Origin of the sequence: Frondihabitans cladoniiphilus, assembly GCF_039544345.1 — a bacterium.
GTDB classification, from domain to species: Bacteria; Actinomycetota; Actinomycetes; order Actinomycetales; family Microbacteriaceae; genus Frondihabitans; species Frondihabitans cladoniiphilus.
Genome location: NZ_BAABLM010000006.1, coordinates 1 through 86,361, shown reverse-complemented (window position 1 = coordinate 86,361; position 86,361 = coordinate 1). Strand labels below are relative to the sequence as shown.

The following is an 86,361-nucleotide window of genomic DNA, read 5'->3' as shown; positions in this document are numbered from 1 at the left end:
GGCAGAAGATCGTCATCTTCCAGCTCTTCGACCAGCAGGGCAACATCCCCTTCGGCATCGTCCCGCTGCTGCTGCTCGACGTCTGGGAGCACGCCTACTACCTCGACTACCTCAACGTCCGCGCCGACTACGTCAAGGCGTTCTGGAACATCGTCAACTGGGACAACGTCGCCGAGCGTTTCACCGCCGCCACCACCAAGACCCAGGGCCTCCTCACCCTCTAGGTCGTCCCGACAGTCCTCGAAGCGCTCGCTCCCTCGCCGGGGGCGGGCGCTTCGTGCGTTCCCGTGGTCTCGCGCTGCTCGTGGTCCGCCTGCTCGTGCTTTGCCTGCTCGTGGTCTGCCTGCTCGCGGGCCATCGTCGCGAGCCTCGTGGCGGCGGCGCTCGGGGCGCGGGTCCGTGCCGTCGCAACGCTCACCCGCATCAGGAACTCGGCGTCGACGAGCCGGATCCGGTGGATCGCCGGGTCGTCCGCCACCAGGTAGTCCGGCAGGAAGCCGACGCCCAGGCCGTTCCGGACGAGCGCCGCGGTGTCATTCGTGTCCGCCGTCTCGATCCGGACGTCGCGGGCCAGGCCGCGCGCGTGGAACTCCTCGTCGACGATCGTCCGGTTGGCGAATCCCCTCGGGAAGTCGACGAACCGCTGGCCGACGGTTTCCGCGAGCGCCACCTCTTCTCGTCCGGCCCATTCGTGGTGCCTCGGCACCGCGAGGATCAGGGGCGACGTCGCGAGGGGAAACACCCGGAGCCCCGGCAGACCCGCCTCCGAGGCGGCCAGGAAGGCCAGATCGAGGGTGCCGGACCGGAGGGCCTCCGCGAGACCGGCGGTGCCGGTGGCGGCCGGGGCGAGGTGCATCGTGACGTCGGGGTACAGGGCCGAGAACCGCCCGAGCAGTCGGGGGATGTCGAACAGCGTCACGTTCGTCATGTACCCGATGGCGAGGGCGCCGCTGAGGCCGCCGGACACCGAGTCGACGGCGTCGCGCGCGGCGCGGAGGGCGAGGGCCACCTCGGTGGCATGAGGGAGGAGAGCCGAGCCGGCGGCCGTGAGCCGCACGGCCCGGGTCGAGCGATCGAACAGCCGGGTTCCGAGCTCGCGCTCGAGGCCCTTCACCGTCGCCGAGACGGCGGACTGCACGAGATGCAGGCTCGAGGCGGCACGGGTGAAGCTCTTCTCGCCCGCCACGGCGGCGAACACCTCCAGCTGACGGGAGTCCATCCGACCATCGTATTGGGTGATCAATCGCATCACCACTGATCGTTGGACATGATCGAGCGCAGCGAGGATGCTCGATCCCATGACCAGCACAACAGCAACACCCGTCGCGCTTCCCGCGCGCCGGACCCTCTCGCACGGAGTCTCCTTCTGGGTCGTGTCGGGAGTCTTCCTCACCGTGATGGCGTACGGCGTCGTCCCGACCCCGCTCTGGACGCTCTATCAGCACCGAGACGGTTTCTCGACGTTCTCGATCACGATCGCCTTCGCCGCCTACGCGGTCGGCGTCGTCATCAGCCTTTTCCTGGCCGGACACCTGAGCGACCGCGTCGGCCGCCGCACCATCCTGCTGCCGGCCATCGGGCTGGAGATCGTCTCGGCCGTCGTCTTCATCGTGTGGCCCGAACTGGGCGGCCTGATCGTCGCGCGCGTGATCTGCGGTCTCGGCATCGGGATGCTCACCGCCACCGTGACGGCGCACATCCTCGACCTCCACTCCGCCTCGCGCCCGGGCTCGTCGCCGGCTCGCGGGCAGGTCGTCTCCGGGGCGGCCAACCTCGGCGGCTTCGCCGTCGGGGCGCTGGTCTCCGGGCTGCTGGCGCGCTACGTCGCCGCCCCGCTCGTCACGCCGTACGTGGTGTTCCTGGTGCTGCTCGTGGCGGCGTTCGTCGCGATCCTGGTGGTGCCGGAGACCGTGGTGCGACCGGCCGTGCGGCAGGCGTACCGACCCCAGCGTGTGAGCGTGCCCCGGGCATCCCGCGCTCGATTCTTCACGGTCGCCGTCGTGGCGTTCGCCGCGTTCTCGGTGCTGGGCCTGTTCACGTCGCTCGCTCCGGTCTTCGTCTCGGGAACCCTGGGTATCACCTCGCGGGCCGTCGCCGGGCTCGTGGTCTTCGCGACCTTCGCGGCTGCTGCCCTCGCCCAGATCGCGTTTCGGCCGTTGAGTGCGCGCGCCCAGATCGTCGTCGGGACCGTGCTGCTCGTGGTCGGGATCGCCGCCCTGGCGGTGGCAGTGGTCGGGGGGACGAGCTTCGCGCTCTTCCTGATCGGCGGGATCGTGGCCGGGGCCGGAGCGGGCGGTCTGTTCAAGGCGGCGCTCGCGATCGCGGGCTCGCTGGCCGAGGCGGCGAATCGGGGCGAGGTGCTGGCTGGCGTGTTCTTGGCCGGGTACGTCGGGCTGGCCGTGCCGGTCGTCGGTATCGGCGTGGCGACGCTGTCGATCAGCCTCGCCGCGGCGCTGGTCGGGTTCGCTGTGATCATCGTCGTGGTGGCGGCGGCTGCGGCGATCCCCCTGGTGGTGGGCTTGCGGGTTCGAGGGTCGGGTTTGTCCTGACTTTCGGCACATAGTGTCTGGCATCTGCCTTCTGTCTTCTGGCGTTTGGCTCCTGGCTTCTGCCGTCCTCCGTATGACTGCCGACTTCTGACGTCGGCGGCGGGACTTTTGATTGACAGTCGCCAGAAGTCGGGCCAAGATCGTCGGGAGGCCGCTCTCGCGAGGGTCGGCCTCGTTCCCGGCGGTCACGAAGGAGTCGCATGTCGGAAGCACTGCTGCGCGTCGCGATCATCGGGACGGGCATGATCGGCGGGGTCCACCGCCGGGCGGCGCGCGATGCCGGGGCGCACGTGGTCGGCGTGCTGGGGTCGACGCCGGCCAAATCGGAAGCCGCCGCTCGCGCCTGGGGCGTCGATCGCGGGTACACCTCGCTCGACGACCTCCTGGCGGATCGGCCCGACGTGGTGCAGATCTGCACCCCCAACGCCACCCACCACCCCTACGCGCTCGCCGTGATCCGCGCCGGGATCCACGTCGTCTGCGAGAAGCCCCTCGCCCTCACCGGCGCGCAGGGTCTCGAGCTCGTTCGGGCGGCGGCCGACGCCGGGGTCGTCGCGACGGTGCCCTTCGCATACCGGTACCACCCGCTCGTCCGCGAACTGCGGGCTCGACGGCTCGCCGGCGAATTCGGGCAGATCAACCTCATCCACGGGTCGTACCTCCAGGATTGGCTGCTCGACCCCGACTCGTCGAGCTGGCGGGTCGACGTGGGGGCGGGCGGCACCTCGCGGGCGTTCGCGGACATCGGATCGCACTGGTGCGACCTGGCGGAGTTCCTGTCGGGGGAGCGCTTCGAGTCGGTGTCGGCGATCACGTCGATCGTCTACGAGACGCGGCCGGTGCCGTCGGGGCCGTCGTTCGGTTCTCGTGGCGCTGGCGCTGGCGCTGGTGCGGGTGCGGGTGCTGGTGCGGGCGCTGCCGCTGGTGCTGGCGCGGGTGCGGGCGCGGGCGCTGCCGCTGGCGTCGGCGAGCGCATTCGCGTCACCACCGAGGACACCGCGGTCGCCACTTTCCGCACGACCTCGGGCATCACTGCCAACACCGTCGTCTCGCAGGTGTCGGCCGGCCGGAAGAACCGCCTCTGGGTCGAGGTCGACGGGTCTCGGGGTTCGGCGGTCTTCGATCAGGAGAATCCCGAGACGGTGTGGCTGGGCACGGAGGCCGGGGCGAGCATCCTGCAACGCGGAGCGGGTTTTCAGGCTCCTGACCAGGAGCGCCTCACCCGGGTTCCCGCCGGCCATCCGCAGGGGTACCCCGATGCGTTCACTGCGTTCCTCGAGGACACGTATGCGGCGGTGCGCGGGGAGTCGCCCGAGGGGCTGCCGACCTTCGCCGACGGGCTGCGCGCGAGCCGGATCATCGACGCCGTGCTGGCGAGTGCCGCCTCGTCGTCGTGGGTGGCGATCGAGGTCGATGCCGGTGCCGAGGTCGACGCCGGTGCCGGTGCCGGTGCCAGCGCCAGTGCCGGTGCCAGTCGCATTGCCGGTGCCGATACGGGTGCCGCTCCGGGCTCCGCTGGTGACCGGGTTGCGAGCTCCGCCCGTCTCGACCCCGCCGGTGAGCCCCGTGATGACCCAGCGCGTATCGCCGCCGACGAGCCAACCCGTGTCGCCGCTCATGATCCAGCCGGTGTCGCCGCTGGTGTCGCCTTCGCCGACTCGACGTCGCAATCGGGTGTCCCTTCAGAGAGAGAAGCTTCGTGAAACTGGGAATGCTGACCGCCTGCCTGCCTCACTGGAGCCTGGAGAGGATCGCGACGTTCGCTGCATCCACCGGCTTCGAACGACTCGAGGTGGCGGCGTGGCCACGCGTCGGCGGGCGTGAGTTCGAGGCATCCCACCTGCCGGTGGCGACGTTCACCGACGAGGATGCCGCGGCCACGGTCTCGGTGCTGGAGCGCACCGGGCTGGGAATCAGCGCGCTCGCGTACTACGAGAACAATCTCCACCACGACCTCGAGCGTCGGGAGGGAATCCACGCGCACCTGCGGCACGTCGTCGACACGGCGGCCGTGCTCGGGGTTCCTTACGTCGGCACGTTCATCGGGCGCGACAACACCCTGTCGGTGAAAGACAACATGGCCCTCGGCGACCGGATGCTGCCGGCACTTGTGGACTACGCCGGCGAGCGCGGGGTGAAGCTGATCATCGAGAACTGCGTGATGGAGGGCTGGCACCCCGACGGGTACCCCGGCAACCTCGCCTACAGCCCCGAACTGTGGGAGTGGGTGACTGGCCTCGGCTTCGGATTGAACTGGGACCCGTCGCACCTGACCTGGATCGGGATCGACCCCCTGGAGACGATCCTGCCGTTCGCGAAGCACATCGTTCACGCACAGGCGAAGGACGTGGAGCTCTTCCCCGCGAAACGGAACCGGTACGGGTTCTTCGGGAAAGTCGACAAGGGCGACGACCCCTGGGACATGGGCTGGTGGAGGTTCCGGGTGCCGGGCCGTGGCCAAATCGACTGGGCTCGGATCGTGGACCGCCTGTACGAGGGTGGGTTCGAGGGCACGCTCTCGGTCGAGCACGAGGACCCCCTCTGGGGCGGCACGGACGACAAGGTCACCGAGGGCCTGCGCATCGCCCATCACACCCTCCGCCCTCTTATCGCCCGGTCCTGATCGGCAGGGTCTGATTGCCGGGGGCGTGATCCCGCTGTGACGATCGCCCGGTCGAGCTCGCTCGCCGGCCGTCTCGGCAGTGACCCGGCCCAGCCGCGGACGCACGCGTCCGCAGGGCCTCACTGTGCTGCAGAGGTCCATCACAGGGTGCAAGCCGGCAGAAGCCAAGGGCGGGAGCCGCGCCGCCGCGGAAGTCGGCGGCGTCGCGGCGGCGGAGATCCACCGTCGTGGTGCATGGCGAGCGCACGGTCGACTGCTTCTGCCACGCGCTGCCACTGGTGGACCACCATGTCGTAGGTCAGGCGGATCGGGAACCTCCCTTCGAGGATGATCGCCAGGTCTTTCCGCCGATCGGCTTCGAAGCTGTCGGCATGGAACTCCCGCCCGTCGACCTCGATCGCGACGACCCCGTCCACCTCGAGGTCGAAGAACTGCCGCCTGCCCACCGGCACCTGCGTGACGACCCTTCGCCCGTCGAGCTCGGACCGCACCCGTGCCAGCGACTCGATGAAGCTCTCCGAGGTCGGGTTCGACCACTCCAGGACGCCGCGGGCGTCGGCCGGCAACTTGCTCATGACCTCGGCGACATCGCTCTCGTCGAACCAATCGGAACGCCGCGCCCAGTCGAGGAGCGTGACGGCCTCGTCGAACTCCAACTCGAGGAGCGCTCTCGGAAGGGCGTCTTTCGGAGCGACCACGGTGAGGTCGCCCCGAGCGAGGACATCGATGCCGTCGTACACGACCCGGACTCCGTCAGGACCCCGGAGTCGTGCGGCGTTGCGTGGCACGGAGACCGTCATCTGCATTCGGCGGCGCGGCAGCCAGGCCGCGAGCTGTTCCAATGCGGCCACGCCGGTCAGTCGACCACCCACCCGCAGAGCGACGAACCGCGGATCGGCTTGGGAAAGCGTTGTGTACCAGCCGCGGCGCGCCCGACGGACCTCGCCGCTGCGGACCGCGCGGGTGAGGTCGCGATCTCGGGCGCCGAGCGCGACGAGTCGCCGCTTGTGGAGGACGCCGCCCGCTGCGTCGACCCATGAACCGATGGTTGCCATGCATCGATCGTGGAGGAGGCCGCGCATCGATGGCGGCGGTTTCGACGATCTGTGGATGGAGGGCTTTTCGCCTGCGGCTGTGGAGAAGACGTCGCCGGTGCTGCGCTTGGCTGACGTCGGGCGTACGGTCGGCAATTCAGGCAGCGGGTGGCTGGGGCGCGCCGCTGCGGGGGACGGGAGGCAGGCCGCGGTCGGCTTCCTGAGTTGCCAGCGGGAGGGGTAGCGGCGGGTTGCGGCGGGATGGGTGTGGAAGCGGCGAGGGGCACGCGGGTGCGCGTCGGGCGAGCGGTCGGCAACTCAGGCAGCGGCTGGCTGGGGAGGGCTGCCGCGGGGGTGGGGAGGCGGCCCGCGGCCGACCGCCTGAGTTGCCAGCGGGAGCGGGGCGGTGGGGCGGCGGGATGGGTGGGGAAGCGGCGAGGGGCAGGGGGGTGCGCGCGTCGAGCGGGGGGTCGGCAACTCAGGCAGCGGGTGGCTGGGGCGGGCTGCTGCGGGGGTGGGGAGGCGGGCCGCGGCTGGCTTCCTGAGTTGCCGACGGCGGCCCCGTGGGAGACGGAGACGGAGGAGGAGACGGAGACGGAGGAGACGGCAGCACCCGCAGCACCCCGAGCACCGCAGCCCACGAGCACCGCAGGTCGCGTACCCCCCAACACACCCGCGGGAGAACCGCCCTTAGGCGTGGTCGACGTGCTCGTGCTCGGCGTGCGCCTCGGGCTCGAGCTGGAACGTCGAGTGCTCGATCGCCACGCTGAAGTGCTCGAGCACGCAGGCCTGCAGGTCGTCGAGGATCCGCGGCGCGTGCCCGTCCTCGAAGCACCCCTGCTCGACCACGACGTGCGCCGACAGCACGGGCAGCCCGGTGGCGATCTGCGACGCGTGCAGGTCGTGGACCCCGCGCACGTGCGGCAACTCGAGCACGTGCCGCCGCACGTCGTCGAGGTCCAGCCCCCGTGGCGTCGACTCCAACAGGACCGCCGTGGTCTCGCGCAGCAGCCCGATGGTCCGCGGCACGATCAGCACGGCGATGAGCATGCCGGCCACCGCGTCGGCCTGCGCCCAGCCGGTCAGGGCGATCACGACGGCCGCGACGATCACGGCGACCGACCCGAGCGCGTCGTTCACGACCTCGAGGAACGCCGCCCGCATGTTGAGGTTGCTCGACCGCCCTGCGCTCAACACCAGGATGGACAGCACGTTGCCGACCAGTCCGATGGCGCCGAACAGCAGCAGCCCGCCCGACGGCACCGACGGCGGCTCGAACAACCGCTGCACGCCCTCGACGAACGCGTAGATGCCGACGGCGAGTAGCACGGCCGACTGCCCGAGTGCGGCGAGGACCTCGGCCCGTCGATAGCCCCAGGTGCGGCTCGACGTGGCCGGCCGCAGCATCAGCGAGGCGGCGATCAGAGCCGCACTGAGCCCGGCGACGTCGGTGAGCATGTGGCCGGCGTCGACGAGCAGCGAGAGGCTGCCGGTGAGGACGGACCCGACGATCTCGGCGACGAGGATGACCGCCGTGATCCCCAGCGCGACCGACAGTCGTCCGCGCGAGGAGTCGGCCGACGCGTGATCGTGCGACATGGGCGGCCCGTCAGCCCTGGTTCTCGACGTACGGGATCGTGTCGTCGACGAGCCGAGAGACGTCGTCGTCCTCCGGCTGCGGGACCGTCGCAGGAGGCCCCGGCACCGGCGCCGGCTGCGCCGCGTGCACGAGCCCCAGCGCGTCCTGCAGCCCTTCGACCGGAACCTGCCCGGGCGCGCTCGCGTCGCCGACCGACCCGAAGGTCAGGCACGAGCCGAAGATCTCGCCGGAGAGACGCGACACGACCCCGAGCGGCCCCATCGCCATCGTGATGGCCGGCCGGACGCCCTTCGTCTGCCGGAACTCGTCCGTCGCCTCGAGCAGGGTGAGCACGTCGCGGGGCGATGTGGGCATGACCGCGATCTTGACGACGTCGGCGCCGAGATCCTGCTGCAGGGTCAGCCGGGCGACGATCTGGTCGAGCGGCGGTGTCTCGTGGAAGTCGTGCGACGACATGACGACGACGACTCCGGCCTCGTGCGCGGCGTTCACGATCCGCTCGAGCACGCCGAGCTCGGTGAACATCTCGACGTCGATGGCGTCGACGGCGCGAGTCGCTATGGCACCGGTGAGCAGGCGCTCGTAGTCGCCGAGATCGAGTTCGCGCTGACCGCCCTCGGCCGCGCTGCGGAACGTGAAGAGCAGGGGCACCGAGTCGGGCAGCGCCGCGCGGACGGCTTCGGCGGCGTCGAGTGCCTGACGCCGCTCGTCGACCCGTTCGAGGTAGTCGATCCGCAGTTCGACGAGGTCGAATCGCCCGGCAGGAAGCCGCTCCACCTGCGCGAGGAGTTCGTCGACGGTCGCGCCGGTCAGCGGCACGCAGATCTTCGGCTGCCCCGCGCCCAGTTCGACACCGCGGAGCGTCACGGTTCTGACTTCGATCGTCACGGAGTCGAGACTAGTCCGACGGCCTGGCGCATCGCCTGACGGATGACGTCCTCGGACGCGAGCGGTGCATCCTGCCCCCCACCGGTGAACAGCCGCACCTGCCCGATCGCCTGCTCCAGCAGCATGTCGAGCCCGCTCACGCTCCGCCCGCCCGCGGCCTCCCACGAGGCGGCGATGGGCGACGGCCAGGGCTCGTACGCCACGTCGAGCAGCACCGAGTCGGGGGATGCGGGGCGCACCGGCGGCAGGCCCACACCGCCGGGCAGCGTGCTGATGACGAACTCCCACGGCTCGGCAGCCGCCAGAGACCCCAGGGGCGTGGGATGCACGGCCACGTCCAGCGCGACACCCAGGTCGACGAGCACCGCGGCCTTCGTCGGGTCGCGGAGGTACAGCGAGAGCTCGGTGACCCCGAGCTGCGCCGCTGCCGCGATCGCCGAGGCGGCGGTGGCGCCCCCGCCGAGGACGGCCGTGCGGGCGGCGGCCGACGGCGAGCGGAAGCCCGGCGTGAGAGTGAGTGCGCGGACGATGCCGTCGACGTCCGTGTTGTGCCCGTCGAGCAGGAGGCGCTCGCCGTCGCGCCGGAGCACGACCGTGTTGGCCACGCCCAGCTCCGCGGCCAGCGGCGAGACGGTGGCGAGCAGGGGGATCACCTCGCGCTTCAGCGGCATGGTGAGGCTGAGGCCGAGCCACGAGTCGTCGAGCCCCTTGAGGAAGGCCGGCAGGGCACCCGCCCCGACCTCCGCGCGACCGTACTCGAACGGCAGGCCGAGCAGGCGGTAGGCGGTCTCGTGCAGGAGCGGCGATTTCGAGTGGGCGATGGGGGAGCCGAGAACCGCGAGACGACGCATCGGACCAGATTAGCCGCGGAGCTCCGCCACGATCCGCCGGATGGCCCGCTTGGCCTCGCGGGTCCAGGGGGCACCGACGAAGACGTGGAACCCGCCCTTCGTGATGCGGAGCTCGATACGGCCCCCGGCCCGGGTCACGGTCCGGGCGAGCTGCTTCGCATCCGGCAGGAGGATGTCGCGGTCGCCCTGGTGCACGAAGATCGGCGGCAGCCCGCGGAGGTCGCCGTAGAGAGGGCTGACGAGGGGATCGTGGCCGTCGAGGTCGCCGCGCCAGAGATCGCCCGCCTCGACGAGTCCCGCGCGTCCGAGCATGGGATCGAGCGGGGCGACGTCGGCGATCTGCGGGGCCGACAGGGTCACGTCGAGCCACGGCGACAGGAGAATGAGGCCGGCGGGGGCGGGGGCATCCCCCGGTGCGATCTCGGTGGAGTGGCGACCGCCGCCGGTGCCGTGCGCCCCGCCCACGACCGAGCCGTCGCGCAGCCTCAGGGCCTGCCCGAGCGCGAGTCCGCCGCCCGCCGAGTCGCCGCCGAGGAACACCGGGCGCCCGGCCGCGGCCTCGACCACGTTCGCGTACACCTCGTCGAGCAGCGCATACGCCTCGGCGGGGTGGTACGTCGGCGCCAGGCCGTAGAGCGGAACGGTGATGGTGACGCCCGAGCGGTCGGCGAGGGTCGCGAGGAGGTTCCAGTGCACGGTCAAGATGCCGAAGGTGTAGCAGCCGCCGTGGAGATAGATCAGGTGGCGTCCGCTGGCGGCGCCGCGGGGCGTGAGCCGCACGACCGGGCGACCCTGCACCGTCGTCTCGGTGACGTCGACCCGGCGCCGGACCGATGCGGGAATCGGCGCCTCGGCCTCGCCGCGCTTGGCGATCGCCGCGTGCAGGCTCTCGGCCGAGTCGGTGCTGCGGGGAGTGAACCGGAGCAGGAAGCGAGTGCCTGCGAGGAGGAGCGACATGGCCCGACCCTATTCGGGGATGCTCGGAACCGTGTTAGGGTCAACTAGACCTTATGGGTTATAGTCATTTACACCTTAACTCCTGGCGGCCTTCCCTCGGCACCGAACCCGCAAACCCGCAGACCCGCCGAACCCGCCGGCCCGACCCGAATCGCAGCCACCGTGACCTCCAGCCAGAGCGCCAGCACCAGCACCAGCGCCAGCACCAGCGCCACGCCTGCCTCTGTGCCCGCCCCGGCCCCGGTGCTCGCGGTCTCCACGGTGATCTTCTCGTTGCGGCCTTCCGACACCACCGGCCGCATGGCCCTGCACATCCCGCTCGTGCGACGGATCCGCGAGCCGTTCCAGGGCTCATGGGCGCTGCCGGGCGGCCCGCTCGAATGCGACGAGGATCTCTCCGACGCGGCCCGCCGGCACCTGCTCGACACGACGGCCCTGTCGCCGACCTACCTCGAGCAGCTCTACGCGTTCGGGGCTCCGAGCCGGTCGTCCGACCCTGCCGCCGTGCGCGTCGTGTCGATCGTCTACTGGGCCCTCGTCGCGCAGGTCTCAGGCCACGCGCCCGCCCTGGTGGACGGCGATCCGAACGTCTGCTGGTTCGACGCCGACGACCTCCCCGACCTGGCCTTCGACCACCGCACGATCGTCGACTACGCCCTGTGGCGCCTCCGAACCAAGATGGAGTACAGCCGCATCGCCCACGCCTTCATCGGCGACGTCTTCACGCTCGCGCAGCTCCGCGAGGTGCACGAGGCCGTGCTCGGCCGCGACCTCGACCCGGCGAACTTCCGCCGAATGATCGAGGCGTCCGACTCCGTGGTCCCGACCGGCGAGGTGCTCACGGGCACCAAGCACCGGCCTCCCAAGCTCTACCGCTACTCCCCGCCCGAACGAAGCCCCCTTTCCGAGAATAACGAGATCCCCGTATGACCAGCGTCGACACCCTCATCCGCGGCATCACCAACGGGGTCGCTCCCGGCGAAGTCTGCTCGACCGACCTGGTCGAGGCTCCGTGGAACTTCGACACGGGCATCCCCGCCTACGGCCCCGGTTCGTCGATGTTCGACGCGATCCCGGCGCACTCCCCGCTGCAGGGCGAGCTGCCCGAGGAGTACCGCACGGCCTCCGCCGACGAGCTGCACGCCCGCATCATGGCCGCGAAGGCCACGCTCGGCGACCGCGTGCTGATGCTCGGCCACTTCTACCAGCGCGACGAGGTCGTGCAGTACGCGGACTACGTGGGCGACTCGTTCCAGCTCGCGGTGAAGGCCAAGGCCTCGCCCGCCGCCGAGGCCATCGTCTTCTGCGGCGTGCACTTCATGGCCGAGACCGCCGACCTCCTCTCCGGTCCGGATCAGGCGGTCATCCTGCCGAACCTCGCCGCCGGCTGCTCGATGGCCGACATGGCCGACATCGACAGCGTCGAAGCCGCCTGGGAGCAGCTCGAAGAGATCTACGGCGACATGACCGCGGTCGACGAGTCGGGCCGAGTCCCCGTCATCCCCGTCACGTACATGAACTCGGCCGCCGACCTCAAGGGCTTCTGCGGTCGCCACGGCGGCATCGTCTGCACCTCCTCCAACGCCGAGACCGTGCTCGAGTGGGCCTTCGCCCGGGGGCGGCGCGTGCTGTTCTTCCCCGACCAGCACCTCGGCCGCAACACCGCCAAGGCCATGGGCGTGCCGCTCTCGCAGATGCCGATGTGGAACCCGCGTCGCCCCCTCGGCGGCTCGACCGTCGCCGAGCTCGAAGACGCCAAGGTCGTGCTCTGGAACGGGTTCTGCTCGGTCCACAAGCGCTTCACGGTGGACCAGATCGCGAAGGCCCGGGCGGAGTTCCCGGGCGTGAAGGTCATCGTGCACCCCGAATGCCCGATGCCCGTCGTCGACGCCGCCGACGCGGCCGGATCCACCGACTTCATCGTCAAGGCCATCGCCGCCGCCCCCGCGGGCTCCACCTTCGCCATCGGCACCGAGATCAACCTCGTCCAGCGCCTGGCCCAGGAGTACCCGCAGCACACCATCTTCTGCCTCGACTCGGTCGTCTGCCCGTGCTCGACGATGTACCGGATCCACCCCGGCTACATCGCCTGGGCGCTCGAGGCGCTGGTCGGATCGGCGTCGCGGCCGTCCGAGGTGCTGAACCGCATCCAGGTCGCCGACGACATCGCCGTGCCGGCACGGATCGCCCTCGACCGGATGCTCGCGGCGAAGCCCGGGCACACGGTGTCGGTGTGACGCAGATCGTCGTCGTCGGCTCGGGCCTCGGCGGCCTGACCGCCGCCCTGCGTGCCACAGCGCTCGGCCACGCTGTCACGCTCGTGACCAAGGGCGCCGTCGACGAGAGCAACTCCCGGTACGCCCAGGGCGGCATCGCGGCCGCCGTCTTCGACGACGACTCGCCCTCGCTGCACGTCGCCGACACCCTCGTCGCCGGCGCCGGGCTGTCCGTCGCCGAGGCCGTCGAGGTGCTCTGCTCCGACGGCGCCGCGCGGATCGACGACCTCGTGGGCTGGGGCGTCCAGTTCGACCTCGACTCGCACGGGCGCTGGTCGCGCGGCCTCGAGGCGGCGCACTCGCGCTCGCGGGTGCTGCACGCCGGGGGCGACGCCACCGGAGCCGCGATCGTCCGCGCCCTGATCGCCCGGCTCGAGACCTCCGACGTGACGGTGGTCGAGCACGCGTTCCTGACCGACCTGCTGCTCGCGCCCGGCGCGACCGAGGCCGAGGCGAACCGCGTCGTCGGCCTGGAGCTGCTCGTCGGCGGAGTCCGCACGCGCATCCCCGCGGACGCCGTCGTCCTCGCCACCGGCGGTGCCGGCCAGCTCTACGAGTACACGACCAACCCGCTCGTCGCGACCGGAGACGGCCTCGCCGCCGCCTGGCGCGCAGGAGCCCGTGTCGACGACCTCGAGTTCTACCAGTTCCACCCGACGGCGCTCGCCGTGCCGGGCAGCTTCCTCGTCTCCGAGGCGGTCCGCGGCGAGGGGGCGGTGCTCGTCGACTCCGCCGGAAAGCGCTTCATGCCGGCCGTCGACCGCCGCGCCGAACTGGCCCCGCGCGACATCGTCGCCCGCGGGATCGCCGACCTCATGTCGCGCCAGGCCGGCCTCCCGGCGTTCCTCGACGCCACGGGCATCGGCGCCGCGACGCTCGTCTCCCGGTTCCCGACGATCACCGCCGCCACCCGCGCGGCCGGTCTCGACTGGACCCGCGAGCCGATCCCCGTCACACCCGCCGCGCACTACTTCATGGGCGGCGTCGCCACCGACCTCGACGGCCGGACGACCCTCCCCGGGCTGTACGCCGTCGGCGAGGTCGCCTCGACCGGCGTCCACGGGGCCAACCGCCTCGCGTCCAACTCGCTGCTGGAGGCGCTCGTGTTCGGCTGGCGCGTGGTCGATGCAGTGGCGTGGGATGCACGGTCCGGCGCCCTCGACGGGGCCGCCGACGTGTCCGATGCCGTCGTCCCCCTCGCATCCACCACCGTTTCTGCGGCAGCCGGTGCTGGTGCCGCCGCTGTCGCTGACGCCACTCCCGCGGTGTCCTCGACCGGGGCTTCGGGGGTGCCGCTCGGCCGCCCGGAGCTGCAGCGCCTGATGTGGGCCGCCGCCGGTGTCGAGCGTTCAGGAGATCGGCTCGCCGAGGCCGCCGCCCGGCTGGCCGACGCCACCGTCGCCGGCACGGGTTCCTGCGGAGCCGACAGTACCGGCGACAGCACCGGCGACACGGCGGCCGCTGTTGCCTCCTCCGCCGCCGACACCGCCGCCGCCGACACAGCCGCCGCCGCCGAGGTGCAGGACCTCGAGACCGCCAACCTGATCGACGTCGCCCGGCTGGTCGTCGCCGGGGCGCTGGCCCGCGAGGAGTCACGCGGCGCGCACTACCGAACCGACTTCCCGACCCCGCACGACGAACCCGCCCGCACGATCTCGTGGGCCAGAGAGGTGCCTCAGAATGCTCACCGATGATGCGATCGACGACGTCGTCCGCCGTGCCCTCGCCGAGGACGCCCCCTGGGGGGACGTCACCAGCGAGTCGCTGATCCCCGAGTCCGCGACGGCCGTGGCCGCGGTGGTGGCACGCGAGCCCGGTGTCCTGGCCGGGACGCGCATCCTCGTGGCCGTCGTCCGGGCCGTCGACCCCCTGGTCGAGGTGGACGTGCGGCGCCACGACGGCGCCCCGTTCGGCATCGGCGACACCCTGTTCGTGCTGCGGGGGTCCGCGCGCTCGATCCTCCGGGCCGAGCGGGTCGGGCTCAACCTGCTGCAGCGGCTGTCGGGCATCGCCACGCTCACCGCCCGCTACGTCGGTCTGACCGACGGCACGAAGGCGCAGATCGTCGACACCCGCAAGACCACACCCGGCCTCCGCGCCCTCGAGCGCGACGCCGTGCTCGCCGGCGGCGGCCGCAACCACCGCTTCTCCCTCTCCGACGCCGTGCTGGTCAAGGACAACCACCTGGCCGTCCTCCTCGCGCAGGGGCTGAGCGTGACCGAGGCGCTCCTCTCCATGAAGGCGAAGCTGTCGCACACGACGCACGTCGAGGTGGAGGTCGACCGGATCGACCAGATCGAGGCCGTGCTCGCCGCCGGCGTCGACACGATCATGCTGGACAACTTCTCGGCGGAGGACCTCGTGGTCGGCGTCGAGCTGGTGGCGGGCCGCGCCCTCGTCGAGGCTTCCGGCGGGGTCGACCTCGACACGGTGGCCGCCATCGCGCACTCGGGCGTCGACCTGATCTCCGTGGGAGCGCTGACGCACAGCGTCCGGGCCCTCGACCTCGGCCTCGACGTGACGCTCGACACGGCGGCGCCGGTGGGGTTCACCACCGGCTTCGCCGTGCGCTGAGGCGGGGGATGCACGGCGTGCCCGTGAGGCGGGGGATGCACGGCATGCCTGTCGGGCGGGGGAGCCGGACGTCTGCGGGCCGCAGCCTCCCTCGTGGGGCCGAGCCGGGCATCCCCGGCTCGTGAAGTATTTCGACGCGGCGGCGACGACGCCCGTGCGCCGCGAGGTGCTCGAGGCGATGTGGCCGTACCTGACCGGGGATTTCGGCAACCCGTCGAGCCGGCACACGGTCGGTGAGTCCGCGGCGCGCGGGCTGGCACGGGCTCGGGCGCAGGTCGCCGAGTGGCTCGGCTGCCGTCCGGGCGAGGTCGTCTTCACCGGCGGCGGCACCGAGGGCGACAACCTCGCGATCAAGGGGCTGGCCCTCGCGAACCCGCGCGGGAGACACCTGGTCACCACCCGGATCGAGCACGAGGCCGTGCTCGAGTCGGTCGACTACCTGCGGCGGTTCCTGGGGTTCGAGGTGACGTTCGTGGAGCTAGACGGGGAGGGGACCGTGCATCCCGCGGCCCTGGCCTCGGCCCTTCGAGACGACACCACGCTGGTCTCGATCGCGCACGCGAACAATGAGATCGGGACCGTGCAACCGCTGGCCGCGCTGACGGCCGTAGCGGTGGGGCGGGGGGTGCCGTTCCACACGGATGCGGTGCAGTCCGCCGGCTGGCTCGACGTCAGGGTGCCCACGCTCGGGGTGCAGGCGCTGACGATCTCGGGGCACAAGCTCGGGGCGCCGAAGGGGATCGGGGCGCTGTACGTCGCCGGACGGCTGCCGCTCGAACCGGTGCTGCACGGAGGCGGGCAGGAGCGCGGGCGCCGGTCGGGCACCGAGAACGTGGCCGGTGCGGTCGGGCTCGGGGCGGCGGTGGCGCTGCTGGGTGGTGCGGGTGCTGGTGGTGCCGGTGCGGGTGCTTCTGGCGCCGGTGCTTCTGCTATCGCCCCGGTCGGGCTTCGCGACGCCTTCATCGCCGACGTCGAGGCGAGAGTGGGGGATGCACGGCTCACCGGCTCGCGGACCTCGCGGCTGCCCGCCTCGGCCTCGTTCGTGTTCCCGGGCACGAGTGGGGAGTCGGTTCTGCTCGAACTCGAACGGCGGGGGATCGTGTCGTCGTCGGGCTCGGCGTGTGCCGCCGGCAGTGACGAGCCGTCGCACGTGCTGACCGCTCTGGGAATGGCGCCCGATCTCGCGCAGACGTCGGTGCGGTTCAGCTGGGGAGCGGACGTGACGGGGGAGGACCTTGCCGGAGTCGCGTCGGCAATTCAGGCGAGCGTTCACGCCGTGCGCGGGATCGTGGGCGCCTGAGCCGTTGCGCGGGCGGGTTCCTGACTTGCCGACGCGCGCGGCGGTCCTGCCGTGCCCGCCGTGCCGCCTGTGCCGGCCATCCGGCCCGCCGTGCCGGACGGGGCCCGGACGCACAGCTCGAGCTCCGGGTCTCGCGGGCGGTTGGCAACTCAGGCACACTGCGCACGGGCCCGGCCCGAGCCGCCTTGCCGCGTGCCCGACGCGGCGCCTGCCTGAGTTGCCAGCACGCGCCGGCTCGCTGTCCCGCCGTGCCGTTCGGCGGCGGGGAGGGAGGTCCGGGGCGGGCGGTCGGTCGGCAATTCAGGTGGATGCCCTGCCGAGCTCGCTCGTTCCCCCCTGCTGGGCTGCCCGCACGGCGCTGTCCTGAGTTGCCGGCACGTGCATCCCTCGGCCGCCGCAGTAGGCAAGCTCGGCGGCGAGCCCGGTGGCAGCCCCGGCGGTCGCGGGGGCTGGGGCCGGAGCCGGACTCGGGTGGCGGCTTACCGGGGCGGGGCCCTCCGGTCGGCAACTCAGGAGGTCGGCCGGGAGGCGGCCCGGGTACCGCATGTCTTGCCGGCTCGGTGCACGAGGACCTGAATTGTCGACACGAGCCTGACCGGAGCTCGCGCGCCAACACCCCCCCCCGAACGCCAGAACACGCCGCCCACCTCGAAAGATGAGCGGCGCGTCCTGGAGTCCCCCCGACCCCCGAGCCCCCGACCCCCCGGGGGCGAGAGCGGCCCTACACCGCCACGGGCCGCCGCGCCTCCTGGTCGACGAGCGCCCCGGCATCCCCCGCGGCGACGTCCACGGATTCGGCGTCGAGCGGACGACGCCGCACGAACCGCTTGAGCGCCACGAGCACGAACGCGGTCACGACCGTGCCGGACAGGATCGCCACGACCCACATGCCGAGGTTGCCGATCGCGAAGAACACGAAGATGCCGCCGTGGGGCGCCTCCGAGGTGACTCCGGCCGCCATCGAGATCGCGCCGGTGACCGCGCCGCCGATCATGGTGGAGGGGATGACGCGCAGCGGGTCGGCTGCGGCGAAGGGGATGGCTCCCTCGGAGATGAACGAGGCGCCCAGCAGCCAGGCCGCCTTGCCGTTCTCCCGCTCGGCGTCGGAGAAGCCGCGGCGGTAGAGCACGGTCGAGGCGAGCGCCATGGCGAGCGGCGGGACCATGCCCGCACCCATGACCGCGGCCATGATCTCGAGCGGCGCCGGGTGGGCGGCGCTGCCCGCGGAGAGTCCGGCGACGGCGAAGGCGTAGGCCACCTTGTTGACCGGGCCGCCGAGGTCGAAGCACATCATGAGGCCGAGGATGACGCCGAGCAGCACCGCGCCCGAGCCGGTGAGCGAGTTGAGGAAGAGGGACAGCTCGCGCGTGAGCCAGGCGATCGGCCCGCCGAGCACCAGGAGCAGCAGCCCCGAGGCCACGATGGACGCCAGCAACGGGATGATCACGACCGGCATGAGCCCGCGCAGCCAGCGTGGAACGTCGGGCTTCTGCAGCAGCAGCGCCGCCCCACCGGCGAGGAGGCCTCCGGCGAGCCCGCCGATGAAGCCGGCGCCGAGGAAGACCGAGACCGCGCCGGCGACGAAGCCGGGAGCGATGCCGGGGCGTCCGGCCATGGCGTAGGCGATGTAGCCGCTCAGCGCTGCGACGAGGAAGCCGAGCGAGAGCCCGCCGATCTGGAAGGCCGCCGCGCCCAGGTAGAACAGCAGCCCCTGCGGAGGCAGGTGGACCAGCGAGTAGTTCGTCAGCGCGTAGACGGCGTTGTTGACGGTGTGGCCGCTCGCGGTCACGGCGAGGCGGTCGCCGCCGAGCAGGAAGCCCAGCGCGATCAACAGACCGCCGCCGGCGACGAAGGGGATCATGTACGAGACGCCGGTCAGCAGCCAGGTCTTGAGCGACGAGCCGAAGCCGACCCGGGCGGTCCCGCCGGCACCGTAGCCGGCCGCACCAGCACCCGCGGCAGAACCAGCACCGGCCCCACCCCCGGCCACCCGCGCCGCGGCGGGGTTCGACGCCGCGGCGATGGCCTCCTCGACCATCGCGGCCGGCTCGTCGACCCCGCGCTTGACCGGCCCCTGCACGACGGGCTTGCCGGCGAAGCGCTCCTTGTCACGCACTTCGACGTCCACCGCGAAGATCACGGCGTCGGCGGAGGCGATCACGGCCGGATCGAGCGGCGTCACCTTGCCGGACCCCTGCGTCTCGATCTGCAGGTCGGCCCCGAGCCGCTTGGCCGCCGCGACCAGCGCGTCCGCCGCCATGTAGGTGTGCGCGATGCCGGTCGGGCACGCGGTCACGCCGACGAGGCGGACCCGGGCGGCACCGGCAGCGCCCGCGGCACCGGCAGCGCCCGCAGCACCGGCAGCGCCCGCAGCACCGGCAGCGCCGGCAGCCCCAGAAGCATCGGAAACGTGGGATGCACCGCCCGCCCCCTCCTCCGCCGAAGAGGTCCCGGTCACGCCCCGAGCCGCGTCCACCTCGCCGCCGACCTCGTCGTCGACGAGCTTCACGATGTCGGCGGGGGTGGCGGCGGCGCGCAGCGCGGCGGTGAAGTCGTCCCGGATCAGTGCCCGCGCCAGCGTGGACAGCACGGTCATGTGGTCGCCGTCGGCGCCCTCGGGCACGGCGATCATGAAGACGATGTCGGCGTCGCCGTCGGGAGCGCCGAAGTCGACCGTGCGCGCCAGGCGGGAGAACGCGAGCGTCGGCTCGGTCACCGACGCCGAACGGGCGTGGGGGATCGCGATGCCGCCGGGCACGCCGGTGCCGACCGAGGCCTCGCGCTTGATGGCGTCGTCGGCGAGCGAAGCGGCATTGCCGGCTCGGCCGACGCCGGCGACGCGCGCGGCGAGGGCGCGGATGACCTCGGACGACGAGGCGCCCAGGTCTTCGTCGAGACCGACGAGGTCGGTGCTGATGAGTGTGGACATGGCGTGTAGCTCCTTTGCTGCAGGGTTCGGGGGGATCGGCGTCGTGCCGAGGTGCGGCCGGGACGACCGTCGGGGTGCGGCCGGGACGACCGCCGAGGGGCGGTCGGGACGACCGGAGGGGTCAGAGGGACGGGACGGAGGGGGACTCGGCGACCGCGACGACGGTCACGGCGTCGGGATCGGTCTGGTCGAGGGAGGGGACGACGCTGCCCGGCAGCGACGCCGCGGCGGCTCCGGAGGCGACGGCCTGCGCCAGCCGACGGGCGGGGGTGGCCCCGCTCGTCTCGGCGAGCAGGTAGCCCGACAGGGAGGAGTCGCCGGCGCCCACGGTGGAGAGCGCGACGATCTTCGGCGCCCGGGCGAACCAGGCTCCCTCGCGGGTGACGAGGGCGGCCCCGGCGCTGCCGAGGGTGAGCAGGACGGCCGTCACGCCGCGGTCGAGGAGGAGGCGCGCGCCGGCCACCGCAGCGGCCGGGTCGCTCTCGTAGCGAGCGGGGTCGCCGCCGACGACCTCGGCCAGCTCTTCGGCGTTCGGCTTGACGAGGTCGATCGTGAGCCCGGATTCGAGGAGGGCTCGGAACGGGGCTCCCGACGAGTCGACGGCGATCTTGGGCGCCGCGTCGCCGCAGGTCACGCGGACCGCCTGCACGACGCCGGCCAGGAAGTCGTCCGGCAGCCCCGGCGGCAGCGAGCCGGCCAGCACCAGCCACTGCGCCGACGGCGCGTGCTCGACGACGAGGTCGACGAGGCCCTGGGCGTGCCCCGACAGGTCGGGCCCCGGCTCGTTGATCTTGGTCGTGGTGCCGCTCGGTTCGGTGAGCGTGACGTTGGCGCGCAGGCGCCCGGCGATCGGCAGGTTGGCGGTGGCGACGCCGCGGGCCCGCAGGGCCACGAGCACGGGGTCGTCGAGGGCTCCGGGCAGGATGGCGACGGTGTCGGCGCCCGAGGCGACGAGCGCCCGCGAGACGTTGACGCCCTTGCCGCCCGGTTCGTCGCTCGAGCCGAGCGATCGCTGCACTTCGCCGCGGGACAGCGCGCCGGAGAGCTCGATCGTGCGGTCGAGGGACGGGTTGGGGGTCACGGTGATGATCATGCGACGATCACCTCGACATCGGCGGACGCAAGCGCCTCGGCCAGGTCGGCGGCGGGCGGTGCGTCGGTGACGACCGTGTCGATCTCGTCCAGTCGGGCGAATCGCATCAGCGCCTCCTCGCCCTGCTTCGACGAGTCGGCGACGGCGACGACCCGCCGGGCGGCCCGGACGTAGGCCGTCTTGACGGCACCCTCCAGCTCGTCCGGCGTCGAGAGGCCGAAGCCGGCCGAGAGTCCGTTCGTGCCGACGAACGCGATGTCGGGCCGGAGGGCGGCGATCTGCTCGACGGTGGCCGTGCCCACGGCTGCACTGGTCAGCCCGCGGACCCGGCCGCCGAGAAGCCGCAGGTCGATGTGCGGGCTGTGCTGCAGCAGGGCGGCGATCGGCACGGCGTTGGTCACGACGGTGAGCACGGTGCCGACGGTGGCGGGCTGCCAGGATGCGAGCTCGGCGGCGACGGCCGCGGTGGTCGTGCCGGCGTCGAGGGCGATCGAGCCGACGAAGGTCGAGGGCACGAGGCGGGCGGCGGCGCGGGCGATGGCCTGTTTGCCCGGCCCCGACCGGCCCTCGCGCTCGGCGACGCTGAGCTCGGCGACGCTGGTGTGCCCGGACACGACGGCCCCGCCGTGCACCCGCTGCAGCGCGCCGGCCTGCTCGAGCGCGTCGAGGTCGCGGCGGATGGTCTCGGTGGTGACGTCGAGGCGGGCGGCGAGATCGGCGACGGCCACCCGGCCCGTACTGCGCAGCGACGACAGGATCGAGTCGTGTCGCTCGAGTGCGTACATGCGGTGACCTCCTCGTCACGATCGTCGGAATCACCTTCGGATTCCTGTGCTTTCCGAGACCATAGGCCCATTTCGCAGACGAAGCAAGAAGAACGAAGAATAAACAACACGTGGGATGCACGGCGTACCGTCGAGGAATGCCTCCTCGTGTCTCCCGCCGCGCCCGCACCGACCTCCGCTTCACCGGCCGCATCGCCGGGGTCGGCACGAGTCGGGGCCCCCGCTTCGTGGTGGGCATGTGGGAGACGTCGCCGCTCGGCCGTTTCGTCGACGTGATGGTGGAGGACGGGGCCGGCCACCGCATCCTCCTCGCCCCCAGTCCCGACGTCGCCGACTTCGTGAGCGCCACCTACACGTTCGACGAGGTGCGGTTCCTGCCGGTGTCGTGGCGGAAAGTCGACGGCGGGCTGCGGGTCGTCGCGGGTGGTCCGACGGAGCCCGTGCTCGACCTGCGCCTCGGTATCGGCGGCATCTCCGGGCTCGGCATGCTCCTCCGGGCGGTCCCGTCCGCCTTCGCCACGGCGCCCGGCTGGCTCCGGCTGATCGATCCGATCGCGCGCGTCCTGGTGCCCGGCTCGGCCACGGCGGGCACCGCCGGCGGCGACCGTCGCGAGTACTACGGCGTCACGCTCGCCCGGCGGATCGTGAGTCTCGAGGGGACCTGGGAGGGCGCCGACCTGGGCGTCCTCGCCCGACTGGACCCGCCGGTCACGTTCGGCTTCGGCTCGGCGCCCGCGAGCCCCTCCCTCGTCGACGTGACCACCACGATCCGCTAGCCCCGAGTTACGACTGCGGCGCGAATCCGACCACGAACTCGAACGCGCCCACGCCGTCGATCCCGCCGGTCACGACCGCCCCGGGAGCGAGCGGACCCACCCCGGAGGGCGTCCCCGTCATGATGAGGTCGCCCGGTGCGAGCTCCCAGGCGTTCGAGGCGGAGGCGACGATGTCGGCGACCGGCCAGATCATGTCGGCGAGGTCGCCGTCCTGGGCGACGACGCCGTCGACGGCCAGCCAGATGCGGCCCGCGGACGGGTCGACCGAGGCGGCCGGCACCAGCGGCGTGATCGGGGCCGAGGCGTCGAAGCCCTTGGCCACGTCCCACGGACGACGGGTGTCCTTCGCCTCCTGCTGCCGGTCGCGGCGCGTGAGGTCGACGCCGACGCCGTAGCCCCAGACGTGTTCGAGGGCGGAGGTGGCCGGAATCGACGCCCCGCCGACCCCGATCGCCACGACGAGCTCGATCTCGAACTCGAGCTGCGCGGTCAGCGGCGGGTAGGGCACGGTGCCCGAAGCCGGGAGGACTGCGTCTCCCGGCTTCGTGAAGAAGAAGGGCGGCTCGCGGTCGGGGTCGCTGCCCATCTCGCGGGCGTGATCGGCGTAGTTGCGACCGACGCAGAGGATCCGCCGCACCGGGAACCGCGCGCCGGACTCGGACCCGGGCTCGGAGCCCGACCCCGGATCGGCGACAGCCAGTGTGGGCAGAGGGGCGGGGGTGACGACGAACTCGGTCATGGCGGAACCCTTCGGTGAGTGGACGGGGTGGGCGGCTACAGCAGCCGCACGGGCGCGCCCGCGGCGAACGCCAGTACGTCCTCCACGGCCTGCCCGTAGAACTCGGCGTAGACCTCGCGGGTGACGTAGCCGAGGTGGGGGAGGAGGAGGACGTTCGAGAGCGACCGCAGCGGATCCTTCAGCGGCAGCGGCTCGACGTCGAACACGTCGAGGGCGGCGCCGGCGATCGTGTCGACCATCAGCGCCATCATCAGCGCCTCGCCGTCGACGATCGGCCCCCGCGACGTGTTGACGATAAAGGCGGTCTCCTTCATCGTCGCGAGCTCCTCCGCGCCGACGAGGCCGCGGGTGCCGTCGTTCAGCGGCACGTGGACGGAGACGAAGTCCGAGGTCTCGAACAGCTCCGCGAAGCCCACCGCGGTGACGCTCGCGGCCTCGGCCCGGCCGGCGTCGAGGTGTGGGCTCCAGGCCACCACGTGCATGCGGAACGCGTTCGCCAGCTCGGCGACCCAGGTGCCCTGCTTGCCCAAACCGATCAGCCCGAGGGTCTTCCCCTCGAGCCGGGTGCCGATGGTGTGCTGCCAACCGCCGTCGTGCATCCCACGATCTTCGGCCGTGATGTTGCGGGCCAGGGCGATCATCATGCCGATCGTGAGCTCGGCCACCTCACGGCCGCTGCCCGTCGTGCCGCTGACCGTGATGCCGAGCCGGCGGGCGGCGTCGAGGTCGATGGCAGCGTTGTGCAGTCCGGTGGTCACCAGAAGGCGGAGGGCGGGGAGGCGTTCGAGGAGCGACGCCGGGAACGCGGTGCGCTCGCGCATGGCGACGATCACCTCGCTGTCGGCGAGCTGCTCGACGAGCTCGTCCTCGTCCGACACATGGTCGTGCAGCACCGCGATCTCGTAGGCGTCGCGGACGGCGCTCCAGTCGGCCGAGTCGAGGGCGACGCCCTGGTGGTCGTCGAGGATCGTGAGGCGCGCGGGCATGCCGAAAGGCTACCGGTGTCGTCTAAACGGGGGATGCACGGATCGCTCTCCGAGCATGGCTCACGTCTCGGGGTACAGAGTGGACAGATCGGTCTGTCACCACTTCGCGTGATTGTGACCTCCAAGCTCGATCACCTAGCGTGGACATGACCCGAACGCCCACCCCTCACCAGGGTCGCCCACCCTCCGACTCGGACCCGACACCGACAGGAACCCCTCGCCCATGCGGCTCGCCCCCACGCCTTCAGCGCCTTTTGCTCACGGCTCCTTCGATCGCTCGACCGGAAGCACCCGATGACCGCAGTGACCGCAGGAGAAGCCTCCCACGAGGAGGCGACCGACAAGGCGTCCAGCAGGCTCTTCGGCCGCGGCCTCCTGTATGTCGTCGTCCTGTCGCTCCAGCTGCTCGTCTCCACGATCGTGTCGCCGTTCCTCGCGCACCTGGTCGGGCCCGCCGAGTTCGGCGCCATGGCGTCCGCGCAGGCGATCTTCCAGGTGCTGAGCGTGGCCGCCCTCCTGGGCCTCGACGACGCCCTCGTCCTTCAGCGCGCGGAGAGCGCGGAGAAGGACGACCGCTCGGCGAGGGGCCTCGTCACCGTCGCCATCCTGCTGGCCTTCGCGGTCACGGTCGTCGCGCTCGTGACCCTGCCGCTCTGGGTCGGGCCAGTCGGCCTGACCGGCAACGAGACCCTGGTGGCCGTCGTCATCCTCTGGATCGGTCCGTCGGCGTCGGTCCTGGTCATGCTGGCCCTGCTCGTCGCCCAGGACCGCCTGGGCGCCTTCGTCTCGATCAGCCTCGTGTCGGCCGTCGCCGGCTCCATCGTCGGCATCGTCCTCCTCGTCACTACGACGCACAGCATCGTCGCCTACGCCTGGGGCACCGTGATCTGCCAGTTCGTGGCGATGGTCATGGGCATCATCGTCGTCCGCCCCACCCTCGCCGGGTTCCAGCAGCGCGACATAATCGGGCGGGCGCTCCGTCTCGGCATCCCCCTCGTCTTCACCAACCTCTCGTACTTCGTGCTCAACGCGGGCGACCGGATCATCCTCCAGCGCGACCTCGGGTCGGCCCAGGTCGGCCGCTACCAGGTCGCCTACGTGATCGGCTCCGCGGTGGTCCTGCTGCTGAACTACACGACCGGCGCCTGGGCCCCGCAGTTCGCCGCGCTCCGCGACCCGAAGGCGCGTCTCGAGCTCGCCCTCCGCTCGCGCGACGAGCTCTACCGACTGCTGGTGCCGATCATCATCGCGGTGACGCTGGTCGCCCCGCTGGCCCTGCGCATCCTCGCCCCCTCGACGTTCCAGCCTCAGGGCCTCACGTTCATCGTCTACCTCGTGTCGCTGACGGCGTTCGCGGTGGCCGCGGGAGGCTCGATCGGGCGGCTGCTCATGGTCGCCCGTCGCTCGAAGACGATCGGCATCAACGCGGCCGCGGCGGCCGTGCTGAACATCGTGTTGAACATCGTCCTCGTCCCGCCGCTCGGCATCGCCGGCTCCGCGGTGGCCACGCTCATCTCGTTCGCCGTGCTGGCGATCCTCGGCTGGGTCTTCCTGCCGCAGCGCAAGGAGTGGCGCCGCCCGAACACGCGGCTCCTCGCCACGATCGCCGGCTCGATCGCGATCGCGGGCCTCTCGCAGCTGATCCCCGAGACCGAGTTCTGGAACATCGTCAAGGCCGTCCTCGCCTTTGCGTGCCTGCCCTGGTTCTTCGTGCGTCTGCGCGCCGCCCGGACCCCGTCGGTGCCCGAGGCGGGAGACGAAGTCGTCGAGAACGACGAGCTGGACGCCGCCGCGTCGGTGTCCGAGGTGCCGGCCTCCGCTGTGCCGAGCTCCGCTGTGCCGTCCTCGGACGTGTCGACCGCCGACGCCTCGACCGCCCCGACCTCCCCCGTCGCGAAGACAGAGAGCACCGACCTGTGACCGAACCCATCGTGCTCGCCCATCCCGACCCGGAGGGCCCGGCGCCGCGTCTCGTCGTGCACGTCGACCTCGACGGTCCCGATCCGGTCCTCACGGGCGATGGAAGCCACACCTCGGCCATGGCGATCGGCTACCGGCAGGGCATCCCCCTCGGCACCGTCGACTTCGCCCTGACCGACGACCCCGCCGATGCGGTGGCCGCCCTGGCCCCTCTGCACGCGCTCGTGGTCCCCGACCGCGGCCCCGCCGACGTCGACGTCGCGCCGGACCACCTGCCGGGCATCACCGTCGTCGTCTGCAGCATCGTGAACCGCGAGGACGACCTGCGTCTGCTTCTCGAGACGTTCGCCGCCATCGACTACCCGAAGGCCGAGTTCGTGCTGGTCGACAACCGGCCGATCGTGCCGGCCGACGACCCGCTGCCGGGCATCCTCGAGGTCTTTCCCGGCGTGCGACTCGTGCACGAGCCCCGCCCGGGCCTCAGCACCGCGCGCAACGCCGGCGTCCGGGCCGCGCGGAACGAGGTCGTCGTGTTCACCGACGACGACGTGCGCGTGAACCCCGACTGGCTGCACGTCATCGGCCGCCGCTTCGCACAGCCCGACGGCATCGACGCCCTGAGCGGTCTGATCCTGCCCGCCGAGCTCGAGACCCCGGCGCAGATCTGGTTCGAGGGCTACTACGGCGGCTTCGCGGGCGAGCGCACCTTCGCGCCGCTCGCCTTGGAGGCCGTGACCGACCTGCCCGGACCCGTGCGCGGCTCCCTCCTGCGAGTGACGGACGCGCGCGGCGCCGAGGTCAAGCGCCTCCCGATCTACGGCGTGGGCGCCTACGGGGCCGGCGCGAACATGGCCTTCCGTCGCAGCGCCCTGACGCGCATCCGCGGCTTCGACGACGCCCTCGGCACCGGCACCCCCGCCAAGGGCGGCGAAGACCTGGCCGCGAACATCGACGTCCTCTGGACCGGTGGCCGTCTGGCCTTCGAACCCCGTGCCGTCGTCCACCACAAGCACCGCGAGGACTTCCCCGACCTCGAGAAGCAGCTCACCGCCTACGGCCTCGGCTTCACGGCCATGCTGACTTCGCTGATCACGCGGGATCCGAGGCACCTCGTCGCACTCGGCTGGCAGGTGCCGACCGCGGCCGCCCGCCTCGGCAAGCGAGCGGTGGATCGCCTCCGCGGTCGCTCGATCGCCGATACCGAGCCGGAGACCCCGCGTCCCGACCTGGGCGACGCCTTCCCGAAGTCACTCGTCTCCACCGAGCTCCGCGGTTTTCCGCAGGGCCCGGGCGCCTACTTCCGCAGCCGCCGTCGTTGGCTCGACCTGAACCGAAAGCAGCAGCAACGATGACCGCCCAACTGGATCGAACCACGACGACGGCCACCCGCCTGCGCACACCGCTCCGCGCCGCCGAGATCGGCCTGAGCGTCCTCGCCCTCGTCGCGGCCCTGCTGATCCTGCTCGACCCTCCCGGGGTGGTGCGCGCCGTGGTCGTCCTGATCCCGAGCCTCCTGCTGCCGGGCTGGGTCGCCGTGCGGCGGTTCCCGGGGCTCGAGCCGGCCTCCCGACTCCTCTTCACCGCCGTCGGCAGCATCGTCCTGCTCACCGCGGTGTCGCTCCTGATGGTGGTGACGCACCTCTGGCACCCGAGGCTCGTCGTCGCCGTGATCCTGGTGCTCGCGGCGGCTGCGGTGGTGCTGCGCCCGGTCGGCGGCGACCTGCGCCTCGCCGAGACGCCGGCCCGGGCATCCTCGTCGCCCTCGTCTTCGCCCTCGCCCTCGTCCTCGCTTTCGGGCGGTGCCGGTCGACGCGCGCTGCCGTGGCTCGCTCTCGCCGTCGGTGCCGCGCTCTGGGTGGTCGGGCTCGCCCTGACGAACTCGACGTCGCTCGGCTCGTACGGCCTGCTCGCCGCCTTCCCCGTGTTCTGGTACCTCGCGGTCGCCCTCGTCTTCGCCGTCGTGCTCTACGGCCTGTTCACCGCCCAGCGGGCGCGCGGCGTGCTGGCGGCAGGGCTCGGGCTCCTCGTCACGATCCTCTACATGTCCGCCAACCTCGTCGAGAACGCGCCGCGGCTGCCCTGGCTCTACAAGCACATCGCCGTGACCGCGTACATCGAGGCGCACGGCAGCGTGAATCCCTCGATCGACATCTACAACCGCTGGCCCGGATTCTTCTCCTTCTCGGCGTCGCTCGGCACGGCCATCGGCTACACGAACCCCGTCAGCTACGCCGGCTGGGCGGAGCTCGCGTTCGCCCTTGTCGACGCCGTCCTGGTGCTGGCGATCGTCCGCACCCTGACCGCGAACCGTCGTCTCGCCTGGACGGCCGTCCTCGTGTTCTCGATCGTCAACTGGATCGGCCAGAACTACTACTCGCCTCAGGCCTTCGCGTTCGTGCTCTACCTGACGATCGTCCTGCTCGCACTCAAGACCCTGCGCGGCGACCCGCGCCGCGTGATGCGCTGGTTCGAGGCGAAGCTCGGCGCACCCGCACGCCGCCGCGGCCTCGCGCTCAACGCCGAGGTCGTGGCCGTCACCACCGGTCGCCGCGGCCGCATCGTGGCCATCGTCGCGATCCTCCTGCTGCAGGCCGTCATCGTGGTCAGCCACCAGCTCACGCCCTACGTGGCGATCCTGACGCTGCTGCCGCTCTTCGTGCTCGGCTACCTGCGTCCGCTCTGGGTCGCCGTCGCCCTCGTCGTGCTCCCGGTGGCGTACCTCGTACCGAACCTCGGCTACGTTCAGCAGCACTTCGGGCTCTTCTCGAGCTTCGACCCCCTCGCCAATGCCACGACGGCCTCCGTCTCGAGCGTCGGCGTCTCGCAGGCGGCAGCGCTCCAGAGTCACGGGGTGCAGTTGCTGACGGTGCTCACGATCGTGCTGGCGCTCGCCGGCTTCGTCCGCCGAATCCTCCAAGGGCACATCCGCACCACCCTCATCGTGGCCTGGCTCGCGTTCGCCCCGGTGTTCACGTTCTTCGGTCAGAGCTACGGCGGCGAGGGCAAGTTCCGCGTCGTCCTGTTCGGCCTGCCGTTCTACGCCCTCGGGATCGGGTGGCTGTTCTGGTCGAGCCGACCCCGGGGCGCCGCGCAGGCTGCGCCGGGTGGTGCCCCGCTGCTCGCCGGCGCCGGGCAGCCGCTGCTCGCGGGCGCAGCGCAGCCGGCCGAGTCGGCGCACCCGCGGCGTCGCAACCTCCTCCTCGGCGTCACGACGACGGTGCTGCTCGCCCTCTTCGTCGGCACCTACTACCAGGCCGAGGCCGCCGTGAAGGTGGACGACTCCGACGTCAAGAGCGCCGAGTGGCTCGACGCCCGGTTCGGCCCGCAGGACGTCGTCGTCAGCCTCGGCGACGACTTCCCGTACCTGATCGGCGCGAACTACCCGAACTACTCCGGGTACCAGCAGGCGGGCTCCTTCGCCGACATCAAGACCTACACGCAGAACGTCGTCGACGCCTCCACCGCGGTCACCCTCCTGAAGCAGTACGCCCCCCAGGGACACATCTGGATCGCGTTCTCGGACGCCCAGAACCACGCAGCCGAGGTCGCCGGGTTCTTCACTGCCGGGCAGCTGGAGTCCCTGGAGGCCGCCGTCGCGAAGGAGTCCACCCTGCGGTACGACAAGGACGGCGCGCGCGTCTACGACCTGACGAAGTAGCACGCTGCTGCTCTGCGCAGCGACCGGGCCTGCGGTCGGCAATTCAGGCGGTCAGCTCCGCTTCGGTCCCGTGTTCCGTCCTCCGGGCCGCCGGATCACCAGCTGCCTGAGTTACCGACCGCGGCTCGGCTCCGTGGGCGGGCCTCCCATCCGGGTCTCGTATGACGCCCCGGTCGGCAACTCAGGCTGTCGGTTCCGCTTCGGCTTCGTATCCCTCCCGTGGGCCCGCACGATGATCAGCCGCCTGAGTTGCCAACACGGCCCGGACCGGACACGAGCCGGCCCCCGCGGCCCCGCGGCCGCCGACGTCCGAGACAGGATCGGGCCGAGGGGAACCGATCCGCCGCGGCCGGACAATACAGGGTGTGGACGATCACACCCGAGACCAGACCGACTGGGCCCTCGCCGTCGAGGGAGACGGCAAGGCCTTCGGGCGTGTCTTCGACCGGCACGCGGCCCGCCTCCACCGACACGCCGTGCCGCTGGTGCCGACGCCCGTCGATGCGGACGACGTCGTGGCTCTCGTCTTCCTCGAGGCCTGGCGCAAGCGCACCACCGTCCGGTTCGTCGACGGTTCTCTGCTGCCCTGGCTCCTCGTGACCGCCACCAACTCCGCGCACAACCTCTCGCGGGGCCACCGACGGTACCGCTCGTTCCTCAGCCGCTTCCCCGTCGACGAGCCCGTGCCCGACCCGGCCGACGGGCTGGCGAATCGCGAAGGCGAGGCCATCGACGCCTTGAGGATGCTTGCGGTGGCCGACCAGCGCATCCTCACCCTCTGCCTCGTCGAGGGACTCGGCGAACGGGAGGCGGCGACCGTGCTCGGCGTCGCGCCCGGCACCGTCAAGTCCCGACTCCACCGGGCGAAAGCTCGGCTCCAGAAGCAGTACCTCGCCAGCATCCCACCCCTCGGAGGCCTCTCGTGACCCAGTCGAAACCACCCGTCCCGTCCCCGCGGTTGTCGCGGATGCGCGACGCCCTCATTGCCGACGTCGAGGCTCAGCCGTTCCGCCGGAGGTCGCCGAGGCGCCGGACCATCGTCGGCGTCACGTCGGCGTTCGTCGTGGCGGGCGCGCTGAGCGGCGGGCTCACGGCCGCCGCGGCCGTCACCGCGCTGGCCCCGGATCCTGCCGAGGGCCTCATCGCGGCGACCGCGACCTATGCCCTGACCGACGCCACCCACGGCACCCTCGTCGGCACGCCCGTGTATCGGACGGGCAGCGGCCACGGGGTCATCGACCTCGGGGTCCCGCCGGCGGGGGCGGACGCGGTCGCGATCGGCTTCCAGTGCCTCGAACCCGGGACCTTCTCGCAGAAGCTCGGTGACGCCCCCAGCGTCATCCCGGGCGACTGCGGCGACGACGCGTCGACGGCGCCGTCCACGAAGAACCCCGAGGGGCAGGTCATGGGCCTGACGAGCCGCGGCGACCTGACGTACACGATCGACGGCTCCGCTCGGTGGGCGCTCTGGATCTCGTGGGGAAAGCTGCCCACCCAGGCCGGTGCGTCGTCGTCACAGGTGGACGCCGTCGCCGACGGGCAGGTCACCCGCGCGGAGTACGTGATCGCGTTCAACCGCTACGAGGCCTGCATGGCCCAGGCCGGCTTCGAGATCAACGCCCCCGACAACGGTGGAACGTTCGAGTACGGCATCCCGGGCGCCGGCCTCGCCGTCTCCGACACGACCTGCTACCCCCGCGAGTTCGCTCAGGTCGACGCGATCTGGCAGACGGAGCACCCCGGGCCCTGACGGGCCGTCGAACGGGAATGGGGGATGCCCGGCGGCGGTTCGATCGACCATGAAGCGCATCGGATTCCTCTCCTTCGGCCACTGGCAGCCCGTGCCCGGCTCGCAGACGCAGACGGCGGGCGACGTGCTCAAGCAGACCATCGAGTTGGCCGTCGCCGCCGAGGAGATCGGCATCGACGGCGCCTACGTCCGTGTCCACCACTTCGCCCGGCAGCTCGCCTCCCCGTTCCCGCTGCTGGCGGCGATGGCGGCCCGCACCTCCCGCATCGAGCTCGGCACCGGCGTGATCGACATGCGCTACGAGAACCCGCTGTACATGGCGGAGGAGGCCGCGGCCGCCGACCTCATCAGCGACGGGCGTCTGCAGCTCGGCGTGAGCCGGGGATCACCCGAGACCGCGCTCAACGGCTTCGAAACGTTCGGATTCGTGCCCGACGGCACCGACCCGGAGGGGGCGGACCTGGCCCGCGAGCACGTGGGCGTGTTCCTCCAGGCCATCCAGGGAGCAGGGGTGGCCCGCGCCAACCCCGCCATGACGGGCACGACCGGCGCGCTGGCGATCACACCCCAGTCGCCCGGATTGTCCGACCGCGTCTGGTGGGGCTCGGGCACCCGCGCGACCGCCGAGTGGACCGCCGAACAGGGCATGAACCTGCAGAGCTCGACGCTCCTGACCGAAGACACCGGGGTGCCGTTCGACGAACTTCAGGCCGAGCAGATCGAGCGGTACCGAGCGGCCTGGAAGCGTGCGGGCTGGCAACGCGAGCCGCGGGTGTCGGTCAGCCGGAGCATCCTGCCGATCACCACCGACCTCGACCGGCGCTACTTCGGCGGCCGCGCGGAAGACGCGGACGACCAGGTCGGCTACCTCGGCGGAACGCTGGCCCGCTTCGGCAAGAGCTACGTGGGCGAGCCCGACGCGATCGCCGCCTCGCTGGCCCAGGACGCCGCGGTGGCTGCTGCCGACACGGTGCTGCTCACCGTGCCGAACCAGCTGGGCGTCGCCTTCAACGCGCGGATGCTGCAGACGATCGCCGACCACGTCGCCCCGTCGATCGGGTGGACGCCTAACCTGGCCGGGGCCGGAAAGAACGACTAGGGGGTGGCTCGGGGGGTGGCCCGGGCATCCCACCGTGCTTGGATCGCGGGGTAGAGCAGCTCGAGGTCGCGCGGCAACGACTGCTTGACCTCGCGGCTCTGCGCATCGGCGAGGACCTCCTCGGCCCCGGCCTCGACGCCGTCGAAGGTCTGCTCGGCCACCGTCTCGGGGCTGATCTTGACCTTGATCTTGCGCGCCATGTCGGTGTCGATGAATCCGGCGTGGACTCCGACGACCTGGGTGCCCTGGCCGCGCAACTCCACCCGGACGCCGTTCGTGAGCGCCCAGGCCGCCGACTTCGAGGCGCCGTACGAGCCGCTCGCGGGAGGAGTGAACCAGCTCGCCACGCTGAGCATGTTCACCACGGCGCCTCCGCCGTTCGCCCGCAGGACAGGTGCGAACGCGCGGACCATCGACAGCGTGCCGAAGTAGTTGACCTCCATCTCGCGGCGCGCGTCGTCGAGAGTCGGGGCGCCGACGAGCGGGGCGAGCAGCATGATGCCGGCATTGTTGACGAGGAGGTCGACGTCGGGCGCCTGGGCCGCGGCCGCTGCGACCTGCTCGGGATCGGTGACGTCGAGCCGGAGGGGCACGAGGCGGGCGTCGTCGTACTCGAGGGGCTCGCGGGCCGCGCAGTAGACGCGCTTCGCGCCCCGGGCGAGCAGCTCGGCGACGAATGCGACGCCGAGGCCGCGGTTCGCTCCGGTGACGAGGGCGGTGGATCCGGCGATCTTCATGGGGCCAGCCTGGCACCCGGGGAGTGGCCGCGTCGGTTATTCAGGCGGATGGTCGCGGGAGTCCCCTCTTCCGCGGGCTCTCGGGTGCTGGACGGCCGAGTGCCTGAGTTGCCGACGGTAGTGCCGCCCCGGGGCCGCCGGCTCGGCCGGGTCGTGGCGAGGGCCGTGGGATGCACGTGCCGCTGGTGCGATCGGGCGGCTCGACGGGTGCCGCCCCCGGGCTCTCGGGGCCGGGGAGCGTTGGCTATTCAGGCGTCTGCCCCGCCGACGCCTGGTCGAGCCGCAGCCGCGGGTGGCCGGTTCACGCGTGCCTGAATTGCCGACGGCAGCGCTGCCGGACCGGGGCCCGGCCCGGCACGAGCCCGACCGGACCCGAGCAGGGCTCGCTAGACGGAGACCCCGGCCATAGCCTCGGCGGTCAGCTCGACCGACCGCAGCCGGTCGGCGATCAGCGGCGACTGGTGCGCGACGATCAGCTCGTCGGCCTGCGCCGAGGCGGCGAAGGCCGTGAGGTACTCGCGCACCTCAGAGCCGGTCCCGAGCGCCGTGTACTTCATCATGTTGGCGATCTGGCGGCCGTTCGGCGTGGTCAGGAAGATGTCGATCTGGTCGTCGGTGTACTCCGGCGAGGAGGGGCCACGCGAGATCATGCCGCGCACGCGGGTGCGGCGGGTGGCGTCGAACTGCTCCTGCGCCTCGGCGGTCGACGAGGCGGCGACGACGTTGACGCCCGCGATGACGTGCGGCGCAGAGAGCTGCGCGGAGGGCGTGAACTCACGACGGTAGAACTCGACGGCGTCGTGCAGCAGATCGGGCGAGAAATGCGAGGCGAAGGCGTAGGGGAGGCCGTAGGCCGCAGCGAGCTGAGCCCCGAACATGGACGAGCCGAGGATGTACAGCGGCACGTTCGTCCCGGCACCGGGCACGGCCTGCACTCCGGCGACCCGCGACTCCCCGGCCAGGTAGCCCTGCAGCTCCAGGACGTCCTGCGGAAAGCTCTCGGCGGACATCGCATCGCGGCGCATCGCGTGCATCGTCGCCTGGTCGCTGCCGGGCGCCCGCCCGAGGCCGAGGTCGATCCGGCCGGGGTAGAGCGACGCGAGGGTGCCGAACTGCTCCGCGATGGTCAGCGGCGCGTGGTTGGGCAGCATGACGCCGCCGGAACCGAGGCGGATCGTCGACGTCTGCGACGCCACGTGGCCGATGAGGATGCTCGTGGCTGAGGACGCGATGGACGGCATGTTGTGGTGCTCGGCGTACCAGACCCGGCGGTAGCCGTTCCTCTCGGCCGCCTGCGCGAGGGCGACGCTGTTGGCGAAGCTCTCGGCGACGGTCTCTCCGGGGGCGATGGGAGCGAGATCGAGGATCGACAGGGGAATGGTCATAGTGACGTCAACAACGCGGGGCGCGGGATCGTTCCCGAACGGAGCGACGCCGGCCCGCCCAGCGCCGAACGGAGCGACGGCCCGCCGCTCAGCGCCGAACGGAGCGACGCCCGCCCGCTCAGCGCCGAGCTGAGAACCGGTTCCGCACCGCTCCGGCCGACAACTCGGGGAACCGGCTGCTCGACGGCAGCGCGATCGACGTCGTGTCGGCTGCCGAGGTGTCGTCGACGGTGAGGCCGTATGCGGGCGCGAGCCCGGCCAGCGCGTCGTCGACGCGACCGAGCGCGTGCAGCCGGTAGCCGAGCAGGGCGTCGTCGTCGGTCTCGACCAGGAGGGCGTCCAACCGGGTGATGAGAGTGACGGTGCTGACCCAGGCGGTGCCCTCCGCCGGCGGCGCGGCCTTCGTCGCTCCGACCGCCTCCGAAAGGGCGGTGATCGAGGTGGCCATGATGCTGCAGATCTCTTGGAGTCGCGACGCCTGGACGGTCGACAGAGCCGCGTGACGTTCGCCGCGATAGGCGATCGACCGGATGGTCGAGGCGACCGCGACCAGGGTGGTGCGGGTGGCGTCGTCACGGCGGTAGCCGCCGCCGGACGGGAAGCGGACGAGGGGCTTCAGCACCGCCTCGAGCTGGAAGGTCGCCTGATCGACGGCCCGCGACGCCGAGCGGAGACGAGCGGTCGAGCCCGCCGCGGTCTCGAGGACGCTTCCGGCGGCCGCGGCCTCGACGAACGCGCGCACGCTCGCGAGGTGTCGGATCACCGCACGACGGATCATCACCCCGGTCGCCACGGGCAGCACGACCGCGCTGACCCCGACGGCGACCAGCGCGCCGAGCACGTTCTCGGCGAGGCGGTAGAGGATCAGCTCGTCGGTGAAGGAGCCCGAGTAGTTGTAGACCTGGCAGAGCACGACTACGAGGCCGATCACCCAGAGGGCGTACGAGCGCGAGAAGAAGTACATGCCGGCTGTGAGGGCGACGACCACGAGGATCAGGGTCCACCAGACGTGATCGGTGCCGAGAAGCGCGACGAAGAGGATGCCCAGCACACCCCCGATGATGGTGCCGAGTGCTCGGTTCCCGACCTTGCGGAGTCGCTCGTGCGTGCTGTTGGTCCCCGCGAGCACGACCATCACGCCGATCACGCCCCAGTAGAAGCGCTGCCCGTCGATGGCGTAGGCGATCGGCTCGGTGATGGCGACGGCGATGGCGGCCTGGATGGCGACGCGGAGGGCGGGCGAAACCTTGACCCGGCGCCACGGGCCGGACATCCCGCCACCGGTGACCTCGGCGTTGAGGATGGGGCCGGCACCCAGCACACGGCCGCCGAACAGCACGACGGGGGACTCGAAGGGCACTCCGTCGCCGTTCGCCGGCAGGTCTCGGCGGATGTTCCGCCACTCGTCCGAGGACGTCGCGACATCGCTCAGCAGGAGGGCCGCCCGATGCACGGAGTGGAGCCAGCGCGGGTCGGACGCCACGGCGGGCGTACCGTCGGCCCAGGCCAGGAGCTCGCGCGCTGCGCGGTCGCCCTCGCGTCCGCCGTGTTCGGCGATGACGCGGAGCGCCCCGGCGACGCCCTCGCGGACTTCGGCGGGCGCGCCGGCCGCGACGAGCTCGTCGGCCACGCGGCCGAGGGTGTCGATGGCGAGTTCGGTGTCGAAGAGGATCTGGTGGAGGCGTTCGGCCGTCTCGCCGGTGGATCCGGAACCGGGTGCGGCGAGCATCCCATCGGCTATCAGCGCAGCCTCGTGGGCCTGGGCCCGGCGCCGGGCCAGACGCTTGATCGAGCGGTCGTCGGCCTCTTCCAGTGCTTCGACGGAGGCCTCGACGACGCGGCTCTCCCAGGCGAGGAACGCGCGGCGGGAACGCATCAGCGAGCGGAGCGCATTCGGGTGGAACAGGGCCCATCGGACGGCGATGGCGGCGGCCAGCGACCCGGCGAAGACGAGAGCGAGGTCGGGGAAGGAGGCGAGGGGGAGGGGTAGGAGAAGCCCGCAGAGGTAGGCCGCGAAGAGGCCGGCGCCGAAGTCGCTGGCCCACACGCCGAAACGGGCCGCGTAGAACTGCGCGAAGAGCAGGAAGACGATCAGCACCAGCTCGACGATCCGGTACGAGTGCAGGGCGATGCTGAAGAAGAGGGCGAGGGCGAACGGGACGTAGAGGGCGGCCGATCGGGCGGCCACTCGACGGGCGTGCGTGTCGACGACGACGAAGCAGGTGAGGAACGCCGGGAGAGCCCCGAGAAGGAGACCCACGGACGCGGGGAGACCCGCGGCCAGGGCGACGAAGTAGCCCGCGGCCATGCCGGCCGGCAGGCAGACGAGAGCCCGACCCCCGGCCATCATCTTGACGAGACCGACGTCGCGCATCAGGACTCGATCCCAGAGACCGAGTCTCCGTCGGGGAATCGTCGTCTGATGCTTCGGCATCGTTCTCCTTTTCGTTTGTTATGAACGAACTCTACCGTTCGGTCGTTACCGCGGCATTTCGCCAGGGGCGGCCCCGGAGGCGGGGCCGGCCACCGACCCGGCGGTCGCGCCTGCGGTCGCACCGGCCACCGATCCGGCCACCGATCCCGCCACCGACCCGGCGGCTTCCGTCGCCTGGAACGCCCGCCACATCTCGGCGTACCGCCCGTCGAGAGCCAGCAACTCGTCGTGCGACCCGACCTCCGTCAGGCTTCCGCCGGAGAGGACTGCGATCCGGTCCGCCGCACGGGCCGTCTGCAGGCGGTGCGCGATCACGATCGTCGTGCGTCCCTCGGCCACGTTCTGCATGGCCCGCGTGACGTGCGCCTCGGTCACGAGGTCGAGATTCGAGGTCGCCTCGTCGAGGAGCAGGACGGCGGGATCCACCAGCTGAGCCCGTGCGAGGGCGATGAGTTGGCGGTGCCCGCCCGAGAGGGACCGTCCGCGCTCGCTGAGCTCGTGGTGGTATCCGCCGGCCAGCTCGGAGACGAACTCGTGCGCTCCCACGGCGCGGGCCGCGGCCTCGACTGCGGCGTCCGAGGCGTCCGGCCGCCCGTACGCGATGTTGTCGCGCACCGAGCCGGTGAAGAGGAACGCCTCCTGCGGCACGTAGCCCAGGTGCGAGCGGAACGCCCCGAGGTCGAGCGAGCGGAGGTCGTCCCCGTCGAGCAGCACCGCACCGGCGTCGGGATCGTAGAAGCGGGCCAGCAGCTTCATGACGGTGGACTTGCCGGCGCCGGTCTCGCCGACGAGGGCGACGGTCTCGCCGGGCTCGACGTCGAGGTCGAGGCCTCGGATCGCCTCGGGCGGGCGGAGGAACGCCGCGTCGGCCGCCACCAGCGACCGGGGATCGGACGGGCCGCGGGGCTGGTCGAGGGCTGCGCCCGGGTTCACGGCCGGGTACGAGAAGTGCACACCGCGGAGGGTCAACCGGCCACGCGGGCGGCCGGGGTCTCGTGCATCCCGCGCTCCGGGGGTGAGGGTCTCGAGCTTCATGAGGTCGCTGATGCGCGCCACAGAGACGCGCGTCTGCTGCCAGGCGTCGAACACCTGCGAGAGCTGCTGGATCGGCGAGAAGAACATGTCGATGTAGAGCAGGAACGCGATCAGCGCACCCGACGTGAGGTGGCCGGAGGCGATGAGGGTGGCGCCGACGCCGAGCACGATCACGTCGGCGACCCCGGAGAGGAACTGCACGAACGGGAAGTACGTGGCGACGAGGCGCTGGGCGGCGATGCGGGAGTCGAGGTAGCGGCGGCCGAGACCGTGGAAGCGGGCCATCGTCGCCTGCTCGTGGACGAAGGCCTGCGACTCGCGGACGCCGGAGAGTGACTCCTGGAAGTCGGCGTTGACGATGGCGATGCGCTCGCGGGCGACGTCGTACAGCTGTGACGAGCGGCTGCGGAACCACACGGTGGCCGCGGCGAGCGGCACGACGACGCTCAGCACCAGGAGGCCGAGCTCGGTGTCGATCAGCACCAGGGCGACCCCGACGCCGACGAACGTGACGATCGAGACGAGGGCGGAGAGCAGCCCGTTCTGGATCAGCGACTCGAACTGGTCGACGTCGGTGGTCATGCGGGTCATCACGCGCCCGGCCATCTCGCGCTCGTAGTAGTCGAGCGAGAGGCGCTGGAGCTGCGCGAAGATGCGCACCCGGAGGCCGAGCATGATCCGCTGGGCGACCCTGCCGGTGACGAAGGTCTCGGCCATGCCGTCGACCATGTCGGCGAGCGTCACGAGAAGGAACGCGCCGGCGGCCACGAACAGCACCGTCTCGGAGCCCTTCTGCACTCCGCTGTCGACGCCGGTCTTGACGAGGTACGGCCCGGCCAGACCTGCCAGTGCGTCGATGACGACGAACACGAGCGCCAGCAGCAGTGGCTTGCGGTACTCGCGGAGGAGCGTGCCGAGGCCGAAGTCGTGCTGCTGCTTCGTCTCGGCGACGAGGTCGACGCGGGGCACGTCGCGGGTCGGTCCGAGGGCCGCCACCTTGGCGAGCAGTTCGGGGGTGGCCTCGAAGAACGCCGCCATCCCGCGGCCGCCGCCCTTGCCTCCGCCACCGCCGAGGCCCATGCCCAGGCCACCGCTCGAGACGGTCTTCGGGGCGCCGGGGCCGCCGGGTGCGTCGGGGCCGCCGGGTGCGTCGGTGTCGGTGCCCCACGCGCTGGCGGTGGTGCCCGTGTCTGTGGCCGTGCCGGTGCCTGTGCCTGTGGCCATGCTGGTGCCCGCACCCGCCTGCGCGCCCTGGCGCTCCGCCAGTGCCGCCAGCGTGTTGATGTCGCCGGCCGCCGCCCGGGCGGCGGTCGCGTCGTTGTCGGCCTCGCCGGAGATCAGCGCTCGGTAGGTGGCGCTCGATTGGGTGAGTTCGTCGTGCGTGCCCTGGGCCGTGACGCGGCCGTGCTCGAGCACGACGATCCGGTCGGCGAGACGCAGGGTCGACTCGCGGTGCGCGATGAGCAGGACGGTCCGGCCCTCGAGCTCGCCCCGGAGACCGTCGTGGATCGCCTGCTCGGTGGTCGCGTCGATCGCGCTCGTCGCATCGTCCAGCACGAGGATGCTCGGGTCGGTGAGGATCGCGCGGGCCAGGGCGATCCGCTGCCGCTGGCCCCCGGAGAGACTCAGCCCGCGCTCCCCGACGACGGTGTCGTAGCCCCGCGGCAGCGCCTCGATGAAGCCCGTGGCGCGCGCGACGGAGGCGGCGTGCTCGATGTCGTCCTGCGTCGCATCCGGCCGGCCGTAGGCGATGTTCGCGCCGACCGAGTCCGAGAACAGGAAGCTGTCCTCGAACACCACGCCGATGCTGCCCCGCAACGAGTCGAGCGCCAGCGAGCGCACGTCGTGGCCGTCGACCGACACCGAGCCCGAGGCCGGATCGTAGAACCGCGACACGAGGGCCGCGACAGTCGACTTGCCGCTTCCCGAAGGCCCCACGAGGGCGACGCGTTCGCCCGCACGGATGTCGAGCGAGAAACCATCGAGGGCGGGATGCTCGGTGCCGTACCCGAAGCGGACGTCGCTGAAGCGGATGGCCCCTGCTGCGCGGCCCGAGCCGTGGCTGCTTCCCGTGCGGCCCGTCGCGTCTTCGGGCGCAACGCTCGTGGCGTCCGCCGTCCTGCGGCCCGTCGCGTCGCCCCCGAGCCGGATCGCGTCCGGCGGGTCGGCGATGGCGGGTTCGCGGTCGATGAGCTGGAAGATCCGCTCGATGCCGACCTGGGCCTGCTGCCCGATCGCCAGCACGCCCGCGAGCTGCCGGGACGGCGCCATGAGCGCGGCGACGTACGAGCTGAAGGCGAGGAACGTGCCGATGCTGATCTCCCCCCGCAGAGCCAGGAACCCGCCGAGGGCGAGGATCGCGACCTGCGCGAGCATCGGGATCGCCTCGAGCAGCGGCTGGAAGCGGGACTGGATGCGGACCGAGCGCATCTGAGCGGAGTAGAGCGCACTCGACACGTCGGCCAGATGCTCCACCTCTCGGCGCTCGCGGCCGAAGGCCTTGACCACCCGCACGCCGTTGACGTCCTCGTCGACGATCTGGGCGACCTGCCCTTCGCGCTGCTGGGCGTCCCAGGTGGCGGGCATGATCTTCGCGCGCATCCGATACGCGGTGAGGGTGATGAGTGGCACCATCACCAGGCTGACCAGGGCCAGCAAGGGCGACAGCGTGAACATGACGACGAGCGACAGCACCATCAGGATGACGTTGCCGCTCATGATCGGCAGCATGTTCAGGAGCCCCTGCACCAGGGCCGAGTCGGAGTTCGCCCGGCTGACGAGCTGCCCGGTCGACATGCGGTCGAGGCTGGAGAAGTCCATCCGCTGCAGGTGGTCGTGCATGTCGTTGCGCAGGTCGTTCTGCACCTCGAGGGCGACCCGGCCGCCTCGGTACCGGCGAAGGTAGGTGAAGCCGAACGTGAGCGCAGCCAGCACGACCAGCAGGATCAGCCACGGGGCCAAGGGGCTGGAGCGCTCGACGATGACCCCGTCGACGATCTGCCGCGCCACCAAGGGCACGAAGACCTGCGTGATGCTGCCGAGGAGGGCGGCGACCAGGGAGATGACGACGCTGCGGCGGTGGCGCAGCATGTAGCGCCAGAGGCGGCGGACCCAGCCCTCCGGCGGGGTCGTGGTCGGGCGGGTCGTGCGCGCTCGTGTCTGGTCCGTCGGCGTCTGGCCCGCCGGCGTCTGGTCCGCCGGCGTCTGGCCCGTCGTGCTCACGCTCCGGCCTTGCGGTAGCGCTCCGTCAGGGCCTCGTCGATGGCCCCGTCGAGGGCGGCCAGAGACTGGATCACGCCCTCGGGGTCGTCCGTCCGGGCCGCAAGCTGTTCGAGCAGGTGGATCATGTGCCCCTCCATCCGTTCGAAGTGCTTCGCGCCCTCGTCGGTGAGTGACAGCGACGTCGCGCGCGCATCCCCCTCGACCGTGCCGCGCACGATCAGGCCGCGCTTGCTCAGCGACTCGACCGTCGCGCTGACCGTGGGCTTGCCGAGTGCCAGACGGTGGGCCAGACGGCTCGCACGCTCCTCGCCCGCGACGATCTGCGCCAGCACCCGGTAGTCGGCGACGGTCAGGTCGTCGGAGGCGCGCTCGAACACCCGGACGGCTCGGACGAGCGCGCTGACGGCGGAGACCCTGTCGGTGGAGACGCGGGCGGCGGATACGTGCGCGGCGGAGACCTGGTCGGCGGAATCGCGGGCAGCGGAGACCGTATCAACGGAGCCGCGGACAGGGAGGTCGCTCATGTCGCCACTCTACGCCGATGGTTCGTCTCTCGAACCATCGGCAGCTCCGTGGGATGCACGCCCTTCTCCTGCACGTCATCGGCACCGTCCCGCGTCCGTGCTTGTCGGCCCCGCCGTCCCGCTTGTCGTCCCCGCCGCCCCGCGCCCTCCAGTTCCATCACTGCCCCGAGTGACTCCAGAACACGCCGCTCACCTTTGCCGGTCTCCGGCGTGTCCTGGAGTCAGCGCCGGAGGCGCCGATCGTCGACTCCACAAACGACGGGGCCTCCCGAACCTGAGCGGCGTGTTTTGGAGTCCACCGCGAGACCCGCGTCGCGCCGTCAGAGAGCAGGGGGAGGCGCCCTCCCTCAGCAATGCCGCCACCCCGCGATCCCCGCCACCCCGCGATCCCCTGCCACCTCGCGACCCCCCGCCACCCCGCGATCCCCCTGCCGACCGCGACGAGCCTCCCGAGGACGGGAGCGCCCCGTCGGACCCGAGCTCGCCGACGCTCAGGCGACGGGAGCGAACACCAGACTGCCGTTGTGGCCCCCGAAGCCGAAGCTGTTCGACAGCACGGGCCCCGGGGTCCAGGCGCGAGCCTCGGTCGGAATGTCGAGCTCGATCTCCGCGTCCTGGTTCACGAGGCCGATGGTCGGCGGAACGGTTTCATTTTTGATCGTGAGGGCCACGGCGACGGCCTCGACCGCGCCGGCAGCGCCGAACGAGTGACCGGTCACGCCCTTGATGCTCGTCACGACCGGACGGTTCGTGTCGAAGACGCGCGAGACGGCTTCGCTCTCTGCGGCGTCGTTCAGTCCGGTCGAGGTGCCGTGGGCGTTGACGTGGGTGATGTCGGCCGGGGTGAGCCCGGCGTCGTCGAGCGCGAGGCGCATGGTGCGCTCGGCCCCGGTGCCGTGCGGAGCGGGTGCCGTGACATGGTGCGCGTCGGCGGTGGACGCAGCGCCCTCGATCGTCATGTAGATGTGAGCGCCTCGGGCGACAGCGTCGTCGTAGGGCTCGAGCACGAGCATGCCCGCGGCCTCGGCTGCCGCCATGCCGTCGCGGTCTCGGTCGAACGGTCGGGAGAAGCCGGACTTGGAGAGAGCGCGCATGTTGCCGAAGCCCGCGATGCAGACCGGGGTGAGGCTGGAGTCGGCACCGCCGGCGATGACGATGTCGGCAGTGCCCTGGGCGATCATGCGGGCCCCGGCGCCGATGGCGTCGGTCCCGGCCGCGCAGGCCGTGCTGAGGGTCGACGCGAATCCGCGGAGGCCGTAGCGGATGCTGAGGGCGCCGGCCGGGGCGTTCGGCATGACCATCGGCACGGTGTGCGGCGAGACCAGGCGCTCGCCGCGGTGGTCGAGGATGAGGATCTGGTCGGCCAGCGTCTGGACGCCGCCCATGCCGGTACCGAGCGAGACGGCGAAGCGGTCGTGGTCGATGCCGTCGATCAGTGTGCCGGTGTCGGACTCGGCTGGATTGGGGGCATCGGGGTCGATCACGAGGAGACCGGCGTCGCGCAGCGCCTCGTCGGCAGCGACGACGGCCATGCGGGTGACGATGTCAGAATTCTTGGCTGCCTTGTGGGTCATGAGGCGGCGGGCGTCCAGGGCCTCCTGGTCGACGCGGCGGACGGCGACGTGGGCCGCCGGCTCGAAGAGGCTCTTCCAGAAGGCGTCGACGCCGATGCCATTGGGAGTGACGATGCCGATGCCGGTGACGGCGACTCGCCGGTTCTGCAGGGGCTTCATGGTGGTTCTCCTTGAATTGGTGCGGATCAGGTCGTCGCGTTGCAACTGGCCGTGAACTATTCAACACTGGCGGTCGAGACCTGAGTCCCCATGACTCGTCCAACGTTTCCGGGCCCGTTTTGTGGCTGCCGCGACTCACGACGCATTTGATTGAAACAAAACGGGTGCAAGATGAATCCATGGACATGTCTCGAGGAACCCGCTGATGGTCGCACCGTTCGTCAAAGCCCTGGGGGCTCTCGTCGTGGGGGCTCCGGTCGCCGCGGTCCTGGGTCTCACCGCTCGGTCCCTGAAGAAGCAGGAGGACGCCGCCGTTCCGGTCGTTTCCTCCGGCGACTCCCCGCTGCGCGTCGAGGTCTTCAGCACCTACCGCGACAAGCGCACCCACGAGGTCCTCTCCCCGAGCTCGTTCAAGAAGGGCTACGTCTCGTACGATTTCCGCCTGCAGAACACGTCGGCTCGCGCCGTGCGCGGCGTCGTCATCGAGCTGGAGGATGCACAGGGCGACGTCGTCGGCCACGTGCGCGTCGGCGAAGTGGCGCCGCACGCGTTCCACGTCTTCGCCGCGAAGAAGCCCTGGACCCGCGCCCTCGAGGAGCACCGCGTCGCGCTCTCCGCCGCCCCGGCGGCCGTCCTGACCTGGCGTTCCGCCGTCGGTCGTCGCCGTGCGGTCGCCCCCGTGTCACCCGTCCGTGCCCTCGGCGAGTCCCCCCGCGAGGTCAAGCGGCGGAGCCGCGAGAAGGCTCCGGTCCGCGCCTCGATCATGGCCTGACCCCCCCCGGACTCGACGCTCAGTCGCGGCGGGTTCGTCGCAAGGGCGCGAGGAAGGTCAGGCTGGCGACAAGGGTCACCGCGGCGATGATCAGCCAGGGCGACGAGGCGCCGTTCAAGAGGGAGTCGGCCACCCCGAGACCGAGCACGGCAGCGGAAATCACCGCGACAGCCATCAGCCCGATCAGAGTCACCGACCGTCTGCGGTCGTGCATGGATTCAGTTTGTCGGCCTCCGGTCCGGCTCGATAGACGGCTCTTCGGAGGACACGAACCTCGGGCTGTCGAGTTCCGTGCCCGATGCCGCCCGCGCGTCGAGATCTCAGGATCGTGGTCGGCGGGCGGCTGCGGCTGGGCCTGTCCCGGCCGTCGTGCGATCCGTTGCCTGAGTTGCCGACGGCACCGCCGCCGCTCGGCCCCTGCCCGGTCTCCCGAATTTCCGCCCGGTCTCCCGACCTTCCGCCCCCGTCTCCCGACCTTCCGGCCCCGTCTTCCGACCCTCCGCCCCCGTCCTTCGACACTCTCGCTCCGCCTGCCCGCGGCAGGTTGCCGACCCAGAGGCACCGGTGCTGACTTCTCAGGAATCTGCTCCTCGACCGATTGCGGCCCGGGCCTGCGACGGTGGCCCGCGGCTGTCCGCCTGAAAAACCAACGGTCGAACGGACCTGGACCCGAACCGGTGGGATGCACTGCCTGCGTCTCGGCGACTCCCTGCCGAGCGCTCCGCAGTCGCTCGCGCCGCGCTGTCCCCAGTCCGCGCGTCGAGTTCTCAGGAGGGCGGTCGCTGCGCTACGGCGGCAGTGGCTGACCGGGCCGGCGCGGCACCGACGACCTGAGTTGCCGACGGCTGCGCGGCGCGACGGCATGCCCGGCGGGCCGGCCATCCGCGGGCCGGTCTGCGGAGCCGGGGTCCGCGCGCACGGGCGCGGCAGGTTGGCTACTCAGGAGCGCAGCCGCGCCGTGGCACCCCCTGGCCGGCGGCAGCCTTCGTGCAGGACTGGATGCCTGAGTTGCCAACGCCGGTTCGGTGGCCACCCGCCTGGCGCCACCCGCCTGGCGCCACCCGCCTGGCGCCACCCGCCTGGCCGACACTCGCCCGGCGGGCACCCGCCTGGCAGCCACCCGCCCGGCGGCCATCGGCCCCACCCACCCCGCACGGAACGGCCGGCCCCCGAGGGGACCGGCCGTTCCGGATGTGGATAGATAGTCGGACGAATGCCGCCCTGGTGCTACGAGCCGGACGGAACCGTGTCGGCGTCCGCGGCCCGGGCCTCCCGCACCGCCGACCCACCAGCGGCCGGCGCAACGCCGGACCCACCCGTCGCCGACGCGACCGCGGAGTCCGCAGGCATCGCGACCGTGGGCACCGAGCCCGTGGCCAGCGACTCCGCGACCGGCGACCGGTCGAGCGTGGTGGCCAGCGGCTTCTCCGTCACGAAGAAGAGCAGCACGGCGGCGAGCAGGACCAGCGGCACCATCAGCAGGAAGATCGGCGTCAGAGCGTCGGCGTACGACGAGATGACGAGCGACTTGATGCCGGCGGGCAGGTTCTTCACGATCTCGGGAGTGAGCGAGTTCGTGCTGCCCGTGGCCGACGAGGCCGAGGCCGGCAGACGATCGGTCAGCAGACCCGTCAGCTTCGAGACGAACAGGCTGCCGACGACCGCGGCGCCGAGCGAGGCACCGATCTGACGGAAGTAGTTGTTCGACGCGGTGGCCGTTCCGACCTCGCGCAGCGGGAACGTGTTCTGCACGATCAGCGTGAGGATCTGCATGGCGAGACCCAGACCGACGCCCATCATGGCGAAGTAGAGGCACATGACGAAGATCGGGGTGGTCGAGGTCATCGTGCTCATCAGGGCCAGCGCGCCGGCCGTGATGACCATGCCGACGATCGGGAAGAACTTGTACCGCCCGGTCTTCGACACGATCTGACCCGAGATCACGCTGGTGACGAGCAGGCCCGCCATCATGGGGATCAGCAGGAAGCCGGCCTGGGTCGCGTTCGACCCCGTGACCATCTGCAGGTAGGTCGGGATGTAGGCGATCGAGCCGAACATCGCGATGCCGATGACGAGGGTCGCGGCCGTCGTGAAGACGAAGTTCTTCTCCTTGAACAGGTGCAGCGGCATGACCGGCTCGGCGGTCTTCCGCTCGACGAGCACGAAGGCGACGCCGGCGACGACGAGGACGCCGAAGAGGCCGAGGATCTGCCAGGAGATCCAGTCGTACTGGTTGCCGCCCCAGGTCGTGGCGAGCACGAGGCTGACGGAGGCGATGGCCAGGAGCGTCATGCCCCAGATGTCGATCTTCGGCTTGCCCTGGTCTTCGCGCTTCGGCAGCTTCAGGAAGAAGACCGCGCTGGCGATGGCGAGGAGGCCGAGCGGCACGTTCATCCAGAACGCCCAGCGCCAGCCGATGCCGTCGGTGAAGAAGCCGCCGAGGAGGGGGCCGGCGACGGACGAGAAGGCGAAGACGCCGCCCATGATGCCCATGTACTTGCCGCGCTCGCGGGCGGGCACGACGTCGGCGATGATCGCCTGCGCGAGGATCATCAGGCCACCGCCGCCCAGGCCCTCGATCGCACGACCCGTGATCAGCGTGCCCATGTTCGTCGCGAGACCGCCGACGATGGAGCCGAGGATGAAGATCGCGATCGCGATGATGAAGATGTTCTTGCGGCCCATGAGGTCGCCGAGCTTGCCGTAGACGGGCAGCACGATGGTCTCGGCCAGGATGTAGGCCGTGGTGACCCAGAGCTGCAGGCTCACGCCGTGCAGGTCGCCGACGATCGTCGGCAGGGCGGTCGAGAAGATGGTCTGGTCAAGGGATGCCAGGAGCATCGTGACCATGAGGCCCGCGAAGACGAGCAGGATGCCCCGCCTCGCCGTGCTGTCGGTCGAACCGGCCTGCTGAGGCGGTTTGACGAGTGTGTCGGTCATTTGATTCTTTCGATGAGAGTGCGGACGAGTTGGGTGGCGCGGGGTTCGATGACCTCGACGGGATCGCTGCCGCCGTCGGAGATCCAGGATTTGACGGCCGAGCGGACGGCGCCGCCGCAGAGACTGAGCAGCATCTCGGCGGACGAGGTGTCGGTCGAAGCCGGGGGATGCGCGGGGTCGGCGTGGTCGAGCACGGCACTGATCGCGAGCACGAGCCCGTCGACCATGCGGTTCATCTGCGCCACGTGGCGACCGAACAGCTGGGGGTACTTCTGCAGGATCTCGTGGCGGGACTCGTGGAGTGAGGCGCCTTCGATCGTGGGGCTGATCAGGTCGAGCAGGAGCCGGATGGTCGACTCGACCACGTCGGCCCCATCGGTGCGGGCGATGTGCTCGGCGACGACCTCGGGCGTGAGCTCGATGTCGCGGATGCCGAGGATCGCGTCTTCTTTGGTCTCGAAGTAGTTGAAGAAGGTGCGGCTGGAGACGTCGGCCAGGGCGCTGATGGAGTCGATCGTGGCGTGCTCGATGCCGTCGCGAAGGACGAGGGCGACGGCGGCCGCCTCGAGGCGGGCTCGGGTCTCTTCGCGCTTGCGATCGCGAAGGCCGACGACGGGTTGTGTGGGCATGAGAGCAATTGTTGCTCGCGCTGCAAACTTACGCAAGTGAAATCGTGCGGATCTGCAAAGTTTCAGCTGTGCAGGTGCTGAGTCCGCGCATCCCCCGGTTAACGCACTGATGGGGCGGAACGGCACCATTACCGTTCCGCCCCATCTCTGGTGCAGGTTGCCGGTCCGATCCCGAAAAAAGGGCCGACGATGACGCTCCGGGCGAGAGGTCGTAAGTGATTCGGAGTCACCTCTCGATCGGATTGCTCGTTACTTGAGTGCCTTCGAGATCGCAGGCAGGTTGGCGAACGAGATCGAGCCGAGGCCCGTCACGTCGTCATAGCCCTTGGCGGTCTTGAGCGACGAGTCGCGGTCGAGGGTCTGCAAGTAGCTCAGACCGGTCGACTGGCGGGTGAGCGCCAGGACCCGCGGAGTGGCCTCCGGCGCGACGTCGACGAACGAGGTCGGCGCCTTCGCGTAGAGGCTGTACAGCGTCGGGTTGGCGAAGCCGATGCTCTCCTTGCTCGACTGCTGCACGAGCGCGATCATCGCGGCCGTGACCGGGCTGGCCAGCGAGGTGCCGCCGGTGGCCTGGTTCTCGAACGGGCCGGTCTTCAGCGTGGTGTCGTCGAGGATCGGGCGGATGCCGACGGCGAAACCGGTCGCGGGATCCGCGATGGCCGAGATGTCGGGCGAGACGCGCATCCCGCTGGCGAGAGCGGTCGGCACGATGCCCTTCTGGTACGCGGGCTGCGTGAACACGGCACTGGTGCCGCCGCCTGCTCCGTAGAAGAACGTGCCGGGCACGGGCGTGACGTAGGAGAGGGCTCCGGTCGAGCTCTGCACGATCTGCGCGCGGTCGTCGCCCCAGCCGGTCTCGAAGGTCTTCTGACCGTTCTGGCCGATACCGATGCTCGTTCCGCCGACGGCGGTGACCCAGGGGCTGGATGCCGGGAAGTCGGGCGACGCGAAGCCGAACGCCGCCGCCTCGTCTCCGCTGTCGCCGGAGGAGTAGTACAGGCCGATGCCCGTTCCGGCCGCCTGCAGCTGCAGGTTGACCTGGCCCGCGATCTGGCTGTCCGAGACGTCTTCACCCTGGTAGCCGTAGCTGTTGCTGATGATGTCGGCGCGCTTGCCGTCGAGGAGCTTCGACAGGGCGAGGTCGAGACCGCCGCCGCAGTTGGTGCCGCCCGAGTAGAGGATCTTGGCGCCGGGAGCGATGCCGTGAGCCGACTCGACGTCGAGCGTCTGCTCGCCCTGCCAGCCGCTCGGGCCGCCGCAGAGGGCCTGGTCGGTGAACTGCGCCGGGGCCGGGACGATCTGCTGGTAGGTGGAGCCGTTGAGGCGGGGCTCGCCGTTGGTGTCGGCCTGGGTGTTGACGTCCTGGCTGATGGTGGGCGAGGCGTAGGCGTCGACGATGCCGATGGTCTGTCCGAAGCCGTTCAGGCCGGCCTTCGAGAGGGCGTCGATGCCGTAGCCCTGACGGAGCTGCTTGCCGGTGTAGCCGCAGAGGCCCGTGTCGGCGACGGTCTTGCCGTAGGCGGCGGGGATGACGCCCTGGTACTGCCCGGCATAGGTCGAGCACTTGTAGGGCAGGGTGGCGCTCGGGGCGGTGGTCGCCGCCGTGCCGTCACCCGCGGCAGGAGTCGCAGGAGCAGCGGAGGTCGCTGCCGCGGCACCGGCCGGCGTCTGCGAGATCGAGTCGGGGCGCGTCAGCATGCGGCCCTGGTCGAGCACGATGCCGGAGACGAGGTTCGACACCGTCGCGGGCAGCGAGGGGGCCGCGCTCGGGGCGGCGAGCTTCTGCCCCTTGTACGAGTAGGTGTGCAGGCTCGTCGAGAACGCGGCGTCGATCTGGTCGGCGGTTCCGCGGAAGACGATGAACTGGCGGCTCTGCGGGATCCCGGTGATGGTGAGGCCGGAGCCGGTGATGTAGTTGCGGACGCTGTAGAAGTCCGACAGCGACGGCGCGTAGGTGTTGATCCACGCGGTGGGGGACAACGTCTTCCGGTAGCTCGGGCTCGCGGGGTCGGTCACCGCGGTGGCCAAGGCCACGGCTCCCGCCTGGTCCCTGAGGGGCAAGTACACCTCGCCCTCGACGGTCTCGGTGGCGGCGGTGCTGCCGGCGTCGTTGGCGTGCTTGGCCCAGGTGGGCACGGAAGCCGTGTACGTGGTGCGGGTCGGGGCGGCCTGGGCCCCGGAGGCACCGGCCATCGACAGGGCGATGACGGTCGCGGCCGTGGCTGCGACGCCGACGACCCTCCTCGTGGAATTCCGGGGCGTGGTTCGTCGGGTCATGCGTGATCCTTCGCTGCTCGGGTGTCGGCGCCCGCCCCTCGTTCGGGGGACAGATCTCCGTATCGGGAATCTAATGACATTCGTAGGAACCGGATAGTCCCCACCAAGGCGGACACGATCCGACCCCGGTCGTGAGTGGTCCTCACAGGAAACGGCGAGCATCCCACGGGGGATGCTCGCCGCTTCGTGTCACTGCGTCGTACTGGTCCGTCCCGGCGTCACCGGCACGGTCCGGTGCTACTGGTGTCCGCGTCCGATCGACGAGAGCAGGCCGAACGAGATCGAGCCGAGGCCCGTCACGTCGTCGTAGCCCTTGGCCGTCGTGAGGGACGTGTCGGTGTTCAGCGTGACGAGGTAGCTGTTGCCGCTCGTCGCGCTGGTGTAGGCGAGCGCCTTCGGCGTGGCCGGGGGCACCACGTCGGCGAACAGGAACGGCGCGACCTTGTAGAGGCTGTACAGCGTCGGGTTCGCGAAGCCGATCGTCGAGTACGTCGACTGCTGCGTCACGGCGATCATCGCGGCGGTGAGGGGCGAGGCCAGCGAAGTTCCGCCGTAGGTCTCGTTCTCGTAGGGGTCCGTGGCGAGGGTCGTGTCGTCCGCGATCGGGCTGATGCCGATCTGGAAGCCCGTGTACGGGTCGGCCAGGGCCGAGAGGTCGGGGGAGACGCGCTTGCCGGCCGCGAGGGTCGTCGGCACGACGCCCTTCTGGTACGACGGCTGGTCGAAGACGCCGCTGACGCCACCGCCCGCACCGCCGCCGTAGAGGTTGCCGGGGAGGGGAGCGGCGTAGCTCGAGGTGCCGTCGGCCGCGGTCACGATCTTGTCGAGCGTGTCGCCCCAACCGGTCTCGTAGGCCTTCTTGCCGTTCTTGTCGATGCCGAGGCTGGTGCCGCCGACCGCCGTCACCCACGGCGAGGACGCCGGGAAGTCGGGGGAGGCGTAGCCGAGGTTCGCGACCTCGTCGCCGTTGTCACCGGACGAGTAGTAGAGACCGATGCCTTCGCCGGCCGCCTGGAGCTCGATGTTGACCTGGCCCTGGATGGAGTCGAGGGGGATGGCCTCACCGGTGTTGCCGTAGCTGTTGCTGACGATCGTGGCGAGCTTGTCGTCGAGGATCTTCGACATGGCCACGTCGAGGCCGCCACCGCAGTTGGTGCCGCCGACGTAGAGGATCTTGGCGCCGGGGGCGAGGGCGTGCGCGGACTCGACGTCCAGCGTCTGCTCGCCCTGCCATCCGCTCGGGTACTGGCAGGCGGCCTGGTCGGTGAACTGCGCCGGCGTCGGGACGATCTGCTGGTAGGTGGCGCCGGTCAGCTGCGGCTCGCCGTTGGCTGCCGAGTAGGCGTTGGCGTCCTGGACGATGCTCGGCGAGGCGTACGCGTCGATGATCGCGACGGTCTGGCCACGGCCGTTCAGCCCGATCCTGTTGTAGGCGTCGAGGCCGTAGGCGCTGCGGAGCTGCTTGGGCGTGTAGCCGCAGTTGAAGGTGTCGACGGTGGTCGAGCCGTAGGCGGCGGGCACCGTCGCGGTGTGCTCACCCGTGTAGGTCGAGCAGACGGCCTTGGTCGCCGCCGGGGTGGCCGGGGTCGTCGGGACGACGCTGCGGTTGCGCGGGTTGACCGTCGCGGTGCCCGAGCCCTGGGCGACGAGGTCCGGGTGGGTGAGGAGCTTCGCCTGGTCGAGCGAGACCCCCTGCACCTGCGAGCCGATGGCGCTCGGCAGGGTGGGAGCGGTCGAGGGGCCGACGAGCTTGGTGCCCTCGAACGAGTAGGTGTGGAGGTTGGCGGCGAACACCGAGTTCACGGCGTCGGCCGATCCGCGGAAGACGACGTACTGGCGGCTCTTCGGCACGGCGGTGATCGACAGGCCCTTGGTCGTCAGGTAGTTCACGACCGTGTTGACGCTCGCCTGGGTGGGCGAGTAGCTGGCGATCCACTGGGCCGGGCTGAGCGACTTGCGGTAGAGGCGGTTGCCCGGGGTGGACACCGCGGTCGCGAGGGCTTCGGCACCGGCCTGGTTGCGCAGGGGCAGGTACAGCTCGCCCTCGACGCTGGTGTCGGGAGTCGTCGCTCCTGTGTCGTTCGCGTGCGTCGCCCACGACGGGACGGCACCGGAGAACGTGGTCAGATCGGACGCCTGGGCGCCCGTGGCGCCGGCGAGAGAGAGGGCGACGACGGAGGCGGCGGTTGCGACGATGCCGACGGCCGTTCGGGCTCGAGGTGGGCGGATGGTGCGACGTGCCATGCGGGGTGTCCTCCACGGAGTTCAGCTTCGGGTTCGGCCCCCGTGCGGGGGCCAGTTGTCTCGCGTGAACATTAAGGAAATTCATGGTTTAGTCGCTGTCGGCCGTTCTGCCGACTTGCGCAGTGTGCACTTGTGTGCCATGTGGATGCTCGAAAACAAAAGAGGCCGTCGCGGGGAGGATGCCGACGGCCGGGCACCGATTGTTTCGCGCAGGCTAAAACTTTCGGGCTGCGAAGTCGTGCTCGTGCGCTTCGCCTCACGCACGAAAGCTGCAGCCGATGCAAAAAAACGCCGCCCACCCGCTAGGGGTGGACGGCGTCTTCCTATGAATGTCAGGCGGCGGCGTAGGCCGAGCGACGCAGTTGCACGTCGTGCGCCTGGAGGATCGTGCGCGACGGCTCGTCGCGCCAGGCGCGGCCGGGGATGACCCAGCCTTCGGCGCCGGCGGCGACGACGCGAGCGCCGGGGGCGACATGGGCGCCGAGCTCGGTCCGCGGGATGCGGACGGAGAACTGCGTGCCCAGGTCGTCGACGACGACGAACTCGACGAGGTTGCCGGAGGTCAGGGAGGGGGCCGTCGTGACGGTGCCCTCGATCGTGATGAGAGAAAGGGAAGTGTTCATGGTGCTGTCTTTCGATGCTATGCGGCGAGTTCGCGCCGGCCAGTTCTTCGATGACTGACTCTGCGCTGTTCGCACACGCCGATGGTCGGCGTGCTGGGTGGCTCGAAGGGAATGCGGCCGATCGTGGAGGTTGACCAGGATCTGCGGCTACCGAGCGGGTGGTGCTGAGTGGGTGCCGGTCGAATAGATGGTTCGACTGCAATGCACCAGGAGATCAATATAGCCGGGGATGCACGTCCCGTCAAATCTGGAATGCCACCTCTTCTGGGTACACGCGCTGAGTACGTCGCACCGCCGGGGTGTTCGATGGATGCATGACTGACATCCCCACCATCACCCTGAACGACGGCAAGACGATCCCCCAGCTCGGGTTCGGCGTCTATCAGATCCCGCCGGCGGAGACGAAGAACGCCACCCTCGCAGCCCTCGAGGTCGGCTACCGCCACATCGACACGGCCGAGATGTACGGCAACGAGAAGGAGGTCGGCGAGGCGATCCGCGAGTCGGGCATCCCCCGCGAGGAGATCTTCGTGACCTCGAAGCTGAACAACGGCTTCCACGACCCGGAGGCCGCCGCGCGTGCCTTCGACGGCACTCTCGAGGCCCTCGGCTTCGACTACCTCGACCTGTTCCTGATCCACTGGCCGCTGCCGAAGGTCGGCAACTACGTCGACACCTGGAAGGCGCTCGAGGAGATCTACCGCTCGGGTCGCTCGCGCTCGATCGGCGTCTCGAACTTCACGCCGCACTACCTCCGTCGCCTCGCCGCCGAGGCCACCGTCGTGCCGGCCGTAAATCAGATCGAGGTCCACCCCTACCTGACGCAGGAGGAGGCCCGTGCCTACGGTGCCGAGTACGGCATCGCGACCGAGGCCTGGTCGCCGATCGCACAGGGCAAGGTGCTCGACGACCCGACGCTCGTGCGCATCGCCGAGAAGGTCGGCAAGACGCCGGCTCAGGTCACGCTCCGCTGGCACATCCAGCGCGGCGACATCGTCTTCCCGAAGTCGGTGACCCGCTCCCGCGTCGAGGAGAACTTCGACCTGTTCTCCTTCGAGCTCAGCGACGACGACATCAGCGACATCAGCTTCTTGAACAAGGACGAGCGCACCGGGCCGAACCCGGAAGAGTTCAACTACGTCCCGAGCTGATCCCCGCTCGATCGTGCGACGACCCCGGAAGCCTTGGCTTCCGGGGTCGTCCGTCGTTCGGGGGAGGCGTCACGGCGCCGGGGGAGCGAGGACGGCGACGACGGCGTCGAAGGCCGCGGCCATGTCGATGGTCGGGTCGTGCATCCACTGCATCTGGAGGCCGTCGCTGACGGCGGTGAGGACGTGGCTCATGGCGACCGGATCGACGTCGGTTCGCATCTGGCCGGCGCGTTGGCGGGCGCGGATGCTCTCGCTGAGGGTGCCCTCGAGGGTTTGGTAGCGCTCCTTGAAGAAGTCGTGGCCGGCGTGCTCGTGGGACTCCGACTCGACGGCGAGTCGGGAGTAGAGCTGCACGAGGCCGGGAACGGTCTGGTTGTAGACGACGGCCTTGCGCAGCAGCTCCACCACGTCGCCGTCGGCAGGTGTGAACAGATCGCCGTAGGCGACGTCGCGCTCACGGAGGACGTGGGTCAGGAGGTCTTCGCGCGAGTCGAAGTAGTGCAGGACTCCCGCTTTGGTGAGGCCCACCGCCTCGGCGATCTCTTGGAGGGACGAATTCCGGTACCCCCGTTCGCTGATGACCGTCAGGGCGGCCTCGAGGATCTCGCGGCGCTTGGCGTCGCCTTTGGCGTAGCGGCGGGAGGGAGCTTCATTGGTCACGCGGACAAACTACTCCGAAAAAGATACCTACCGTCGGTAGGTTTCTGGTGATACGTTGGCGGGATCGCCACCAACGCGGGTGGCTCTTCCCCTGGAGGCATCGTGGCCATCAACGCACCCGAAAAAGCAGTACCCGTGCCGGCGACGACCCCTCGTCCCACCGGCATCCGCAGAGCGGAGATCGGCATGCCGATCGCCCTGCTCGGTTTGTTCGTGGCACTCCTGCCTCCGATCATCGAGACGCTCGCCTTCAAGATCCGTGTGCTGGATCCGGGCAACTCGGCCGGCGCCCTGAGCCTCGTGCTCGCTATCGGCGCCGTCTGCGCCATGATCATGAACCCGTTGGCCGGGCGCCTGTCCGACCGCACGCGAGGCCGTCTCGGTCGCCGTCGGCCCTGGATCCTCGCCGGCGTCGTCCTCGGGTACGGCGCGCTGTTGATCATCGCGTTCGCGCAGTCCGTGCCGATGCTGCTGCTCGGCTGGGCCCTCGCCCAGATCTTCTTCAACGCCGCGGTGTCCGCTCTGCTGGCGATCATGGCCGACAAGGTCCGCCCGGAGCACCGGGGCCGCGTCGCCGCGGCCGTCGGCGTGGCCCAGAACGGCTCGCAGGTCGCCGGCGTCTATCTCGTGCAGCTCTTCACGTCGTCGGTCGCCCAGACCCTCGTGCCCGGCACGATCGGCGTCGCGATCGTGATCGTCTACGCGTTCGTCATGAACGACGAGCCCCTGACCGAGAAGGCACCCCGGTTCACGCTGAAGGACTTCCTGGGCTCCTTCTACTTCAATCCCGCGAAGAACCCCGACTTCGGCTGGGCCTGGCTGACCCGGTTCCTGATGACCGCCTCGGCCGCCACCGCGACGAACTACCTCACCTACTACCTGATCGTCGACTTCAAGAACACGACGACCGAGGCCGCGACCAACGTGTTCCATGCCACGCTGTTCTACGTGATCGGCATCGTCATCACCACCTTCGTGGCCGGCGCCATCAGCGACCGCATCGGCCGGCGCAAGCCCTTCGTGCTCGTGGCCGCGCTCATCGGCGTCGTCGGTCTGTCGATCATCGCGTTCGCGCCGTCGATCGGCGTCATCCTCCTCGGCGAGCTCATCATGGGTGCGGGCATCGGCTCGTTCTACGCCGTCGACCTCGCGCTGATCACCGACGTCCTGCCGAAGGACGGCAACAACGCCAAAGACCTCGGCGTCGTCAACATCGCCCAGGCCCTGCCGCAGTCGCTCGTGCCGGTGGGCGCACCCGCCGCGGTCTCGGCGTTCGGGTACCCCGGCCTCTTCATCTCGGGAGCCGTCGTCGGTCTGATCGGCGCGGTCTCCGTCTTCCGGATCAAGGCGTCCCGCTGACGCGGGGCGTGCATCCCCCTCTCCATCACACACAGTTAGGAAGCACAACGATGTACGACAGTGCAGAAGAGACCGCGCGTCTCGAAGGATTGAGCGCCAAGCTCACGCTCGAAGAGAAAGTGCAGCTCTTGACGGGCCGCGACTTCTGGAACACCTGGCCCATCGAGAAGATCGGGCTGCGCCGGATCCTCGTCTCCGACGGCCCCTCGGGCGTCCGCGGCGAGGTCTGGGACGAACGCAGCCCCTCGCTCAACCTCCCGTCGGCGACTGCGCTGTCGTCGTCGTGGGACACCAAGATCGCGTCCCGCTACGGGGCCGCCGCCGCCGTCGAGGCCCGCCGCAAGGGCGTCGACGCCGTGCTCGGCCCGACCATCAACCTGCACCGCTCGCCGCTGAACGGCCGCCACTTCGAAGCCTTCTCCGAGGACCCGCTGCTCACCGCCGACCTTGCCGCGGCCTACGTCGAAGGCGTCCAGGCCAACGGCGTCGGAGCGACCCCGAAGCACTACATCGCCAACGACTACGAGACCGAACGCTTCACGGCGAACACGGTCGTCTCCGAGCGTGCCCTCCGCGAGCTCTACCTGGCGGCCTTCGAGAAGGCGATCACCGAGGCGCACGCCTGGCTCGTCATGTCGTCGTACAACTCGGTCAACGGGACCACGGCGACCGAGAACGAGCTGCTCGAGACCCCGCTCAACTCCGACTGGGGCTTCGACGGCGTCGTGATCAGCGACTGGACCGCGGTCCGCACCGTCGAGTCGGCCAAGGCCTCGCAAGACCTGGTCATGCCCGGCCCGGACGGCCCCTGGGGTGCCGCCCTCGTCGCCGCCGTGAAGTCGGGCGAGGTCTCGGAGGAAGCGATCGACCGCAAGGTGATCCGCATCCTCCGCCTCGCCGCCCGCGTCGGCGCCCTCGAGGGCTTCGAGCCCGTGCAGGCCGCCCCCGTCACGGTCGAGGACGGCGTCGCCTTCACCCGCGAGGCGGAGGCCGCCGGATCCGTGCTTCTCGCGAACCCGGCCGGCACCCTGCCGCTCGACCGCGCGCAGCTCTCGAAGGTCGCCCTGATCGGCCACAACGGCCTCCACGCCCGCACCCAGGGCGGCGGCAGCGCCACCGTCCTGCCGTCGAAGGTCGTCTCGCCCCTCGAAGGGCTCCGCGCCGCGCTGCCGAACGCCGAGGTCACCTACTCGATCGGCGCCGTCGTCCAGGAGGGCATCGCCGAGCTGCCCCTCGACGAGATCGTCAACCCGGGCACCGGCGAGCGGGGGATGCTCGTCCGCTTCCTCGGCGACGACGGCACCGAGCTGTTCCGCGAAGACCGTCGGGCCACCTCGCTGACCTACTTCGGCGGCGCCGCCCCGATCGACACCGCCCAGGTCGCCGAGCTCTCGGTCCGCTGGACCCCCACCGTCTCGGGCGAGCAGCTCCTCGGCTTCGCCTCGGTCGGCCACGGCCGCATCTACGTCGACGGCACGCTCGTCCACGAGGAGACTTCGAAGGACACCGGAGGCATGGACCTCGGCGCGAGCCTGCTCGCGCCGCCCTCGATCGTGGCTCCGCTCCAGGTCACGGCCGGCCAGACCTACGACGTCCGAGTCGAGTTCGACATGAAGACCCGCGACGCCTCGATGGCCGGCGTCTGGGCCATCACGATGGGCCTCGAGGCCGACAACTCGAACCCCGAGGCGCTGATCGACGAGGCCGTCATCGCGGCCAAGGACGCCGACATCGCGATCGTCGTCGTCGGCACGAACTCGCGCGTCGAGTCCGAGGGCTTCGACCGCAAGGACCTCGACCTGCCCGGCCGTCAGGACGACCTCGTCCGCGCCGTGCTCGCGGCCAACCCCGACACGATCGTTGTGGTCAACTCCGGCTCGCCCGTCGTCATGCCGTGGCGCGACGAGGTCAAGGCCCTGCTGCTGACCTACTTCGGCGGTCAGGAGTACGGCAACGCCCTCGCCGACCTGCTCTTCGGCGACGCCGAGCCCGGCGGACGCCTGCCCACCACCTGGCCGAAGGTCATCGGCGACGTGCCCGTGCTCGACATCACGCCGAAGGGCGGCATCGTCGCCTACGACGAGGGCATCCACATCGGCTACCGCGCCTGGCTGCGCGCCGGTCAGGTGCCCGCGTACGAGTTCGGCCACGGCCTCGGCTACACGACCTGGACCCTCGACGGGCTCGAGGTCTCCGGTCCGGTCTCGGTCGCGACCCCGGGCACCGTGAGCGTCACCGCCACGAACACGGGGGAGCGACGGGGCAAGCAGGTCGTCCAGGTCTACCTCAGCCGTGCATCCTCGGCGATCGAGCGCCCTGTGCGCTGGCTCGCCGGTTTCGCGACCGTCGTGCTCGACGCCGGGGAGTCGGCGACCGTGTCGGTGCCGCTGCCCGCTCGTGCTTTCGCCGACTGGAACGACGGCTGGAACTACGAGGCCGGGTCGTTCGACCTGCACGTCGGCACCTCGGTGACGGCGACGCCCCTCGAGACGACCGTCGAGTTCGTCTCCGCGGACGCACTGGTCTAGACGGAGCCGCGGCTCTCGGAATCGGATCGGGGATGCCAGGCCGCGCGTTCGCCGCGCAGCCTGGCATTCTCCGTACCACCCGGGTTCTCGCATCGCGAGGGAGAATCGACGCATGGCCGACCGTGGTGACTTCGCAACCCTCCTGCGCGCGTGGCGCGACCGACTTCACCCGTCCGCCGTCGGATTCCCCGACGGCGGCGGGCGGCGCGCGGCCGGACTCCGTCGTGAGGAGCTCGCCCAGCTGGCCGGGCTCTCGGTGGACTACCTGGTGCGACTCGAACAGGGGCGCGCCGATCGCCCGTCGGAGCAGGTCGTCGCCTCGCTCGCCCGGGTGCTGCAGCTGACCGACCCCGAGCGCGACCAGCTGTACATCGCCGCCTCGCTGCCGGCCCCGCATCCCGCCCTCGTGCCTCGTCACGTGCCGGGGAGCATCCAGCGCCTGCTCGCACGACTGCCCGACGCCGCCATCTCCGTCTTCGCCGCCGACTGGACGCTGATCACGGCGAACGACGCCTGGCGGAGCCTGCTCGGGTCGTTCGACGGCGAGCAGAACCTGGCCGTCCGGGAGTTCGGCGGGACCGGGCCCGAGGTGATCCGCACGCCGGAGGATGCGGAGCGCTTCCATCGGTCGCTCGCCTCCGACCTGCGCGTCGCTTCGATCCGGTACCCGGACGACCCGGAGCTCCCCGCGCTCGTGGCCCGGCTCGCGGCGACGAGCGAGCGGTTCGCCCAGCTGTGGAGCGAGGTGGAGATCGTCGACTACCGCGCTCCGCGGAAGACCTTCGTGCACCCACGGGTCGGCCCCATCACGCTCGACTGCGACGTCCTGACCGTCAACGGCACGGATCTGCGGGTCGTCACCTACACCGCCGAGCCGGGCACCGACGACGCCTCGAAGTTCGCCCTCGTGCTGACCCTCGGGGTCGAATCGATGAAGGCCGAGTAAACTCTTCCCTTTCGGGAATGCCGTCCAGACCATCGCGTTTGGTCCTTCAGACTCTCTTCACTCCAGAGACTTGCCACGATCACTGACAGGAATCCTGTGACCAACGACACCACCACCGCTCCGCCCTCCTCGTCGGCATCGGCCGACGAGCCGGTCCCGTCCGAAGCGTCGTTCGACGCCGACCGGCGCCGCAACAACCTCGTCATCGGGCTGCTCCTCGTCTCGACCTTCGTCGTCATCCTCAACGAGACGATCATGAGCGTCGCCCTGCCCACGCTGGTGCGGGACCTCCACGTCCAGGCGGCGACCGCCCAGTGGTTGACCACCGGGTTCCTGCTGACCATGGCCGTCGTGATCCCGATCACGGGTTACCTGCTCACGCGCTTCAACACCCGGCCGCTCTTCATCATGGCCATGACCTTCTTCAGCATCGGCACCCTGCTGGCCGTCGTGGCGCCCGGCTTCTCGGTGCTGCTCGTCGCGCGGATCATCCAGGCCTGCGGCACCGCGATCATGATGCCCCTGCTGATGACCACCGCGATGACCCTCGTCCCGCCCGCCTCGCGGGGCCGGATGATGGGCAACATCTCGATCGTCATCTCAGTGGCACCCGCCATCGGTCCGACCATCTCGGGTCTCATCCTGAGCGTCTTCAGCTGGCGCTTCATGTTCGTCATCGTCCTGCCGATCGCGATCATCGCGCTGGTGCTCGGCGCCGTGAAGATGAAGAACGTCACGGTTCCGCGCAAGTCCAGCATCGACGTGCTGTCGGTGGTCCTCTCGGCGTTCGCCTTCGGCGGACTCCTCTACGGACTCTCGAGCATCGGCGAGGCGGCGTCCGGATCGCCCCAGGTCGTGGCGCCGGTCGTCCCCGTGATCGTCGGAGTCGTCGCCCTGGCACTGTTCGCCCTGCGGCAGGTCCGTCTGTCGCGCCGCGACCGGGCACTGCTCGACCTCCGTACCTTCAAGACCCCCGCCTTCGCCGTGTCGATCGTGATGATCGCGATCATGAGCCTCGCGCTGTTCGGCAGCCTGATCATCCTGCCGATCTACATGCAGAACGTGCTCGGCCTGTCCACGCTGTCGACCGGACTCCTGCTGCTGCCCGGCGGCATCGTGATGGGCGCGCTGGCGCCGATCGTCGGCCGCATCTACGACCGCGTCGGCCCGACCGCGCTGCTGGTGGTCGGCTCGGTGCTGGTGAGCCTGGCCCTCTGGCTGATGCGCTTCCTCCTCGGCGAGGGCTCGCCGGCGTACATGGTGCCGATCGTCCACATCGTGCTCAGCATCGGCCTCGCCTGCACCTTCACGCCGCTGTTCTCGGCGGCGCTGGGGTCGTTGAAGCCCGACCTGTACTCGCACGGCAGCGCGATCCTCAACACCGTCCAGCAGGTCGCGGCGGGTGCCGGAACAGCGCTCTTCGTCACCCTCCTGGCCACCGGTTCGGCCGCGCAGATCAAGCTCGGGGCCACGCCGATCTCCGCCACGGCCGGCGGCGTCCAGGCCGCCTTCATGGTGGGCGCCATCATCTCGCTCTTCCCGATCGTGGCCAGCTTCTTCGTCCGGAAGCCCCCGGTCGTCGAAGGGGCACCCCGCCCGATGGCGCACTGAGGCGCAGCCCGTGGTCGGCACGATGACGGAGGACTACGTCAAGGTCGTCTGGAAGGCGCACGAGTGGTCGGGCGAGGGCCTGACGACCAACGAACTGGCCGCGACCCTCGGCGTCGCGGCCTCGAGCGTGTCGGGCAACCTGAAGAAGCTGGCGCGCGACGGGTTCCTCGACTACGAGGCGTACGGTCGGGCGACGCTCACGCCGAAGGGGCGCACGCTCGCGCTGCAGGTCGTGCGGCGGCATCGTCTGCTCGAGACGTGGCTGGTCGAACAGCACGGCTACTCGTGGGACGAAGTGCACGACGAGGCCGAGGTGCTCGAGCACTCGGTGTCGGAACGCTTGCTCGCGAGCATCGACGAGCAACTCGGTTTTCCCGAGCGCGACCCGCACGGCGACCCGATCCCGCGGGCGGACGGCACGCTGGTGTCGACGACCGGGGTGCGCCTGCACGACGTGGAGATCGGGGTGGACGCGGTAGCGGTCCGGGTCTCCGACCACGACGCCGACCTGCTCCGGTACCTCGGTTCGCTGTCGATCGCGGTCGGCACGCGGCTGCGCGTCGAGGCGCGGCACGACTTCGCGGGGAGCCTGTCGGTCGTGGTGGGTGCCGGTGCGGGTGCGGGTGTGGGTGCGGGTTCTGCCGGCGGCGGTTCTCCTGCTGCGGCCGGCCGGCTGGAGTCGGCGGCCGAGCTGGCGCACCTCGCTGCGAACGCCATCTGGGTCTCCCGCGCGTAGGCGGGCCGTTCGGCCTTTCCGCCCTTCCGCCCTTCGGCCCTTCCGCTTCTGCGGTTGGCAATTCAGGCGTTCGTGGCGGGCGTGGGCCGGGCGGCCGCGCGGTTCGGGTTGCGCAGTCACAGGTGCCTGAGTTGCCGACGGTCGGTGGGGTGGTGTGGGTGGGGCTTCTGCTGTGGGGTCGGGTGGGGCGGGCTGCGGGGAGTTGCTTCGCGCGGTGTCGGCCCGGTTGGCAATTCAGGCGTTCGTGGCGGGGGCGGGCCGGTCGCCCGCGCGGGTCGGGTTGCGCAGTCACAGGTGCCTGAGTTGCCGACACCGGCGGTGCCGGCTCATCGGGCGGGCAGCCCGGCAGTCGAGGGGGTTGCGTCAGCGCGCCGCGGCCTCCGAGAGCTCTCGCTCGGCCGGCCCGGCGGCCAGGTCTTCGCTCCGTCGGAAGGGCGCGCTCAGTGTGGCTCCCACGTCGTGGCGGTTGATCCACACGGCCACCGCGGCGACCACGATGTGGAGCCCGCTCAGCACGTACCGCCCGGTCTCGTCGGTCACGACGAACTGCACGGCGAACAGCGCGACCAGCACCACCGCCGCCCACCGGTGGAACCGCAGCGCGAGGATGATCGCCACACCCATCACGGTCTGGCTGGCCGTGAGCACGAACTCCTCGACCTGCCGCCCGTCGAGGGGCAGCGCGCCCCCGCCGCCGCCCAGCAGGTGCGCGATCGGCAGCGAGCCGACCAGAAGGGTCCACTGGTTGATCTTCGAGGCGATCAACGTGGCGATGGCGGCCGCACCCTGACCTCGAAGGGCGAACAGGACGGCGACGATGAACTCCGGCGCCTCGCTCGCGAGCGGAGCAAGCCACTGCACGAGGAAGTAGCTGTCGACCCCGAGCCTCGACCCGGACTGGACGAGCGCGTCGGCGAACGGTTCGGCGGACGACAGGATGACCGCGGCGGCGACCACGAACATCCCCACGAAGGTCGCCTTGCGTGCCCGCTCGGGCATGTTCGCGATGTGGGCCGCAGTCCCCACGAACTCCTCCTCGTGCCCGTCGTCGGCGGCGCGCCCGGCCTTCCAGAGGTACGCCGCGAAGATCAGGATGAGCACGATGCCGAACCAGAGCGCGATCTGTCCCGTGAGCGGGACCAGGAAAGCCAGGACCGCGACGATGGCCAGGACCCCGATGTCGAGGCGTGAGCTGCCGGGGAGATCCAAGGTGCGAGAGCCGCGGGATGCTCGTGCATCCCCCGTTCCCCCCGCAGCTTTGCGCGCAGCGGCGCGACGCGCGACGAAGAGCGCCACGAACACCACGAGCGGCCAGCCGAATCCGAGCAGCAGCCGGTTCGAGCCGGTCATGTTTGCGGCTGCGAATTGCTCGTACGACGCATCGGAGCCCGAACGGAACGCGTAGTACAGGTCGACGGCGTACTCGGGGAGGACGGCGATGAGGGCCAGGATCGCGATGGCGAGGGCGCCGGAGATGTCTTTCTGGGCGGCCTCGGCGGCCCAGGCGAGGAGGAACGATGCGGCGACGACGGCGCCGCCGAAGACGAACAGGTCGACGATCGGGTTCGGCGCGAAGCCGGTGAGGCGGAAGACGACCGCCGGGGAGGCGAGCGCGAGGCAGAGGACGATCCGCCGGACGAGGGGAGCGGGCATGGGTATTCCTTCTGGGGCGTGGATTGCCGAGACGGGGGCAGGACGACGAGGGGACCTGCGCGATGAATCCACCCTGACAGTCGGGCCCGAGCCCGCGGAAGCTTTTCGGCGAGCCAAAATCGACATCGAGTGTCGCCTAACGGTCCGGGAATCTCATCGAGGGCTCATGGGGAGGCCATCGGACGCCGAAAGGCGACCGGGGGATGCTCGGAGTCCGCCGACCCGGACGAAGGACTTCCCATGACCGCACACGCAGGCCCGATCACCGGCCACGTCGCCGCCCGCGACGGAGCCGACCGCTCCTGGATCGCACGAGTCTTCCTCGGCCGCCGCGCCGACCCGGGCTGGATCCGCCCGAGCCTCTGGGGGCTCCTGGTGGCGACGGCGCTGCTCTATCTGGTCGGACTGTCGGCGAGCGGGACGGCGAACAGCTTCTACGCGGCCGCTGTGCAGGCCGGGTCGAAGAGCTGGAAGGCGATGTTCTTCGGGTCGCTCGACTCGTCCAACTTCATCACCGTCGACAAGCCGCCCGCCTCGCTCTGGCCGATGGAGATCTCGGCGCGGATCTTCGGCTTCTCGAGCTGGAGCCTGTTGGTTCCGCAGGCCCTCGAGGGCATCGCGTCGGTGGCGCTGGTGTACGCGGCCGTGCGGCGGAGCCTCGCCGTGCTGGGATCCCGCCTCTCGGCCGCGGGCGGACTGCTGGCCGGACTCGCGCTCGCCTGCACGCCCGCCGCAGCCCTCATGTTCCGGTTCGACAATCCCGACGCTGCGCTCGTGCTGCTCATGACCGCTGCGGCATACGCGGTCGTGCGGGCGGTGCCGCGGGCGAGCTGGAAGTGGCTGGCCTTCGCCGGACTCCTGCTCGGCTTCGCGTTCGTCACCAAGATGCTGCAGGGGCTGCTCGTCGCGCCGGCGTTCGCGATCGTCTACCTGCTGGCTGCCCCTGTGGGAGTCGGGAGGCGCATCCTCCACGTTCTCGGCGCCGTCGCCGGCATCGTGGTCGGAGCGGGCTGGTGGGTCGGGATCGTGACCCTGTGGCCGGCCGACTCGCGGCCGTACATCGGCGGCTCGACGAACAACTCGGTGCTCGAACTCGCTCTCGGCTACAACGGACTCGGCCGGTTCTTCGGCTCGGGGCAGGGCAACGGCGGCGGCGGTGGCACGGCCGGCGGCAGCTTCGGCGGCTCGACCGGACTCACGCGTCTCTTCAGCAGCGAGATGGGTCTCGAGATCTCTTGGCTGCTGCCGGCCGCGCTCCTTCTCATGGTGCTCGGCATCGTGATCGCCGGGCGTCGTGCTCGCACCGACGTCGTCCGCTCCGGGTTCGTGCTCTGGGGTGCGTGGCTCGTCGTGACCGGTCTCGTCTTCAGCTACACCGGGGGGACCATCCACCCGTACTACACGGTCGCCCTCGCGCCCGCGATCGGCGCCCTCGTCGGGATGGGCGGGGTGCTCCTGTGGGTCCGCCGCGCGACCTGGATGGGACGCCTGGGCCTCGCCGTGGCTGTGGCCCTGACGGGCGTCTGGTCGTTCCATCTGCTCGCGTCGAACGCGTCGTGGCTGCCGTGGCTGCGCTGGGTCGTGCTGATCGGGGCGCTCCTGTCGACCGTCGGGTTCCTGATCGGGTCGTTCGCGGCGTTCCACCGGTTGACGCTGGTCGCGGCGTTGAGCGGAGGGCTGTTCGCCCTGGGCGGGGCGGGGGCGTACTCGATCGCGACGGCCTCGGTGGGGCACACCGGGTCGATCCCCAGCGCCGGGTCGTCGTCGTCCTCTGGGTTCGGTGGGGGTGGAGGTGCCGGTGGCGGCGGTGGTGGTTTCGGTGGCGGTGGTGGCGTCGCCTCGGGTTCGTCGGGTTCGGGTTCTTCCGATTCGACGGGTTCTGCCGAGGCGGGGGAGACGGCTGCCACCGGCGAGCTCGGCGGCACGCCTCCGAGCGGCACGGGCGAGAACGGCGGGACGCCACCGAGCGGGTCGCGTCCCTCGGGCACGGAGGGCGGACCCACCGGTGCCGAGAGCGGGACCGGGACCGGGACCGGAACGGGAACCGGCACCGGAACTGGTTCCGGAACCCGGGCCGGTGGCGGGGCCGGCGGCACGACGACCTCGACCGCGCTCGACACGCTCCTGAAGAAGTCGACTGCCCGCTGGGCTGCCGCGGTCAACAACGACCAGTCGGCCGCGACGCTCGAACTGTCGAGCGGCACTGCCGTGATGGCCATCGGCGGGTGGAGCGACGACCCGACTCCCACCTTGGCCGAGTTCCAGGCCTACGTGAAAGCCGGCGACATCGGGTATTACATCTCGAGTGGCACCGGCGGCGGCATGGGCGGCTCGTCGTCCTCCTCGTCCGCGATCGCCACGTGGGTCGCCGCGAACTACACGGCGAAGACGGTCGGCGGCTCGACGGTCTACGACCTCTCCGCTGCGAAGTAGGCCGGGGCCCGCGTCGGCAACTCAGGCACGTGCCGTCGGGACCGGGTCGGCAGCGGCTGTCACGGCCGCCACGCAACTGGGTGCCTGAGTTGCCGACGCGGCCTCCAACGTCCGGGCCCTGGCCTCCGGGCCCCGGTGTCCGTCGTCCGGTGTTCGGCAGCACGAGACAGTGTCGGGCGGGGGCGTCGGGATCGCCTCGGGAGGAGCCGCCTGCATGGGAACCACCCCGGGCCCGGACCCGGACCGGGGCCCCGCGTCGGCAACTCAGGCATCTGGCCGCGGAAGGCCCCGACACCGGCCCGGACCGCCGCGTGCGGGGGCGCGTGCCTGAGTTGCCGACCCGGGCGGGCCGTCGAGACGGGACGCGGTCCGCCAAGGTCGAGACGCCGCGCGCGGAGGCGGGACGCCGCGAGTCGGGCCGCGGTCGGCAACTCAGGCGGATGAACATGGGCCGGGGCCCCCGACCCGCGGGTTGGACGACACCGGCGGCACACGCCTGAGTTGCCGACGCACGAGGCCGTCCGGGCAGGGGCCGACGGCGGCAGTGCCCGAGTTGCCGAGGTACGCGGAGCCGCCCGAGGCGCGCGCACGGCGGGGCACCGGGCGCCGTCGGGAACTCAGGCACGTGGTCGCGGGGTAGCGGTGGACGGCCCCGGGTCGGACCACGGCGGTGCCGGGTGCCTGAGTTGCCGACCGCGGGCCGGCCGACCGGACCCCGGCCGACCAACTGGACGCCGGCCGACCGGCCGACCGACCGGACGCCGGCCGACCGACCGCGGGCCGACCGACCGCAGGCCGGCCGACCCCAGAACCCTCAGGCCGCGATGACGCTCTCGGCCTCGGTGGTGGCGACGCGTTCGTTCGCGATCCGGGCCCGGCGGCGGCTCAGCAGGTGCGTGAGCAGCGTGAGCCCGAGCCCAGCGGCGGCCCACAGCCCGAGCCGCATCAGGTCGAGCCCGAACGCTTGCCCGGGGAAGTACTGCACGGTCTGCGTCGCATGCAGCCAGGCGGCGCCGTTCCAGAACGTGTTCAGCCCCGCGAAGAACCGCGGGCTGACGGCCGGCTCGAAGATTCCGCCCGAGCTGGTGAAGTTGAGCATGACGAAGAGCATCGTGAGTGCCGCGGTCGTCCAGTGCCGCAGCACCGGGTGCAGGCCCACCCCGATGAGGATGATGGCGACCGAGTAGAGCCAGCCGAAGGTCCAGATCTCCCAGACGTGCCCCGAGACCACCCCGAACAGCGGCCCGGCGATGGCCATCGCGATGCCCGAGACGATGCCCGACATCACCACGGCGGTGACGATCGACCAGCGGATGCCGAGCTTCGCCGCGAAGGCCGCCACGGCTGCCGCTGTCGCGTACGATCCGACGCTGAGCCCGACGAGCAGGAAGAACAGACCCTGCCCGCTCGAGTCGTGCTCGCCGGGCGCGACGACCTGCACCACCGTGAAGGGCAGCTTCTCGGCGTAAGCGATCGGCAGGAAGATCTTCTGCGCGACCTCGGCGCTCGTCGACGACGACGCGGAAGAGAGCAGCAGGGATGCACTGGTCGCCGTGGGCTCGTAGGCCGCGGTGATCGTGCGGTCGCGCACGAGGGCGCGAGCGGCGGAATCGCTGGCGACGGTGCGGACGCTCAGCTGCCCGTCGGACTTGTCCTGCAGCGTCTGCGCGAACACCTGCGTCTCGGCGGAGGTCCCGACGACGGCCACGGGGAGGTCGTGCGGTGTCGGCTGGTGGAAGGCGCCGAGGTAGGCGAGCGTCATGCCCGTCGCGAGGAACAGGGGCACGAGCACGGCCAGCCCGAAGGCGCGGAACACCGCCACCGGGGTGCCGAAGAACAGTCGCGGGCCCGCGGGCGCCGCGGCCTCCAGCCGGTGCGTGCCGAGGTGGCCACCCGTGCCGAGGTGCCCGCCCCCGCCCGGGTGCCCCTGATCGCGGAGGCCGGGGGAGCGCAGGGCCACCTGCTGGGACGAACGATCGGGCGAGGACTCGGACACGAGGGCCTTTCGAGACGAGGTGGAAGAGGAAAGGGGAGAGGTAAACACGTTACTGTTGCATTGTGCAACACAAGGAAACCCTACACCCGATGGATAGGATCGCGATCGTGACGACGCCTCGAGAAGACCGCATGCTCGCGGTGTACTCGAATCTCGAGGCGATCTCCCGTCGCGGTGTCGCGCGCAATCGCCGCGAAGCCGCACCGCTCACCGTCGTCCAGCACACGCTGCTGATGTTCGTCGCCACGACCCCCGGCTGCCGGGCCATCGACGTCGCCGCGGCCCTCCGCCTCAATCGCTCGACAGTGTCCCGGCAGGTCGGCGACCTGACCGGACTCGGGCTGGTCCGCACCGCCGACGAGCCCAAGGGTCGCGGCCAGGTCCTCGAGCTCACACCTCGCGGCGACGAACTGCTCGCCACGTCCCTCCGGGCGAACCAGCAGGCGCTCGCCGCCCGACTCGAGGGCTGGACGGACGACGAGATCGACGTGCTCGCGCGCGGTCTCGAGCGCTTCAACGCCGCCGATCCCCGGTCCACCACCCCCGATCCCGCCTGACCTGCGCCCGGATCGCCCCGATCGGAGGTCTCCCCGATCCGACCTCGGTACTGTCGTCCAGATGAGTCGACGGACGGATGCCCTGCATCGGATCGCAGGACTCGTCCGACTCCTCGCCGCCGTCGTCGGCGTCGTGGCTCTGTTCGCGAACTTCGAGTACGTGCAGGGCTTCTCCGACTTCGCCACCGTCAACTACTTCAGTTACTTCACGCAGCAGAGCAACATGGTCAACGTCGGGGTCCTCCTGGCCTCGGGACTGCTCGCCCTCGTCGGCCGCCGCGATCCGCCCTGGTTCGCCGCGCTGCACGCGCTGGTGACGACGTACGTGGTCGTCTCGGGCGTCGTCTTCGCCGTGATCGTCACCCAGTCGGCCAGCCACCACTACTCGCTGGCCTTCCCCCGCTCCAGCCAGGTGCTCCACTTCTGGCTCGCCGGCTACGTCCTCGTCGACTGGATCGTGGCTCCCGGACGAACGCCCGTGCGCTGGCGCACCCTCTGGCTCGTCCTGATCTACCCGCTGGTCTGGGGCTGGTTCACGTTGCAGCGCGGGCGCGAGGTGCGCTGGTACCCCTACTTCTTCCTCGACCCGGCGCAGGTCGACGACACGCAGTTCGTGCTCTACAACGCGATCGTGCTGGCCATCATCGTCGGCGTGCTCTGCGCCCTCGTCGGCCTGTCACGCCTGCGCCCCACGCACCTGCTCCGTCATCGGCTCACACCGAAGCCCACGACCCCGAAAACCGGAGAGCCGGGGGATGCTCAGGGCGACGGTGTCGCGGACGGCGCGGCCCCCGACGGACTCGGCGTCGGCGACGCGGTCGACGGCACCATGTCCAGATAGGGCGCGAGACTGGCCAGCCCGGCCTCCACCGCGCCCGAGTCGCTGAGCTTCTCGGTGGCACGGGCGGCATCGCCCCCGACCAGCCCGACCAGGATCGGGAACCCGGTCGAGGGCTCGAGGTTCAGCCACAGCCGATAGACGGCCTTCTCGTCGAGGATGGCCCAGACGGTCGCGTCGCTCGACCAGAGGCGCTCGCCGAATCGGAGCCACAGGACGTCCTGGACCCCCATGCCGATGTCGTCGATCGCAGCGAGCGTGGCCGCAGGAAGGGCCGGGTCGAACACGATGCGCTTCTTCTGCAGGACTCCGAGCGGCACGGTCACGATGACCTTGTCGGCGGACAGCGACTCGCCCGTGACGAGCCGCAGCCCCACGCCCTGGTTCGCGTAGGTGATCCGGGTCACGTTGCTGGACTTCAAGACGTCGAGCTTGCCGAGCTGCCCGGTGATGTACGCGCCGAGGCCGGCGGTGAGCAGGGTGGCGTCCGTGGGCAGGAGGGGCACGGGCAGCGCGCGCGCGGACAGCGTCTTCGCGGTGGCGCCGAAGCGTGCCGGCAGGGCCTCGTCGAGCAGGTAGGCGAGCCGCTGCGTGTCGGAGACCCCGCTGGCGTCGGGCACGGACGACAGGGCGCCGCCGCTTCCCGACTGCGTGACGGCGTCGTCCACGGTGACCTCGGCCGACTGCTGCTGCGCCCAGGCGGAGGCGGCGGCGAGGGCGGCGACGACGGAAGCGCTGTCGGGCGGCGTGGTCGGAGCGTCGCTGGTCCGAGCGGCCTCGGTGGCGTCGAGACCGAGGACCGTGACTCCCCCGTTCGTGAGCACGCTCTCGAGGGTGGCGGCGCCGTCGCCGTAGAGGGTGCCGACGCCGAGCTGGATCTCGATCGGCCAGTCGCTCGACGTCACGGGGGAGATCCGGCCGCCGACCCGGCCTCGCGCCTCGACCACCACCACGTCGAAGCCCTGATCGGCCAGGGCGCGGGCTGCGGTCACGCCCGCCAGGCCCGCGCCGACGACGGCGATCCGCTCGCCCTTCGACGCGGTCGCGGCGACGGCGGCGGCGACCTCGAGGCCGGACGAGTAGGCGCCCATCAGCGTGCCCGGATCGGTGGAGGCCACGGCCTCTCCGGCGAAGAACAGGCGGTCGTTCAGCGGCTGTCGCAGGAGCTCGCGACTCGAGTCGGTCGACGCGGTGGTGAGGAACGAGCCGGAGCCGTAGGAGTACGGGTCCTTCCCCCACTGGCTCCGCCGACTGGCGACGGGGTGGACGCCGGTGTCGGTGGTGGCCGTCGCGGTGGGGGTCCGGCTCGGGGTGACCGAGGGGGATGCCGACGGGGAGGGGGCCGGACTCGGATCCGAGCAGGCGGACAGCACGAGCACGCCCGCTCCCGTCAGCGAGCTCGTCAGCAGGAATCGACGAGTGATGGCCATGGTGCCGCCATTCTGTCAGCCGAGGCTCGCGGCCGCCTCGATGCGGGTCTCCGGGGCCTGCTCGCGGCGGGTTTCCGACGAGGCCCGACGCGGGTCACTCGATCGCCGCGGTCAGCCGCATCACGTTGTCGAGCGCTTGCGAGCGGATGGGGCGGTCGAGCCATTCCTCGAGGGTGAGGATGCGCGAGTTGCGTCGGTAGTCGTCCTCGACCTCGCGGAGGTCGTCGACGAACCGCTTGCCGCGCACCATCAGCGAGACCTCGAGGTCGAGGCTGAACGACCGCATGTCCATGTTGCTCGACCCGATCACGGCCACGTCGTCGTCGACGGTGAAGTGCTTCGCGTGCAGCACGATCGGCTTGCGGTACAGGTGGATGACCACCCCGGCGCGCAGGAGCACCTCGTAGTACGACCGCTGCGCGTGGTAGACCATCGTCTGGTCGGCGACCTCGCAGGCGAACAGCTCGACCTTCACCCCGCGCTGGGCGGCTGTCGTGATCGCGTAGAGCATCGAGTCGTCCGGGACGATGTACGGGCTGACGATGACGAGGCGTTCCTGTGCCGCGTAGAGCAGCGCGTTGAAGAGCCGCAGGTTGTTCTCGCGCTCGAAGCCCGGGCCGGAGGGGACGACCTGGCAGTCGAGCGTGTCCGGCCGGTCGACGCTGTGGATCGGGTCGGCCTCGCGGCGCAGGAGCTCGTCGGTCTCGCTGAACCAGTCGGTGACGAAGATCGCGTTCACGCCGGCGACGACCGGGCCCTCGAGGCGCACCATCAGGTCTTTCCACTCGAGCCCGCGACGGAGGTTCGACTTCTTGTTGTAGCTGGCGTCCACCATGTTCTGCGAGCCGAGGAAGCCGACGGTGCCGTCGACGACGACCACCTTGCGGTGGTTCCGGAGGTCGGGGCGCCGCCAGCCCGATCGGAACGGGTAGAACGGCAGCATCTCGTGGAAGGGGATCTCCTTCTCCTTCAGCCACCGCCGCGTCGCCCGGCCGTAGGGGCTGCGGATCGTCGAGATGTGGTCGTAGAGGACCCGCACCGTGACGCCCCGGGCCTGCGCCGCTTCGAGCGCGTCGAAGAAGGCCATCGTCGTCGTGTCGCGGCTCAGGATGTAGAACTCGACGTGCACCCAGCGCTCGGCCTTCGTCACCGCCTCGGTCATCGAGTCGATGGAGGCCTTGTAATCGGGCAGGAGCCGGGCGTCGTTGCCGCCGACCAGCGGCATCGCGCCGAGCCGGTGGTTCAGCTTCACCACGGAGCGGAACCACTTCGGCCAGGTCTTCTTCTTGGTGACGAGGTCGAGGCCCTCGGTCGTCTGCAGGATGTAGTCGTTGATCTGGTCCTGCTTGCGGCGGCGGTCCTTCGGCAGAAGCGTCGAGCCGAAGAGGCTGAAGAAGAGCGAGCCGGGGATCGGCGCGACGAAGATCGCGAGGAGCCAGGCCATGGCTGCACTCGGTCGACGGTTGCGCGGCACCGTCACGACGGCCGCGGCACGGATCACCACCCCGATCACGAGAAGGATGCTCGGGGTGCCCTTGAAGAGTCGTCGCACGGGTCGGTGTCTCCTGTCGCTGCCGGGGTGGCCATCTTCCCAGGTTCGGCGAGGTTCCGTCGGGTGCACAATGGGAGTCGCGGGTCTTGAGCGACATGTGTTGGCCAATCGTGCGGCCACCCACTCGGCTCGCGTCACGAGAGAGAACATGATGAAAGCACTGCGCTACGTCGAAGTGGGCAAGCCTCCGGTCGTCGTCGACATCCCGGTCCCGAAGCCCGGCCCCGGCCAGGTCCTGCTCAAGGTCACCGCCGGGGGCGTCTGCCACTCGGACGACTACGTGATGGGCCTGTCGGAGGAGGAGTACACCGCCGCCGGTTATCCGCTGCCTATGACCCTCGGACACGAGGGCGCCGGCGTCATCCACGAGCTCGGCGAGGGCGTCAAGACCACGCTGAAGGTCGGCGACGCCGTCGCCGTCTACGGACCGTGGGGCTGCGGCTACTGCCACAACTGCTCGCAGGGTCGCGAGAACTACTGCACCAACGCCGCCGCTCTCGGCATCACCCCTCCCGGCCTCGGCACCGACGGCTCGATGGCCGAGTACATGATCGTCGACGACCCGCGCCACCTCGTGCCGCTGGGCGACCTCGACCCGGTGAAGAACGTCTCGCTCACCGACGCCGGCCTCACGCCGTACCACGCGATCAAGCGCTCGCTCCCGAAGCTCGGCGCCGGCACCTACGCCGTCGTCATCGGCACGGGCGGCCTCGGCCACGTGGGCATCCAGATCCTCAAGGCGCTCTCCGGCGCGACCGTCATCGCCTTGGACGTCAACGACGAGAAGCTCGCACTGGCCCAGCACGTCGGCGCGGACATCACGCTGCTCAGCGATTCCTCGGCGTCCGAGAAGATCCTCGAGATCACCGGCGGCCTCGGCGCGAACGCGGTCTTCGACTTCGTCGGCGCCAAGCCCACGATCCCCCTCGCCGTCTCGGTCGCCGGGATCGAAGCCGACGTCACCATCGTCGGCATCGGCGGGGGCGACGTGAACTTCGGCTTCGGCTCGATCAACTACGACGTCGCCGTGCGCGTCCCCTACTGGGGCTACCGCAGCGAGCTCATCGAGGTGCTCGACCTGGCCCGCGCCGGCAAGATCGACGTCGAGATCCAGCAGTACAGCCTCGACGACGGCCCCGCCGCCTACGAGGCGCTCGGCGCGAACGCGCTGCGCGGCCGCGCGGTCATCGTCCCGTAGGGCGCACCGGAGCGTTTCCGCGCCGGCCTGCCGCTCAGCCGGCGGCGATCGAGGTGGACGGCACGTGGCCGTTCACCTCGATGTCGCCGACGAGGCGCGCCTTGTAGACCACCGGGTTGTGCGACGAGACCGTGCGCGCGTTCCGGAAATGCCGGTCGAGAGCCAGCTCGGCGTCGACGGCGGAGGCGCTGGCGGCGTCGAAGAGCCTCCAGGTGGCCTCGCCCGCGGAGCGCGTGTTGTGCACCTGCACGGCCGCGGATTCCTCGACGACGCGGGTTCTGGATCCCCTGCTCGGCACGTCGAGGTACCGATCGAAGGTGCGGGCCAACGACTCGACGCTCGCCCGCGTGGCATAGGCGTGGCTCGTGACCTCGCCGACCACCTCGAGCACCTGCGGGTCGTGCCGCGGTTCGGGTGCCGTGGCCAGAGGGTACGTGCGCTTCCGGCTGCGGACGACCTCGACCAGGTCTTCGCCGGCCCGGCGGACGATGCCGGCCTGCGTCGCGGAGTGCACGAACTGGTAGAACGCGTTCAGGTACTCGGAGAGACCCTGGTCGTCGTGGGGGAACACGTGGCCCTCGCGCACGAGGGCGGCGTCGAACCGCGTCGTCCCGCTGGCCGTGAGGGGCTGGCCGAAGCCGTTCCAGTCGTCGTCGATCTCGACGCCCGGGTCGTCGACGCGCACGACGACCTCGGCGAGCACGTCGTCGACCGCGACCAGCGCGTTGATCCACTGCGAGTGGAGGCTGCCGGTCGTGTAGTACTTGCGGCCGGAGAGACGCGTCGTGCCGTCGACCTCGTGCAGCCAGGTCGAGGAGTCCAGCAGGGCCGTCGCGGCGGAGCCGTCGGCGTTGCGCGCGCTGATCGAGGCGGCCGGGCCGAAGAGGTCGCCGCGGGCAGCCGCCTGAAGGAGGTCGGTGCGTGCCTCGCCGGCCGGCTGCGCGATCAGGAACTCCACGAACCCGAGGTGCCCGCGCACGATCTGCGCGAGATTCGAGTCGGCGGCGGCCACCTCGATCAGGAGGTCGGCGAGGTCGGCGACCGTTCCTCCTGGGCCGCCGAACTCCTGCGGCACCCGGACGGCGCCGAGCCTTGCGGCCGCGAGGGCCGCGACCAGCGGAGCGGGAGAGGTGCGGTCACGCTCGCGGGCCACGGCCTCGGCGCGGGCCGTGGCGGCGACCTCGTTCACGGCGTGGACGATGTCGGCGAGGGTCCGGCCTCGGGTGTCGGTCGAGGGGGTGCTCATGCGGTCCTCGCCACCTCGTGCAGTCGTGCGTACTCGAGTCGGGGGAGCGAGTCGAGCAGCGCCCGCGTGTACGGCTCCTGCGGGTGGTTGAACACCTCGTCGGCGGTGCCCTGCTCCACCGATCGGCCGTTCTGCATCACCAGCACCCGGTCGCTCATGTGGTGGATGACGCCGAGGTCGTGCGAGATGAACAGATAGGCGACGCCGAGCTGCGCCTGCAGGTCGGAGAGCAGGTCGAGGATCTGCGCCTGGATCGACACGTCGAGCGCCGAGACGGCCTCGTCGAGCACGACCACCTCGGGGTTCGTCGCCAGGGCGCGGGCGATGGCGACGCGCTGCCGCTGCCCGCCCGAGAGCCGGAGCGGCCAGGCCGTCTGCACCGACGCGTCGAGCCCCACCATCTCGAGCAGCTCCACGACGCGTTCGTCGACACGACGCGCGTTGGCCGGGTCGCCGAGGCGAATGGCGTCGGCGAGGATGCGGGACACCCGCCAGCGCGGATCGAACGACGACAGCGGGTCCTGGTAGACCACCGAGATCCGACGCCGGATCGCGCGCTGGTCGGCGCGGCCGGCCGCGGTCCAGGCGCCGCCGCGGAACAGCACGTCGCCGGAGTCGGGCGTGACGAGCGACAGGGCGATGCGGGCGACGGTGCTCTTGCCCGAGCCCGACTCCCCGACGATGCCCAGGGTCTCGCCGCGCGAGAGCTGGAACGACACGTCGTCGACGACGCGACGCACCACGCGGTCGGGTCCGCGGTAGGACTTCGACACGCCTCGCACGTCGAGCAGCGGCTCGGAACCGTCGGCGTCCACGCGGGTCCGCGGCGGGAAGAGCGCCGCGGCCGTGCGGGTCGGCGGGGTGGTCGTCGACAGCCGCGTGCCCTTGGTGTGCTCGCTCGGCACGGCGTTGATGAGCTGCCGCGTGTACGGGTGCTGCGGGTTCGCCAGCAGCTCGTCGCTCGGCCCGGACTCGACGATCGCCCCGCCGTTCATCACGAGGATCTCGTCCGCCAGGCGCGCGACGACGGCCAGGTCGTGGCTGATCAGGATCACGCTGGAGCCCTGCGCGATGAGGGCTTCGAGCACGTCGAGCACCTGCGACTGGACGGTCACGTCGAGGGCCGTGGTCGGCTCGTCGGCGATGACGATCTCAGGATCCAAGGCGATGGCCGACGCGATCAGCGCCCGCTGCCGGAGGCCGCCCGAGAGTTCGCCTGATCGCTGTCGCGCCCGCACTTCCGGTTCGGGCACGCCGACCTTCTCGAGGAGGTCGATGACCGACTGCTCCCGGCTCGCCTTCGTGCCGACGGCGTGGAGGCGGAACGCCTCGGCGATCTCGCGGCCCACGGGGCGCAGCGGGTCGAGCGACACGAGGGCGTCCTGGAGGATGAAGCCGACACGCTTGCCGCGCACCCGCCGCCACCAGGAGTCGCCGCGCCCGAGGAGGGTCTCGCCGTCGAGCGTCAGCTCCCGGGCGGTCACCACGGAGTTCTCGCCCGCGAGGCCGAGGAGAGAGCGGGCCGTGACCGATTTTCCTGACCCGGATTCACCGACCAGGGCGATGCAGCGTCCCCGACGGAGTTCGAAACCGACGTCCTTCACGACGTGGCGCCGTTCGCCCTCGACGGTGTCGAACGAGACGTCGAGACCGTCGACGCGCAGGATCACGTCGCCGTCCGTCGAAGTGGCGGGTCGGGCATCCCCCGCTGTGGTCGTTTCGGTCATCAGCGGGTGATCCCTTCGGAGCGGTCCTGGAAGTAGCGGCCGAGCTGCGTGAACGACAGCGCGACGAGCACGATGGCGACGCCCGGCAGGACCTCGAGCCACCACGCGGTGGTGATCTGCGACTTGCCGGCGTTTAGCAGCACGCCCCACTCCGACGAGGGCGGCGCGACGCCGAGGCCGAGGAACGAGAGGCCCGAGGCCCAGACGACCGACTGGCCGATGCCGAGGGCGACCAGCGCGACGAGGGGGCGGAACGCGTTCGGGAAGACGTGCTGCGCGAAGATCGTGCGGCTCGTGTGACCGAGGGCGCGGGCGGCCTCGACGTAGCCGGACTCGCGGACGCCGAGGGCCTGGGCGCGGATCAGGCGCGCGTAGCCGGGGGCCGAGCCGATGCCGACCGCGATGATGAGACTCGGGGCGCTCGGGCCGAGCAGAGCCACGAAGAGCAGCGACAGCAGGAGGACCGGGAAGGCGAGGAGCACCTCGAGGAACCGGTTGACGGGCTGCGCGATCCAGTTCGGAGCGAGGGCCGAGGCGAAGCCCAGCACGATACCGATCACGAGCGACACGGCCATCGCGCCGAGGCCGATTAGCAGCGAGGTGCGGGTGCCCCAGACGATGCGGCTATAGAGGTCGCGACCGGCGTCGTCGGTGCCGAGCCAGTGGGAGGCGCTCGGGCCGCTCAGCGTGTTCAGGAGGTCGATGGAGAGCGGCGACCGCGGGGCCAGCGCCTGGGGGAAGACGGCGGCGACGACGAAGAACAGTGCGACGATGCCGGCGACGATCACCGAGACGGGCAGGGCGGCGCGCGTGCGGCGACGCCGGAGCGGCGTCGGGCGCGTGCCGATCGCGGAGGCGCTCATCGGGTGCCGCCGAGGCGAGGGTCCACGATCGTGTAGATCACGTCGACGAGCAGGTTGACGACGACGTAGACGAAGCTGATCAGGATCACGATTCCCATCACGAGGTCGAGGTCTTTGTTGGAGACCGCGGAGACGAGCACGGTGCCGAGGCCCGGGCGGCCGTAGACCGACTCGACGAGCACGGCGCCCGAGAGCGAGCTGCCGACGGCCCAGCCCGACAGGGTGATGCCGGGGATGAGGGCGTGGCGCAGCACGTGTCGGCTGCGCACCCCCGACTCCGTCATGCCGCGGGTGCGGGCCGAGAGCACGAACGGCTGGCGCACGGCGCGGTCGAACTCGGTGCGAGTCGCCTGCCCGAGGAACCCGGCCAGCGGGATCGCGAGGGTGAATACCGGCAGCACCGTGCCGGCGAACCCCGTGCCGCCGAGCACCGGGAACCAGCCCAGGTTCACGGCGAACACCAGGAGGAGCATGATGCCGACCCAGTACTGCGGCAGGCCCGCGGCGATGGTCTCGACGGCGGAGCCGATGCTGCCTCGGATCCGGCCGCGCCCCGCCGTCCACAGGGTCCACGGGATCGTGAGGATCCAGGCGACCAGGAGGGAGGCGATGGCCAGGGTGATCGTCGGGCCGAACTGCTCGGCGATGATCGATCCGACCGTGCGCTTGAGCTGCCACGAGACCCCGAGGTCGCCGTGGAGAAGGCCGAGCAGGTAGTCGAAGTACTGCACGACGACCGGCTTGTCCCAGCCGTACTGGCGGTCGACGGCGGCGATCTCCGCCGCCGTCCGCACGGTGGTCTGGCCCGACTGCACGTTCAGCACGATGGTGGCGCGGTTGCCCGGCAGCACGGACAGCACGATGAACGTGACCGTGATCGTGCCCCAGAGTACGAAGACCGCGGATCCCAGGCGACGGAGCAGCAGCAGCCCCCGGGCTCGGGCCCTCGACCGATCGGCGCCCGGGGTGGGCGCCGCTCGGGTCGACGCAACAGTCGTGGCCGTCATCTACTTGCTTCCCACCAGGTAGGCGTCGGAGAACAGCGGCAGGCCGTTCGAACCCTGGTCCTGCGTGAAGCCCTTCAGATCCTTCGAGGTCACGACGTTGTTCGTGAAGTCGTAGAGGCCGACCGCGACCGCGTTGTCGTTGAAGTACTTCTGCAGGGCCTGGTAGTCGGCCTTGCGCTTGGTGGCGTCGGGCTCGACCTGAGCGGCGTCGATCTGCGCCTGGACGGAGGGGTCGTCGAAGTGGGTCGTGTTATTACCGTTGGGGGCGGCGGTCGTTCCGGCGTTGTAGACGATGTCGAGGATGTTCGGGGCCGGCCACACCCAGTAGCCGAACTGGATGTCCTCTTCGTCCGGAGCCTGGCCCTGGCCGGAGAACAACTGCGTCTGCGTGAGGGGGACGAGGTCGAGCTTGAAGCCGACCTTGGCGACTTCCTGCTGGACGGCCTGGAGGGCGATCGCGCCGTCCTGGCTGACGATCGGGCCGGCGCCGTACGGGAGCTTGACCTCGAGGGTCTTGCCGTCCTTTTCGCGGACTCCGTCTTTGTTCAGCTTCCAGCCCGCGGCGTCGAGAAGGGACGCGGCCTTCTTCACGTCGTACGGGTAGGTGCTGTTGACGTCGAGGTAGTCGGGGTTGGTCGGGCTGAGCGAGCCGTTGCCGTCGAAGGGCACGGAGCCCTTGAAGACGCTCTCGACGATCTGCTTGCGGTCGACGGCGTACGCGAAGGCCTGGCGCACCTTGACGTCGGTGAAGGGGCCCTGTGCCGTGTTGAACGAGAACGCCTGCTGGCGTCCCCCGGTGACGAAGCTGTGGACGTCGTAGTCCTTCTTCGCGGTGGCCCACTGGCTCGACGGCGGGTCGTAGACGGCGTCAGTCTGGCCTGTCGTCAGCGCGCTCCAGCGGGTCGTCGCGTCGGACGCGAACTTCCAGTCGAGGAACTTCTCGTAGGCCGGGCCCTGGTGGGCGGCGTTCGACGGGGCCGAGGCGTAGGAGTCATTGCGGGCGAACAGGATGTCCTGACCCTGAGTCCACTTCTTGACCGTCCACGCCCCGGTGCCGACCGGGTACTGGCAGTTCTGGGCCTGGGAATTGTTCGCCAGGGCGGTCGGCGACTGGATGCCGTAGTGACCGTTCGAGAGCTCGCGGAAGATCTCCGGGTTGGCTTTCGACAGGTGGAGCGTGACCTGATCGGCCGAGTCGGCGGTCGCGCTGGTGAGGTACGAGAACGAGTTCCAGCCCAGGTTCTTCACCCAGTAGTCGACGTTGCTCACGACGGCGGCGGCGTCGAACGGTGTCCCGTCGGTGAACTTCACTCCGTCCTTCAGGGTGAACGTGATGTCCTTGCCATCCGGCGAGGTCGTCCACTTCGTGGCGAGCCAGGCGACCGGCTTACCGCTGTCGTCCCACGAGACGAGCGAGTCGAAGACCTGCCGCGAGAGGTAGGCCTCCTGCACCCACGCGCCCCAGATGCACGGCGGCTCCTGCTCGTGGACGTAGGTGATCGTCTGGTTCTTGATCGGTGTGCCGGAGGCGGTGGCGGGTGTGCCGCTCGAGGAGCAGCCGGCCAGGGCGATGATCGAGGCGACCGCGGCAGTGGCGACCAGGCCGAGTCTCGTTCGTGTCTTGTTCACGGGTGTGGCGTCTTTCGGGTGGGAGGAGGGGGAAGGGGGGGATGCTCGGGGCCGGGTCAGCCGCGGGCCGCGGCGGCGCCCAGACCGAGCGAGTGGGCGTAGTGCTCTTCGGGAAGGGCGTCGCCGTGGCGGAAGAGCTTCTCGCGGAAGGTGCCGGGGGCGTACTCGCGCTGAGCGAGGCCGCGCGCCTGGAGGACGGGGACGACCTGGTCGACCCATTCGTCCCACCAGCCGAGGGTGGTCACCGGCACGACGTTGAAGCCGTCGACCCCGGCGTCGGCCCAGCGCTCGACCTCGTCGGCGATCTGGTCGGGCGTGCCGGCGAACCGGCCGGGGAGCAGGGCGTGGGTCGCGAGGTAGTCGCCGAACGTGACGTCGTGGCCGTCGCCGTAGTCGGCGTCCGCGGCCGCCCGGAAGCCGGAGCGGACGTGGTCGCTCAGCTCGGCGCGGTCCTTGAGCTCGTTCAGAGTGGTCGACGGGTCGATGCCGGAGAGGTCGATGCCGCTGCCGCCCGAGAGGAACGCGCGCAGGGCCTCGTAGTCGACGTTGTCGCGCAGGTGCTTCTGCTTGCGCTTCGCCTCCTCCTCGGTGGCACCGATCACGGTCGACAGCGTCACGATCTTCTTGAGCGACTTCGGGTCGCGGCCGCGGGCCCTGGCCAGCTCGTCGAGGACGGCGATGTCGCGGCGGGCGGCCTCGGGCGTGGCCGACGGAAGGAACGTCACCTCGGCGTTCCGCACGGCGAACTCCCGCCCGGCGGGGGAGTTTCCCGCCTGGAACAGCACCGGGGTGCGCTGTGGCGAGGGCTCGACGATGTGCGGCCCCTGCACGCTGTAGCGAGCACCCTCGTGGTCGATCGTGTGTATCTTCTCGGGGTCGAAGAAGCGATTGGTGGCAGCGTCGTGGAGCACGGCGCCGTCCTCCCACGAGTGCTCCCAGAGCTTGTAGGCGACGTCGATGTATTCCTGGGCCCACTCGTAGCGGTCGTCGTGGGCGACGATGTCGTCGTAGCCGTAGTTGCGGAATCCGTTGCTCAGGTACGACGTGACGATGTTCCACGCGACGCGCCCGTCGGTGAAGTGGTCGAGGCTCGAGAGCTGGCGCGCGAACGTGAACGGGTGGCTCTGGATCAGGTTGCTCGTGACGGCGATGCCGAGGTGCTCGGTGACGAGCCCCAGCGCCGAGACGATCGTCACGGGATCGGGCTCGGGGAACTGGGATCCGGCGCGGATCGTGGCATCGCCGGTGCCGAAGTCGAGGTCGTAGACGCCGACGACGTCGGCGATGAACAGGGTGTCGATGCGCCCCCGCTCCAGCGTCTTCACGACGTCGACGTAGGGCTGCAGCTTGGTGTATCCGTACTGCACCTTCCCCTCCTCGGTCCGCCAGAAGCCGTGGCTGTGGTGGTTGGGCGTGAGGTGCAGGAAGGCGTTGTAGATGAGTTCGCGTGGCATGTGGGTTGCTCCCCAGAAGACGTGTGCCGAGTGCGGATCACCTCGGTCTGGAGCCTGAATCTAGTTCGCGACAGGTGAGGTTCAAAGGTTCCGGTTCAAACGGGGCTGTTCGGCGTAACGGGTGGAAGTCCGACGTCACGGAACGTCACGGAACCTTGACCGATCGACAACACGTGTCCTATAGGTCCGTGGTTCACGCCGCCTCGAAGTCGTGCCGGAGTCGTACCGGAGTCATGCCGCGAGGGAGCGACGTCGGCGGCGACCCGTACGCTGGCACTCCGCCTGTCCTGCCCCGCCTGTTCGCTCCGCCTCTCGAAAGGCCGCCGTGACCGCTCCCGCCGCCACACTCGCGAGACCGACGCGGGTCGTCACGCTGCTCGGTCCGGCGGTCGTGGCCGGGGTGGCCTACCTCGACCCCGGCAATGTCGCCAGCAACATGACGGCGGGGGCCCTGTTCGGCTACCTCCTCGTGTGGGTGGTGGTGGCGGGCAACGCCACCGCCTGGCTGATCCAGTACCTCTCCGCGAAGCTGGGGATCGCCACGGGGGCCAGCCTTCCCGAACTCCTCGGCACGAGCATCCCGCGGCCCTGGCTCCGCCGTGCCTTCTGGGTGCAGGCCGAGCTCGTCGCCATGGCCACCGACATCGCAGAGGTCATCGGCGGCGCCATCGCGCTCGCCCTCCTGTTCCACTGGCCGCTGCTCGTCGGCGGCCTCGTGACGGGGCTCGTCTCGCTCGTGCTGCTGCTCCTGCAGAGTCGCGGGCGCGCCCAGGTCTTCGAACGACTCGTCACCGTCATGGTCGTGGTCATCGGCGTCGGGTTCTGTGCCGGTCTCGTCGTGGCGCCGCCGAGCTGGGCCGGCGTGGTCGACGGGCTCGTGCCCGGGTTCGACGGCTCGCGGTCGGTGCTCCTCGCCGTGTCCATCCTCGGCGCGACGATCATGCCGCACGCCATCTACGCCCACTCGGCGCTCGCCCGAGACCGGTTCGGCGGCTCGCCCGTGCCCGTCCGGCAGCTGATGAAGGCGACGAAGATCGACGTCACGGTCGCGCTCGCCGTGGCCGGCACCGTCAACGTGGCCATCCTCCTGGTCGCTGCGGGCACTCTCCGCGGGGTAGCGGGCACCGACTCGCTCGAAGGTGCCTACACCGCGCTGCTCGTTCACCTCGGGCCGGTGATCGCGACCCTGTTCGCCATCGGGCTCCTGGCGTCGGGGCTCGCATCGACCTCGGTCGGTGCCTACGCGGGGTCGGAGATCATGCACGGGCTGCTGCGGCGCCGCGTGCCGCTCCTGTACCGCCGCATCGTCACGATCGTGCCGGCGTTGGTGCTGCTCGGCTTCGGGGTCGACCCGACGCAGGCGCTGGTGCTGAGTCAGGTCGCGCTGTCGTTCGGGATCCCGTTCGCCCTCGTGCCGCTGGTCGTCTACACGGCTCGGCGGTCGACGATGGGCGACCTGCGCAATCGTTGGTGGACGACGGCCCTGGCCGCCACGGCCGCATCAGCGCTCATCGCGCTCAACGTGGTGCTGCTGGTGCTGACCTTCTAGCGATCTCCGCGCTGTTCGCGGCGAGCGTGTGGGCGGGTTCGAGGCGCGGGATCATACAACGAGTTCATCGGGTAGACTGGCAAGACTGCCGAGATGATGCCCGGCATTTGTCTACGCATTCTCCGCCGAGGGTGCTCGCGAACAGAACAGAGGCACGACTAGATGATTTTCGAAGTAGGGGAGACCGTCGTGTATCCCCACCACGGCGCTGCAACGATCACTGCGGTGAAGACCCGCACCGTGAAGGGCGCTGAGAAGAAATACATCACCCTGAACGTCCACGCCAGCGATCTGATGATCGAACTCCCGGTCGACAACGTCGACCTGGTCGGCGTCCGCGACGTCATCGACGCCAAGGGCGTCGAGGCCGTCTTCGACGTCCTCCGCAGCGACCACGTCGAAGAGCCCGGCAACTGGTCGCGCCGCTTCAAGGCCAACACCGAGAAGATGGGCTCCGGCAGCGTCTACAGCGTCTCCGAGGTCGTCCGCGACCTGTGGCGTCGCGACCAAGACAGCGGTGTGTCCGCCGGCGAGAAGCGCATGCTCCTCAAGGCCCGCCAGGTGCTCATCTCCGAGCTCGCGCTCGCGCAGAAGTCGACCGACGAAGAGGCCTCCGCGGTGCTCGACGAGGTCCTCGCCGCCGTCACCGTCTGATCCGATCCGCCTCGCGCGGCAGCCCCCCTCCCGCTCGGGTGGGGGGCTTTCGCGTGCTCGGGCCCGTGCATCCCGCCCTCTCGCGCTCGCGCTAGGCACACCGCAGCGGCACGAACCCACGTCCTAGGCGGATGGTTCGCGCCGGTGAGGTGTGCTTTGTGGCAGGGCGAGCGGGACCGGCGGGGAGGGGAGAGGTGGAGCGGGCGGACAGGGCGAGGGGGTCAGGCGCCGGCGGCGTAGTGCGCGGAGACCTGCGCCGGCGTGAAGACGGAGGTGTAGACGGCGGCGAAGCGCATGCTGCCCGTGAACCAGTAGTTGGCGGCCGCGTTGGGCCAGCCGGACAGGTTGTCGTAGCCGATGCGCCAGTAGCCGGCGTGCGCCTCGCCCGCGGTGTACGAGGTGTTGGAGGCGACGAGTTTGCCATCGACGTACATCAGTGAGCCCGTCGAGGCCGAGAAGGTGACGATCGCGTCGTGCCAGAGACCGTCGTTGTAGGCGAGCGGGCTCGTGATGGTGTTGACGCCGCCGTTGTAGACGCCGAAGATCAGCGCACCTGTCGTCGAGATGTAGAGGTGACGGTCGTACTGGCCCGACGAACCCGATTGCGAGTTGCCGTAGCCGATGAGCTTGCCGCCGGCGACGGTGGTCTTGAACCAGACCTCGAGCGTGAAGGTCGCAGGAGCCGTCGAGAGCTGCGTCGGCGTCGTGACCTGGTTGGTCGAGCCGTTGAACACGGCGGCGGGCCCCGTGTCACGCGAGCACGACTGCGGGGTCGTGGTCGAGGTGGCGCGGGTGCCCGTGTAGGTGCCGGTGCGGGCGTTTCCGGAGGCGTCGACGGCGGAGGTCGACGCGGTAGAATCGTTCAGCGCGTACTGGAAGAAGGCGGTCGACTTGTCCGCCGTGGCGGCCGTGGCGCAGGTGAAGTACGGGGCGGTCGCTGCGGTGTCGGTCGAGTTCGTGATCTTGGCGATGTAGCCGGCCGAGCTCGACGGCACGAAACCGGCCGTGAGCCCCAGGACGGCGACAGCGGCCAGGCCGAGAGCAGCGGCGACGGTGGCGGACCGGCGGGCGCGCAGGGGCGACGGCAGGATGCGGGAGACCAGACTCACGCGTCGGCTCCACCGTGAGCGGCACTCCGGGCGTCGGTGCGAGCGGCAGCGCGACCGGCGCGACGAGCCGTGCGCTTCTCGGCGCGCTCGCGGCTGTGCTCCTCGGCGAGGGCCTCCTCGAACGCGTCGTCGAGATCACGCACGCGCAGGGGCGGCAGGCCGACGATGAAGGTCCAGAGCATCGGGATGGCGCAGATCGCGAAGAAGACGACCCACTGCCACGGATCGAGGTTCAGGGCCGAGGACAGGTGGTACCCGACGTGATGCGGGGTGGCGGTCACGTGCACGACGCCGAGCTGGCCCGAAGCGAGGTCGACGGTCGACCCGTTGGTGGCCGTGACCCGGATCGGCAGCATGCCGGTGGAGACGACGGTCGCCGCCGCCCCCTTGGTGGTCGCGGTCGCGGTCAGCACGACGAGGCCGACGAGGGGGCGGAGCACGTAGACGGTGATCGACAGCAGCATCGAGAAGCCGAGGATGCGGAACGACACCCGGCGCGAGGGCGTGCGGATCAGGCGCGTCGCCAACATGACGAACGTGAAGCCGACGAGGAGGATCGGGATGGCGCGGATCAGCCAGCCGAGGCGGGGGATCACGGTGACGGCCCGGCCGACGAGGTCCTCCTGCGACAGGGTCCACGGGTCGACGGCGCCGTTGATGTCGCCTCGGGTGGAGATGAGCGGCCCGGTGACGGAGTTCCGGACCAGCACGACGCGGTGCGTGAAGGTCTCCTTGGGCTCCGCCGGCGGGTGGAACGTAATGATGTCGCCGACGTGGAGCGAGGCCGCGTCGACCTTCTGCGTGAGGACCAGCGTTCCGACCGGGGCCTTCGTGCCCATCGACGGGGTCTCGACGATGAACCAGCGGCCGCCGTGGGCCTGGAACAGCAGGGCGGCGACGACCAGCAGGGTCGCGAGTCCGGAGCCGATCCAGATGGCGATCGTCTGGGTGCGGCGGCTGCGGGCGGCGCGGCGGGAGCGGCGCTGCTCGGCGCGCGCCCAGCGGGTCTCGAGAGAGGGGAGGGCGGGCTCGGCCGGGGCGGCCACGACCGGGGTCGTGATCTCTCTGCTCCTGAGGTCCGTCATGGTTCTTCCTGATCGTGCTTACGGGTGTGGGTCGAGCGGAACCGGTGGGTGACCGATTCCGCTCGACGTCGTGCGGGGTGGTGCCGGTGGTGCCTGCTAGCTGGAGAAGGACCAGAGGAGGGGCTGGGTGACGCCGAGGCCCTGGTAGGTGTTGCCGACGGTGGAGGGGAGGGTGACGGCGAAGGAGAACCCGGTGCTCGTGCCGGCGGGCACGGAGGTGACGGTGGCGCTGAGGAGGTTCTTCTGGGCCGAGAAGCCGGCGAGGGTGCCGGAGTAGACGACGACGTTGGTGGTGGTGTTGGTGACGACGACGGTCATCTGGCTGCAGAGGTCGGTGGCGGAGCCGTTGAGGGTGCCGTTGGTGGTCTGCGTGCAAGCGGAGGGGGTGAGGGTGAAGGTGCCGGCGGCGACGGTGCCGACGTTCTTGATGGTGACGGCGGTGGTGACG

65 protein-coding genes and 1 pseudogene are annotated in these 86,361 nt (G+C 70.7%); 29 read left to right on the top strand and 37 right to left on the bottom strand.

All coding sequences use genetic code 11. The annotated features are described in order from the left end of the window. Window positions 1–224 (top strand): superoxide dismutase (locus tag ABEA39_RS14590; RefSeq protein WP_345376662.1); only part of this gene is annotated, 224 nt, incomplete at its 5' end. Here ABEA39_RS14590 and ABEA39_RS14585 read toward each other — a convergent pair. Next, a complete protein-coding gene (locus ABEA39_RS14585; protein ID WP_345376661.1) occupies window positions 221–1,219 on the bottom strand; it encodes a LysR family transcriptional regulator in 999 nt (332 codons plus the stop codon). The genes ABEA39_RS14590 and ABEA39_RS14585 overlap by 4 nt on opposite strands. Before the next feature lie 79 nt (window positions 1,220–1,298). Between ABEA39_RS14585 and ABEA39_RS14580 the strand changes: the two genes are divergently transcribed. The 3 genes from ABEA39_RS14580 to ABEA39_RS14570 all read left to right on the top strand — a co-directional run bounded on the left by ABEA39_RS14580 (window position 1,299) and on the right by ABEA39_RS14570 (window position 5,172). After that, window positions 1,299–2,549 carry an MFS transporter gene (locus tag ABEA39_RS14580; RefSeq protein ID WP_345376660.1) on the top strand — a complete coding sequence of 417 codons (1,251 nt, stop codon included), beginning with the start codon at window positions 1,299–1,301 and terminating at the stop codon, window positions 2,547–2,549. Between the two features lie 200 nt (window positions 2,550–2,749). Continuing rightward, complete coding sequence (locus tag ABEA39_RS14575; protein ID WP_345376659.1) at window positions 2,750–4,252, top strand: Gfo/Idh/MocA family protein; 1,503 nt, start codon at window positions 2,750–2,752, stop codon at window positions 4,250–4,252. Then, on the top strand, window positions 4,249–5,172 hold the full coding sequence (locus ABEA39_RS14570; RefSeq protein ID WP_345376658.1) for a sugar phosphate isomerase/epimerase family protein: 924 nt from the start codon (window positions 4,249–4,251) through the stop codon (window positions 5,170–5,172). The genes ABEA39_RS14575 and ABEA39_RS14570 overlap by 4 nt, the downstream gene beginning before the upstream one ends. 140 nt (window positions 5,173–5,312) lie before the next feature. Here ABEA39_RS14570 and ABEA39_RS14565 read toward each other — a convergent pair whose 3' ends face one another. The 5 genes from ABEA39_RS14565 to ABEA39_RS14545 form a co-directional block, all read right to left on the bottom strand. Further along, entirely contained in the window at window positions 5,313–6,227 is a 915-nt protein-coding gene (locus tag ABEA39_RS14565; RefSeq protein WP_345376657.1) for a hypothetical protein, read from the bottom strand. 669 nt (window positions 6,228–6,896) lie between these two features. After that, complete coding sequence (locus ABEA39_RS14560) at window positions 6,897–7,805, bottom strand: cation diffusion facilitator family transporter (RefSeq protein ID WP_345376656.1); 909 nt, start codon at window positions 7,803–7,805, stop codon at window positions 6,897–6,899. Window positions 7,806–7,815: 10 nt separating this feature from the next. Continuing rightward, window positions 7,816–8,694, bottom strand: coding sequence for a type I 3-dehydroquinate dehydratase (aroD, locus tag ABEA39_RS14555; RefSeq protein ID WP_345376655.1), 879 nt, complete (start codon window positions 8,692–8,694; stop codon window positions 7,816–7,818). After that, window positions 8,691–9,545 (bottom strand): shikimate dehydrogenase, encoded by an 855-nt coding sequence (locus ABEA39_RS14550; protein WP_345376654.1) that lies wholly within the window; start codon window positions 9,543–9,545, stop codon window positions 8,691–8,693. Before ABEA39_RS14550 ends, aroD begins: the two co-directional genes overlap by 4 nt. A gap of 9 nt (window positions 9,546–9,554) precedes the next feature. After that, on the bottom strand, window positions 9,555–10,502 hold the full coding sequence (locus ABEA39_RS14545; RefSeq protein WP_345376653.1) for an alpha/beta hydrolase: 948 nt from the start codon (window positions 10,500–10,502) through the stop codon (window positions 9,555–9,557). A gap of 162 nt (window positions 10,503–10,664) precedes the next feature. Here ABEA39_RS14545 and ABEA39_RS14540 point away from each other — a divergent pair, with 162 nt between their 5' ends. The 5 genes from ABEA39_RS14540 to ABEA39_RS14520 all read left to right on the top strand — a co-directional run bounded on the left by ABEA39_RS14540 (window position 10,665) and on the right by ABEA39_RS14520 (window position 16,652). Further along, window positions 10,665–11,432, top strand: coding sequence for an NUDIX hydrolase (locus ABEA39_RS14540; protein ID WP_425556982.1), 768 nt, complete (start codon window positions 10,665–10,667; stop codon window positions 11,430–11,432). Next, a complete protein-coding gene (nadA, locus tag ABEA39_RS14535; protein WP_345376652.1) occupies window positions 11,429–12,739 on the top strand; it encodes a quinolinate synthase NadA in 1,311 nt (436 codons plus the stop codon). Before ABEA39_RS14540 ends, nadA begins: the two co-directional genes overlap by 4 nt. Continuing rightward, complete coding sequence (gene nadB, locus ABEA39_RS14530; RefSeq protein WP_345376651.1) at window positions 12,736–14,472, top strand: L-aspartate oxidase; 1,737 nt, start codon at window positions 12,736–12,738, stop codon at window positions 14,470–14,472. Before nadA ends, nadB begins: the two co-directional genes overlap by 4 nt. Then, entirely contained in the window at window positions 14,459–15,352 is an 894-nt protein-coding gene (gene nadC, locus ABEA39_RS14525; protein WP_345376650.1) for a carboxylating nicotinate-nucleotide diphosphorylase, read from the top strand. The genes nadB and nadC overlap by 14 nt, the downstream gene beginning before the upstream one ends. Before the next feature lie 121 nt (window positions 15,353–15,473). Next, window positions 15,474–16,652, top strand: coding sequence for a cysteine desulfurase family protein (locus ABEA39_RS14520; protein ID WP_345376649.1), 1,179 nt, complete (start codon window positions 15,474–15,476; stop codon window positions 16,650–16,652). A 721-nt stretch (window positions 16,653–17,373) separates the two neighbouring features. On the opposite strand, the gene ABEA39_RS14515 is transcribed toward ABEA39_RS14520, so the two are convergent. The 3 genes from ABEA39_RS14515 to ABEA39_RS14505 form a co-directional block, all read right to left on the bottom strand. Beyond that, window positions 17,374–19,581 (bottom strand): PTS fructose transporter subunit IIABC, encoded by a 2,208-nt coding sequence (locus ABEA39_RS14515; protein WP_345376648.1) that lies wholly within the window; start codon window positions 19,579–19,581, stop codon window positions 17,374–17,376. A 121-nt stretch (window positions 19,582–19,702) separates the two neighbouring features. Next, window positions 19,703–20,674 (bottom strand): 1-phosphofructokinase family hexose kinase, encoded by a 972-nt coding sequence (locus tag ABEA39_RS14510; protein WP_345376647.1) that lies wholly within the window; start codon window positions 20,672–20,674, stop codon window positions 19,703–19,705. Next, complete coding sequence (locus ABEA39_RS14505; RefSeq protein ID WP_345376646.1) at window positions 20,671–21,459, bottom strand: DeoR/GlpR family DNA-binding transcription regulator; 789 nt, start codon at window positions 21,457–21,459, stop codon at window positions 20,671–20,673. Before ABEA39_RS14505 ends, ABEA39_RS14510 begins: the two co-directional genes overlap by 4 nt. A gap of 137 nt (window positions 21,460–21,596) precedes the next feature. On the opposite strand from ABEA39_RS14505, the gene ABEA39_RS14500 reads away from it, so the two are divergent. Then, a complete protein-coding gene (locus tag ABEA39_RS14500; RefSeq protein ID WP_345376645.1) occupies window positions 21,597–22,235 on the top strand; it encodes a hypothetical protein in 639 nt (212 codons plus the stop codon). A 7-nt stretch (window positions 22,236–22,242) separates the two neighbouring features. On the opposite strand, the gene ABEA39_RS14495 is transcribed toward ABEA39_RS14500, so the two are convergent. Next, window positions 22,243–22,974 carry a fumarylacetoacetate hydrolase family protein gene (locus ABEA39_RS14495; RefSeq protein WP_345376644.1) on the bottom strand — a complete coding sequence of 244 codons (732 nt, stop codon included), beginning with the start codon at window positions 22,972–22,974 and terminating at the stop codon, window positions 22,243–22,245. Between the two features lie 35 nt (window positions 22,975–23,009). Continuing rightward, window positions 23,010–23,960 carry a D-2-hydroxyacid dehydrogenase family protein gene (locus ABEA39_RS14490; RefSeq protein ID WP_345376643.1) on the bottom strand — a complete coding sequence of 317 codons (951 nt, stop codon included), beginning with the start codon at window positions 23,958–23,960 and terminating at the stop codon, window positions 23,010–23,012. Between the two features lie 294 nt (window positions 23,961–24,254). Between ABEA39_RS14490 and ABEA39_RS14485 the strand changes: the two genes are divergently transcribed. The 6 genes from ABEA39_RS14485 to ABEA39_RS14460 all read left to right on the top strand — a co-directional run bounded on the left by ABEA39_RS14485 (window position 24,255) and on the right by ABEA39_RS14460 (window position 32,387). Then, a complete protein-coding gene (locus tag ABEA39_RS14485; RefSeq protein ID WP_345376642.1) occupies window positions 24,255–25,880 on the top strand; it encodes an oligosaccharide flippase family protein in 1,626 nt (541 codons plus the stop codon). Continuing rightward, window positions 25,877–27,232 carry a glycosyltransferase family 2 protein gene (locus tag ABEA39_RS14480; RefSeq protein WP_345376641.1) on the top strand — a complete coding sequence of 452 codons (1,356 nt, stop codon included), beginning with the start codon at window positions 25,877–25,879 and terminating at the stop codon, window positions 27,230–27,232. Before ABEA39_RS14485 ends, ABEA39_RS14480 begins: the two co-directional genes overlap by 4 nt. Beyond that, window positions 27,229–29,538: a hypothetical protein gene (locus ABEA39_RS14475; RefSeq protein ID WP_345376640.1), complete on the top strand. Its 2,310-nt coding sequence runs from the start codon at window positions 27,229–27,231 to the stop codon at window positions 29,536–29,538. The genes ABEA39_RS14480 and ABEA39_RS14475 overlap by 4 nt, the downstream gene beginning before the upstream one ends. 365 nt (window positions 29,539–29,903) lie before the next feature. Continuing rightward, window positions 29,904–30,464 carry an RNA polymerase sigma factor gene (locus ABEA39_RS14470; RefSeq protein ID WP_345376639.1) on the top strand — a complete coding sequence of 187 codons (561 nt, stop codon included), beginning with the start codon at window positions 29,904–29,906 and terminating at the stop codon, window positions 30,462–30,464. Next, on the top strand, window positions 30,461–31,288 hold the full coding sequence (locus ABEA39_RS14465) for a hypothetical protein (protein WP_345376638.1): 828 nt from the start codon (window positions 30,461–30,463) through the stop codon (window positions 31,286–31,288). Before ABEA39_RS14470 ends, ABEA39_RS14465 begins: the two co-directional genes overlap by 4 nt. 49 nt (window positions 31,289–31,337) lie before the next feature. Next, a complete protein-coding gene (locus tag ABEA39_RS14460; RefSeq protein WP_345376637.1) occupies window positions 31,338–32,387 on the top strand; it encodes an LLM class flavin-dependent oxidoreductase in 1,050 nt (349 codons plus the stop codon). Here the strand turns inward: ABEA39_RS14460 and ABEA39_RS14455 are convergent. The 6 genes from ABEA39_RS14455 to ABEA39_RS14430 all read right to left on the bottom strand — a co-directional run bounded on the left by ABEA39_RS14455 (window position 32,384) and on the right by ABEA39_RS14430 (window position 43,457). Next, window positions 32,384–33,124 carry an SDR family oxidoreductase gene (locus ABEA39_RS14455; RefSeq protein ID WP_345376636.1) on the bottom strand — a complete coding sequence of 247 codons (741 nt, stop codon included), beginning with the start codon at window positions 33,122–33,124 and terminating at the stop codon, window positions 32,384–32,386. The genes ABEA39_RS14460 and ABEA39_RS14455 overlap by 4 nt on opposite strands. A 386-nt stretch (window positions 33,125–33,510) precedes the next feature. Then, window positions 33,511–34,509 carry an LLM class flavin-dependent oxidoreductase gene (locus ABEA39_RS14450; protein ID WP_345376635.1) on the bottom strand — a complete coding sequence of 333 codons (999 nt, stop codon included), beginning with the start codon at window positions 34,507–34,509 and terminating at the stop codon, window positions 33,511–33,513. A 118-nt stretch (window positions 34,510–34,627) separates the two neighbouring features. After that, window positions 34,628–36,943 carry an FUSC family protein gene (locus ABEA39_RS14445; RefSeq protein ID WP_345376634.1) on the bottom strand — a complete coding sequence of 772 codons (2,316 nt, stop codon included), beginning with the start codon at window positions 36,941–36,943 and terminating at the stop codon, window positions 34,628–34,630. A gap of 45 nt (window positions 36,944–36,988) precedes the next feature. Further along, entirely contained in the window at window positions 36,989–41,200 is a 4,212-nt protein-coding gene (locus ABEA39_RS14440; RefSeq protein ID WP_345376633.1) for an ABC transporter ATP-binding protein, read from the bottom strand. Beyond that, window positions 41,197–41,724, bottom strand: coding sequence for a MarR family winged helix-turn-helix transcriptional regulator (locus ABEA39_RS14435; RefSeq protein ID WP_345376632.1), 528 nt, complete (start codon window positions 41,722–41,724; stop codon window positions 41,197–41,199). The genes ABEA39_RS14440 and ABEA39_RS14435 overlap by 4 nt, the downstream gene beginning before the upstream one ends. A gap of 491 nt (window positions 41,725–42,215) precedes the next feature. Beyond that, window positions 42,216–43,457 carry a beta-ketoacyl-[acyl-carrier-protein] synthase family protein gene (locus ABEA39_RS14430; protein WP_345376631.1) on the bottom strand — a complete coding sequence of 414 codons (1,242 nt, stop codon included), beginning with the start codon at window positions 43,455–43,457 and terminating at the stop codon, window positions 42,216–42,218. Window positions 43,458–43,662: 205 nt separating this feature from the next. On the opposite strand from ABEA39_RS14430, the gene ABEA39_RS14425 reads away from it, so the two are divergent. Further along, the gene (locus tag ABEA39_RS14425) at window positions 43,663–44,229 is read left to right on the top strand and encodes a hypothetical protein (protein WP_345376630.1); all 567 of its coding nucleotides are present in this window, start codon (window positions 43,663–43,665) and stop codon (window positions 44,227–44,229) included. A 19-nt stretch (window positions 44,230–44,248) separates the two neighbouring features. On the opposite strand, the gene ABEA39_RS14420 is transcribed toward ABEA39_RS14425, so the two are convergent. From ABEA39_RS14420 to ABEA39_RS14395, 6 genes are all read right to left on the bottom strand, one after another. Then, complete coding sequence (locus tag ABEA39_RS14420) at window positions 44,249–44,443, bottom strand: hypothetical protein (RefSeq protein ID WP_345376628.1); 195 nt, start codon at window positions 44,441–44,443, stop codon at window positions 44,249–44,251. Between the two features lie 1,013 nt (window positions 44,444–45,456). Continuing rightward, the gene (locus tag ABEA39_RS14415) at window positions 45,457–47,169 is read right to left on the bottom strand and encodes an MDR family MFS transporter (protein WP_345376627.1); all 1,713 of its coding nucleotides are present in this window, start codon (window positions 47,167–47,169) and stop codon (window positions 45,457–45,459) included. Beyond that, complete coding sequence (locus ABEA39_RS14410; RefSeq protein WP_345376626.1) at window positions 47,166–47,798, bottom strand: TetR/AcrR family transcriptional regulator; 633 nt, start codon at window positions 47,796–47,798, stop codon at window positions 47,166–47,168. The genes ABEA39_RS14415 and ABEA39_RS14410 overlap by 4 nt, the downstream gene beginning before the upstream one ends. Before the next feature lie 249 nt (window positions 47,799–48,047). Beyond that, window positions 48,048–50,075 (bottom strand): S53 family peptidase, encoded by a 2,028-nt coding sequence (locus ABEA39_RS14405; protein WP_345376625.1) that lies wholly within the window; start codon window positions 50,073–50,075, stop codon window positions 48,048–48,050. Between the two features lie 237 nt (window positions 50,076–50,312). Beyond that, window positions 50,313–52,319 (bottom strand): S53 family peptidase, encoded by a 2,007-nt coding sequence (locus ABEA39_RS14400; protein ID WP_345376624.1) that lies wholly within the window; start codon window positions 52,317–52,319, stop codon window positions 50,313–50,315. A 332-nt stretch (window positions 52,320–52,651) separates the two neighbouring features. Next, complete coding sequence (locus ABEA39_RS14395; RefSeq protein WP_345376623.1) at window positions 52,652–52,942, bottom strand: hypothetical protein; 291 nt, start codon at window positions 52,940–52,942, stop codon at window positions 52,652–52,654. 314 nt (window positions 52,943–53,256) lie between these two features. Here ABEA39_RS14395 and ABEA39_RS14390 point away from each other — a divergent pair, with 314 nt between their 5' ends. Then, a complete protein-coding gene (locus ABEA39_RS14390; RefSeq protein WP_345376622.1) occupies window positions 53,257–54,093 on the top strand; it encodes an aldo/keto reductase in 837 nt (278 codons plus the stop codon). A gap of 69 nt (window positions 54,094–54,162) precedes the next feature. Here ABEA39_RS14390 and ABEA39_RS14385 read toward each other — a convergent pair whose 3' ends face one another. Continuing rightward, window positions 54,163–54,753, bottom strand: coding sequence for a TetR/AcrR family transcriptional regulator (locus ABEA39_RS14385; protein ID WP_345376621.1), 591 nt, complete (start codon window positions 54,751–54,753; stop codon window positions 54,163–54,165). Window positions 54,754–54,888: 135 nt separating this feature from the next. On the opposite strand from ABEA39_RS14385, the gene ABEA39_RS14380 reads away from it, so the two are divergent. The 5 genes from ABEA39_RS14380 to ABEA39_RS14360 all read left to right on the top strand — a co-directional run bounded on the left by ABEA39_RS14380 (window position 54,889) and on the right by ABEA39_RS14360 (window position 61,933). Further along, entirely contained in the window at window positions 54,889–56,112 is a 1,224-nt protein-coding gene (locus ABEA39_RS14380) for an MFS transporter (RefSeq protein WP_345376620.1), read from the top strand. A 50-nt stretch (window positions 56,113–56,162) separates the two neighbouring features. Then, the gene (locus ABEA39_RS14375; RefSeq protein ID WP_345376619.1) at window positions 56,163–58,640 is read left to right on the top strand and encodes a glycoside hydrolase family 3 protein; all 2,478 of its coding nucleotides are present in this window, start codon (window positions 56,163–56,165) and stop codon (window positions 58,638–58,640) included. 112 nt (window positions 58,641–58,752) lie between these two features. Continuing rightward, complete coding sequence (locus ABEA39_RS14370; RefSeq protein WP_345376618.1) at window positions 58,753–59,586, top strand: helix-turn-helix transcriptional regulator; 834 nt, start codon at window positions 58,753–58,755, stop codon at window positions 59,584–59,586. Window positions 59,587–59,682: 96 nt separating this feature from the next. Further along, window positions 59,683–61,197, top strand: a complete 1,515-nt coding sequence (locus ABEA39_RS14365; protein WP_345376617.1) for an MDR family MFS transporter — start codon at window positions 59,683–59,685, stop codon at window positions 61,195–61,197. Between the two features lie 10 nt (window positions 61,198–61,207). Further along, window positions 61,208–61,933 (top strand): metal-dependent transcriptional regulator, encoded by a 726-nt coding sequence (locus ABEA39_RS14360; protein ID WP_345376616.1) that lies wholly within the window; start codon window positions 61,208–61,210, stop codon window positions 61,931–61,933. A gap of 363 nt (window positions 61,934–62,296) precedes the next feature. Here the strand turns inward: ABEA39_RS14360 and ABEA39_RS14355 are convergent, their stop codons facing one another. Continuing rightward, window positions 62,297–63,586 (bottom strand): sodium:proton exchanger, encoded by a 1,290-nt coding sequence (locus ABEA39_RS14355; protein ID WP_345376615.1) that lies wholly within the window; start codon window positions 63,584–63,586, stop codon window positions 62,297–62,299. Window positions 63,587–63,826: 240 nt separating this feature from the next. Here ABEA39_RS14355 and ABEA39_RS14350 point away from each other — a divergent pair, with 240 nt between their 5' ends. Beyond that, window positions 63,827–66,019, top strand: a complete 2,193-nt coding sequence (locus ABEA39_RS14350; protein WP_345376614.1) for an ArnT family glycosyltransferase — start codon at window positions 63,827–63,829, stop codon at window positions 66,017–66,019. An 814-nt stretch (window positions 66,020–66,833) separates the two neighbouring features. Here ABEA39_RS14350 and ABEA39_RS14345 read toward each other — a convergent pair. After that, a complete protein-coding gene (locus tag ABEA39_RS14345; RefSeq protein ID WP_345376613.1) occupies window positions 66,834–68,015 on the bottom strand; it encodes a hypothetical protein in 1,182 nt (393 codons plus the stop codon). 107 nt (window positions 68,016–68,122) lie between these two features. Between ABEA39_RS14345 and ABEA39_RS14340 the strand changes: the two genes are divergently transcribed. Beyond that, window positions 68,123–68,572: a MarR family winged helix-turn-helix transcriptional regulator gene (locus ABEA39_RS14340; protein ID WP_345376612.1), complete on the top strand. Its 450-nt coding sequence runs from the start codon at window positions 68,123–68,125 to the stop codon at window positions 68,570–68,572. 61 nt (window positions 68,573–68,633) lie between these two features. Next, window positions 68,634–69,413, top strand: a complete 780-nt coding sequence (locus ABEA39_RS14335; protein ID WP_345376611.1) for a Pr6Pr family membrane protein — start codon at window positions 68,634–68,636, stop codon at window positions 69,411–69,413. Here the strand turns inward: ABEA39_RS14335 and ABEA39_RS14330 are convergent. Then, window positions 69,332–70,840, bottom strand: a complete 1,509-nt coding sequence (locus tag ABEA39_RS14330) for a flavin monoamine oxidase family protein (protein ID WP_345376610.1) — start codon at window positions 70,838–70,840, stop codon at window positions 69,332–69,334. The genes ABEA39_RS14335 and ABEA39_RS14330 overlap by 82 nt on opposite strands. A 94-nt stretch (window positions 70,841–70,934) precedes the next feature. Beyond that, window positions 70,935–72,392 (bottom strand): cardiolipin synthase, encoded by a 1,458-nt coding sequence (gene cls, locus ABEA39_RS14325; protein WP_345376609.1) that lies wholly within the window; start codon window positions 72,390–72,392, stop codon window positions 70,935–70,937. A 151-nt stretch (window positions 72,393–72,543) separates the two neighbouring features. Here cls and ABEA39_RS14320 point away from each other — a divergent pair, with 151 nt between their 5' ends. After that, the gene (locus ABEA39_RS14320) at window positions 72,544–73,590 is read left to right on the top strand and encodes an NAD(P)-dependent alcohol dehydrogenase (RefSeq protein WP_345376663.1); all 1,047 of its coding nucleotides are present in this window, start codon (window positions 72,544–72,546) and stop codon (window positions 73,588–73,590) included. A gap of 34 nt (window positions 73,591–73,624) precedes the next feature. On the opposite strand, the gene ABEA39_RS14315 is transcribed toward ABEA39_RS14320, so the two are convergent. From ABEA39_RS14315 to ABEA39_RS14290, 6 genes are read right to left on the bottom strand one after another with little or no spacing between them, the layout of a single operon-like run. After that, window positions 73,625–74,836, bottom strand: a complete 1,212-nt coding sequence (locus ABEA39_RS14315) for an acyl-CoA dehydrogenase family protein (RefSeq protein WP_345376608.1) — start codon at window positions 74,834–74,836, stop codon at window positions 73,625–73,627. Further along, window positions 74,833–76,563 (bottom strand): ABC transporter ATP-binding protein, encoded by a 1,731-nt coding sequence (locus tag ABEA39_RS14310; RefSeq protein WP_345376607.1) that lies wholly within the window; start codon window positions 76,561–76,563, stop codon window positions 74,833–74,835. Before ABEA39_RS14310 ends, ABEA39_RS14315 begins: the two co-directional genes overlap by 4 nt. Then, the gene (locus ABEA39_RS14305) at window positions 76,563–77,426 is read right to left on the bottom strand and encodes an ABC transporter permease (RefSeq protein WP_345376606.1); all 864 of its coding nucleotides are present in this window, start codon (window positions 77,424–77,426) and stop codon (window positions 76,563–76,565) included. The genes ABEA39_RS14310 and ABEA39_RS14305 overlap by 1 nt, the downstream gene beginning before the upstream one ends. Continuing rightward, a complete protein-coding gene (locus tag ABEA39_RS14300) occupies window positions 77,423–78,433 on the bottom strand; it encodes an ABC transporter permease (RefSeq protein WP_345376605.1) in 1,011 nt (336 codons plus the stop codon). The genes ABEA39_RS14305 and ABEA39_RS14300 overlap by 4 nt, the downstream gene beginning before the upstream one ends. Continuing rightward, window positions 78,434–80,062: an ABC transporter substrate-binding protein gene (locus ABEA39_RS14295; RefSeq protein WP_345376603.1), complete on the bottom strand. Its 1,629-nt coding sequence runs from the start codon at window positions 80,060–80,062 to the stop codon at window positions 78,434–78,436. Window positions 80,063–80,118: 56 nt separating this feature from the next. Next, window positions 80,119–81,516 (bottom strand): NtaA/DmoA family FMN-dependent monooxygenase, encoded by a 1,398-nt coding sequence (locus tag ABEA39_RS14290; RefSeq protein WP_345376602.1) that lies wholly within the window; start codon window positions 81,514–81,516, stop codon window positions 80,119–80,121. A gap of 325 nt (window positions 81,517–81,841) precedes the next feature. Here ABEA39_RS14290 and ABEA39_RS14285 point away from each other — a divergent pair, with 325 nt between their 5' ends. After that, window positions 81,842–83,065, top strand: coding sequence for an Nramp family divalent metal transporter (locus tag ABEA39_RS14285; protein WP_345376601.1), 1,224 nt, complete (start codon window positions 81,842–81,844; stop codon window positions 83,063–83,065). A 162-nt stretch (window positions 83,066–83,227) separates the two neighbouring features. Then, a complete protein-coding gene (locus ABEA39_RS14280) occupies window positions 83,228–83,719 on the top strand; it encodes a CarD family transcriptional regulator (RefSeq protein ID WP_345376600.1) in 492 nt (163 codons plus the stop codon). Between the two features lie 221 nt (window positions 83,720–83,940). Here ABEA39_RS14280 and ABEA39_RS14275 read toward each other — a convergent pair whose 3' ends face one another. The 3 genes and pseudogenes from ABEA39_RS14275 to ABEA39_RS14265 form a co-directional block, all read right to left on the bottom strand. After that, on the bottom strand, window positions 83,941–84,828 hold the full coding sequence (locus ABEA39_RS14275) for a LamG domain-containing protein (RefSeq protein WP_345376599.1): 888 nt from the start codon (window positions 84,826–84,828) through the stop codon (window positions 83,941–83,943). Continuing rightward, complete coding sequence (locus tag ABEA39_RS14270; protein WP_345376598.1) at window positions 84,825–85,913, bottom strand: signal peptidase I; 1,089 nt, start codon at window positions 85,911–85,913, stop codon at window positions 84,825–84,827. The genes ABEA39_RS14275 and ABEA39_RS14270 overlap by 4 nt, the downstream gene beginning before the upstream one ends. 96 nt (window positions 85,914–86,009) lie before the next feature. Beyond that, a pseudogene (locus ABEA39_RS14265) lies at window positions 86,010–86,361 on the bottom strand (hypothetical protein); the annotation flags it as partial.

Bases quoted from the DNA above. Each gene is read 5' to 3' on its own strand.
- ABEA39_RS14505 (WP_345376646.1), bottom strand. From the start codon at position 21,459: ATGTACGCACTCGAGCGACACGACTCGATCCTGTCGTCGCTGCGCAGT.
- ABEA39_RS14390 (WP_345376622.1), top strand. From the start codon at position 53,257: ATGACTGACATCCCCACCATCACCCTGAACGACGGCAAGACGATCCCC.
- nadA (WP_345376652.1), top strand. From the start codon at position 11,429: ATGACCAGCGTCGACACCCTCATCCGCGGCATCACCAACGGGGTCGCT.
- ABEA39_RS14490 (WP_345376643.1), bottom strand. From the start codon at position 23,960: ATGCCCGCGCGCCTCACGATCCTCGACGACCACCAGGGCGTCGCCCTC.
- ABEA39_RS14330 (WP_345376610.1), bottom strand. From the start codon at position 70,840: ATGGCCATCACTCGTCGATTCCTGCTGACGAGCTCGCTGACGGGAGCG.
- ABEA39_RS14375 (WP_345376619.1), top strand. From the start codon at position 56,163: ATGTACGACAGTGCAGAAGAGACCGCGCGTCTCGAAGGATTGAGCGCC.
- ABEA39_RS14500 (WP_345376645.1), top strand. From the start codon at position 21,597: ATGCCTCCTCGTGTCTCCCGCCGCGCCCGCACCGACCTCCGCTTCACC.
- ABEA39_RS14585 (WP_345376661.1), bottom strand. From the start codon at position 1,219: ATGGACTCCCGTCAGCTGGAGGTGTTCGCCGCCGTGGCGGGCGAGAAG.
- ABEA39_RS14550 (WP_345376654.1), bottom strand. From the start codon at position 9,545: ATGCGTCGTCTCGCGGTTCTCGGCTCCCCCATCGCCCACTCGAAATCG.
- nadC (WP_345376650.1), top strand. From the start codon at position 14,459: ATGCTCACCGATGATGCGATCGACGACGTCGTCCGCCGTGCCCTCGCC.
- ABEA39_RS14435 (WP_345376632.1), bottom strand. From the start codon at position 41,724: ATGAGCGACCTCCCTGTCCGCGGCTCCGTTGATACGGTCTCCGCTGCC.
- ABEA39_RS14455 (WP_345376636.1), bottom strand. From the start codon at position 33,124: ATGAAGATCGCCGGATCCACCGCCCTCGTCACCGGAGCGAACCGCGGC.
- ABEA39_RS14315 (WP_345376608.1), bottom strand. From the start codon at position 74,836: ATGAGCACCCCCTCGACCGACACCCGAGGCCGGACCCTCGCCGACATC.
- ABEA39_RS14515 (WP_345376648.1), bottom strand. From the start codon at position 19,581: ATGTCCACACTCATCAGCACCGACCTCGTCGGTCTCGACGAAGACCTG.
- ABEA39_RS14450 (WP_345376635.1), bottom strand. From the start codon at position 34,509: ATGACCATTCCCCTGTCGATCCTCGATCTCGCTCCCATCGCCCCCGGA.
- ABEA39_RS14575 (WP_345376659.1), top strand. From the start codon at position 2,750: ATGTCGGAAGCACTGCTGCGCGTCGCGATCATCGGGACGGGCATGATC.
- ABEA39_RS14395 (WP_345376623.1), bottom strand. From the start codon at position 52,942: ATGAACACTTCCCTTTCTCTCATCACGATCGAGGGCACCGTCACGACG.
- ABEA39_RS14410 (WP_345376626.1), bottom strand. From the start codon at position 47,798: ATGCCCACACAACCCGTCGTCGGCCTTCGCGATCGCAAGCGCGAAGAG.
- ABEA39_RS14355 (WP_345376615.1), bottom strand. From the start codon at position 63,586: ATGCCCGCTCCCCTCGTCCGGCGGATCGTCCTCTGCCTCGCGCTCGCC.
- ABEA39_RS14280 (WP_345376600.1), top strand. From the start codon at position 83,228: ATGATTTTCGAAGTAGGGGAGACCGTCGTGTATCCCCACCACGGCGCT.
- ABEA39_RS14485 (WP_345376642.1), top strand. From the start codon at position 24,255: ATGACCGCAGTGACCGCAGGAGAAGCCTCCCACGAGGAGGCGACCGAC.
- ABEA39_RS14310 (WP_345376607.1), bottom strand. From the start codon at position 76,563: ATGACCGAAACGACCACAGCGGGGGATGCCCGACCCGCCACTTCGACG.
- ABEA39_RS14270 (WP_345376598.1), bottom strand. From the start codon at position 85,913: ATGACGGACCTCAGGAGCAGAGAGATCACGACCCCGGTCGTGGCCGCC.
- ABEA39_RS14425 (WP_345376630.1), top strand. From the start codon at position 43,663: ATGGTCGCACCGTTCGTCAAAGCCCTGGGGGCTCTCGTCGTGGGGGCT.
- ABEA39_RS14420 (WP_345376628.1), bottom strand. From the start codon at position 44,443: ATGCACGACCGCAGACGGTCGGTGACTCTGATCGGGCTGATGGCTGTC.
- ABEA39_RS14475 (WP_345376640.1), top strand. From the start codon at position 27,229: ATGACCGCCCAACTGGATCGAACCACGACGACGGCCACCCGCCTGCGC.
- ABEA39_RS14460 (WP_345376637.1), top strand. From the start codon at position 31,338: ATGAAGCGCATCGGATTCCTCTCCTTCGGCCACTGGCAGCCCGTGCCC.
- ABEA39_RS14300 (WP_345376605.1), bottom strand. From the start codon at position 78,433: ATGACGGCCACGACTGTTGCGTCGACCCGAGCGGCGCCCACCCCGGGC.
- ABEA39_RS14560 (WP_345376656.1), bottom strand. From the start codon at position 7,805: ATGTCGCACGATCACGCGTCGGCCGACTCCTCGCGCGGACGACTGTCG.
- ABEA39_RS14510 (WP_345376647.1), bottom strand. From the start codon at position 20,674: ATGATCATCACCGTGACCCCCAACCCGTCCCTCGACCGCACGATCGAG.
- ABEA39_RS14430 (WP_345376631.1), bottom strand. From the start codon at position 43,457: ATGAAGCCCCTGCAGAACCGGCGAGTCGCCGTCACCGGCATCGGCATC.
- ABEA39_RS14445 (WP_345376634.1), bottom strand. From the start codon at position 36,943: ATGCCGAAGCATCAGACGACGATTCCCCGACGGAGACTCGGTCTCTGG.
- ABEA39_RS14495 (WP_345376644.1), bottom strand. From the start codon at position 22,974: ATGACCGAGTTCGTCGTCACCCCCGCCCCTCTGCCCACACTGGCTGTC.
- ABEA39_RS14545 (WP_345376653.1), bottom strand. From the start codon at position 10,502: ATGTCGCTCCTCCTCGCAGGCACTCGCTTCCTGCTCCGGTTCACTCCC.
- ABEA39_RS14580 (WP_345376660.1), top strand. From the start codon at position 1,299: ATGACCAGCACAACAGCAACACCCGTCGCGCTTCCCGCGCGCCGGACC.
- ABEA39_RS14350 (WP_345376614.1), top strand. From the start codon at position 63,827: ATGACCGCACACGCAGGCCCGATCACCGGCCACGTCGCCGCCCGCGAC.
- ABEA39_RS14405 (WP_345376625.1), bottom strand. From the start codon at position 50,075: ATGACCCGACGAACCACGCCCCGGAATTCCACGAGGAGGGTCGTCGGC.
- ABEA39_RS14290 (WP_345376602.1), bottom strand. From the start codon at position 81,516: ATGCCACGCGAACTCATCTACAACGCCTTCCTGCACCTCACGCCCAAC.
- ABEA39_RS14370 (WP_345376618.1), top strand. From the start codon at position 58,753: ATGGCCGACCGTGGTGACTTCGCAACCCTCCTGCGCGCGTGGCGCGAC.
- ABEA39_RS14320 (WP_345376663.1), top strand. From the start codon at position 72,544: ATGAAAGCACTGCGCTACGTCGAAGTGGGCAAGCCTCCGGTCGTCGTC.
- ABEA39_RS14415 (WP_345376627.1), bottom strand. From the start codon at position 47,169: ATGACCGACACACTCGTCAAACCGCCTCAGCAGGCCGGTTCGACCGAC.
- ABEA39_RS14565 (WP_345376657.1), bottom strand. From the start codon at position 6,227: ATGGCAACCATCGGTTCATGGGTCGACGCAGCGGGCGGCGTCCTCCAC.
- ABEA39_RS14305 (WP_345376606.1), bottom strand. From the start codon at position 77,426: ATGAGCGCCTCCGCGATCGGCACGCGCCCGACGCCGCTCCGGCGTCGC.
- ABEA39_RS14335 (WP_345376611.1), top strand. From the start codon at position 68,634: ATGAGTCGACGGACGGATGCCCTGCATCGGATCGCAGGACTCGTCCGA.
- ABEA39_RS14400 (WP_345376624.1), bottom strand. From the start codon at position 52,319: ATGGCACGTCGCACCATCCGCCCACCTCGAGCCCGAACGGCCGTCGGC.